General features: G+C 64.2%; 101 protein-coding genes, 2 tRNA genes, 2 rRNA genes and 1 pseudogene (2 of these 106 only partly in view). 56 read left to right on the forward strand and 50 right to left on the reverse strand.

The window, feature by feature from the left end; all coding sequences use genetic code 11:
• Both ECTOBSL9_RS08200 and rrf read left to right on the forward strand, forming a co-directional pair.
• Positions 1–2645 (forward strand): 23S ribosomal RNA (locus tag ECTOBSL9_RS08200); it begins 242 nt to the left of the window's first position.
• 105 nt (positions 2646–2750) lie between these two features.
• Positions 2751–2866 (forward strand): 5S ribosomal RNA (gene rrf / locus ECTOBSL9_RS08205).
• Between the two features lie 294 nt (positions 2867–3160).
• On the opposite strand, the gene hemG is transcribed toward rrf, so the two are convergent.
• From hemG to ECTOBSL9_RS08260, 11 genes are all read right to left on the reverse strand, one after another.
• On the reverse strand, positions 3161–4501 hold the full coding sequence (gene hemG, locus ECTOBSL9_RS08210) for a protoporphyrinogen oxidase (RefSeq protein WP_063464634.1): 1341 nt from the start codon (positions 4499–4501) through the stop codon (positions 3161–3163).
• 68 nt (positions 4502–4569) lie between these two features.
• Positions 4570–5280, reverse strand: coding sequence for a bifunctional demethylmenaquinone methyltransferase/2-methoxy-6-polyprenyl-1,4-benzoquinol methylase UbiE (gene ubiE / locus ECTOBSL9_RS08215; protein ID WP_063464635.1), 711 nt, complete (start codon positions 5278–5280; stop codon positions 4570–4572).
• A gap of 37 nt (positions 5281–5317) precedes the next feature.
• Positions 5318–5791, reverse strand: coding sequence for an SRPBCC family protein (locus tag ECTOBSL9_RS08220; protein WP_063464636.1), 474 nt, complete (start codon positions 5789–5791; stop codon positions 5318–5320).
• A gap of 88 nt (positions 5792–5879) precedes the next feature.
• Positions 5880–7370, reverse strand: a complete 1491-nt coding sequence (locus tag ECTOBSL9_RS08225) for a DUF2867 domain-containing protein (RefSeq protein WP_063464637.1) — start codon at positions 7368–7370, stop codon at positions 5880–5882.
• 126 nt (positions 7371–7496) lie between these two features.
• Positions 7497–7931 (reverse strand): hotdog fold thioesterase, encoded by a 435-nt coding sequence (locus ECTOBSL9_RS08230; protein WP_063464638.1) that lies wholly within the window; start codon positions 7929–7931, stop codon positions 7497–7499.
• Positions 7932–7942: 11 nt separating this feature from the next.
• Entirely contained in the window at positions 7943–9379 is a 1437-nt protein-coding gene (gene menE, locus ECTOBSL9_RS08235; RefSeq protein ID WP_063464639.1) for an o-succinylbenzoate--CoA ligase, read from the reverse strand.
• The gene (menC, locus tag ECTOBSL9_RS08240; RefSeq protein WP_063464640.1) at positions 9376–10389 is read right to left on the reverse strand and encodes an o-succinylbenzoate synthase; all 1014 of its coding nucleotides are present in this window, start codon (positions 10387–10389) and stop codon (positions 9376–9378) included. The genes menE and menC overlap by 4 nt, the downstream gene beginning before the upstream one ends.
• Positions 10390–10675: 286 nt before the next feature.
• Positions 10676–11527, reverse strand: a complete 852-nt coding sequence (gene menB, locus ECTOBSL9_RS08245; RefSeq protein WP_063464641.1) for a 1,4-dihydroxy-2-naphthoyl-CoA synthase — start codon at positions 11525–11527, stop codon at positions 10676–10678.
• The gene (menH, locus tag ECTOBSL9_RS08250; protein WP_063466087.1) at positions 11524–12309 is read right to left on the reverse strand and encodes a 2-succinyl-6-hydroxy-2,4-cyclohexadiene-1-carboxylate synthase; all 786 of its coding nucleotides are present in this window, start codon (positions 12307–12309) and stop codon (positions 11524–11526) included. The genes menB and menH overlap by 4 nt, the downstream gene beginning before the upstream one ends.
• A gap of 150 nt (positions 12310–12459) precedes the next feature.
• Complete coding sequence (gene menD / locus ECTOBSL9_RS08255; protein WP_063464642.1) at positions 12460–14154, reverse strand: 2-succinyl-5-enolpyruvyl-6-hydroxy-3-cyclohexene-1-carboxylic-acid synthase; 1695 nt, start codon at positions 14152–14154, stop codon at positions 12460–12462.
• 8 nt (positions 14155–14162) lie between these two features.
• Positions 14163–15650: an isochorismate synthase MenF gene (locus ECTOBSL9_RS08260; RefSeq protein WP_240481089.1), complete on the reverse strand. Its 1488-nt coding sequence runs from the start codon at positions 15648–15650 to the stop codon at positions 14163–14165.
• Positions 15651–15969: 319 nt separating this feature from the next.
• Here ECTOBSL9_RS08260 and clpB point away from each other — a divergent pair, with 319 nt between their 5' ends.
• Positions 15970–18534, forward strand: coding sequence for an ATP-dependent chaperone ClpB (clpB, locus tag ECTOBSL9_RS08265; protein WP_205632009.1), 2565 nt, complete (start codon positions 15970–15972; stop codon positions 18532–18534).
• Between the two features lie 96 nt (positions 18535–18630).
• Entirely contained in the window at positions 18631–18933 is a 303-nt protein-coding gene (locus ECTOBSL9_RS08270; protein WP_063464645.1) for a hypothetical protein, read from the forward strand.
• 21 nt (positions 18934–18954) lie between these two features.
• Here the strand turns inward: ECTOBSL9_RS08270 and ECTOBSL9_RS08275 are convergent, their stop codons facing one another.
• The gene (locus ECTOBSL9_RS08275; RefSeq protein WP_063464646.1) at positions 18955–19587 is read right to left on the reverse strand and encodes a hypothetical protein; all 633 of its coding nucleotides are present in this window, start codon (positions 19585–19587) and stop codon (positions 18955–18957) included.
• Positions 19588–19679: 92 nt separating this feature from the next.
• On the opposite strand from ECTOBSL9_RS08275, the gene ECTOBSL9_RS08280 reads away from it, so the two are divergent.
• Genes ECTOBSL9_RS08280 through ECTOBSL9_RS08295 form a run of 4 tightly spaced genes read left to right on the forward strand, consistent with a single transcriptional unit; the run spans position 19680 to position 22867 of the window.
• Entirely contained in the window at positions 19680–20624 is a 945-nt protein-coding gene (locus ECTOBSL9_RS08280; protein WP_063464647.1) for a LysR family transcriptional regulator, read from the forward strand.
• 41 nt (positions 20625–20665) lie between these two features.
• Complete coding sequence (locus ECTOBSL9_RS08285; RefSeq protein ID WP_063466088.1) at positions 20666–21403, forward strand: type 1 glutamine amidotransferase; 738 nt, start codon at positions 20666–20668, stop codon at positions 21401–21403.
• 19 nt (positions 21404–21422) lie between these two features.
• Positions 21423–21782 (forward strand): hypothetical protein, encoded by a 360-nt coding sequence (locus tag ECTOBSL9_RS08290; RefSeq protein WP_063464648.1) that lies wholly within the window; start codon positions 21423–21425, stop codon positions 21780–21782.
• Positions 21782–22867, forward strand: a complete 1086-nt coding sequence (locus ECTOBSL9_RS08295) for an AI-2E family transporter (protein ID WP_063466089.1) — start codon at positions 21782–21784, stop codon at positions 22865–22867. The genes ECTOBSL9_RS08290 and ECTOBSL9_RS08295 overlap by 1 nt, the downstream gene beginning before the upstream one ends.
• 101 nt (positions 22868–22968) lie before the next feature.
• On the opposite strand, the pseudogene ECTOBSL9_RS17680 reads toward ECTOBSL9_RS08295, so the two are convergent.
• The 3 genes and pseudogenes from ECTOBSL9_RS17680 to ECTOBSL9_RS08310 form a co-directional block, all read right to left on the reverse strand.
• A pseudogene (locus ECTOBSL9_RS17680) lies at positions 22969–24383 on the reverse strand (PhoH family protein).
• Positions 24384–24461: 78 nt separating this feature from the next.
• Positions 24462–24953: a peroxiredoxin gene (locus ECTOBSL9_RS08305; RefSeq protein WP_063464649.1), complete on the reverse strand. Its 492-nt coding sequence runs from the start codon at positions 24951–24953 to the stop codon at positions 24462–24464.
• 35 nt (positions 24954–24988) lie between these two features.
• On the reverse strand, positions 24989–25543 hold the full coding sequence (locus ECTOBSL9_RS08310) for a glycine cleavage system protein R (protein ID WP_063464650.1): 555 nt from the start codon (positions 25541–25543) through the stop codon (positions 24989–24991).
• Positions 25544–25703: 160 nt separating this feature from the next.
• Between ECTOBSL9_RS08310 and dapA the strand changes: the two genes are divergently transcribed.
• Positions 25704–26597, forward strand: coding sequence for a 4-hydroxy-tetrahydrodipicolinate synthase (gene dapA / locus ECTOBSL9_RS08315; protein WP_063464651.1), 894 nt, complete (start codon positions 25704–25706; stop codon positions 26595–26597).
• Positions 26594–27739 carry an outer membrane protein assembly factor BamC gene (gene bamC, locus ECTOBSL9_RS08320; protein WP_063464652.1) on the forward strand — a complete coding sequence of 382 codons (1146 nt, stop codon included), beginning with the start codon at positions 26594–26596 and terminating at the stop codon, positions 27737–27739. The genes dapA and bamC overlap by 4 nt, the downstream gene beginning before the upstream one ends.
• Before the next feature lie 71 nt (positions 27740–27810).
• On the opposite strand, the gene folE2 is transcribed toward bamC, so the two are convergent.
• The 8 genes from folE2 to ECTOBSL9_RS08360 form a co-directional block, all read right to left on the reverse strand.
• A complete protein-coding gene (gene folE2, locus ECTOBSL9_RS08325; protein ID WP_063464653.1) occupies positions 27811–28647 on the reverse strand; it encodes a GTP cyclohydrolase FolE2 in 837 nt (278 codons plus the stop codon).
• A complete protein-coding gene (queD, locus tag ECTOBSL9_RS08330) occupies positions 28644–29042 on the reverse strand; it encodes a 6-carboxytetrahydropterin synthase QueD (protein ID WP_063464654.1) in 399 nt (132 codons plus the stop codon). Before queD ends, folE2 begins: the two co-directional genes overlap by 4 nt.
• A gap of 5 nt (positions 29043–29047) precedes the next feature.
• The gene (gene dxs, locus ECTOBSL9_RS08335; protein ID WP_063464655.1) at positions 29048–30964 is read right to left on the reverse strand and encodes a 1-deoxy-D-xylulose-5-phosphate synthase; all 1917 of its coding nucleotides are present in this window, start codon (positions 30962–30964) and stop codon (positions 29048–29050) included.
• A 69-nt stretch (positions 30965–31033) separates the two neighbouring features.
• Entirely contained in the window at positions 31034–31918 is an 885-nt protein-coding gene (gene ispA, locus ECTOBSL9_RS08340) for a (2E,6E)-farnesyl diphosphate synthase (RefSeq protein ID WP_063464656.1), read from the reverse strand.
• The gene (locus tag ECTOBSL9_RS08345; RefSeq protein WP_063464657.1) at positions 31919–32179 is read right to left on the reverse strand and encodes an exodeoxyribonuclease VII small subunit; all 261 of its coding nucleotides are present in this window, start codon (positions 32177–32179) and stop codon (positions 31919–31921) included.
• A gap of 82 nt (positions 32180–32261) precedes the next feature.
• Positions 32262–33623, reverse strand: coding sequence for a DNA repair protein RadA (gene radA, locus ECTOBSL9_RS08350; protein ID WP_063464658.1), 1362 nt, complete (start codon positions 33621–33623; stop codon positions 32262–32264).
• A 33-nt stretch (positions 33624–33656) separates the two neighbouring features.
• Positions 33657–34949 carry an HlyC/CorC family transporter gene (locus ECTOBSL9_RS08355; protein WP_063464659.1) on the reverse strand — a complete coding sequence of 431 codons (1293 nt, stop codon included), beginning with the start codon at positions 34947–34949 and terminating at the stop codon, positions 33657–33659.
• Between the two features lie 117 nt (positions 34950–35066).
• Positions 35067–35888 (reverse strand): inner membrane protein YpjD, encoded by an 822-nt coding sequence (locus ECTOBSL9_RS08360; RefSeq protein ID WP_063464660.1) that lies wholly within the window; start codon positions 35886–35888, stop codon positions 35067–35069.
• A 168-nt stretch (positions 35889–36056) separates the two neighbouring features.
• Here ECTOBSL9_RS08360 and ECTOBSL9_RS08365 point away from each other — a divergent pair, with 168 nt between their 5' ends.
• The 13 genes from ECTOBSL9_RS08365 to ECTOBSL9_RS08430 all read left to right on the forward strand — a co-directional run bounded on the left by ECTOBSL9_RS08365 (position 36057) and on the right by ECTOBSL9_RS08430 (position 50062).
• Positions 36057–36824, forward strand: coding sequence for a 3',5'-cyclic-nucleotide phosphodiesterase (locus ECTOBSL9_RS08365; protein WP_063464661.1), 768 nt, complete (start codon positions 36057–36059; stop codon positions 36822–36824).
• A 34-nt stretch (positions 36825–36858) separates the two neighbouring features.
• Positions 36859–38220, forward strand: coding sequence for a signal recognition particle protein (gene ffh, locus ECTOBSL9_RS08370; protein WP_063464662.1), 1362 nt, complete (start codon positions 36859–36861; stop codon positions 38218–38220).
• Positions 38221–38343: 123 nt separating this feature from the next.
• Positions 38344–38604: a 30S ribosomal protein S16 gene (gene rpsP / locus ECTOBSL9_RS08375; protein WP_063464663.1), complete on the forward strand. Its 261-nt coding sequence runs from the start codon at positions 38344–38346 to the stop codon at positions 38602–38604.
• A gap of 19 nt (positions 38605–38623) precedes the next feature.
• Positions 38624–39127 (forward strand): ribosome maturation factor RimM, encoded by a 504-nt coding sequence (gene rimM, locus ECTOBSL9_RS08380; protein WP_063464664.1) that lies wholly within the window; start codon positions 38624–38626, stop codon positions 39125–39127.
• Positions 39128–39134: 7 nt separating this feature from the next.
• The gene (trmD, locus tag ECTOBSL9_RS08385) at positions 39135–39899 is read left to right on the forward strand and encodes a tRNA (guanosine(37)-N1)-methyltransferase TrmD (protein ID WP_063464665.1); all 765 of its coding nucleotides are present in this window, start codon (positions 39135–39137) and stop codon (positions 39897–39899) included.
• 13 nt (positions 39900–39912) lie between these two features.
• Complete coding sequence (gene rplS, locus ECTOBSL9_RS08390; RefSeq protein ID WP_063464666.1) at positions 39913–40260, forward strand: 50S ribosomal protein L19; 348 nt, start codon at positions 39913–39915, stop codon at positions 40258–40260.
• 26 nt (positions 40261–40286) lie between these two features.
• Positions 40287–42092 (forward strand): hypothetical protein, encoded by a 1806-nt coding sequence (locus ECTOBSL9_RS08395; protein WP_240481090.1) that lies wholly within the window; start codon positions 40287–40289, stop codon positions 42090–42092.
• A 105-nt stretch (positions 42093–42197) separates the two neighbouring features.
• On the forward strand, positions 42198–42713 hold the full coding sequence (locus tag ECTOBSL9_RS08400; RefSeq protein ID WP_240481091.1) for a methylated-DNA--[protein]-cysteine S-methyltransferase: 516 nt from the start codon (positions 42198–42200) through the stop codon (positions 42711–42713).
• Positions 42714–43011: 298 nt separating this feature from the next.
• A complete protein-coding gene (gene soxA, locus ECTOBSL9_RS08405; protein WP_063466091.1) occupies positions 43012–43815 on the forward strand; it encodes a sulfur oxidation c-type cytochrome SoxA in 804 nt (267 codons plus the stop codon).
• Positions 43816–43861: 46 nt separating this feature from the next.
• Complete coding sequence (gene soxX / locus ECTOBSL9_RS08410; RefSeq protein ID WP_063464668.1) at positions 43862–44581, forward strand: sulfur oxidation c-type cytochrome SoxX; 720 nt, start codon at positions 43862–43864, stop codon at positions 44579–44581.
• A 343-nt stretch (positions 44582–44924) separates the two neighbouring features.
• Entirely contained in the window at positions 44925–46811 is a 1887-nt protein-coding gene (gene htpG / locus ECTOBSL9_RS08420) for a molecular chaperone HtpG (RefSeq protein WP_063464670.1), read from the forward strand.
• A gap of 360 nt (positions 46812–47171) precedes the next feature.
• Positions 47172–49274: an adenosylcobalamin-dependent ribonucleoside-diphosphate reductase gene (locus ECTOBSL9_RS08425; RefSeq protein ID WP_205631951.1), complete on the forward strand. Its 2103-nt coding sequence runs from the start codon at positions 47172–47174 to the stop codon at positions 49272–49274.
• 17 nt (positions 49275–49291) lie between these two features.
• On the forward strand, positions 49292–50062 hold the full coding sequence (locus ECTOBSL9_RS08430) for a hypothetical protein (protein WP_063464672.1): 771 nt from the start codon (positions 49292–49294) through the stop codon (positions 50060–50062).
• An 89-nt stretch (positions 50063–50151) separates the two neighbouring features.
• On the opposite strand, the gene ECTOBSL9_RS08435 is transcribed toward ECTOBSL9_RS08430, so the two are convergent.
• The 9 genes from ECTOBSL9_RS08435 to ECTOBSL9_RS08475 all read right to left on the reverse strand — a co-directional run bounded on the left by ECTOBSL9_RS08435 (position 50152) and on the right by ECTOBSL9_RS08475 (position 61596).
• A complete protein-coding gene (locus ECTOBSL9_RS08435) occupies positions 50152–52758 on the reverse strand; it encodes a DUF2339 domain-containing protein (protein WP_063464673.1) in 2607 nt (868 codons plus the stop codon).
• 46 nt (positions 52759–52804) lie between these two features.
• Complete coding sequence (gene glk, locus ECTOBSL9_RS08440) at positions 52805–53821, reverse strand: glucokinase (protein ID WP_063464674.1); 1017 nt, start codon at positions 53819–53821, stop codon at positions 52805–52807.
• A 100-nt stretch (positions 53822–53921) separates the two neighbouring features.
• Complete coding sequence (gene tal / locus ECTOBSL9_RS08445; protein ID WP_063464675.1) at positions 53922–55046, reverse strand: transaldolase; 1125 nt, start codon at positions 55044–55046, stop codon at positions 53922–53924.
• A gap of 82 nt (positions 55047–55128) precedes the next feature.
• Positions 55129–55908, reverse strand: coding sequence for a 16S rRNA (adenine(1518)-N(6)/adenine(1519)-N(6))-dimethyltransferase RsmA (gene rsmA / locus ECTOBSL9_RS08450; RefSeq protein WP_063464676.1), 780 nt, complete (start codon positions 55906–55908; stop codon positions 55129–55131).
• Positions 55909–55922: 14 nt separating this feature from the next.
• On the reverse strand, positions 55923–56252 hold the full coding sequence (locus ECTOBSL9_RS08455) for a DUF4156 domain-containing protein (protein WP_063464677.1): 330 nt from the start codon (positions 56250–56252) through the stop codon (positions 55923–55925).
• Between the two features lie 54 nt (positions 56253–56306).
• Positions 56307–57323, reverse strand: coding sequence for a 4-hydroxythreonine-4-phosphate dehydrogenase PdxA (pdxA, locus tag ECTOBSL9_RS08460; protein ID WP_063464678.1), 1017 nt, complete (start codon positions 57321–57323; stop codon positions 56307–56309).
• The gene (locus tag ECTOBSL9_RS08465) at positions 57323–58693 is read right to left on the reverse strand and encodes a peptidylprolyl isomerase (protein ID WP_063464679.1); all 1371 of its coding nucleotides are present in this window, start codon (positions 58691–58693) and stop codon (positions 57323–57325) included. Before ECTOBSL9_RS08465 ends, pdxA begins: the two co-directional genes overlap by 1 nt.
• Positions 58677–60875 (reverse strand): LPS-assembly protein LptD, encoded by a 2199-nt coding sequence (locus tag ECTOBSL9_RS08470; protein ID WP_063464680.1) that lies wholly within the window; start codon positions 60873–60875, stop codon positions 58677–58679. Before ECTOBSL9_RS08470 ends, ECTOBSL9_RS08465 begins: the two co-directional genes overlap by 17 nt.
• A 58-nt stretch (positions 60876–60933) precedes the next feature.
• Positions 60934–61596, reverse strand: coding sequence for an adenylate kinase (locus ECTOBSL9_RS08475; protein ID WP_063464681.1), 663 nt, complete (start codon positions 61594–61596; stop codon positions 60934–60936).
• A 177-nt stretch (positions 61597–61773) separates the two neighbouring features.
• On the opposite strand from ECTOBSL9_RS08475, the gene ppa reads away from it, so the two are divergent.
• The 9 genes from ppa (at position 61774) to lipB (ending at position 70455) form a co-directional block, all read left to right on the forward strand.
• Positions 61774–62307, forward strand: coding sequence for an inorganic diphosphatase (ppa, locus tag ECTOBSL9_RS08480; protein ID WP_025280723.1), 534 nt, complete (start codon positions 61774–61776; stop codon positions 62305–62307).
• A gap of 121 nt (positions 62308–62428) precedes the next feature.
• Entirely contained in the window at positions 62429–64276 is a 1848-nt protein-coding gene (gene mrdA, locus ECTOBSL9_RS08485; protein ID WP_063464682.1) for a penicillin-binding protein 2, read from the forward strand.
• Positions 64276–65394, forward strand: coding sequence for a rod shape-determining protein RodA (gene rodA, locus ECTOBSL9_RS08490; protein WP_063464683.1), 1119 nt, complete (start codon positions 64276–64278; stop codon positions 65392–65394). The genes mrdA and rodA overlap by 1 nt, the downstream gene beginning before the upstream one ends.
• Positions 65395–65402: 8 nt before the next feature.
• Positions 65403–66485: a lytic murein transglycosylase B gene (gene mltB / locus ECTOBSL9_RS08495; protein WP_371258968.1), complete on the forward strand. Its 1083-nt coding sequence runs from the start codon at positions 65403–65405 to the stop codon at positions 66483–66485.
• Entirely contained in the window at positions 66482–67366 is an 885-nt protein-coding gene (locus ECTOBSL9_RS08500) for a septal ring lytic transglycosylase RlpA family protein (RefSeq protein WP_063464685.1), read from the forward strand. The genes mltB and ECTOBSL9_RS08500 overlap by 4 nt, the downstream gene beginning before the upstream one ends.
• A gap of 121 nt (positions 67367–67487) precedes the next feature.
• Complete coding sequence (locus ECTOBSL9_RS08505; protein WP_063464686.1) at positions 67488–68660, forward strand: D-alanyl-D-alanine carboxypeptidase family protein; 1173 nt, start codon at positions 67488–67490, stop codon at positions 68658–68660.
• Between the two features lie 24 nt (positions 68661–68684).
• On the forward strand, positions 68685–69551 hold the full coding sequence (locus ECTOBSL9_RS08510) for a D-amino acid aminotransferase (protein ID WP_063464687.1): 867 nt from the start codon (positions 68685–68687) through the stop codon (positions 69549–69551).
• Positions 69548–69826, forward strand: coding sequence for a YbeD family protein (locus ECTOBSL9_RS08515; RefSeq protein WP_063464688.1), 279 nt, complete (start codon positions 69548–69550; stop codon positions 69824–69826). The genes ECTOBSL9_RS08510 and ECTOBSL9_RS08515 overlap by 4 nt, the downstream gene beginning before the upstream one ends.
• Positions 69827–69885: 59 nt before the next feature.
• A complete protein-coding gene (gene lipB / locus ECTOBSL9_RS08520; RefSeq protein ID WP_063466092.1) occupies positions 69886–70455 on the forward strand; it encodes a lipoyl(octanoyl) transferase LipB in 570 nt (189 codons plus the stop codon).
• A gap of 23 nt (positions 70456–70478) precedes the next feature.
• Here lipB and ECTOBSL9_RS08525 read toward each other — a convergent pair whose 3' ends face one another.
• From ECTOBSL9_RS08525 to hemA, 4 genes are all read right to left on the reverse strand, one after another.
• The gene (locus tag ECTOBSL9_RS08525; RefSeq protein WP_063464689.1) at positions 70479–70898 is read right to left on the reverse strand and encodes a hypothetical protein; all 420 of its coding nucleotides are present in this window, start codon (positions 70896–70898) and stop codon (positions 70479–70481) included.
• Between the two features lie 67 nt (positions 70899–70965).
• Entirely contained in the window at positions 70966–71802 is an 837-nt protein-coding gene (prmC, locus tag ECTOBSL9_RS08530) for a peptide chain release factor N(5)-glutamine methyltransferase (protein ID WP_082829829.1), read from the reverse strand.
• Between the two features lie 83 nt (positions 71803–71885).
• On the reverse strand, positions 71886–72968 hold the full coding sequence (gene prfA, locus ECTOBSL9_RS08535; protein WP_063464690.1) for a peptide chain release factor 1: 1083 nt from the start codon (positions 72966–72968) through the stop codon (positions 71886–71888).
• Positions 72965–74248, reverse strand: coding sequence for a glutamyl-tRNA reductase (gene hemA / locus ECTOBSL9_RS08540; RefSeq protein WP_063464691.1), 1284 nt, complete (start codon positions 74246–74248; stop codon positions 72965–72967). The genes prfA and hemA overlap by 4 nt, the downstream gene beginning before the upstream one ends.
• A gap of 353 nt (positions 74249–74601) precedes the next feature.
• Between hemA and ECTOBSL9_RS08545 the strand changes: the two genes are divergently transcribed.
• From ECTOBSL9_RS08545 to ECTOBSL9_RS08585, 9 genes are all read left to right on the forward strand, one after another.
• On the forward strand, positions 74602–76368 hold the full coding sequence (locus tag ECTOBSL9_RS08545) for a tetratricopeptide repeat protein (protein WP_082829830.1): 1767 nt from the start codon (positions 74602–74604) through the stop codon (positions 76366–76368).
• Entirely contained in the window at positions 76365–76964 is a 600-nt protein-coding gene (gene lolB / locus ECTOBSL9_RS08550; RefSeq protein WP_063464692.1) for a lipoprotein insertase outer membrane protein LolB, read from the forward strand. The genes ECTOBSL9_RS08545 and lolB overlap by 4 nt, the downstream gene beginning before the upstream one ends.
• Entirely contained in the window at positions 76961–77815 is an 855-nt protein-coding gene (gene ispE / locus ECTOBSL9_RS08555) for a 4-(cytidine 5'-diphospho)-2-C-methyl-D-erythritol kinase (RefSeq protein WP_063464693.1), read from the forward strand. Before lolB ends, ispE begins: the two co-directional genes overlap by 4 nt.
• A 26-nt stretch (positions 77816–77841) precedes the next feature.
• A tRNA-Gln gene (locus ECTOBSL9_RS08560) sits at positions 77842–77916 on the forward strand.
• A gap of 103 nt (positions 77917–78019) precedes the next feature.
• On the forward strand, positions 78020–78958 hold the full coding sequence (locus tag ECTOBSL9_RS08565) for a ribose-phosphate diphosphokinase (protein ID WP_029762245.1): 939 nt from the start codon (positions 78020–78022) through the stop codon (positions 78956–78958).
• 97 nt (positions 78959–79055) lie between these two features.
• Positions 79056–79694 carry a 50S ribosomal protein L25/general stress protein Ctc gene (locus ECTOBSL9_RS08570; RefSeq protein WP_063464694.1) on the forward strand — a complete coding sequence of 213 codons (639 nt, stop codon included), beginning with the start codon at positions 79056–79058 and terminating at the stop codon, positions 79692–79694.
• 42 nt (positions 79695–79736) lie between these two features.
• Positions 79737–80321 (forward strand): aminoacyl-tRNA hydrolase, encoded by a 585-nt coding sequence (gene pth, locus ECTOBSL9_RS08575; RefSeq protein ID WP_063464695.1) that lies wholly within the window; start codon positions 79737–79739, stop codon positions 80319–80321.
• Between the two features lie 45 nt (positions 80322–80366).
• Complete coding sequence (gene ychF / locus ECTOBSL9_RS08580) at positions 80367–81458, forward strand: redox-regulated ATPase YchF (RefSeq protein WP_063464696.1); 1092 nt, start codon at positions 80367–80369, stop codon at positions 81456–81458.
• 46 nt (positions 81459–81504) lie between these two features.
• Positions 81505–81581: transfer RNA gene (locus ECTOBSL9_RS08585), tRNA-Met, on the forward strand.
• An 86-nt stretch (positions 81582–81667) separates the two neighbouring features.
• Here ECTOBSL9_RS08585 and arsS read toward each other — a convergent pair.
• The 3 genes from arsS to ECTOBSL9_RS08600 form a co-directional block, all read right to left on the reverse strand.
• Positions 81668–82627: an arsenosugar biosynthesis radical SAM (seleno)protein ArsS gene (arsS, locus tag ECTOBSL9_RS08590; protein WP_063464697.1), complete on the reverse strand. Its 960-nt coding sequence runs from the start codon at positions 82625–82627 to the stop codon at positions 81668–81670.
• A gap of 60 nt (positions 82628–82687) precedes the next feature.
• On the reverse strand, positions 82688–84016 hold the full coding sequence (gene iscB / locus ECTOBSL9_RS08595) for an RNA-guided endonuclease IscB (protein WP_063464698.1): 1329 nt from the start codon (positions 84014–84016) through the stop codon (positions 82688–82690).
• Between the two features lie 297 nt (positions 84017–84313).
• Positions 84314–85006 carry a TIGR04283 family arsenosugar biosynthesis glycosyltransferase gene (locus tag ECTOBSL9_RS08600; RefSeq protein WP_063464699.1) on the reverse strand — a complete coding sequence of 231 codons (693 nt, stop codon included), beginning with the start codon at positions 85004–85006 and terminating at the stop codon, positions 84314–84316.
• Positions 85007–85282: 276 nt separating this feature from the next.
• On the opposite strand from ECTOBSL9_RS08600, the gene ECTOBSL9_RS08605 reads away from it, so the two are divergent.
• The 3 genes from ECTOBSL9_RS08605 (at position 85283) to ECTOBSL9_RS08615 (ending at position 87854) form a co-directional block, all read left to right on the forward strand.
• Complete coding sequence (locus ECTOBSL9_RS08605) at positions 85283–85906, forward strand: IS607 family transposase (RefSeq protein ID WP_063464700.1); 624 nt, start codon at positions 85283–85285, stop codon at positions 85904–85906.
• Positions 85903–87096: an RNA-guided endonuclease TnpB family protein gene (locus ECTOBSL9_RS08610; protein WP_063464701.1), complete on the forward strand. Its 1194-nt coding sequence runs from the start codon at positions 85903–85905 to the stop codon at positions 87094–87096. The genes ECTOBSL9_RS08605 and ECTOBSL9_RS08610 overlap by 4 nt, the downstream gene beginning before the upstream one ends.
• A gap of 134 nt (positions 87097–87230) precedes the next feature.
• The gene (locus ECTOBSL9_RS08615) at positions 87231–87854 is read left to right on the forward strand and encodes a LysE family translocator (RefSeq protein ID WP_063464702.1); all 624 of its coding nucleotides are present in this window, start codon (positions 87231–87233) and stop codon (positions 87852–87854) included.
• A 54-nt stretch (positions 87855–87908) separates the two neighbouring features.
• Here ECTOBSL9_RS08615 and ECTOBSL9_RS16570 read toward each other — a convergent pair whose 3' ends face one another.
• Both ECTOBSL9_RS16570 and ECTOBSL9_RS08620 read right to left on the reverse strand, forming a co-directional pair.
• The gene (locus ECTOBSL9_RS16570; protein ID WP_082829832.1) at positions 87909–88067 is read right to left on the reverse strand and encodes a DUF3309 family protein; all 159 of its coding nucleotides are present in this window, start codon (positions 88065–88067) and stop codon (positions 87909–87911) included.
• Between the two features lie 78 nt (positions 88068–88145).
• Positions 88146–88895: a Crp/Fnr family transcriptional regulator gene (locus ECTOBSL9_RS08620; RefSeq protein ID WP_063464703.1), complete on the reverse strand. Its 750-nt coding sequence runs from the start codon at positions 88893–88895 to the stop codon at positions 88146–88148.
• 270 nt (positions 88896–89165) lie between these two features.
• On the opposite strand from ECTOBSL9_RS08620, the gene ECTOBSL9_RS08625 reads away from it, so the two are divergent.
• From ECTOBSL9_RS08625 to ECTOBSL9_RS08635, 3 genes are all read left to right on the forward strand, one after another.
• Positions 89166–91820 (forward strand): chemotaxis protein CheB, encoded by a 2655-nt coding sequence (locus ECTOBSL9_RS08625; protein ID WP_156500079.1) that lies wholly within the window; start codon positions 89166–89168, stop codon positions 91818–91820.
• The gene (locus tag ECTOBSL9_RS08630; protein WP_063464704.1) at positions 91804–94023 is read left to right on the forward strand and encodes a bifunctional diguanylate cyclase/phosphodiesterase; all 2220 of its coding nucleotides are present in this window, start codon (positions 91804–91806) and stop codon (positions 94021–94023) included. The genes ECTOBSL9_RS08625 and ECTOBSL9_RS08630 overlap by 17 nt, the downstream gene beginning before the upstream one ends.
• 439 nt (positions 94024–94462) lie before the next feature.
• Positions 94463–94900, forward strand: coding sequence for a DUF1523 family protein (locus tag ECTOBSL9_RS08635; RefSeq protein WP_063464705.1), 438 nt, complete (start codon positions 94463–94465; stop codon positions 94898–94900).
• A gap of 83 nt (positions 94901–94983) precedes the next feature.
• Here the strand turns inward: ECTOBSL9_RS08635 and ECTOBSL9_RS08640 are convergent, their stop codons facing one another.
• From ECTOBSL9_RS08640 to ECTOBSL9_RS08650, 3 genes are read right to left on the reverse strand one after another with little or no spacing between them, the layout of a single operon-like run.
• Positions 94984–95199 carry a DUF3185 family protein gene (locus ECTOBSL9_RS08640; RefSeq protein WP_063464706.1) on the reverse strand — a complete coding sequence of 72 codons (216 nt, stop codon included), beginning with the start codon at positions 95197–95199 and terminating at the stop codon, positions 94984–94986.
• Positions 95200–95225: 26 nt separating this feature from the next.
• Positions 95226–96023 carry an OmpA family protein gene (locus ECTOBSL9_RS08645; RefSeq protein ID WP_063464707.1) on the reverse strand — a complete coding sequence of 266 codons (798 nt, stop codon included), beginning with the start codon at positions 96021–96023 and terminating at the stop codon, positions 95226–95228.
• The gene (locus ECTOBSL9_RS08650) at positions 96020–96433 is read right to left on the reverse strand and encodes a DUF4398 domain-containing protein (RefSeq protein WP_063464708.1); all 414 of its coding nucleotides are present in this window, start codon (positions 96431–96433) and stop codon (positions 96020–96022) included. The genes ECTOBSL9_RS08645 and ECTOBSL9_RS08650 overlap by 4 nt, the downstream gene beginning before the upstream one ends.
• A 251-nt stretch (positions 96434–96684) precedes the next feature.
• Between ECTOBSL9_RS08650 and ECTOBSL9_RS08655 the strand changes: the two genes are divergently transcribed.
• The 6 genes from ECTOBSL9_RS08655 (at position 96685) to ECTOBSL9_RS08680 (ending at position 107439) form a co-directional block, all read left to right on the forward strand.
• Positions 96685–96876: a hypothetical protein gene (locus tag ECTOBSL9_RS08655; protein WP_063464709.1), complete on the forward strand. Its 192-nt coding sequence runs from the start codon at positions 96685–96687 to the stop codon at positions 96874–96876.
• 61 nt (positions 96877–96937) lie between these two features.
• Positions 96938–97129: a CsbD family protein gene (locus ECTOBSL9_RS08660; protein WP_063466096.1), complete on the forward strand. Its 192-nt coding sequence runs from the start codon at positions 96938–96940 to the stop codon at positions 97127–97129.
• Positions 97130–97284: 155 nt separating this feature from the next.
• The gene (locus tag ECTOBSL9_RS08665) at positions 97285–97509 is read left to right on the forward strand and encodes a BON domain-containing protein (RefSeq protein WP_082829834.1); all 225 of its coding nucleotides are present in this window, start codon (positions 97285–97287) and stop codon (positions 97507–97509) included.
• 62 nt (positions 97510–97571) lie between these two features.
• Positions 97572–98707, forward strand: a protein-coding gene (locus tag ECTOBSL9_RS08675; RefSeq protein ID WP_371258969.1) for an IS3 family transposase whose coding sequence is annotated in 2 segments (ribosomal slippage) — positions 97572–97848 and positions 97848–98707 — 1137 coding nt in all. Because the reading frame shifts where the segments join, the coding sequence is not laid out codon by codon here.
• Positions 98708–98812: 105 nt separating this feature from the next.
• Positions 98813–98875 (forward strand): hypothetical protein, encoded by a 63-nt coding sequence (locus ECTOBSL9_RS17520; protein ID WP_240481116.1) that lies wholly within the window; start codon positions 98813–98815, stop codon positions 98873–98875.
• Between the two features lie 59 nt (positions 98876–98934).
• Positions 98935–107439, forward strand: a complete 8505-nt coding sequence (locus ECTOBSL9_RS08680) for a GH36-type glycosyl hydrolase domain-containing protein (protein ID WP_063466097.1) — start codon at positions 98935–98937, stop codon at positions 107437–107439.
• 33 nt (positions 107440–107472) lie between these two features.
• Here ECTOBSL9_RS08680 and ECTOBSL9_RS08685 read toward each other — a convergent pair whose 3' ends face one another.
• The 6 genes from ECTOBSL9_RS08685 to pufA all read right to left on the reverse strand — a co-directional run bounded on the left by ECTOBSL9_RS08685 (position 107473) and on the right by pufA (position 110587).
• On the reverse strand, positions 107473–108084 hold the full coding sequence (locus ECTOBSL9_RS08685) for a PAS domain-containing protein (RefSeq protein ID WP_063464711.1): 612 nt from the start codon (positions 108082–108084) through the stop codon (positions 107473–107475).
• A 69-nt stretch (positions 108085–108153) separates the two neighbouring features.
• Positions 108154–108690 (reverse strand): DUF192 domain-containing protein, encoded by a 537-nt coding sequence (locus ECTOBSL9_RS08690; RefSeq protein ID WP_082829836.1) that lies wholly within the window; start codon positions 108688–108690, stop codon positions 108154–108156.
• Between the two features lie 55 nt (positions 108691–108745).
• Entirely contained in the window at positions 108746–109603 is an 858-nt protein-coding gene (locus tag ECTOBSL9_RS08695; RefSeq protein WP_063464713.1) for an Hsp33 family molecular chaperone HslO, read from the reverse strand.
• Positions 109600–109968 (reverse strand): arsenate reductase, encoded by a 369-nt coding sequence (locus ECTOBSL9_RS08700; protein WP_063464714.1) that lies wholly within the window; start codon positions 109966–109968, stop codon positions 109600–109602. Before ECTOBSL9_RS08700 ends, ECTOBSL9_RS08695 begins: the two co-directional genes overlap by 4 nt.
• A 259-nt stretch (positions 109969–110227) precedes the next feature.
• Complete coding sequence (pufB, locus tag ECTOBSL9_RS08705; protein WP_063464715.1) at positions 110228–110368, reverse strand: light-harvesting antenna LH1, beta subunit; 141 nt, start codon at positions 110366–110368, stop codon at positions 110228–110230.
• A gap of 18 nt (positions 110369–110386) precedes the next feature.
• Positions 110387–110587, reverse strand: coding sequence for a light-harvesting antenna LH1, alpha subunit (gene pufA, locus ECTOBSL9_RS08710; RefSeq protein ID WP_063464716.1), 201 nt, complete (start codon positions 110585–110587; stop codon positions 110387–110389).
• 230 nt (positions 110588–110817) lie between these two features.
• Here pufA and ECTOBSL9_RS08715 point away from each other — a divergent pair, with 230 nt between their 5' ends.
• The 3 genes from ECTOBSL9_RS08715 to ECTOBSL9_RS08725 all read left to right on the forward strand — a co-directional run.
• Positions 110818–111039 (forward strand): heavy-metal-associated domain-containing protein, encoded by a 222-nt coding sequence (locus tag ECTOBSL9_RS08715; protein WP_240480944.1) that lies wholly within the window; start codon positions 110818–110820, stop codon positions 111037–111039.
• Between the two features lie 61 nt (positions 111040–111100).
• Positions 111101–112177, forward strand: coding sequence for an efflux RND transporter periplasmic adaptor subunit (locus ECTOBSL9_RS08720; protein ID WP_063464717.1), 1077 nt, complete (start codon positions 111101–111103; stop codon positions 112175–112177).
• Between the two features lie 5 nt (positions 112178–112182).
• On the forward strand, positions 112183–112925 hold the 5' end (the start) of the coding sequence (locus ECTOBSL9_RS08725) for an efflux RND transporter permease subunit (RefSeq protein ID WP_063464718.1). The gene runs 2374 nt beyond the window's last position; only the first 743 of its 3117 coding nucleotides appear in the window; it begins with the start codon at positions 112183–112185; the stop codon falls past the right edge of the window.

A 112925-nucleotide genomic window follows, 5' to 3' on the forward strand; every position in this document is an offset into this window, starting at 1 on the left:
CGGCGAGCGAACGCGGATTAGCCCAAAAGTCAGTATGGTTTTAGTGGAACGGTCTGGAAAGTCCGGCGATACAGGGTGATAGCCCCGTACACGAAAAGGCCATGTTGATGAATCTGAGTAGGGCGGGGCACGTGAAACCCTGTCTGAACATGGGGGGACCATCCTCCAAGGCTAAATACTCCCTACCGACCGATAGTGAACCAGTACCGTGAGGGAAAGGCGAAAAGAACCCCGGAGAGGGGAGTGAAATAGAACCTGAAACCGTGTGCGTACAAGCAGTGGGAGCCTCTTTATGGGGTGACTGCGTACCTTTTGTATAATGGGTCAGCGACTTAACGTGAGTGGCGAGGTTAACCGTATAGGGGAGCCGTAGGGAAACCGAGTCTTAATAGGGCGCTTTAGTCGCTTGCGTTAGACCCGAAACCGGGCGATCTATCCATGGCCAGGGTGAAGGCGGGGTAACACCCGCTGGAGGCCCGAACCCACTAATGTTGAAAAATTAGGGGATGAGCTGTGGATAGGAGTGAAAGGCTAATCAAGCCCGGAGATAGCTGGTTCTCCCCGAAAGCTATTTAGGTAGTGCCTCATGTATCACTCCTGGGGGTAGAGCACTGTTATGGCTAGGGGGCCATCCCGGCTTACCAAACCATTGCAAACTCCGAATACCAGGAAGTGCGAGCATGGGAGACACACGGCGGGAGCTAACTTTCGTCGTGGAGAGGGAAACAACCCAGACCGCCAGCTAAGGTCCCCAAATCATGGCTCAGTGGGAAACGATGTGGGAAGGCCCAGACAGCCAGGAGGTTGGCTTAGAAGCAGCCATCCTTTAAAGAAAGCGTAATAGCTCACTGGTCGAGTCGGCCCGCGCGGAAGATTCAACGGGGCTTAAGCCATGTACCGAAGCTGCGGATTTGACCTAATGGTCAAGTGGTAGGGGAGCGTTCTGTACGCCTGCGAAGGTGTGTCGTAAGGCATGCTGGAGGTATCAGAAGTGCGAATGCTGACATGAGTAACGATAAGATGGGTGAAAACCCCATCCGCCGAAAGCCCAAGGTTTCCTGCGCAACGTCAATCGGCGCAGGGTTAGTCGGCCCCTAAGGCGAGGCAGAAATGCGTAGTCGATGGGAAACAGGTTAATATTCCTGTACCGCTTTATACTGCGATGGGGGGACGGAGTAGGCTAGATCAGCCGGCAGTTGGTGTCCGGTTTAAACGTGTAGGGAGTGCTTCCAGGAAAATCCGGTGGCACAATTCTGAGACGTGATGACGAGCGCCCATGTGGCGCGAAGTGGTCGATGCCAAGCTTCCAAGAAAAGCCTCTAAGCTTCAGGTATAGAGTGACCGTACCCGAAACCGACACAGGTGGGCAGGGTGAGAATCCCAAGGCGCTTGAGAGAACTCGGGTGAAGGAACTAGGCAAAATGGTACCGTAACTTCGGGAGAAGGTACGCCTCTGGTGGTGAAGGGTCTTGCACCTGGAGCTGCTGGGGGCCGCAGAGACCAGGCCGCTGCGACTGTTTATTAAAAACACAGCACTCTGCAAACTCGAAAGAGGACGTATAGGGTGTGACGCCTGCCCGGTGCCGGAAGGTTAATTGATGGGGTTAGCGTAAGCGAAGCTCTTGATCGAAGCCCCGGTAAACGGCGGCCGTAACTATAACGGTCCTAAGGTAGCGAAATTCCTTGTCGGGTAAGTTCCGACCTGCACGAATGGCGTAACGATGGCGGCACTGTCTCCACCCGAGACTCAGTGAAATTGAAATCGCTGTGAAGATGCAGTGTACCCGCGGCTAGACGGAAAGACCCCGTGAACCTTTACTACAGCTTCACACTGAACTTTGAACCTGCTTGTGTAGGATAGGTGGGAGGCTTTGAAGCCGGAACGCTAGTTTCGGTGGAGCCAACCTTGAAATACCACCCTGGCATGTTTGGAGTTCTAACCTCGTCCTGTTATCCAGGACAGGGACCGTGTGTGGTGGGTAGTTTGACTGGGGCGGTCTCCTCCCAAAGAGTAACGGAGGAGCGCGAAGGTACCCTCAGCGCGGTCGGACATCGCGCAGTGCGTGCAAAGGCGTAAGGGTGCTTGACTGCGAGACAGACACGTCGAGCAGGTGCGAAAGCAGGTCTTAGTGATCCGGTGGTTCTGTATGGAAGGGCCATCGCTCAACGGATAAAAGGTACTCCGGGGATAACAGGCTGATACCGCCCAAGAGTCCATATCGACGGCGGTGTTTGGCACCTCGATGTCGGCTCATCACATCCTGGGGCTGAAGCAGGTCCCAAGGGTATGGCTGTTCGCCATTTAAAGTGGTACGCGAGCTGGGTTTAGAACGTCGTGAGACAGTTCGGTCCCTATCTGCCGTGGGCGTCGGAGATTTGAGAGGATCTGCTCCTAGTACGAGAGGACCGGAGTGGACGTACCTCTGGTGTTCCGGTTGTCACGCCAGTGGCATTGCCGGGTAGCTAAGTACGGACGGGATAACCGCTGAAAGCATCTAAGCGGGAAGCCTTCCTCAAGATGAGATCTCCCTGGGCACTTGATGCCCCTGAAGGGTCGTTGAAGACTACAACGTTGATAGGCGGGATGTGAAAGCGCAGTAATGTGTGAAGCTAACCCGTACTAATTGCCCGTGAGGCTTGACCATATAACACCCAAGCAGTTTGAGGGTGTGCGGTCATCACAACATGACATGACAACATAGCCTGGAACTTTCCCGAATTGGTGATCCAAAAGGATCACACCCAGTTTGCCTGGCGGCCATGGCGAGTAGGAACCACCCGATCCCATCTCGAACTCGGAAGTGAAACTGCTCAGCGCCGATGGTAGTGTGGGGCTTCCCCATGCGAGAGTAGGTCACTGCCAGGCTCTTATCCCAAAACCCCGATCGGTTACCCGGTCGGGGTTTTTTTATGCCCGGCGGTTGGGGGGGCCTCAGGCTGCGTGCCCGCCGTCAGGGTAAAAAACATCCAGCCACATCCCTTCCGACGCTTCTGGCATTGTGCCCGCCGCCTCCCCTCATGCCCGGCCCTTCTCCCCTCAGGGGAGAAGGGAGTTGAGGGTTGCAGGGAGAAGGGAGCAAGAGGTGGAGGGCTGGGCATCCCCCTGCTTGAGCCCCTCTCCCGCTGGCGGGAGAGGGGTTGGGGTGAGGGTCGCTGCCCCTCAGGTCGCGCGACCCACCAGAGCCGCCTGCTCCGCCGTGAGGCGGCCGTTGCGCACGCAGTCGTTCATGGCGATGCCTCGGAAGGCGTTGCCTGTCAGGTGCAGGCCGCGGTGCTGGCTGGCCTGCTCCATGATGCGATCAACGGCTTCGATGTGGCCTACGGGGTAACCCGGGAGGCCCTTGGGCCAGCGCTTCACGATGGTGGCGTCCGGGGCCTTGTCGATGCCCAGGGCCTTGACCAGCCCCTCGCGGGATTCCTGGATGAGGGTTTCGGGATCCTGGTCCACCTTGTGGGGCGCGCGCTGGCCACCGAGCATGACGCGGATGCTCTTCATGCCTTTGGGTGCCCGATCAGGGAAGATGCTGCTGTCCCAGAGTACGCCCAGGAAGGGCAGTGGCGCCTTGGCGGTGGTGAGAAGGCCAAAGCCGTCCAGCGGGTGATCCAGTTCCTTCCAGCCGAAGCCGACGACGGCAATGGGCGAATAATCCAGTGCGTCCAGCTGACGGGATAATTCTGGATCCAGGTCGGAGAGCATGGGGGCTGCCGCATAGGCGGGGACTGCCATGATGATCTGATCGAAATCGTGCGTCTGCCCGCCCACCGCGAGCTGATAGCCGGTCTCCGTGGCGGTGATCTTGTCCACGGGGTGTCCCGTATGCCACTGGGCTTTGATCTTGGACTTGAGGTGGTCGACGATGGTGTTCATGCCACCCTTGAAGCTCATCAGCACCCCGCCGGGTCCGGCGCTTTGCTTGCGGCGCTTGATCATGCCTTTGAAGAGGCCTCCGTGCTCTTTTTCCAGGGAGGCCACCAGGGGGAAGGCGGCCTGCACGGAGACACGGTCGGCGGTGGTGCCGTAAATGCCAGCGGTCATGGCATCCAGGAAGACGTCGGTGAAGGCCTTGCCCAGGCGGCGATAGCCGAAGGATTGCAGGGTCTCGTCGCTGTCGTCGCGCTTGGCGGGTGTGAAGACCTCACCGGCCACGCGCAGTTTCTGCGGGAAGCTGAGCAGGCCGGACTTGAAGAACTTGCCCGGGCTGTCGGGAAACGGGTGCATGGCATCGGTGTAGATGAAGCGTTTGCGCGCTGCGTCCTCGCTGCGCATGAGCAGATGGGCGCCCTCGCAGTCTTCCACCAGCTTGAGCATGTCCGGCTTGTTGCTGAGGAAGCCGTTACCGCCCTCCTCGAACAGGAAGCCGTCCTTGTTCACCGTGTGCATGGTGCCGCCCAGGTGGGCGTTGGCTTCGAAGATGTGCAGTTCCGCATCGCTTCTGGAGCGATTGAAGTAGAAGGCCGTGCTCAGGCCGCTGATGCCGGCCCCGATGATTGCCACTCGCATGAGCGAATTCCCCGTGGATGATTGGATCGGTGATGAGGTGATTCAGAAAGGCAGGCCGGTGTGGCCACTCAGCCCGGCTTGCGGGCGATGAAGCGCGTGGAGATGCCGAAGGTGTCGTCCTTGACCTGCACCATCTCAAAGCCTGCGGTGGTGAGTTTTTCCACCAGTTGTTCCGTGCTGAAGAAGGCCTGGATGGATTCCGGCAGGTAGGTGTAGGCCTGGTTGTCCTTGGAGATCATGGCACCCACCTTGGGCAGTACCTTGTTCATGTACAGGCGGCTCATGCGGTCCATGAGGGTGGATTCCGGGTGACTCATGAATTCCAGGATGAGTACATGGCCGCCGGGTTCCAGTACGCGATGGAACTCCCGCAGTGCACCGTCCACGTCCACCACATTGCGGATGCCGTAGCTGATGCTCACCATGTCGGCCGTGCCATCTTCCATGGGTAGGGCCGTAGCCTCTGCTTCCTGGAAGTCGGCGTTCTTCACCTTGCGCCGGGCCAGGGTGAGCATGCCGATGGCCGGGTCCACGCCGGTGGCGCGGTCGATGGTGATGCCACTGGCCTTGCCGGCTTCCCGCCAGAACAGGATCAGGTCACCGGTGCCTGTGGCCACGTCCACCAGGTGCCTTACCGGGCGGCCATGGGCCTTGAGGGCCGCCAGGCAGCCGTTGCGACGCCAGCGCCGGTCCACCCCGAAACTCAGGATGCGGTTGAGCCGGTCATAGGTCGGCGAGATGTCGTTGAACATCTGGATGATGCGTTGCTGCTTTTCCATTCAGGGGTATCCCTTGGGATCTTGGCCCGGAGAGGCTTCAGTTTTGCCGGGGTGTTTCGGTGTTCCCTGCCTGGGCCGATGTGTTTTTGGCTTGATCCTCGATCAGTGCCCGGCGCACGCGCTCGAAGGCCTGACCGCTGATGTGATGCACCAGGGGACGGGCGGCCCGCCCCACGGTCTTGTCCAGCAGACGATTATGCAGATGATACTCGATCGACAGTTTCACCCGCGTGCCCCCGGGGACGGGGCTCAGACGGTAGCGACCGGTGTTGCGGATGCCGCTGAGCGACTTCCAGGTCAGTCGGTGGGGAGGCTCTTCTTCAACGATGGCCACATCCCAACTGAATACCATGCCATTGGCCCGGACCTTCCAGCGGTAGGTGGTGTCATTGAGCGGCGTGACCGACTCCACCGCGTCGGCATAACGTGGAAACTCGTCCACCCGGCGGATCAGGGCAAAGACTTCATCCGGTTCCGCCGGGAAGATCATGTCGTGATCGATGACCGGCATGGTTATGACCCCCGTGGGCTTGCTGTGGTGCAGTAGCGCCCGAGTATGCACGATGACGCAAGGGTTATGTCAAAGACGGCCCCGGGGGTCAAGTGCTTGCACGGGCTGCGGTTTCTGCCTGCCGGGCGATGCCCTGGGCCATGCCGGTGAACACGAAAAGATGTGCCGGGGCCATGGCGTACCAGTAGAGCAGTCCCCACACTCCGGCGGGGTGCCAGTAGTTGGTCACGTTGATGCGGGTTCCGTTCCCCTCCGGCGCCAGATCGATTTCCAGGACGCCCGCCCCCGGCACCCGCATGCCGAATCCCAGGGTCAGGCGCCGCCCTGGTTCCAGCCCGACCACGCGCCAGGAGTCCACCATGTCGCCCACCCGCAGTTCCGTGGGATGGCGACGGCCATAATTGCGACCGGGGCCACCCAGCATCCAGTCGGTGACTTCGCGGATCTTCCACAGCGGGTTGTAGGCGAAATACCGGTTTTCGCCGCCAATGGCAGTGACCACGGACCAGACCGACTCCACGGGGGCATCGGCCACGGCAGAGCCGCCGGCCGTCTTGGCGTAGTAGCTGTAGTCCAGGCGGTAGTCCCGGAACATGAACGCGCCCTCGGTCCAGCGGGCGGCCAGGGCATTTTCCGCTTCGGCTTCGAAGGCCGCGCGCACGGCGCTGCGAAAATCCAGCAGCTCCTGGGGCATGAGGCGTCGGGTCTCCTCATCCTCGGCCACGTAGTTCTCCTTGAGGCCTTCCACCAGGGCCCGGGCGATGGAGGTGGGCACTGACGTCACCAGACGCAGCCAGTAGGAGGAGAGCTTGGGCGAGAGCAGGGGCACGGGGATGATCAACGGCGGCTTGTGCCCCGCCTCTTCGGCCATGATGCGCATCATGCGACCATAGGTGAGGTACTCCGGCCCGCCGGTGTCCAGAATGCGACCGGCGGCTTCAGGCACGTCGGGCGCCCGCTGCAGGTATTCCAGCAGATTGTCCAGGGCGATGGGCGGTGAGGTGCGCGAGACCCACTTGGGTGTGACCATCACCGGCAGGTGCAGCACCAGATCACGCATCACTTCAAAGGCGGCGGAGCCGGGGCCCACAATGATGCCGGCGCGCAGCTCGGTGACCGGGACCGGACCGCGCCGCAGTTCGTCTCCGGTCTGACGTCGGGAGACGATATGTTCGCTGCGGGCAGAGGCCGGGGCGATACCACCCAGATAAACGATACGCTGGACACCCGCGTCGGCGGCAGCCTTTGCGAAGTGGCGGGCTGCCTGAACATCCAGCTGGCCGAAAGATTTCCCGGCCCCCATGGAGTGCACCAGGTAATAGGCCGTTGTCACGCCTTCCAGTGCCGGGGCGAGGGTCTCGGGTTTGAGGGCGTCGGCGGCGACCAGTTCTGCATCATCCCAGCCCCGCGCCTGGAGTACGCTCAGGCGCCGGGAACAGGCGCGCACACGGGCCTTGCCGGAGGCCAGGAGCCGGGGAACCAGATTGGAGCCGATGTAGCCGCTGGCGCCAAAGACCAGGGTGATGGGACGTTCGTCCCGCTCGCCCTCGCCGTGGATATGCTCGTTGTCTGTTGCCATGAAAACCTCCCCTCCTAATGGTCCTGCAGCAGTCACTACCGTTGCCCCTTTGGGGCTCAAGCCCACCCCCGTCCTACAGAGGAGGCCCCCGTGGGAGCGGCTCCCCGATGGGGTGTGGCACCCTGATCATGCGCTCCTGGTATCGGCCGGCGCCTCCGTCAGCATGGTGGTGAGTCGAGCAATGCAGATCTCCCGCTCCTGATCGTCCCGAATGCGGATTTCCCACACCTGCGTGCGACTGCCCACGTGCACCGGACGGGCACAGCCGGTCACCTGACCCTGGCGGGCCGGTCGCAGGTGATTGGCATTGATCTCCAGTCCCACGGCCATGTAGCCCGGTGCCGAGGCCAGATGCGCCCCCACGCTGCCCAGCGTCTCGGCCAGCGCCACCGAGGCCCCGCCATGGAGCAGGCCGAAGGGTTGGCGGGTGCGCTCATCCACGGGCAGGGTGCCATGGACCGCATCATCGGTGATTCGGGTGATGCGGATCCCCAGGGACTGCATCAAGGTGTCCCGGGTGATGTCATTGAGGGCGTCGAGGTCGACAGGGCGTTTCCACATGGGCCACTCTCTCAAGAGGGTGTTTGTCCTTCAGGATACAGCACCCGGGCCCCCTTGGCCTCGGCCCTTTGGGTGAGTTCCTGCCGTCTGATCTTCATCCCGGACTGTGAGGGCAGCACCTGGAAGTCGACGGGGACCATGAAGGGGGGCAGTCGCTCGCGCAGCCAGATGCGAAGCGCCTCGGTCTCCACGGGGGTGTGGACCTTCAGAAAGGCCACGGGCCGCTGGCCGAACTCCCGATCCGGGCGGGGCACCACCACGGCCTGAATCACATGCGGGTGCTGATGAAGCGCCTGTTCCACCGTTTCGGGCTGGATGTTTTCGCCACCGCTGATGAACTGATTGTCCAGTCGTCCGGTGATGCTGAGGCCGTGGTGGTTCCAGTGGCCCAGATCACGGGTGTGAAACCATCCGTTGGCATCGGTGGCCGGGTCGGTGGCGCCGTCACGCAGATAACCCTTGAACAGGGTGCCGCCGCGTACCAGGAGCTCGCCGGCCTCATCTACCCGGCACTCCCGATGCGCCAGTACCTGGACCGATCCCCCGGGGGACTGGCTGAGCACCTGGGAACTCATCTCGGTGAGGCCATAGCTCATCCAGCAGGGCAGACCCCGCGCTCGCGCGGCCTCCAGCAGGGAAGGGCGCACCGGCCCGCCGCCCAGCAGGATGGCCTTGAGCCGGGGCAGAGGCCGGTCCTGTTCCAGCAGACGCTGCAGTTGGGTTTCCACCATGGAGAGATGGGTCACACCGGTGGCTGCCAGGTGATCCGCGTCTTCGGCCCGTCCTCCCGTCACCAGGGATGCGCCCCCCAGCAGACAGCGAAACAGGATGGCCAGCCCGCCCACGTGGAACAGGGGCAGGGAGAGCAGGTAGCGATCCCCCGGTGCCAGGGGGATGGCCTGGTTGGCCCCTTCGGCACTCAGCACATGATTGGCGTAGCTGTGCATCGCCACCTTGGGCTGACCGGTGGACCCGGAGGTGAGTACGCCGGTGCGGATGTCATCTGCCGGGAAGGTGTGTTGAAGTTCTTCGGTGGGTGTCGGGGCTGGAGGGTGCACACCGGCGGTGGGGCTCGTATCAGCGCCCGGGGCAGCATGGACCGCCGCCCCGGGTGTGGAAATCCACCAGGGCATGGCATGAGCCCGCACGAGTGCTTCCAGGGAGGCCAGCGGCATGGCCGGGTTCACCGGTAGCAGGCGCGCTCCGGTGCGCAGCACGGCGAACAGGTCCGTCAGGGTGTCCGGGCTGCGGTCGGCGCTCAGTACAACCCATTGGTTGGGCATCACCCCCTGTGCCTTGAGTGACAAGGACCGCTCGGTGACGCTTTCCGACCACCGGGCAAAGCTCAGGTGGGCCTGCCCCGGCAGGACCATGGCTGTTTGCCCGGGCCATCGCCGTGCCGCCTCATCCAGCAGACAGGGCAGGGTGTGATCAGCACCAGGGGTCATGTCCAGTGCCCCAGGCAGTGCAGATCCTCACGGCCCAGTACCGGCCGGGCAGCATGTTCGGGCTGGCTGCGGATGGGTTCGATGAGGGCGTGGGTGAAGGGCTCGAAGGTGTCCAGGCCTTGAGGGCCAGTGAGGCCCCAGTGGGCGGCCAGGCGGGTGTACAGGTCCAGGGTGAGGTTGCTCTCATAGGCGGCACTGAGTACCACGCCCAGCCCGCGCGCCCTGGCGGCCCGGACCCAGCCCTCGGCGCGCCCAAGGCCGGTGAGCATGGGCTTGATCACCAGAGCCGCCAGGCCGGGGGTGTCCAGTCGGGCCTCGATGGCGGTGACGGAGGTTTCCCGCAGGGTCTCGTCCCAGGCAAAGGGCAGGCCGGTGGCGGTGAACCATGCTCCATAATCACTGCCGGGCAGCAGGGGTTCCTCGATGAAGGCCACATGGCGGTGATCGATCCGCTTGCTCAGATCCCGGGCTGTGTCCAGGGTCCAGCTACGGTTGGCATCCAGGCGCAGTTGCTGGCCGTCCCGTAACTGCCTGATCAACCCTTGAATGCGCTGCGCATCCTCGGCAGGCGGTGCACGACCCACCTTGAGCTTGATGCAGGGTGTCTGTGGGACCGTGCGCGGGTCAGCGTCGTGGCGCAGCAGTTGGCAACGGGGCAGGGGCTGGGCCGGGGGCAGGGGGATGGACCATTGCAGATGCCCGCTTTCCAGGCCGAAGCGTACCTCCGGAAAGAGTCCGGGGTGCCCGGGGTTCAGTCGATCCTCAAGCGAACCTGTCCCATGGAGCAGGCACTGTAACTGGTGGGTGCAGGCTGCGAGGTCATGATCGCTGAAACCCGGCAGGGGGCTGATCTCGGACCAGATGACCCGCTGATCCGCGCCCTGCCACTCCATGAGCAGCCCCTCCCGGTGGGGCAGGGTGCACGGGCCCAGGGCCAGGGGCTCCCGCAGGGGCAGGCGGTAGTGCCAGAGGGTGAGGCGTGTCAGGGCTGGGTCGGCACTTGAGTTCATGGGACCCTCGCAGCCGATGCCTTCCCGGGAGTGGTCCTGGCCGCGAAGCTGTGCCCACCGAGATCTCCGTGTCTGGGCTCACTGTCGGGGCGGGACTGTCTCGGGGGGGTGAGTCTGTCCGCGGGACGTCGTGAATACATCCCTGTAGACTTGGGCGCCGCTTCCATGCGGCGCACACCCGCTCCCAGCCCCACCCCCCCGAGACGGTCGGGATACTCTGGGGCTTCGCCTGTTCGGGACTTCGTGGCCAAGGCCGCTCCCACGGGGGCTACCTATTCGAGAGCACTCAGGGCTGGCGCCGGAACTTGCCAAAGTCCGGCTTGCGCTTTTCCAGGTAGGCGTTGCGACCTTCCTGGCCTTCTTCGGTCATGTAGAAGAGCATGGTGGAATTGCCCGCCAGTTCCTGAATGCCCGCCTGGCCGTCGGTGCCGGCGTTGAAGGCGGACTTGAGCATGCGCAGGGCGATGGGGGAGTGTTCCAGGATCTGGCGGCACCAGGCCACGGTTTCCTGTTCCAGTTGCTCCAGGGGCACCACCGTGTTCACCAGGCCCATGTCCAGGGCCTCCTGGGCGTTGTACTGGCGGCACAGGAACCAGATCTCCCGGGCCTTCTTCTGGCCCACGACGCTGGCCATGTAGCTGGCACCAAAGCCGCCATCGAAGGAACCCACCTTGGGGCCGGTCTGGCCGAAGCGGGCATTCTCGGCAGCGATGCTCAGGTCACAGATCAGGTGCAGCACATGACCCCCGCCGATGGCATAACCCGCGATCATGGCGATCACCGGCTTGGGGCAGGAGCGGATGTCCTTTTGCAGGTCCAGCACGTTCAGGTGATGCACGCCCTGGTCATCCTTGTAGCCGGAGTCGCCCCGCACCCGCTGGTCACCGCCGGAACAGAAGGCCAGGTCGCCCTGGCCGGTGAGGATGATCACGCCCACGTTCTCGTCGAAGCGGGCATCGGCCAGGGCCTGCTGCATCTCCTTGACGGTGAGCGGCCGGAACGCATTGCGCACCTGGGGGCGGTTGATGGTGATCTTCGCGATCCCCTCCGCCTTGTGATAGAGGACATCCTGGAAGGCGCCACTGTGATCCTGCCAGTCGGCGGCGGGGATGATGCTGGAGGTGCTGGCTGTACTCATGGGCTGTGCATGCTCTTGGTAACGGTCTGCTGGCCACAGCAGGTGCGATGAATGATGCGGGCCACCGTTTCCGGGGCCTCGGCGTGGCAGTTATGCCCCAGACCATCCAGTTTGACAAGTTCAAGGCCGGGGCAGCCCTGGGACCAGCGTTCGCCCAGGGCGGAGAATTTTTCATCCTGGCGCCCGGAGATGAAGGTGCGCGGGATGTTCAGCCCCGCCACCCCGGGGATCAGCGGGGGCTGATGACCCAGGCTGCCGGCACGTAATGCCCGGGCAAGGCACTGAGGGTCCTGTGGGGCGCGGAGGGCGATGAAGTTCCGGCGGCGGGCGTCATCCAGGGAGGCGAAGACGGGTTGGCGATACCAGGCATCCAGCACATGGGGCCAGGGACCCTGTTCCAGACGCCGCGCCCAGGTCTCGTCGTGATCCAGGCGTGTCTGGCGGTCAGCAGGACTGTTGAGCCCCGGGTGGGCGCCTTCCAGAACCAGGGCCGTGATCCGGTCGGAGTGTTGCGCCGCCAGCCAGGCAGCAATGCGTCCGCCCATGGAGTACCCGGCCAGGGCGAAGCGATCCGGCAATTGTGCCTCCAGCCCGCTCCAGACCTGTTCACAGTAGGCCTCGAATGGCCGGTGTGCCCCGGTGGGAGCCAGGGGGGCGTGGCCATGCCCGGGTAGATCGGGGGCGATGCACCGAACCCCGGCCGGCAGATGACCGATCACTGCCTTCCAGTCGTCACTGCGGCCCATGAAGCCATGCAACAGGACCAGGGTGAACGCATCCATCAGATGATGCCCCCCAAGCCACAGCAACACCTCCGGGAGCGGGCCTCGCCCGTGAAGATCGAAGCCCCATCATTGCGGTGGCCCCAACCCCCTTCGCGGCCGGGGGCCGCTCCCACAAGGGCTGCTCCAGGGCAGGGGTTTCCTGAGGGCTCAGGGCTGCGCAGATGCATCATCGCGGATGGACTGGATCAGCCCCGACAAGGCCCGGCTGCCCCGGTCGGAGGGGAAGGTGAGCTCGATGAGAGTGGCCCCTGGGCGCTTGCAGGCAGCACGGTAGGCCTCGGCGAAGGCGTCGAGATTCCCTGGTGCCGCATAGCTCAGGCGAAACTGGGCTGCGGCCTGCTCGAAACCCAGGCCATGGGGCAACTGGAACAGGGGCCGGAAATGCTCGCCCTGGCTCTGGGCCGGCAGCAGATTGAAGATGGCCCCACCATCGTTGTTGAGCACGATGATCACCAGGGGGGACGGGCTGCCCTGGGTCAGGGCAAGGCTGTTGAGGTCATGCAGCAGGGACAGATCCCCCAGCAGCAGGGTGAGGCCACCGGGGTGGCGTCGGGCAAACCCTGCCGCCGTGGCCACCAGGCCGTCGATGCCGCTGGCACCCCGGCTGGTCACGCAGCGTTGGCCAAGGCCTGGCTCGGCAACTGCGTCCAGCAGCCGGATGCTCAGGCTGTTGCCCGGGAACAGGGCCATCTCCTGTGGAATCTCCTGGCTCAGTCGGCGGGCCACCGACAGTTCCGAGAAGAGCTCCCGGGTGGCCGCCTCCAGGCGCGGCGTGAATGCCCGGGCCGCGGCCACCAGGCCCGTGTCCTTTTGCGGGGAAGGGGCCAGTTGTTGACACAGGGCAGGAATATTGGCCTGGATCGCGATGGCACGGCGCTCCGGGTCCAGGCAGCCAGAATGGGGGCTGACCAGCCAGTATTCGCCTGCAAACCCGGCCAGCCACTGGTTGAGCCGTTTGCTGGTGATGCGCCCGCCGAACTGAATCACCTGCCTCAGGCCCGCGAGCCGTCGCTGGCCGTTGGGGCTGGCGGGCAGCAGGTCCGGGTAGGGCACGATACAGGGATGGTCGATCAGCCTGAGCTGGCTGCCGATGTCTGCCAGGATGGGCAAGTCGGCTCGTTGGGCCAGTTCCAGCACCGCCTCGGCCTCATCGGTGTCCAGTTGCCCTGCCACCAGGGCCAGCGGAGCATGCACGCGGGGCAATGCCACGACCTCGGGGGTGGGCGTCGGGTTCGGAGGGGTACGCAGATCCGAGCGCCAGGGGCCAAAGTCTGCCAGCTGCGAAGTGCCATACAGGGGTTCGCGAAACGGGGCGTTGATGTGTACCGGGCCCCGGTCGGGGCCGCGCAGGACCCGCAGGCATTGATCCAGTTCTCCGCCCAGCCACCCGGCGCTGATGGCGGTGTCCGGCGGTGGCAGGTTCAGTTGCGCGCGTACATGCAGGGCAAACAGGCCGGGCTGCTCAATGGCCTGATTGGCGCCACAGTGGATCAGCTCCGGCGGGCGGTCGGCGGTGAGGGCGATCAGCGGCTGGTGGGTCTGAAAGGCTTCCACCAGGGCGGGATGCAGGTTGGGCACCGCGGTGCCCGAGGTGGTGATCAGCGTCGTGGGTCGGCCGCTGGCCCGGGCCAGCCCCAGGGCGAGAAAGCCCAGGCCGCGTTCGTCGAAATGGGTGTGCAGGGAAAGGTCGTCCCGGTGGTCCGCCAGACGCGCGGCCGCCAGGGCCAGCGGGGCGCTGCGACTGCCCGGGGCAATGCAGATGTCCCGCACACCATGGTCATGCAGGCGCTCCAGGATCAGCGTGGCCCAGGCTTCGTTAACGTGACTGAAGGGTGCCCGCATCCCCGCTGTCAGGACCCCAGCACGGCCAGGAAGGACTCGATCTTGGCCTCCAGTTCATTCCACTCCGCCTCTGGCGTGGAGCCTTCCACAATGCCCACGCCGGAATAGCACAGCACCCGGTTGCGCTCCACCAGGGCCGAGCGGATGGCCACGGCAAACTCCGAACGCCGTGGCGAGATCATGCCCACCACGCCGCTGTACCAGCCCCGATGGGTGGTCTCCCGGCGGGCGATGAGTTCCTGGGCCTCCCGGCGCGGGAAGCCGCAGACCGCAGGGGTGGGGTGCAGGGCCTTGAGCAGTTGATCATCCATCACCCCGGGCCTGAGGGTGGCGCGGATGGGCAGGTAGCGGTGCTGAATGCGGTCCAGCTTCACCACGCCGGCCTCGGTGGGACAGTCGGTGTGGGTCACCCAGGGGGCGATGCGATCGCGTACATAACGGGTGACCAGTTCATGCTCATGGATCAGTTTGGGATCCCGCAGCAGGGTATGTTCCAGTTGGGCGTCTTCCTGGCGGCTGCGGCCGCGGCGCACGGTGCCCGCCAGGGATTCGGTGCATACCCGGCGATCCTCGCGGCTGAACAGGCGCTCCGGCGAACAGCCCATGAAGAGCTTGTGCCCATGCTCCAGGGCAAAGCAGAAACTGCCGCCGTTGGTGTGATGCCAGCGTTTGAGGGTCGCAAAGCCGGGCAGCACGTCGTTGAGCTGCAGCTCAACGCGGCGGGCCAGCACGGCCTTGTGGATGCGGCCCTGCTGGATGTGTTCCAGAATGTGCTGAATATGCCCCTGGCACTCGTCAAAGCTCATGTCATCCACGCGCCGGGTCACGCGGATGGGCCAGGGGGCGCTCGCTGGCCTGGGCGGCGTGAAACGCAGGCGGCATAGTTCGGCGATCAGCCGGGTCTTGCGGCGCACGAATTCACGGCGGGTGCTGGCGCGCAGGTTCACCGCCAGCCGAAAGCCGCCGTCCCGTTGACGCAACTCGATGGAGGGCAGCACGAAGCGGGCGGCGGGGAACTCATGCCATTCCCGCTCGCCGGAGCGGCCGTCGAAGGCAAAACCACCCACGAAGGCGGTGTCCTGCCGGCCGATGATGTCATTGATGCGCTCCAGCAGGCGATCGTAATCCTCGGCGGTGTCGGCGCTCAGTTCCGCCGCGGCACCGATACCGGCCAGGGTCAGGGTCTGTTCCCGGTTCTGCCACAGGCACCGGGAGGCGCCGGGGTTGCTCTCCAGCCAGTGGAAGGGATCGACGGCGGGCACGGGCGTGGCTGCGTGCAGCAACTCGCCCTCGCGAAAGCGCCAGTTCTTGATCTCGTCCAGCAACTGGCCCACGGCCCGCTCATGCGGGGACCGTGAGGGGGCGGGAAGTCCCGGGTGCGGCGCGGGCGTCCAGGTCTCGCGGGCCCAGTCACGGCCGACATCACGACTCAGCCCCGGGCGGTCCTGGCCCATGGACTGCTCGGGTGATGCCGGATGCTGGCTGGCTGATGACACGGGTAATCCTCTGAAAACGTGGCGCCTGCAGTGGTCATGGCCTGGGCTCCGCTTGCCGTGGCCGGCCGCGCGAGCATGACCTCGGCCCATCCGGGAGGTTTGAGGGGGCGGACCCAGTGTAAGAAGCGCCGACCCCAAGGGCTATGACGTAAATCAGTTCGATATGTTCCATCACCGCTTTTTTGGCTCCGAAAAGTGGTGATCAGTTATGAAGCCCCAAGATCGCCCCTTGGCCAAGGCGGCGCTTGAAAGGCCCGGCATGTGGCCCCATGTACAGTTGTAATCTGACACATCTCCAAGGGGTTTTGCCACTATGCGCATGGATAAATTCACCAGCAAGTTTCAATCGGCACTGGCCGATGCCCAGTCCCTGGCGGTGGGTCGCGATCACCAGATGATCGAGCCGGTGCACATGATGATCGCCCTGCTGGACCAGGAGGGCGGCTCCGTGCGCCCGCTGCTGTCCCAGGCCGGGGTGAACGTCAACCTGCTTCGCTCCCAGCTGGGCGAGGCCCTGGAGCGCCTGCCCCGGGTGGAAGGCACCGGCGGGGACGTGCACATCTCCAATGATCTGGGTCGATTGCTCAACCTGTGCGACAAGCTGGCCCAGTCCCGCAAGGATCAGTTCATCTCGTCCGAGCTGTTTGTGCTCGCCGCCCTGGAGGGCAAGGGCGCCCTCACTGATCTGCTGCACAAGGCCGGCGCCACCCAGGATGCCGTGAACAAGGCGGTGGATCAGTTGCGCGGCGGGCAACGGGTGGAGGACGCCAATGCCGAGGATCAGCGCAAGGCCCTGGAGAAATACACCATTGATCTCACCGAGCGGGCCGAGCAGGGCAAGCTGGATCCGGTGATCGGGCGCGACGAGGAGATCCGTCGAACCATTCAGGTGCTGCAGCGGCGCACCAAGAACAACCCGGTGCTGATCGGTGAACCCGGCGTGGGCAAGACCGCCATCGTCGAGGGCCTGGCCCAGCGCATCGTCAATGGTGAGGTGCCCGAGGGCCTCAAGGACCGTCGCGTGCTCTCCCTGGACATGGGCTCCCTGATCGCCGGTGCCAAGTTCCGGGGGGATTTCGAGGAGCGCCTCAAGGCGGTGCTCAGCGACCTGTCCAAGCAGGAGGGGCGGGTGATCCTGTTCATCGATGAACTGCACACCATGGTGGGTGCCGGCAAGGCCGAGGGTTCCATGGATGCCGGCAACATGCTCAAGCCGGCCCTGGCCCGGGGCGAACTGCACTGCATCGGCGCCACCACCCTGGATGAATATCGCAAGTACGTGGAAAAGGATGCCGCCCTGGAGCGCCGCTTTCAGAAGGTGCTGGTGGAAGAGCCCAACGTGGAGGACACCATCGCCATCCTGCGCGGCCTCAAGGAGCGTTATGAGGTGCATCACGGGGTGGAGATCACCGACCCGGCCATCGTCGCCGCCGCCACCTTGTCCCATCGCTACATCACCGACCGGCAGTTGCCGGACAAGGCCATCGACCTGGTGGACGAGGCCGCCAGCCGCATCCGCATGGAAATCGACTCCAAGCCCGAGAGCCTGGATCGCCTGGAGCGGCGCCTGATCCAGCTCAAGATCGAGCGCGAGGCCCTGAAGAAGGAGTCCGATGAGGCCTCCCGCAAGCGCCTGGACGCCCTGCAGGAGGAGATCGACCGACTGGAGCGGGAGTACTCCGACCAGGAAGAGGTATGGAAGTCGGAGAAGGCCGCCCTTTCCGGCACCGCCGCCATCAAGGAGGAACTGGAGCGAGCCCGGGTGGAACTGGAGACCGCCCGCCGCGCCAGCGATCTGGGGCGCATGTCGGAACTGCAGTACGGCAAGATCCCTGATCTGGAGCGCAGCCTGGAAATGGCCGCCCAGGCAGAGCTGTCGGAGACGCGACTGCTACGCAACAAGGTGTCCGACGAGGAGATCGCCGAGGTGGTGTCGCGCTGGACCGGCATTCCCGTCTCCAAGATGCTGGAGAGCGAGCGGGAAAAGCTGCTGCGCATGGAGGAGAACATTACCCAGCGGGTGGTGGGTCAGGAGGAGGCGGTCAAGGCGGTGTCCAACGCCATCCGCCGCGCTCGGGCAGGGCTTTCGGACCCGAATCGCCCCAATGGCTCCTTCCTGTTCCTGGGCCCCACCGGGGTGGGCAAGACGGAGCTGACCAAGGCGTTGGCCAACTTCCTGTTCGATACCGAGGAATCCATGATCCGCATCGATATGTCGGAGTTCATGGAGAAGCATTCGGTGGCCCGCCTGATTGGTGCGCCCCCGGGCTATGTGGGCTACGAGGAAGGCGGCTATCTCACCGAGGCGGTGCGCCGCAAGCCCTTCTCGGTGATCCTGCTGGACGAGGTGGAAAAGGCCCATGCGGACGTGTTCAACGTACTGCTGCAGGTGCTGGATGATGGGCGGCTCACCGATGGTCACGGACGCACCGTGGACTTTCGCAATACGGTGATCGTCATGACCTCCAACCTGGGCTCCCAGCTCATTCAGGAGATGGCCGGTGAGGAGCATTATGACCAGATGAAGTCCGCCGTCATGGAGGTGGTGGGTACCCACTTCCGCCCCGAGTTCATCAACCGGGTGGACGAGGTGGTGGTGTTCCATCCCCTGGGCCGCGAACAGATCCGCGCCATCACGCTCATCCAGCTGGACTATCTGCGCCAGCGGCTGACGGAGCGGGATCTGTCCCTGGAGGTGAGCGATGCGGCCCTGGATCGCCTGGGCGAGGCGGGTTTCGACCCGGTGTACGGGGCGCGCCCCCTGAAGCGGGCCATCCAGCAGCAACTGGAGAATGCCCTGGCGCAACGCATCCTCAAGGGGAGCTATGGCCCCGGGGACGTGATCCGGGTGGACGTGGCCGACGGGCAGCTGAGTTTCGCCTGAATTCGACGCTGCGGGCCGTTTGCGAACGGCCCGCAGCCCGGACTGATGGCTCAAGCATCTTGCCCGGCATAATTCACCCCGAGTATCCTTGGCACCATGTCTGAATCCTTGCAACTATCCGGTGAACTCGTCCAGAAACTCCAGGATATCCTGGTGGAGCACGACGAGCGTTGTCACGATCCCCTGGTGACCGTGCAGTACATGTCGGCCATCAGCGGTTACCTGCTGGGCTGCCAGCCCATCCCCGCGGCCAAGCGACAGGAGTTCCTGGAGCAGCTGGCCGCCTTCATGCGTCATGTGCATGACGACGTGGAGCGACAGCAGCGGGAGCAGCAGGCCGCTCCGGCTCAGCAGCCGCCCCAGGAAGCCTTCGGCATCTGGCGTCCCGGCGACCCATAGGGCGAAGCTTCGGGCAACCGCTTATTTCCGGGCCTTTTGCCCACTCCCCGCGTCGCCGTCGGGGGTGTCGGTGCGCTCCTGGGCAGGGCTTCGGCGTGCCTGCCGGGCCTTGGCCAGTTCCCGCAGCATGGCCTCCTGCTCGTTGAAGGAGGGGATGCGTTGCGAATCCCCGTGGCCCTGGGGGTCCCTGGCCTGCAGCGCTTCCATGTTCACCGGCTGATGGCCGGCCCGCTCCTGTTCCTTCTCCTTTTGATAGGCTTCCAGCATGCCCGTTCTGTGTACGCGACCACGGTAATCCCTGGGCGGTTCATGACCGGGCCTGAGGAACAGACGCATGCGCAGGGCCTTGTTGTAGCGGGTGATGTAACCGTCCATCCAGAATAGATCAAGGACCACCGCGGCCAGCATCACGCCCAGCGGTATCAGGGCCCAGACACTGCCGCCCCAGATCCAGAGGATGAGGGTCAGCAGGGAGAGCGCCACATAGGCCGCCCCACCCAGGGGCTCGCGCAGATAAAAACGATGCAGCCCCAGGGGAAAGGCCAGCGCCAGTCCATAGGCCAGCGGGCGTCGACGCATCTCCCGGGTGAGCCGGGCATTCATCGTCTGCAGCCCCGCCCCTTCCAGATCCAGTTTTTTCCAGGCCTTGCTCATGCGGGAGGCTCCCCCGTGGTGGTCATGAAGTGCCCCAAGGTAGATTAGTGAGTACCATGGGCACCGTAAGGCTTCGATAGGTAATTTGCAAAATGGCTGACCGACGACTTCAAGTGTTCTATACCGTGGCCCGGTTGCTTTCCTTCACCAAGGCGGCCGAGGCCCTGCACATGACACAGCCCGCAGTGACATTTCAGGTGCGTCAGCTGGAGGAGCACTTCAACACCCGGCTGTTCGATCGTACCCACAACCGGGTGAGCCTCACCGAGGCGGGTCGCGCGGCCTTTCGCTATGCCGAGCGCATTTTCGAGGCCTACGGGGAGATGGAGAATGCCATCCGCGAGATCACCGGGGATGTCTCCGGGGCCCTGACCCTGGGAGCGAGCACCACCATCGCTGAGTACATGCTTCCGGCGCTGCTGGGCAATTTCAAGCGCAAGCATCCCGAGGTGAACATCCGTCTGAAGGTGGCCAATTCCGAGGGTATCGTCTCCATGGTGGAGAACAACATCATTGACCTGGGGGTGGTGGAAGGGCCTGTGTCCAACCGCAATCTGCACGTGGAAGTCTGCCAGATGGATCAGCTGGTGGTGATCGTGCCCCCGGGGCACCCCCTGGCGGGCAAGGCGTCGGTGACCATGGAGGAGGTGTTGCCTTATCCGTTCATCTGCCGGGAGGAGGGGTCCGGGACCCGGGAGGTGATCATGGATTACCTGAACGAACTGGGCATGGGGCGCAATGCGCTGACCGTGTGCCTGGAACTGGGCAGTCCGGAGGCCATCAAGGGGGCCGTGGAGGCGGGCATGGGGCTATCCATCCTCTCCCGCGCCACCCTGGACAAGGAGCTGGCCCTCAAGCGCCTGGAGGGGATTCCCCTGGAGCCTGGCCTGACCCGACAGTTCGCCTTTGTGCATCAGCGCCAGAAGTTTCGTTTGCGGGCCGTGGAGGAACTTCTCAGTTTTGCCCGCAACTACTGTGACGGGCAGGCCTCCGACGACGGGGGCTCCACCGGAAACCCATCCAGCGTCAGCGTCTGATCCAGCGGGCCTTGGCCCGCCATCTGCGCCAGGAGCCGATGATGAAGAACTACGCGGTTGTTCAGCACACCTATTCGGAATTTCTCGGCCTGATCGAGACCCAGCTGGAAAAACGGGACATCGGGTTCAGTTATTATCGACCCTTTGTGGGGCAGGGGCTGCCCGGGTCTGCCGGCCAGTTCGATGGTCTGTGGCTGCTGGGTGGGGCCTGGCCCACGGCAGATCAGGACCATCATCCTCAGGTGCCGGATGAGTTGCAGCTGATCCGCATCTTCCAGAAGGCCCGGCGACCGGTGGTCGGCCTGGGAATGGGAGGGTTGCTGGTGGCTCAGGTGGCTGGCGGCAAGGCCTCCATGGAGCCTGCCTGCACCAGCGGCTTTGTAACCGCCCGCAAGACCCCTGCCGGGGCCGGAGATGCCCTGGCAGAGGTCCTGGATGGCCAGCGGGTGCTGACCCTGTATCATGGTGCTGTCACTCTCCCTGAGGGGCTGGAGCCCATCCTGGTGGACGACCAGGGCCGCTGGCTGGCCGTGAGGCCGGATCCGCTCACCTACGGGCTGCTGTTCCGTCCTGAGATGAAACCCGGCATGCTGGAAGACATCATCATGGAGGAGGGACACAATCCACCCCCGGGGATCACGGAGCTGCTGGTGGAGGCCCGGCGTGAATGGGGTGGCATGCAAAAGATCACTGACCAGGTGGTGATGGCTCTGGTCACCGAACTGCAACTGATGCAGGAGCGTCGCAAGATGCCCGTGTTCAGCCTGAAGATGGAGTAACTGTTTGAACGTGTCTGGAATGAACCCTCTTCGCAAGGATCCCCAGCAACGCCTGGTGCGGTTGTACCGGGATTTGCCCGACGCGGAACGGGAAATGCTGCTGGCCTTTGCCGAGTTTCTGGCCACCCGTGGGGGCCGGGAGGATGTGCCGGTGCCCGAGCCCCAGGCCATACCGCGGCCGGAAGGGGAGACGGTGATCAAGGCCATGAAGCGTCTGTCGAGTACCTACCCCATGCTGGACAAGGCCCGGCTGCTCAACGAGACCTCCATGCTCATGAGTCAGCACATGCTCCAGGGGCGCGAGGCCCGGGAGGTCATTGATGATCTGGAGGCGTTGTTCGCGCGGCATTACCGTGAGTTGTGCGAGGGCGGGCAATGATGATTCCGGTGCTGAAACGCTGGTACGACCGGCATTTCTCCGATCCGCAGGTGGTGATCCTGGCCTTCCTGCTCACGGTGGGATTTGCCATCGTCATCTTCGCGGGCAAGCTGTTGGCGCCCCTGCTGGCCAGCGTGATCTTTGCCTATCTTCTGGAGGGCGCGGTGCGCCAGCTGCAGAACTGGCGTATCCCGCGGATGCCGGCCGTCGTGATTGTCTTCCTGCTGTTCCTCACCGTGCTGGTGGCCACGCTGTTGCTGGTGGTGCCGGTGCTCAGTCAGCAGATCACCCAGCTGGTGCGTGAGTTGCCCACCATGGTGGCCCAGGGGCAGAACATCCTGCTGCAGTTACCGGAGCGTTATCCCCAGTTCATCACCGAGGAGCAGGTGCGGGAGATCATGGGCTCCATCCGGGCCGAGTCCGTGGCCCTGGGGCAGCGCATGGTGAATCTCACCCTGGCTTCGGCGGTGCATGTGGCCACGATCATGGTGTATCTGGTGATTGTGCCGCTGATGGTGTTTTTCCTGCTCAAGGACAAGGACGCCATCCTGGGGTGGATCACCGGCTTTCTGCCCCGGGATCGGGCGCTGGCCACGGAGGTATGGCAGGAGGTGAACCTGAAGATCGCCAGCTACGTGCGTGGCAAGTTCATCGAGATCCTCATTGTCTGGGCGGCCAGTTATCTCACCTTCATCTTCTTTGATCTGAACTATGCCCTGCTGTTGTCCTTTACCGTGGGTGTGTCGGTGATCATTCCCTATGTGGGGGCTGCGGTGGTGACCATTCCGGTGGCCCTGGTGGCCTATTTCCAGTTCGGGGTGAGCAGCGAATTCACCTATGTGCTGATCGCCTATGCGGTGATCCAGTTCCTGGACGGCAACGTGCTGGTGCCCTTGTTGTTCTCGGAGGTGGTCAACCTGCATCCGGTGGCCATTATTGCGGCGGTGATGATCTTTGGTGGCATCTGGGGCCTTTGGGGTGTGTTCTTCGCCATCCCGCTGGCCACCCTGATCCAGGCGGTGATCCGCTCCTGGCCCCGCTACGAGAACATCCCGGAAGAAGAAACCCAGGACGAAGCCGCCTGACAGAAGGAGAACCAAAATGGGCATAAAATGGGGACAGACACCTTTTCCTCGGAAAAGGTGTCTGTCCCCATTTTATGCCCATTTTATGCCATTTTTCAGGGCTACAGATTGGCGGAGGCAAAATCCGCCAGGCGGGAGCGTTCGCCGCGCTGGAGGGTGATGTGGCCGCTGTGTTCCCAGTGCTTGAAGCGGTCCACCACGAAGGTGAGCCCGGAGTTGGTCTCGGTCAGGTAGGGGGTGTCGATCTGGCCGACGTTGCCCAGGCAGACCACCTTGGTGCCGGGACCGGCGCGGGTGATCAGGGTCTTCATCTGCTTGGGGGTGAGGTTCTGGGCCTCGTCCAGGATGACGTAGCGATTGAGGAAGGTGCGGCCGCGCATGAAGTTCAGGGAACGGATCTTCACCCGGCTCTTGAGCAGTTCCTGGGTGGCGGCACGGCCCCAGTCGCCGCCACTGTCGGATTGGGTGAGCACCTCCAGATTATCCATCAGCGCCCCCATCCAGGGGGTCATCTTCTCCTCCTCGGTGCCCGGTAGAAAGCCGATGTCCTCGCCCACGGGCACTGTTACCCGGGTCATGATGATCTCCTTGTAGAGATTCTCCTCCAGGGTCTGCGCCAGGCCGGCGGCCAGGGTGAGCAGGGTCTTGCCCGTGCCGGCAGCGCCCACCAGGCTGACGAAGTCCACTTCCGGGTCCATGAGCAGGTTCAGGGCAAAGTTCTGCTCCCGGTTGCGGGCGTTGATGCCCCACACGGTGTGACGTGGTCCAGTGTAGTCCCGGACCATTTCCACCACCGCCGTGTGGGTCTTCACCTGACGGACCATGGCCAGAAAGGCGGGCTCGTCGGTGCGATACAGGAACTGGTTGGGATGCCAGTGCTCGGTGATGGGGCCGGTGATGCGATAGAAGGTGCGACCGCTTTCCTGCCAGGAGTCCATGGCCTTGACGTGACTGTCCCAGAAGTCCGGGGGCAGCTCGTGGGTGCCGGCGTAGAGCAGGTTGACGTCGTCCAGCACCTGATCGTTGTAGTAGTCCTCCGCATGGATGCCCAGGACGGTGGCCTTGATGCGCAGGTTGATGTCCTTGGAGACCAGGGTGACGCACTGGTCAGGGCGTTCCTGCTGCAGGGTGAGGGCGGTGCCGAGGATGGTGTGATCGGGGTGTTCCCGGGCAGGGTGTCCGGCAGCCTGCTGGCCATGGCGTGGGTCTGGAACAGCAGCCGCCCCCGACCGTTGAGGTCGGCCTGATCGGCAAAGCCGACGCCCGTCAGGGGCAGGCCGCGGGCAATGTCTTCCTGGCGGGCGTCTCCCATGAGTTCGTCAATGAAGCGGCTCACCTGCCGCACGTTGCGGGCGACTTCGGAGACGCCCTTCTTGCCCCGGTCCAGTTCTTCCAGCACCACCATGGGCAGGTAGATGTCGTGTTCCTTGAAGCGGAACAGGGCGGTGGGGTCGTGCATGAGCACGTTGGTGTCCAGGACAAACAGACGCTTGCCGTGGATCTCTTTTTTCACCATGCCGTCTTTACCATGGATGCACCCTGGAAGGAGTCGATGACAGGAAGGCCCTGGTTTCGTCCGGGCCCGGCGAGCCGGTCACCGGTCCAGCGATTCCAGGGCCTCGATGACTGCGTTCACGTGCCCGGGGACCTTGACCTTGCGCCATTCCTGACGCAGCACACCCTGGCGGTCGATGAGAAAGGTGGAACGCTCGATGCCGCGCACCTGTTTACCGTACATGTTTTTCAGTTTCATGACGCCAAACAGCTCGCAGACCCGTTCGTCCTCGTCCGAGAGCAGTTCAAAGGGGAATCCATACTTGCATTTGAACTTGTCGTGAGACTTGAGGGAGTCTCGCGAGATGCCCAGCACCCGGGCCCCGGCCTGTTCCAGGCGTGAGTACTGTTCGGTGAAGTCCTTGCCCTCGGTGGTGCAGCCCGGGGTGTCGTCCCGGGGGTAGAAATACAGCACCAGGTGCCGGTCGCCCAGCAGGTCCGACAGGCGCACCGGCTGGTCATGGCCGGTGGCGGGCAGCTCGAAATCCGGCACGGGCTGGTCGACGGCGACCTGGGGGGTGGGCTGGGACATGGGCGATTCCTCCAGAGCGTGGGGTGGTGGGGCGATTACCCCTTGATCGGTTCGATCACGCCATCCAGGTTCAGTTCATCGCACAGATCCAGAAAATCCTCCCGCAGTGAGGCGATGTGCTCGGTGGCGGGGATCTCCACGGACAGGTGGGCCGTGAACATGGGGGTGGAGGAATGGGCGGCGGTGTAGGCCTGGCTGTTCATCTCGCGGATGGTCACCCCCCGGGAGGAGAAGAAGCCCACCAGCTGGTGAACGATCCCCGGCTGGTCCAGGGCGATGACGTCCACGGAGTACGGCAGGCTGTGTCCTTCCCGTTGCCCGGGGCCGGTACGTCGAGTATGCACATCCAGACCCTGCTGGCGGGCCAGGGTGACCAGGGCACCGTCCAGCTTGCTGAGGGTGTTCCAGTTGCCGGAGACCAGCAGGGTGGCGGTGAAGGCGTTCCCCAGTACGGCCATGTGACTGTCCTGAACGCTGCAGCCACTGTCGAGTATCGCCCGCGTGAGGTGGTCGAGCAGCCCGGGCTGTTGTTCGCCCATGGCCGAGATGAGCAGATGGGTACTACGGGAGTGACGCGGGGATTGGGGCATCCTGTGGGAGTCCGGTGCGGCTGATCCCAGAGATTATCAAGGAGCCCCTGGGTAAAGCCACCGTGATGGTGGGGGGGGCGGCGCCAGCGCATGCCATCACGCTTGATGGGGGAGGGGGTGGACATTACTATGTGGGCCTGTATTGAGTGTGGAGGTTTCGATGTTTCACGGCAGCATGGTGGCCCTGGCCACGCCCATGAACGAGGACGGTTCCCTCGCCGAGGCGGCGCTGGAGGCGCTGGTGGAGTTTCACGTGGACAATGGCACGGATGCCATCGTCGCTGTGGGTACCACCGGTGAGTCCGCCACCCTGGATGTGCGTGAGCATTGCCAGGTGGTGCGCCAGGTGGTGGAGTTCGCCAAGGGTCGGGTGCCGGTGATCGCCGGCACGGGGGCCAACTCCACTTCGGAGGCCATTGAGCTCACCCGCCTGGCCATGCAGTCCGGCGCCGACGCCTGCCTGCTGGTGACGCCCTACTACAACAAGCCCACCCAGGAGGGGCTGTATCGCCACTTCAAGGCCGTGGCCGATGCGGTGCCCATTGCCCAGATCCTTTACAACGTGCCCGGTCGCACGGCGGTGGATCTGCTGCCCGAGACGGTGGAACGTCTGTCCAGCATTTCCAATATCATTGGTCTCAAGGAGGCCACCGGCGATGTTCAGCGGGCACGGGATGTGCTGGGGCTGTGTGGTGACCGGCTGGACCTTTACAGCGGAGATGATCCCACTTCCCGGGACTTCATGCTGGCCGGTGGGCGGGGGATCATCTCGGTGACCGCCAATGTGGCTCCCCGGGCGATGCACGAGATGTGCAAGGCGGCCCTGGCTGGTGATCCGGCCGCTGCGGAGGCTGCCGAGGCCCCCGTCAGGGGCCTGCACCAGGCCCTGTTCGTGGAGTCCAATCCCATCCCGGTGAAGTGGGCACTCCATGAGATGGGGCTGATCCCGCCAGGGATCCGCCTGCCCCTGACACCCCTGTCCAAGCACCTGCGCGAGCCCTTGCGCGAAGCCCTTCAGGCTGCACACATTCCCCTGAGTTCCTCGCATTCATGAAAGCATCATCGGTTTTCCCAAAGCCCCGACACCTGCTGCCGGTCCTGGCTGGTACCCTCTTGATCAGTGGCTGCGGCCTGCTGGGTGAGCGCGATAGCGCCGACCGGGGTGAGACACGCCCGCTGGAGGTGCCACCCGATCTGGTGGCGCCCGACGTGGATCCGGCCTTTCGCGTTCCCGATGCCCCGGCGGGCCGGGTGAGTGCCCGCGAGGCCCCCGAAGAGATTCGGACTCAGGTTCAGGAGAGCCCGCAGGACACGGCAGCGCGTCCCGAAAGGGTGCTGAGCTACCCCGAGGGGGTTCGAGTGCTCCGGGATGGTCCGGTGCGCTGGCTGGAAGTGGACATGCCTCCGGAGGAGTTGTGGCCGCAGCTGCGCGCCTTTTTTGATGGGCAGGATGTACCCCTGGCCAGGGACGAGCCGCGTCAGGGCCTGCTGGAGACCGAATGGATGCAGATGCAGGCCGGGGTGCCCATCGAGGGCGGCATTCGCCGGCTGATCGGTCGCGTGTTCGGGGACTCCTACGATGCCAGCACCCGGGATCAATTCCGGGTGCGGGTGGAGCCGGAAGGAGACTCGGGTTCCACGGTCTTCGTCAGTCACCGCAGCACCCGTGAGGTGGCGGTGAGTCAGGATGACGTGCGCTGGCAGATGGCGCCAGCGGATCCCGAAGCCGAGGCCCGTATGCTGGTGCAGATCATGAGCTACCTGGGCCCCGAGGAGGAACAGGCCGTGCAGGCCGTCGCCGAGGCGCGGGATGTGACGCCATCGCTGCGCATCACTCAGGTGGATGGTGAGCCGGTGCTGGAGATTCAGGACCGTTTCCTGAGTGTGTGGCGTCGTCTGGGGGTGATGCTGGATCGTGCTTCCCTGCTGGTGGATGACCAGGATCGCAGTGCCGGGACGTACTTCGTTACCTACCGCCCGGAACGGGACGCCGGGGAAGGGGGCTTCCTGAGCCGCCTGTTCGGTCGCGATGAAACACCAACCCTGCGCCGGGATACCCAATACCGCATCCTGCTCGGAGAAGCCGACGAGCGTGTGCGGGTGGTGGCGCGCGATCAGCAGGGGGAGACGCTGGATGCCCAGGAGGCCGAAGCCGTGCTGGAACGCATCCGGGAACAGTTCGAAGGGGTTGAATGATCCGCTTGATCATCAGGCGGCCATCGGGCCGCCTGATGATCGGAGCTGAATCTGAGTCCGGACCTGGGGGCTCAGACCTTGGCCAGTGCCAATGCTTCCAGTTCCTTGTCCCGTTCGATGAGGGCGTAGGCAGAGTGGTTGTGAATGGATTCGAAGTTTTCCGATGACACGGAGTAGGCGGACACCCGTTCATCCCGGTTCAGACGCACGGCAATATCCCGTACCAGGTCCTCGACGAACTTGGGATTGTCATAAGCCCGCTCGGTGACATATTTTTCATCCGGGCGCTTGAGCAGCCCGTAGAGTTCACAGGAAGCCTCCTTCTCCACCAGATCAATCAATTCCTCCACCCACATGAAGTCCTTGATGCGCACGTTCACGGTCACGTGGGAGCGCTGGTTGTGGGCGCCGTACTCGGAGATGCCCTTGGAGCAGGGACACAGGCTGGTGACTGGCACCAGCACCTGGATGTTCATCTGCGGCTTGCCATCCTGGATCACGCCAATGAACGTGACGTCGTAGTCCATGAGGCTGCACACCCCGGTGACGGGAGCAGGCTTGTTCACGAAGTAGGGGAAGTTCATCTCGATGTGGCCGGCGGCGGCCTCCAGGCGCTCGGCCATTTCATGCAGCATGAGCTTGAAGGTTTCCACCGTGATCTCACGCTCGTGGGCATTGAGGATGTCCACGAAACGCGACATGTGCGTGCCCTTGAAGTCATGGGGCAGGTTCACATACATGGAGAAGCGGGCCACGGTGTGCTGGTCGGCACCGGTGCGATCAGTTACCCGCACCGGGTGACGGATGTCCTTGATGCCCACCTTGTTGATTGGGATTTCACGGGTGTCGGCGCTGGCCTGCACGTCGGGGATGGCCGGCGTGATCAACTTGGGAACGATTGTGCTCATAGGGCTGAGTCCTTTGACTGGTCTTCCGAGTACCGCACGCAGGCCCTCTCGGTTTCCCACAGGGTGATGGCGCTGACCCTTACGTTGGGGGCGTCGAGTCGCGCCGCCATTTCGCGGAAAAACCACTGGGCAATGTTCTCGGCGGTCGGGTTCACGTCCCGGAAGGGTTCCAGATCATTCAGATATTGGTGATCCAGTTGGCCGGCAATCTCGCGCGCCAACCCCTTGATGGTCTTGAAGTCCACCGCCATGCCCAGCCTGTCCAGCTGCGACGCCTCCACTTCGGCTTCCACCTTCCAGTTGTGGCCGTGCAGCCGGGCGCAATCCCCGGGATAGTCCCGCAGGGTGTGCGCTGACGCGAAATCGGTCAGCACCTTGAGAGTAAATTTGGGCACCGCGATTAAACTTTACCAATTTGGTCGGATATTACGCCACCGGCCGCGCCGGCACAAGCCTGGGGGCCCAGGCGCTTGCGTATGGCCGCCTCGATGCTGTCAGTGTCGAGGCCGGCGTCGGTCAGCAGTTCCTCGCGGGTGCCGTGGCTCTGGAAGCGATCCGGCAGACCCAGATGCAGCAGACGGATGGCGATGTCATGGGCGGCCAGGCACTCGGCCACGGCACTGCCGGCGCCGCCGGCGACCACGTTGTCTTCCACGGTGACCAGCAGGTCATGTTCCCGGGCCGCTTCCAGTACCCGCTGCTCGTCCAGAGGTTTCACAAAACGCATGTTGATCACCGTGGCGCCCAGTCGTTCGCCCACTTCCAGGGCCTGGGCCAGTGGGGTACCAAAGGCCAGGATGGCCACGCCCTTGCCGCGGCGGCGCACGTCCGCCTGACCCACGGGCAAGGGGATGAGGCCCGCTTCGGGCAGCACGCCAGGGCCCTTGCCCCGGGGGTAGCGCACGGCAGCGGGCTGGTCGAGAAGAAAGCCGGTGGAGAGCATGCGCCGACATTCGTTCTCGTCCGCCGGGGCCATGATGACCATGTTGGGGATGCAGCGCAGGAAGGAGATATCGAAACTCCCCGCGTGGGTGGGGCCATCGGGGCCCACCACGCCGGCACGGTCGACGGCGAACAGCACGGGAAGGTTCTGCAGGGCCACGTCGTGGATCAGCTGGTCGTAGCCCCGTTGCAGGAAAGAAGAGTAGATGGCCACCACGGGCTTGACGCCCTCGCAGGCCATGCCGGCGGCCAGGGTGATGGCATGCTGCTCGGCGATGCCCACGTCGTGGTAGCGTTCCGGGAAGCGTTCCACATAGGCGGTCATGCCCGAGCCCTCGCTCATGGCGGGGGTGATTGCCACCATGCGCTCGTCTGCTTCAGCCTGGTCGCACAGCCACTGGCCGAACACCTGGGTGTAGGTGGGTGAGCCGCCGCCCTTGCCGCCCTGAATGCCCTGGTTGGGGTCGAAACTGCCCACCCCGTGGTAGGTGCAGGGGTCCTCCTCGGCCGGCGCGTAACCGCGCCCCTTATGGGTGACCACGTGCAGCAGGATCGGCCCTTCCATGGTGTAGATGTTGCGCAGCATCTTCACCAGGCCATTCACGTCATGGCCGTCCACCGGGCCGAAATAGTTCAGCCCCAGTTCCTCGAACAGGGTGCTGGGGACGATCATGCCCTTCACATGCTCCTCCGCGCGGCGCATGAATTCGCGCATGGGGGGCATGTGATTCAGCACCCGCTTGCTGCCTTCGCGCATGCTGGAATACATGGGGCCGGAAAGCAGGCTGGCCAGGTGACGGTTGAGGGCGCCCACGTTGGCCGAGATGGACATGTTGTTGTCGTTGAGCACCACCAGCAGGTCGGCCTTTTCGTCGCCGGCATGATTGAGGGCCTCGAAGGCCATGCCGGCAGTCATGGCGCCATCGCCGATGATGGCCACGGACTTGCGTCGCTCGCCCCGCTGGCGCGCCCCCAGGGCCATGCCCAGGGCGGCGCTGATCGAGGTGCTGGAATGGCCGACACCGAAGCAGTCGAAACAGCTTTCGTCACGCTTGGGGAATCCGGCCAGGCCGCCCTTCTGGCGCAAGGACTTCATGTCGTCGCGACGGCCACTGAGGATCTTGTGGGGGTAGCTCTGGTGGCCTACATCCCAGACCAGGCGGTCCTCGGGTGTATTGAAGACATGATGCAGGGCGATGGTGAGTTCTACCGTACCCAGATTGGCAGCCAGGTGGCCGCCGGTGCGGGAGACGGATTCCAGCAGAAAGGCTCGCATCTCCTCTGCCAGAGAGGAGAGTTCATCCGTGGACCAGCCGCGGATATCCTCCGGGCTGTGGATGCGCGAGAGCAGGGGATACGAATCAGTCTGGGTCATCTCACTGCCATTCGGAGGAAAACTTTCATTATCATGACGGGTGGCCGGGTGTGCAACCCGAATCCCCCCTCAGTTGATGCGCTCGACGATGAAACGGGCGATCCAGCGCAGCAGATCGGCCCGGTCATCCAGTGTGGCAATGCCCTCCAGGGCGCGGTCCACCAGTTCCCGGGCCTGCTGCTTGGAGGATTCCAGGCCAATGATGGCCGGGTAGGTGGCCTTGCCCAGGGCCTGGTCGGCCCCCTGGGTCTTGCCCAGGGTCTGGGTATCGCCTTCCACGTCCAGGATGTCGTCGCGGATCTGAAAGGCCAGGCCGATGCACTTGGCGAAGCGGTCCAGGCCCTCAAGGGTGTGCGGGTCCACGTCAGGGTGACTGTTGGCCCCCATGAGCACGGCGGCCCGGATCAGGGCGCCAGTCTTGTGCACATGCATGCCTTCCAGTTCGGCAATGTCCAGTTGCTTGCCGGCAGAGCCCAGGTCGATGGCCTGACCGCCGACCATGCCCCGGGAGCCGGAGGCCCGGGCCAGTTGCTCCACCATGCGTAGACGGGCGGCCGGATCGTCCACCATGTGGGGGTCGGTGGCCAGGATCTGGAAGGCCAGGGCCTGCAGGGCGTCTCCTACCAGGATGGCGGTGGCGTCGTCGTAGGCCTTGTGGCAGGTGGGCTTGCCGCGGCGCAGATCGTCGTCATCCATGGCCGGCAGGTCGTCATGCACCAGGGAATACACATGGATCAGTTCCACGGCGCAGGCGGGGCCGTCCAGTTGATCCAGGGGGACACCCAGGGCGGTTCCGGTGGCGTAGGCCAGCACCGGCCGGATGCGCTTGCCGCCATCCAGGGCGGAGTAGCGCATGGCCTCATGCAATCGGCCAGGCAGGATGTTGGGCTCGGGCAGCCAGCCGGCCAGGGCGGCTTCAACCCGTTGCTGCAGCTCGGAAATACGTGATTCCACTCAGTCTTCTCCGTCCGGGCCCGCTGGTTCGGGCGTGTCGAGATCGATCTCGGTGCCATCCTCGGTGAGTCGGCGCACCTTCTGTTCCGCCTCGGTCAGGGCCTTCTGGCAGCGGCGGGTGAGCGCGATACCGCGCTCGAATTCCTTCAGCGAGGCCTCCAGCGACAGCTCCCCCTGTTCCATGCGGCCCACCAGGGCCTCAAGGGCTTCCAGGTCCTTTTCAAACTCGGCCGGATTGTCAGGGGTGTCGCCTGTGGTCATTCTGGGCCTCTCACTGGGGTGGAATGATACGCGAAACAAAGGGTAGCACGAAGCACTGTTGTGGTTGCCGTGGTGGCCGGGCTCAGATCACGTCCAGAATCTGGGAAAGGCGGCTGGCGGCGGTGACCTCCATGCCCTGGATGGGCTTGCGCGGCGCATTGCCGGCGGGCACCACGGCGCGGGTGAAACCATGCTTGGCGGCCTCCCGCAGGCGCTCCTCGCCATTGGGCACCGGACGGATCTCGCCGGCCAGGCCCACCTCGCCAAAGCTCACCAGTTCATGGGGCAGGGGGCGGTCGCGGAAGCTGGACAGGGCCGAGAGCAGCATGGGCAGGTCGGCGGCGGTTTCCGTGACCCGCACGCCACCCACCACATTGACGAAGACGTCCTGATCATAGAGGGCGAGGCCGCCGTGGCGATGCAGCACCGCCAGGAGCATGGCCAGGCGGTTCTGTTCCAGGCCGACGGTCACCCGCCGGGGCTGGGGGGCATGGCTCTCGGCCACCAGGGCCTGCACTTCCACCATCAGTGGTCGCGTACCCTCACGGGTCACCATGATCACGCTGCCGGGCACCGGTTCCTCGTGACGTGACAGGAAGATGGCCGAGGGGTTGCTCACCGGCTTGAGGCCGGTCTCCAGCATGGCGAAGACCCCCAGTTCATTCACCGCACCAAAACGGTTCTTCACCGCCCGGAGCACCCGGTAGCGCCCGCCGGGATCCCCCTCGAAATAAAGCACCGTATCCACCATGTGCTCCAGTACGCGCGGGCCGGCGATCTGGCCCTCCTTGGTCACGTGGCCGACGATGAACACGGCGGTGCCGGTCTGCTTGGCATAGCGCACCAGCACCGCCGCGCTCTCGCGCACCTGGGCCACCGAGCCCGGGGCCGATTGCAGTTGTTCGGAATGGATCGTCTGGATCGAGTCCACCACCATGACCTGGGGCTTCTCCCGCTGGGCGTGCTCAACGATGCGCTCCACGCAGGTCTCGGTGAGCAGGCGCAGATCGTCGCAGGGCAGGCCCAGGCGGCGGCCGCGCAGGGAGACCTGTTCGGGTGATTCCTCGCCGGTCACGTAGAGACTGGCCAGGTCGGGCAGGGTGGCCAGGGCCTGCAGGAGCAGGGTGGACTTGCCAATCCCCGGGTCGCCGCCGATGAGCACCACCGAACCCTGCACCAGTCCGCCGCCCAGGGCGCGGTCCAGTTCCGAAATGCCGGTGGTGTTGCGGGCGTCGCCCTCGGTGGTCACCTCGCCCAGGCGCTTCACCTGGGCGGGGCCGCCGGCATAGCCGACGAACCGGCTGCCGTTGGCGGCATTGGGTGCCGGTGGGGAAGCCACTTCCTCCAGGGTGTTCCAGGCACCGCAGTCGGGGCACTGGCCAGCCCATTTGGGGGACAGGGCCCCACAGGCGGTGCATTGATGCTGTACGCGGGGCTTGGCCATGATCCTGGTTCCGTGTGTCGCCGTGGGCGGGGTTCAAGGACTGGCGCTGTCTTCGCCCCCGGCCCTGGCGGGCAGGCGCGGGCCGACGCGCACGGTCTTGATGGCGTTGCTTTTCACGTGGACGATTTCGATGGGGTAGCGGTCGATGAGTACGCTGGTATTGGCATCGGGGATCGTCTCCAGATACTCCAGCAGCATGCCGTTGAGGGTGCGTGGGCCGTCCACCGGGAACCGGGACCCGAGGATGCGGTTCAGTTCCCGCAGGTGGATGGTGGCGTCCACCAGATAGCTGCCGTCCTCCTGGGGGAGTACTTCGGGTGAGACTGCGGACGGGTCGGTGGTGAATTCGCCCACCACTTCCTCCAGCAGGTCTTCCAGGGTGACCAGGCCCTCGATGTCACCATATTCATCCACCACCAGGCCGATGCGCCGCTGGGCGCGCTGGAAGTTGAGCAACTGGCGATTGAGATTGGTGCCCTGGGGGATGAAGTAAGGCTCGCGCAGGTTGGCGCGAAGCTGGGCCTCGGTGAATTCATTCCGGTAGACCATGGGCAACACACGCCGCAGGTGGATGAAACCCAGCATGTTATCCACGTTGCCCTTGAAGACCGGCAGGCGGGTGTACTGGCTGTGGATGATCTGGTCCTCGATCTCTTCCCAGTCATCCTCCAGATCGATACCCACGATCTCGTTGCGCGGCACCATGATGTCTTCCACGGTGGCCTTTTCCAGATCCAGCAGATTCACCAGCATGCGCTGGTGACGGGCCGGGATCAGGCTGCCGGCCTCGTTCACGGCCACCCGCAATTCCTCGCTGGACAGGGCCTGATGGGCGCGGTTCTGGGCACGTACACCCACGACACGCAGCACGGCATTGGCCACCAGGTTCACGGTCCATACCAGCGGGTAGGCCACCACCAGCAGGGGAGTGAATACGTACGCGGCCGGGTAGGCCACGCGATCCGAGTGCAGGGCAGCCAGGGTCTTGGGGGCTACCTCGGCGAAGACCAGCAGGGTGAGGGTGAGCAGGCCCGTGGCCACGGCCACGCCCACATCGCCATAGACCCTGAAGCCGATGTAGGTGGCCAGCTGGGTGATCAGGATGTTGACGAAGTTATTGCCCAGCAGGATCAGGCCGATGAGCCGATCCGGCTTGTCCAGCAGTTTCTGGGCGCGGCGTGCGCCGCCATGGCCCGCCTGCGCCATGTGGCGCATGCGATAGCGGTTCAGCGCCATCAAGGCGGTTTCCGACCCGGAGAAAAAGGCCGAACAGACAAACAGCACCACCAGCACGGCAGCCAGTGCGCCTAAGGGAATGTGTTCCAAGGTCGCTTCAGCACCCCAGGGGGAGGTTCTACATCTTCAGCATTACACGGAGACGTCGGCCAGCCTGTCAAGGGCTGCCGCCGCCTCCGTGTGCCTGGGCGAGGCGTGCGGGAGGGGTCAGGCGATGCCCAGCATCACTTCCATGACCAGTTTGGTGCCCACGTAGGCCACCACCAGCCAGGCAAAACCCATGAGCGTCCAGCGCACGGCCTTGCGACCACGCCAGCCGAAGCGGAAGCGCCCGAACAGCAGGATGGCGAACACCACCCAGGCGATGATGGCAAACACCACCTTGTGGGCCAGTTGCTGGGCGAGGATGTCTTCCAGCACGAACAGGCCTGTGCCCAGTGCTGCGGTGAGAAAGATGAAGCCCCAGCCGATGATGTGGAACAGCATGGAATCCATCATCGACAGCGGTGGCAGCGCCCGGATCAGGCCGCCGGGGCGATGATTGTGCAGGCTGTAGTTCTGCAGCGCCAGCAGGCCCGCCTGAATGGCGGCGATGGTGAGCAGGCTGAAGGCGATCATGGCCAGCAGCATGTGGGCGCGCAGCCCGGGGTCGGCCACCGTGGCGGTGGGTGCGCCGCCGGCCAGGGCCATCTCCAGCGCTACGGTCACGCCAGCAAATGGCAGCAGGATGATGCCCAGCACGTGGATGGGGTGGCGCAGTGACCAGACAAACAGGAACACGGCGATGATCCAGGCCGTCATGGAGACAACACTGAAGACCCCGATACCGAATCCGTTGGCTCCAAACATGAAGTGGTAGAGCACCAGGGCGTGCAGGACGATGGCGGCGCCCCACGCGGAAAACAGCAGGAGACGGCCCTTGTCCGAGGGCGGCTCCCCGCCAGCAGCACGGCGCAGCCGCTGCATCAGCAGGGCTCCACTCATGAAGTAGAACACGGTGGCGAGTAATCCGAAGGCGGCTACGAGCATGCGGGGATTCCAAACCTTAAATTTCGACCGAGAATCATTGCATAAAATCGCAGTCCGGTGAAGGTGCATGCGTCTCGCAACGTTCCGGTGGCTTGGTCAGCGCCTTTGCAGCCATGCTACGATCACGATCCAGGGCGTTCAGTGCCGCGGACGGGAGATGCGCAGACCATGGAGATCAAGGTGCTGGGATGCAGTGGCGGGATCGGCGCGGGTCGGCGCACATCGGCGCTGCTGGTGGATGATGACATCCTCATCGACTGTGGTACGGGGGTGGCGGATCTGTCCCTGGAGACCATGGCGCGCCTGCGGCACGTCTTCATTACCCATACCCACCTGGATCACATCGCCTGCCTGCCGCTGCTGGTGGATACCCTGTTCAGCCGTCTGCAGTCCCGGCCCCTGGTGATCCATACCCGCTCCGACTGCATGCGCATCATCCATCACCACATCTTCAATTGGCAGATCTGGCCCGATTTCTTCGAGCTGCCGGAGCGTGAGCGCCCGGTGGTCCGTTTCCAGGAGATGGATGCTACCCGTCCGCTGGATATCGATGGCCGGCGGGTGCACATGCTGCCGGCCACGCATACGGTGCCGGCGGTGGGTTACCGGGTGGAGGATGACCGTGGTGCTTTCGCCTTCACCGGTGACACCACCAGCAATGACGATCTCTGGGCCGCGCTGAATGACCATGCCAGCCTGGATCTGCTGATGGTGGAGTGCGCCTTTCCCGAGGCGGAGCGTGATCTGGGGCGGCGGGCCGGCCACTACTGCCCCAGCCTGCTGGCCGAGGATCTGGTCAAGCTGCGGCACCAGCCGCGGGTGGGCATCAGTCATCTCAAGCCCGGTGCCGAGTCCGAGACCTTCGAGGATTTGCAGCGGCGGCTGCCCGAGCGGGATCTGGTGCGCCTCGGCAGCGGGGATGTATTCAAGATATAATCCGCGCCTTTACTGACGTTCCAGGCAGGTTTCCATGTTTGACAGCCTTTCAGATCGCCTTCAGGGCACTATCAAGCGCCTGCGCGGGCAGTCGCGACTGACCGAGGAAAACGTCCAGGAGACCATCCGGGAGGTGCGCAAGGCACTCCTGGAGGCGGACGTGGCGCTGCCGGTGGTCCGGGAGTTCATTGCCCGGGTCAAGGATCGGGCGGTGGGCCAGGAGGTGCTGGCCAGCCTGACCCCGGGGCAGGCCCTGGTGAAGGTGGTCAACGACGAGTTGATTGCCGTCATGGGCGATGGCAACGACGAAATCAATCTGAATGTCCAGCCCCCGGCGGTCATCCTCATGGCCGGTCTGCAGGGGGCGGGCAAGACCACCACCGTAGGCAAGCTCTCCCGCTGGCTGGCAGAGCGCAAGGACAAGAAGGTGATGGTGGCCAGTTGTGACGTCTACCGGCCCGCCGCCATCCGCCAGCTGCAGACCGTGGCCGGCGAGGTGGGCGCTGATTTCTTCCCCAGCGACGCGGGGCAGGACCCGGTGGACATCGCCAAGGCCGCCCTGGAGCAGGCCCGCAGGCAGCATCGGGATGTGCTCATCATTGATACCGCCGGCCGTCTGCACGTGGATGCCGAGATGATGGATGAGATCCGGCGTCTGCATGAGGCCCTGAATCCTGCCGAGACCCTGTTCGTGGTGGACAGCATGACCGGCCAGGACGCCGCCAATACCGCCAAGGCCTTCAATGACGCCCTGCCGCTGACGGGGGTGGTGCTCACCAAGGCTGATGGTGACGCCCGTGGGGGGGCTGCCCTGTCGGTGCGCCATATCACCGGCAAGCCCATCAAGTTCCTGGGGATGGGGGAGAAGACCACGGCCCTGGAGCCCTTCCATCCGGATCGTGTGGTATCGCGCATCCTGGGTATGGGCGATGTGGTGAGCCTGGTGGAGGAAGCCACCCGCCAGGTGGATCAGGACAAGGCGGAAAAGCTGGCCCGCAAGATCAAGAAGGGCAAGAGCTTTGATCTGGAGGATCTGCGCGACCAGTTGGGGCAGATGTCCAAGATGGGTGGGGTCAATTCCCTTCTGGAAAAACTGCCCGGCACCGGCGATCTGCCTGATGCCATCAAGAACAAGGCCCACGACAAGGACATGGGCCGCATGGTGGCCATCATCAATTCCATGACGCCCAGGGAGCGTCGTCACCCGGAGATCATCAAGGGTCGACGCAAGCGGCGCATCGCCGCCGGTTCCGGCACGCAGGTGCAGGACGTGAACCGCCTGCTCAAGCAGCATATGCAGATGAGCAAGATGGTGAAGCAGTTCTCCAAGGGCGGCATGAACAAGATGATGAAGTCCCTGAAGGGCCGGATGCCGGGCGGTCGCATGCCCTTCTGATCCCTGGATGGCAGGGGGTCGCCTTGGCGCCCCTACTTGTGCCCAGGGGCGGCGTGTGTATAATGCCGCGTTTCTCCGGGGAAACCCCCGCTCGGAATACCTGACAAGCAGGGCTAAGCGCAGATGGTAACGATTCGACTTGCTCGCGGTGGCGCCAAGAAGGCGCCCTTTTACAAAATTGTGGTCACCGACTCCCGCAGTCGCCGTGACAGTGGCTACATTGAGCGCCTGGGTTATTTCAACCCGGTGGCGCGTGGCCAGGAAGTGCGCTTGCACATGGACAGCGAGCGCATGGAGCACTGGCTGTCCAAGGGTGCCCAGACCTCCGAACGTGTGGCCAAGCTGCTGAAGGAATTCCACAAGCAGAACCAGGCTGCCGCCTAAGGCGCCACGGGACAGGTCAGTGGGCTCGGACCCGATTGTTGTTGGCCGGATCTCCGGCGTTCACGGCGTTCGCGGCTGGGTCAAGCTCTTCTCCGAGACCGACCCGCGTGATCGCATCCTGCAGTACGAGCCCCTGCTCATGGAGCGGAATGGGCAATGGCAGGCCGTTCCTCTAGAGGACGGTCGCCCCCAGGGTAAGGGGGTGGTGGCCAAGTTTGCGGGCATGGACGATCGGGATGTGGCGGCCACCTATGTGGGCTGCCAGCTGGCTATCCGGCCGGAACAGCTGGAGCCGTTGCCTGAAGGCGAGTATTACTGGGCAGATCTGATCGGCCTGGAAGTTGAGACACTGGATGGCATCTCTCTGGGTCGGGTGGAAAACCTGATCCAGACCGGTGCCAATGACGTGCTGGTGGTCCGTGGCGACCGGGAGCGCCTGATTCCGTATCTGCGGGAGCAGGTGATCCATGAGATCGACCTGGACGGCGGGCGGATACGGGTGGATTGGGATCCGGATTTCTAGGATCCCCATGCGATTCGATGTGATCAGCGTGTTTCCCGAATGGGTTGCTTCAGTGACCCATTGCGGCATCACCGGGCGGGCCCGGGAGCGGGGATTGCTGTCCCTGCAGTGCTGGGATCCGAGATGCTTCACCGAGGATCGCCACCGCACCGTGGATGACCGCCCTTATGGCGGTGGTCCGGGGATGGTGATGAAGGTGGAGCCGCTGCGTCGGGCCATTCGCGCGGCTCGGGAAGCCGACCCCCGGCCGGCCAGTGTGCTGTACATGAGTCCGCAGGGGCGCCGCCTGGATCAGGCCGCTGTCCATGAGATGGCCGGCCGGTCCAGGCTGATCCTGCTGGCAGGGCGCTATGAAGGTATCGATGAGCGCCTCATCCAACTGGAAGTGGACGAGGAATGGTCCATCGGTGATTACGTGCTGTCCGGCGGCGAGCTGGCGGCCATGGTCCTGATGGATGCCTGTGCCCGGTTGTTGCCGGGGGCCCTGGGAGACGAGGATTCCGCCGCCCAGGACTCCTTTACCACGGGCCTGCTGGACTGCCCGCACTACACCCGCCCGGAGGTGATCGACGGGCTGGAAGTGCCCCAGGTTCTGCGCAGCGGCGATCACGGACGGATCGAGCGTTGGCGTCGCAAGCAGGCCCTGGGGCGTACCTGGGAGCGCCGCCCGGACATACTGGCGCAACAGGAATTGAGTCAGGCGGATCGCCGCCTGCTGGAAGAATATCAACGCGAGCATGCCGATGGGCAGGCCGCGCCGAGCAGTGACTGACAGGGGTCGAACCATGAGTAACATCATCCAGCAACTGGACGCCGAGCAGATGAACCGCGAGGTGCCCGACTTTACCCCTGGCGACACCGTGGTCGTCCAGGTGAAGGTGAAGGAAGGTAACCGCGAGCGTCTGCAGGCCTTTGAAGGCGTGTGCATCGCCAAGCGTAACCGCGGCATCAATTCCGCCTTCACCGTGCGCAAGGTATCCCACGGCGAAGGTGTGGAGCGTGTCTTCCAGACCTACAGCCCGTCGGTGGCCGAGATCCAGGTCAAGCGTCGCGGCAAGGTGCGCCGTGCCAAGCTGTACTACCTGCGTGGGCGCACCGGCAAGGCCGCCCGCATCAAGGAAGACATCAAGTAAGTCCGGCCCTCCTGGGTTATATCCGCATGGATTCTTCAAAGCGTCCCGGCTTGCCGGGACGCTTTGTCGTGCGTGCGGTGACCGCCATGCCGCGTGGTCTGGTGCTGCTGTGTCTCCTGCTCGTATGCATCACGCCGGCCCAGGCCGATCGGGTCGTCGACGAGGCCATGGCCATGGCCCGTGTGGGTGCTGCGGAGCTGGCCCTGAACCTGCTGGCGCGGGAGACGCCGGACCCCCGCGCCGAACCCGTGCGCTGGATGGAGCGGGAGCAGGCCCGCATAGAGATCCTGGGCATGAACAGTCGCTGGGAGCAGGTGGTGGAACGCACCGCCCGGGTTCCGGTGGAAATGCCGGTGGAGTTCGTCATCTGGACCCGGACCCGGCAGGCCCACGCCCTCATCTCTCTGGGGCGTGGCCAGGAGGCCCGCGATGTGCTGCGGCCCCTGATCTGGTTTGGCAGCCACAACGCCAGTGAAAGCTGGTTCCGGTCCTGGCGTCGGCTGGTGGCTGAGTCCTATGTCCTGGATGATCGCCCCGAGGACGCCCTCACCGCCCTGCAGCGCTACCGCTTTGATTATCCCGATGACGTGGCCCGGGTGGCCCTGATGGAAGCCCGCCTGCTGCTTGGTCTGGAACGCCCCCGCGAGGCGGTGGATGCCCTGGACGGGCGTGAGGGGCATGAGGCAGATGCGCTGCGCCTGCTGGCCCGTCTGCGTGCTGAAGACCTTTCCGCCGCCGACTCCCAGGAGCGGGCCCTCGCCCGCGCCCGGGACGTGGGGCGGGATACCCGGGAGGGGGCCCGCTATCAGGCGGTGGCCGCACTGGCTGCCCGGGCCGCCGGTGACAGCTCCGAGGGTCTGGCTATCATGGAGCGCGCCCTGGCGTCCCAGCGACACCTGGAGGCGGAGGATGGTGCCTTTCGTCTTTCCGCCGATCTGCTCTGGGAACACTATGCCCGTCTGGGTGAGCGGGAGGCCAACCGCCGACAGTGGCTGTTGGGTGATGACGCGGGCTGGTTTGAACGGGCCGCGCAACTGCAGACCCGCGAACCCCATGTCTCTCGCGGGCTGCTGGCCCTGGTAGCCTTGAGATCCCCTTCGGTTTCGGGCCGGGAGCAGGCACACCGTCACCTGGGTGAGCAGCTGGTGCGGGTGGAGGGCCATGGCCAGGCACTGCTCCATGCCCTGTATCTGGGAGAAGGGCCCTTTGGCAGTCCCGAGCGGGTACCGGATCCGGTACGCCACCTGCTGGTGGAACAGGCCCTGGAGGAGGGGGATCTTGCGACGGCCTCGGCCCTCATGGCCGGTCTGCGACGCCCCCCCGAGGGGGTGGATGCCTTCGATTGGGGGCTGCGTCGCGCCCGTACCCTGATCCTCAGTGGCCAGGAGGAGGCAGGGATCGATGGTCTGTATGACGTCCTCTCGGGCGCGCGTCGGCTGGAAGCCGACCGGGGGGATCGCTTCATGCAGGTGATGTTCGATCTGCAGACCGTGGGCCGCCACGACGAGGCCCTGAACCTGTTCCGGGCCCTGGCGCCCCGGCTGGCGGAGTCCCGGCAATTGCGGGAGTTGTGGTTCTGGAAGGCAGACTCCTATCGTGCCCTGGATGCCCATGAGCAGGCGGCACGTCACTATCTGCGCTCGGCCATGGCCGGCAACAGCACCGATCTTTGGGGCCTGAGTGCCCGCTTCCAGGCCGCCCAGGCCCTGGCCGATGCGGGCCTGGTGGACGATGCCCGGGCCCTGTACGAAGACCTGCTGGATCGGGCCACCGAGCCGGGCCGACGGATCATGCTCCGTCAGCGCCTCCAGCAGCTGCTGCTGGTGGATTAACGTGAAAGAACCAAGGTTCAGCTACAAACACTCCCTTCTCCCCCGAGGGGGAGAGGGGCTTGTAACGTATCTTTCATCATCTGGGGTGACTCACCACCATGATGCATGAGCGTTAACCGGATGCCGTCCCGGGCGGTGTTCGACAGCCCCCTGGGGCGTATCGCCCTGACCTGGGATGCCGCCGGCCTCAGGGCCCTGGATTATGTGTCTTCCCGGGAGGCCTTGTGTCCGCCGACCCCGGGCCTGGGCGAAGACGCCGTCCACCAACTGGGGCAGTATTTCCAGGAACCCGCCTTCGTCTTCGATCTCCCCCTGGCTCCCCAGGGCACGCCCTTTCAGCAGCGCGTGTGGGCCGCCCTGGGGCTGATCCCCCCAGGTGCCCCGCTCACCTACGGCCAGCTGGCCCGGCAACTGGATTCAGGTGCCCGGGCGGTGGGCGGCGCCTGCCGCCACAACCCATTGCCCGTCATCATCCCCTGTCATCGCGTCATCCCCGCCCACGGCGGAGTGGGCGGCTATGGCGGAGCGACCCGGGGGGCCGGCCCCCACATCAAGCAATGGCTTCTCACCCACGAGCAGGGTCTCGCCCCAAGCACCCCACCTGACGCTTCGCGCCCCTGAGCCGCTGAACCCCTGAATCCCTGTGGGATCGGGCCTCGCCCGCGAAGAGGCGCCAGGATGATGCCGCCGAAACACCCCAAGCCCTCATTCGTGGCCACGGACCTCTCCCACACGGGCACAGCCTCCCCCGGTGCGGCCCGCTGTCCATAAGAAATCACTAATAGTTATTTCGTTATTCCAAAATGATTGACATTTCCCAACTCCGGACGCAGTCTATGCGCAAGGTCTGCCATCACCACCCGGGCACCAGGGGGGCGGGAGGAGGCCTCAAGACAATAATCGCGTGGAGGAGATGGAAATGATCAAGCAATGGTTGGTCGCTACGGCCTTGGCCGGAAGCGTGGTCGGGGGGGCGGCCGCGTCGGACTCGCCCTACCTCACCGGCCGGGAGCAGCTCATGATGCTGGCCGATGACAACCCGGCGGAGCTCACCGAGTGGCGGGGGGAGGATCTGTATCACGAGCCCAGAGGCCCCAAGAACGTGTCTCTGGAGCAGTGTGACTTCGGCCTTGGTCCCGGTGTGCTGGAGGGAGCCTATGTACAAATGCCCCGGTACTTCGAGGACACCGGCCGTGTCATGGACCTGGAAAGCCGCATCATCCACTGCATGAAGACCCTGCAGGGCTTCACCGAGGAGGATGACCCCGTTGCCCGCAAGCACTCATCCGACACCCGTGAGGCGGACCTGACCGCCATCTACACCTATGTGGCGGCCCAGTCCAACGGCATGGCCTGGAACCCGCCCATGGATCATCCCATGGAAAGGCTGACCCGGGATGCCGGCGAGGTGCTGTTCTATCGTCGGGCCGGGAGCATGGACTTTGGCTGCGTGTCCTGCCATAGCGAACCGCGCAAGCGTATTCGCCTGTCCTTCCTGCCGGTCACCACCAACCAGGAGGAGTGGTCCAAGGCCATCTCCTGGCCCGCCTACCGCATCGGCCACGGCGTGGTGAGAAGCTCACAGCACCGCGTACGGGGTTGCTACTACCAGATGCGCCAGGCCGGCGTGAAATTCGGTTCCGATGCGTCCATCGCGATCCTCTCCTACTGGACCGATCAGGCCCGGGGCGGCGAGGCCACATTGCCGGATCTGAAGCGCTGATCAGGGGGGAGACGATATGAGCAGCAAGACAAGACAAGCGACCACCATGGGCCTGGCCCTTTCCGCCGGCCTGCTCGCCGGGTGTGTACAGGTGGGTGCCCAGAACGATGACAAAAGGGACTTCACGAAGATGTCCCCGGAGGAGTATGCCGATTACCTGATCTTCGAGTCGGATAGCTTCAACCTGGCTCAGGAGGTGCAGGAGGGGGGCACGGCACGGGAACGCATGCAGCAGGATGAGTTGCAGCGCCTGTGCAGCGAGACCCGCAACCGTCCCCATGGAGAGATCGCCACGCGCATCGTCACCATGGCCCGCGAGAGCTTCGAATACCCGGAAGGGGGCATTCAGCTGGGTGACTGGGAGAAGGGCCGGGAACTGGCCCGCAGCGGCTACGGCTTCCGTATCGGTCATAACTACGATGATCCATCGCGCACCGTGGGTGGCAACTGCTATGCCTGCCACCAGATGGATCCCGAAGAGCTGGCCTACGGGAATATCGGCCCCAGCCTGAGCAACTATGGCGAACTGCGCGGCAACACCGAGGCGGTGCGGCGTTTCGTCTACGAGATGATCTACAACCCACACGCCTATTTCCCCTGCACCTCCATGCCGCGCATGGGACATAACGACTTCCTGGAGCAGGACTCCATTTCCCACATCATGGCCTACCTGCTGGATCCGGAATCGCCGGTGAACGCCCGCAAGGTGGACCCGGATGCTGAGGTGGATCCATCGGAAGCCCCGGCCGGCGATACCGGTTTCTAAATCCCGGGCCACTCCTGTGTGAGCTGTTCCCTGTGTGAGCGGGCCTTGCCCGCGAAGGCGGCGGGCACAAACCTCAGGCAGGGCGCTGCTGTCGCAGCGCATCGCCGGCAGGCCAGCTCCCACAGGAGACCCCACAATCCACCCAGGCCCCAGTGGGCCCCATGCTCCCTTTGGGCCCGATCCCTCAGTGGGTCCGATCCCTCAGTGAGTCCCATCTCCCTGTGGGAGCGGGCCTTGCCCGCGAAGGCGGCGGGCACAAACCTCAGTCCGGCCCTTGAAATTCCCCCCGCCCACCCCCATACCACTCCGCGATCCCATTCACTCAACCCACAGCGGAGCCCCCATGAGCGTCGATACGCACAAGGAAACCCGACAGTTTCAGACCGAAGTCAGCCAACTGCTGCACCTGATGATCAACGCGCTGTACTCCAACAAGGAGATCTTTTTGCGCGAGCTCGTCTCCAACGCCGCCGATGCCTGCGACAAGCTGCGCTTCGAGGCCCTCTCCGACGATGCCCTGATGGAAGGTGAGGGCGAGCTGGGCATCCAGCTGGAGTTCGACAAGGATGCCCGCACCGTCACCGTGCGCGACAACGGCATCGGCATGAGCCGGGACGATGTGATCAACAACATCGGCACCATCGCTCACTCCGGCACCCGGGAGTTCCTCAGCCGCCTCACGGGCGACCAGAAGAAGGATGCCCACCTCATCGGCCAGTTCGGTGTGGGCTTCTACTCCTCCTTCATCGTCGCCGACCGTGTCACCCTCACCACCCGTCGCGCCGGCATGGGCGCCGAGCACGGCGTGCGCTGGGAGTCCGACGGCAGCGGCGAGTTCACCGTGGAGACGGTGGAAAAGCCCGAGCGCGGCACCGAGGTGGTTCTGCACCTGAAGAAGGATGAGGATGAATTCCTGGATGAATTCCGCCTGCGCCACATCATCACCCGCTACTCCGATCACATTCCCCTGCCCATTGCCATGCGCAAGCGGGACGACGACGGCAAGGCCCTGGAAGAGTGGGAGACGGTCAACCGGGCCTCGGCCCTGTGGACCCGCTCCAGGTCGGATATCTCCGACGAGGAGTACAAGGAGTTCTACAAGCACGTGGCCCACGACTTCGAGGAGCCGCTCACCTGGACCCACAACCGGGTGGAAGGGCGCCAGGAGTACACTTCGTTGCTGTACATCCCCAAACGCGCTCCCTTCGACCTGTGGGACCGGGACCGTCGCCATGGCATCAAGCTCTACGTGCAGCGGGTGTTCATCATGGATGACGCCGATCAGCTCATGCCCACCTATCTGCGCTTCGTGCGCGGGGTGGTGGACTCCAACGATCTGCCGCTGAATATTTCCCGTGAAATCCTCCAGAATAACCGCCTGATCGACGGCATTCGCTCCGGTTCGGTGAAAAAGGTCCTGGGTCTGCTGGAGGATCTCGCCAAGAAGGACCCCGAGGAGTATCAGACCTTCTGGGACGCCTTCGGTCGCGTGCTCAAGGAAGGCCCTGCCGAGGATTACGCCAACCGGGAGCAGATCGGGCGCCTGCTGCGCTTTGCCAGCACCCACACTGGCGAGGCGAAGCAGAACGTCTCCCTGGCCGACTACATCGGCCGCATGAAGGAGGGGCAGGACACCCTCTACTACATCACCGCCGACAGCCACACGGCGGCCCTGCACAGCCCGCACCTGGAAGTCTTCCGCAAGCGGGGCATCGAGGTGCTGCTGCTCTCCGACCGGGTGGACGAGTGGCTGGTCTCGCACCTGCATGAGTTCGAGGGCAAGTCCCTCAAGTCCGTGGCCAAGGGCGACCTGGACCTGGGCGATACCGAGACGGAAGAAGAGAAAAAGGCCCAGCAGGAGGCCGAGGAGCAGGTCAAGGACCTGCTGCCGCGCATCCAGGAGGCCCTGGGCGAGCGGGTGAAGGAGGTGAAGTTCTCCCACCGCCTCACCGATTCCCCGGCCTGCATTGTGCTGTCCGAGGACGAGATGGCCCTGTACATGCAGCAGCTGCTCAAGCAGGCGGGCCAGAACCTGCCGGACACCAAGCCGGTGCTGGAGGTCAACCCGGGCCATCGTCTCATCCTGCGCATGGGCGAGGAGACGGATGAAGAGCGGTTCAAGGGCTGGTCCAGTCTGTTGCTGGATCAGGCCGTGCTGGCCGAGGGCGGCCAGCTGGAAGATCCGGCGGGCTTCGTGAAGCGCCTCAATACCCTCATCACCCACGGCTGACCCACGGTCGAACCCGTATGAGATGGCCCCGATCGTCGGGGCCATCGCTCACCCCTTTGCCCCTCCCTTCCTGCTGCCGACCGTTCGTCGGATAAGAAAAAATTATCCATCCCGACCAGATCCCTGGACCCCGCGTCCCAGGCCCGTTTGCGCGGCTTTCGTCTCTCCCGCACCCCCCATGAGGCCCCTGTGACCGCTTGAAATCCCCCCGGCAACTGCCTAAGCTTCGACGGCCTCACATCCACTATGTTGTGTGTTGGTCACTATTCAACCACTACAGCTAGTAGCAAAAAGGATCCCGCCACCATGAAATCCCAGTCCCGCCAAGCCCTTGCAACCGTCGTCTCAAGGGAGGTCCCCATGCAGCCCGCCTCCATGGATATCTGGGACAAGAAATACCGCCTCAAGACCCGTACCGGTGAAGATCTGGACCCCACCATCGACGACACCTGGAAGCGTGTCGCCCGGGCCCTGGCCGACGTGGAAGCCGAGCCGGCCCTGCGCGAGACCTGGTACGAGCGCTTTCTGTGGGCCCTGCGTCTGGGCGCCATTCCCGCCGGGCGCATCATCGCCAACGCCGGTGCATGGGCACACAAGCCCGCCACGTCCACCATCAATTGCACGGTGTCCGGGTCCATCAACGACTCCATGGACGACATCCTGGAAAAGCTCCACGAGGCGGGTCTCACCCTCAAGGCCGGCAGTGGCATCGGCTATGACTTCTCCACCCTGCGCCCCCGGGGCGCCTATGTGTCCGGCGCGGGCGCCTACACCTCCGGCCCCCTGTCGTTCATGGAGATCTACGACAAGATGTGCTTCACCGTCTCTTCCGCCGGGGGCCGGCGTGGCGCGCAGATGGGCACCTTCGACATCGGTCATCCGGACGTGCAGGACTTCATCCGCGCCAAGCGCTCCGATGGCTGCCTGCGCCAGTTCAACCTGTCGCTGCTGATCACTGCCGGCTTCATGGAGGCCGTGAAGAATGATGACCAATGGCCGCTGGCCTTCCCCCTGGGCCCCCAGGAGGCCGAGCAGGACGGTATCGATCTGAACGACCCCCAGCAGGTCCTGTGGCGTGACTGGCCCGTGGACAATGACTACATCACCAACGAGGAGGGCCTCGTGGCCTGCCGCATCTACAGGATGCTGCCGGCCCGCAACCTGTGGAACATGGTGATGACCTCCACCTACGACTATGCCGAGCCGGGCTTCGTGCTCATCGACAAGGTCAACGAGATGAATAACAACTGGTGGTGCGAGCATATCCGCGCCACCAACCCCTGCGGCGAGCAGCCCCTGCCGCCCTACGGTGCCTGCCTGCTGGGTTCCATCAACCTGACCCGTTTCGTGCAGGATCCCTTCACCGACCAGGCCCGGTTCGACATGGAAACCTTCCGTGAGGTGGTGTCGGTGTTCACCCGCATGCTGGACAACGTGGTGGAGATCAACGGCCTGCCACTGCCCGAGCAGCGCGAGGAGATCACCCGCAAGCGCCGCCACGGCATGGGCTACCTGGGGCTGGGTTCCACCATCACCATGATGGGCATGAAGTACGGCGACGAGGGTTCCCTGGCCTTCACCGAAGAGGTCACCCGCGAGATGGCCCTGGCCGGCTGGCGCGCCGGTCTGGAACTGGCCCGGGAAAAGGGACCGGCCCCCATCATGGACGAGGAGTTCCAGGTGACCCCGGCCATGCTGCGCCTGCGTCCCGAGTTGGAGAAGGACGGCATCCAGGTGGGTGACACCCTCAAGGGACGCGTGCTTCATGCCCGCTATAGCCGCTACATGAAGCGGGTTGCCGAGGTGGACCCTGAACTGGTGAATGCCCTGGCCGAGGAAGGCTGCCGCTTCACCCACCACAGCTCCATTGCCCCCACGGGGACCATCTCCCTGTCACTGGCCAACAATGCCAGTAACGGCATCGAGCCCTCGTTCGCCCATCACTATGCCCGCAACATCATCCGTTCGGGCCGCAAGACCAAGGAGAAGGTGGATGTGTTCTCCTATGAACTGCTGGCCTACCGGGAATTGGTGAACGCCAAGGCCATGCCGTACTCGGAGGAGCCCGGGGCGCAGTTGCCGGAGTATTTCATCACGGCGGATGACATCACACCCAAGTCCCATGTGGACGTACAGGCGGCGGCGCAGAAATGGATCGATTCCTCCATCTCCAAGACCGCCAATGTGCCCACGGACTATCCCTTCGAGGACTTCAAGGACATCTACCGCTATGCCTATGAGCAGGGGCTGAAGGGTTGCACCACCTTCCGCTTCAACCCCGAGGCCTTCCAGGGCGTGCTGGTCAAGGAGAAGGACCTGGAAAACACCACCTACCGGTTCGTCCTGGACGATGGCAGCGTCGTGCTGGCCAAGGGCAACGAGGAAGTGGAATACGACGGCGAGACTCACAACGCCGCCAATCTCTACGAGGCCCTGAAAGAAGGGTACTACGGTAAATTCTGAATCAGGGGCACAGGCACATGACCATCAAGATTGACAAACCGATCGTGGATTTCGGAATCTTCCGGGAAGAATCCGCCGAGGAGAGCGCCGCCCAGGCCGGCGCCCCTACGGAATCATCCGCTCCGCCGGCTGCGGCGCCCAGTGCGCCTGCCCCGGCCCCTGCAGAGTCCCGGCAGGGCTCTGCCAAGGTGGTGCACATGCACGAGAAGCTGGAACGGCCCGAGATGCTGCTTGGGTCCACCTACAAGCTGAAGACGCCGTTATCGGAGCACGCCCTGTACGTGACCATCAACGACGTGATCCTGAACCCGGGCACGGAGCATGAGCTGCGCCGCCCCTTCGAGATCTTCATCAACTCCAAGAACATGGACCACTTCCAGTGGATCGTGGCACTCACCCGGATCATCTCGGCCGTGTTCCGCAAGGGCGGGGATGTCACCTTTCTGGTGGAGGAATTGCGTTCGGTGTTCGACCCCCGCGGCGGCTATTTCAAGAAGGGGGGCAAGTACATGCCCTCCCTGGTGGCCGAGATCGGCGATGCCATCGAGAGCCACATGCGCATGATCGGTCTGATCACGGACGATGGTCTGGACGAACATCAGCGCCGTCTGGTGGAGGAAAAGCGCGCCCAGTATGAAGAGAGCGTGCACCAGGCCAGCGACGACCCCAAGGCCCGCGAGAGCTTCCCTCCCGGTGCCCAGTTGTGCGGCAAATGCCACACCCAGGCCGTGGTGGTCATGGACAACTGCCTCACCTGCCTCAACTGCGGGGATAGCAAGTGCGGCTGAACTAAAAAAGAAAAAAGGAAAAAAGGGGACAGACACCTTTTACGCTTCGCGGAAAAGGTGTCTGTCCCCTTTTTCGTCTGTCCCTTGTTTCAGCTGCGGGGAGCGCCGGTGCGGTTGAGCCATTGCCGGTGCAGCCAGGCCAGGGCCAGCAGTGACAGGCCCAGGCCCATGAACGAGGCCACGCGCCACAGGCCATCCAGCCCCGCCATGTCCACCAGGAACAGCTTGGCGATCACCAGTGCCAGCAGGGCCATGCCGGCCCGGTAGAGTCCTTGAAGGCGCCATAGGCTGCCGGCCAGCAGGCCGGCAGCCGCCAGTGCCAGCCATACGGCCGAATAGGTATACAACTCGCCCGGGCCGGTGGATAGCCAGAGCGAGACATCCCCCTGCCACAGGTGACGCACCTGCAGGCTCACGAACAGCCAGAACCCCACGCCGGCCACGCCCAGGGCCACGGGCCGGGCGCTGGGATGATGCCGCCAGGCCACCCACAGGGCCATCAGCACCGGTGCCCCGTAGGCCAGTAACAGTAGATTGGCAACGGGGCGGGCGGAGACCACCTCAGCGCTCCAGAGAGGGTTGAGTACCGTCAACGCCAGGGCATAGCTGCCCGCCGCCAGGGCCAGCAGGATCCAGGAACACACCCGATAGAGTCCCGCCAGGGCCTCGTGGCGTCCGGCCCGGTACCAGTACACCATGGCCAGCGTCGCCCAGAGCGTGGTGTTGATGGCGGCCTCGGTGAGGCTGTAATGGTGGATGAAGATATCGCCATCATGCAGCCAGTAACGCACCTCCGCACCCAGGGTGAGCACCAGCAGATGCAGGGCGCCGGCCTCCAGCCAACGCTGCAGGGACGGACGGCTGAGGCTTTGCCAGGCGGCCAGGGCGCAGAACAGGGTGGCGCCGCCACCGGTCCAGAGCGACCAGTGCACATCCGGTGGGTAATTGAGCACCCAGGGGTTGAGGGTCAGGCGCGCCACCACCAGCAGCAGGATCCCCTTGATGAGGGTCTCCAGCCAGGGCAGTTGGTAGCGTTTGCGCAGCCAGGCCAGGGTCAGTAGGGGCGCGGCCAGTGCCAGGGTCAGCCCGGCCTCCCGGAAGTACACCGCCGCCGCCAGGGCATAGGCCAGATGGCCCGCCAGCACGAACCACAGGGCGATGAAATCCCGTGCCTGGCGTTGAAGACGCCGGGCAGCCACTGCGCCATAGACCATGCCGGCGATCAGCAGGCCCATGGCCCAGCCGGCGTGCGGTTCCATGCGGCTGACCAGCAGCCAGCCCAGGGCCACCCAGGCCAGTGGTGCGATCAGGGCCAGGGACATCCAGGCATGGGAAAAACCACGGTGTTTCAGGTGTAACAAGGCCAGGCCGGCGTAGAGCAGGGCCATGGCGCCGGCAAACTGCAGGAAGGGTATCTCCAGGTCGGGTGCAAGCCCCCGTAGCTGGTACTGGTCGGCCAGCAGGTTGAGGGTCATGGCGCTGGCCAGCCAGGCCAGCCACTGTATGCCCAGGCTCAGCCAGGGCAGGGCCTGCAGTTCCGCTCGCCGCCAGGCAGCCAGTATGAGGATCACCACCAGGGGCGCCCACTGGACCAGGGCGTGAGTGTCGAAACCCTGGCGATGAATGGAGGCCCCCCAGGCCAGGGTGATCAGCAGCAGCGTCAGGGCCTGCGGGCCCCATCGACGCCCCATCAGTGTGACATGACCACCGACCCTCCCCGCAGGGCGCGGGCGAGGCTTCCATGGCAGCCACTGGTGGCGCGGGATGGCCACCACGGCGTAGGCCAGGGCGGCCAGGTAAAGACCGCGTAGCCCGTCCCCATCGGGGGTGGTCATGGATAACAGCCACCAGCCCAGGGCCCCGGCGACGATGCCCCACCACAGCCAGGGGCGAAAGATCCGTCGCAGCAGCCACAGGCCGCTGGTCGTGATGATCAGGCTGTAGATCAGGGGGATGGCGATATCGCCGCCGCCCTCGGCCACCAGCAGCGGCACCACGAAGGCACCGAGCAATCCGATGGCTGCCAGGATCGGGCCGTGGAGCAGCGCCTGCGCCATGGTTAGCAGGGAGACCCCGGCCAGCAACACGAAGACGATGCCCGGATCCAGCAGGGCATAGAGGTGCAGCGCGGCCAGCAGGGCACCATACAGGGTGATGCTGGCCGCCCCCGCCAGGGCGGCCAGGGACGGGTCATGCCCCTTGCGCCGACGCAGCCACTCGGCCAGGGCATGCAGACCCAGGCCCGTGGCCAGGGCCAGGATGACCCGACCCCAGGGGCCCAGCAGCCCCGCGTCGATGCTGTACTTGACCATGAAGATCCCCGCCAGGCTCACGCACAGGCCGCCGAGCCAGACCATCCAGTGGCTGAGCAGATGCGCCAGCCAGGCGGGGCGTGTCCAGGGGGTTGGCTCGACAGGCCTGGCTTCCCAGCGGTGATGGGATGGCCCGGGTTCCGTGGGGGCGGTGTGGTGCTCCGGTGCCGGTCGAGGCGGGGTATCGTCCAGGGGGGCGGGGGATACCGCCGGGATGGTCTGGCTCGCGGTGGAGGACTCCGCCGCCGCAGGTGCCAGCATCTGCTCAAGGCGGACAATGCGGGCCCTGAGCGCCCGCTGTTGAAAGAGCACCCACCAGCCCAGCAGGCCGCCGATCAGGGCGATCAGAACGAGCAGGCTGAGCAGGATCGATACGGTCTGCATGCCGGCTATGCGTCAGGGGCCGCAGGTGGGCGGCTGCTCATGGCTTTCAGGCCGTCCTGTCCGATTGAGGACACAAGCTGGCGGCGTGTCGCGCGGCACCCAGCAGGCCAGCGTCGGTGTCGCCGATCACCTGGACCGGCATGCGTTCCAGAAGGTGGGTCATGGGGGGCTTGTGGCAAAAGGCCTCAATGAAACTGCCTTCGTGCATCTGCGGCAGCAGTCGCGGGGCGATGCCGCCAGCGATGAACACGCCTCCAAAGGGCAGGCAACCCAGGGCCAGGTCCCCGGTCTGTCCGCCGTAGACGGCCAGAAACAGCGCCACCACCTCCACTGCCACGGGATCGCTGCCTTCCAGGGCCAGTTGCGAAATGACGGGGGCGGGGTCGTCTCCCTCCAGGGCCGGCCCCAGGCTCTCGCCCGGCGTCTGTCCCTGGGCCACCAGGAAGCGGGCGATACGCCCCAGCCCCCGGCCGCTGAGCAGGTGTTCCCGGGTGCAGCATCCTTCCTGGTCGGTCACGTACTGCCACAAACGCGCCTGGCGGGCATCGGCCGGCGCGAAATTCGCATGCCCGCTCTCCGTGGGCAACACTCGCAACGGTTGCCCCGGTGGCACGATGCACACACCCAGGCCCGTCCCGGCACCCACCACCAGGCGCACACCCGCCGGGTCGGCCTGGCCGGTTTGCAGTGAATGCAGTGCTTCCGCGGGCAGGTCGTCCAGGCTGTGGCCGATGCCTTCGAAATCATTGAGCAGGGCCACCCGGGGGATACCAAGATCCTGTGCCAGGCGGGTCGACTCCAGCTCCCAGGGCAGGTTGGTGAGTCGTGCACGGTCCACACCCTGCTGGTGAACCACAGGCCCGGCCAGGGCAAAGCAGGCGGCATCGATATCATCGCGGGGAAGCCCGGCATCACTCAGGAAGGCCCGCACCATGGGGGCAAGGTCCGGGTAATCGGCACTGGCGTAGCGCTCCCGCGCCAGCGCTGTCAGCCGACCATCGGAAACATCAGCCAGCATCAGCAGCGTTTTGGTACCACCGATGTCGCCTGCCAGGATCTTCATCGCATCACCTGCCAAGAAAGGGATCAGAACCCATGATGAAGGAACCTGCAGACAGGGGACAGCCCCTCTCAGGAAAAGGTGTCTGTCCCCTTTAAGGGGGTCAGGCGGTCAGGCGGGCGCGTTTGTCTTCCAGGCCCTGCATGAGGTGGTCGAAGGCCTTGGCGAAGGCCTCGATGCCTTCGCTTTCCAGGCGGTCGGTTACGCTCTCCAGGTCGATGCCCAGGTCGGGCAGGCCCTGGATCAGGGCCCGGGACTGTTCCAGGTCCTTCTCCAGCGCAGGCTCGGCCTTGCCGTGGTCGCGGAAGGCGTCGTAGGTGGCCGGGGGCAGGGTGTTCACCGTGTCTGCGCCGATCAGGGATTCCACATAGAGGACGTCGCTGTAGGCGGGGTTCTTGGTGCCGGTGCTGGCCCACAGCAGGCGCTGGGGACGGGCGCCGGCGGCCTTGAGGCGTTGCCAGCGCTCGCTCTGTGTGACCTGCAGGAAATGGGCATAGGCCAGCTTGGCGTTGGCAATGGCCAGGCGGCCCTGCATGTGTTCCACGGGTCGGCCCTCGCGGATGCGCTCTTCCAGCATGTCGTCCAGGGCGGAGTCCACCCGGCTGACGAAGAAGCTGGCCACCGAGGCCATGCGATCCACGGGTAGCCCTTGCTCCACGCGGGCCTCCAGGCCCTTGATGTAGGCCTCCAGCACGGCCTCGTAACGGGCCACCGCGAACAGCAGGGTCACGTTCACGTTGATGCCCTGAGCGGTGAGCTGCTCGATGGCACCCAGGCCTGGCAGGGTGCCGGGCACCTTGATCATGAGGTTGGGGCGATCCACCTGAGCGGCCAGATCCAGGGCCTCGCGCACCGTGCCTTCGGTATCGAAGGCCAGGTCCGGGGAGACTTCCAGGCTGACGAAGCCATCCTGGCCTTGCGTCTGCTCATGGGTGCCACGGAAGGCGTCAGCGGCGGCCTGGAGATCCTCGATGGCCAGGCGATAGAACAGGGCAGGGGTGCTCATGTCCGGGTCTGCCGCCAGGGCCTGGCGGATGCCATCATCATAGAGATCGCTGCCGGTGATGGCCTTGTCGAAGATGGCGGGGTTGGAGGTCAGCCCCCCCAGTCCATCCTCACGGATGAGTCGGGCCAGCTCGCCGGATTCCATCAGGTCCTTGCGAATATAGTCGTACCAGATGCTCTGGCCCAGTTCGCGCAAACGCAGCAGCGGATTATGTTCACCCATGTGATTCCATCCTCGCCCACGGCGGAGAAAAGCGTTCAGTTTAACGTGTAAGCAGGGGCCCCTGCCAGCGGGCCGTTTCCTGTCAGACCGTATCAGCCACGATGTCCGCGATGCGCACGAAGGCCTCCACCGACAGGGTCTCGGGCCTTTGTACCGGGTCGATGCCCGCTGCCTCGATCTGCTCCGGCAGGGCCAGTCCCTGCAGGGCGTTGCGCAGGGTCTTGCGGCGTCGGGTGAAGGCCTGGTGTACCAGGCGCGCCAGCAGCGGTTCGTCCTGCGCCGGGCAGGGCAGGGTCTCGTAGGGGGTCAGGCGTACCACGGCAGAGTCCACCCGGGGTGGGGGCCGAAAGGCGCCAGGGCCCACATGGAAGAGCGGCTCGGCGCGGCAGCGGTATTGCACCATGATGCCCAGGCGGCCATAGGCAGAGGTACCCGGGGCGGCGGTCAGACGCTCCACCACCTCCTTTTGCAGCAGGAAGTGCATGTCGCGGATCTGCACGGACTGATCCAGCAGATGAAAGATCAGTGGCGTGGAGATGTTGTAGGGCAGGTTACCCACCACCCGCAGGGGGCGTGGTCCAGGGATGGTGTCCAGTGAAAAGCGCAGGGCATCCGCCTCATGCACGGTCATGGCGCCGGGTGGACCCAGGGTATGCAGGTGCGGGATCAGGTCCCGGTCCAGCTCCACCACATGCAGATGGTCGAGGCGCTCCAGCAGGGGGCCGGTGATGGCCCCCAGGCCGGGGCCGATCTCCACCAGGGTGTCGTCCGGGCGCGGCGCGATGGCGCCGACAATACGTTGGATGACGCCTGGGTCATGCAGAAAGTGCTGACCAAAGCGTTTGCGGGGGGCATGATTCAAGGGGCTTTATCCGATCAGCGCAGGCAGCGGTAGACGTCGTAGGTGCGTTTGCCGTCGGCGATTTCGCCGCGTGGCACGACCGTGTCACCGCCCATGTCGGCGGCGGCATTGCGGGCGGCGTGCTCCAGTTCCTGCTCGATGCGCTCGGGCGGGCGCTTGAGGAAGCCGATACGCTCGGCCATGGAGGCGGTGGTGCTGCCCAGGCGTTCGCAGTCGGCTACCCGGTCGGCGGGGACAACGCGGGTCTCCTGGGCCTCGGGGGTGAGTTTCACGAAGGTGCAACCGGTGGTGAGCAGGGCGGCACCCATGAGGGTGACGGCAATCAGGCGCGGGGCGCGGTTCATGGCTGGCTCCTTTGCATGGGGCAGGGTTTCAAGGTCATGGGGCGGTTCGTTCCACTACGGCGGTGCGTTGCCGTGACGGGCGTGGGCCATCTGAATGGCGGTGGCCAGGGCCTCATGCAGGCTGCCCCCCTCTGCCCGGCCGGTACCGGCCAGATCCAGCGCCGTGCCATGGTCCACGGAGGTGCGGATGATGGGCAGGCCCAGGGTGATGTTCACGGCACCCCCGAAACCGGCATGCTTGAGCACCGGCAGGCCCTGATCATGATACATGGCCAGTACTGCATCGGCATGACGCAGGTGCCGCTCAGTGAACAGGGTGTCGGCTGGCAGGGGCCCGGTCAGTTCCATGCCCTCGCCACGCAGGCGCTCCAGCACCGGTGTGATCACGCGGATCTCCTCATCCCCCAGGTGCCCGCCTTCGCCGGCATGGGGGTTGAGGCCGCAGACCAGGATGCGCGGCGTCTCCAGGGCGAATTTATTCCTGAGATCCGCGTGCAGCACCCGCAGTACCGTTTCCAGGCGCTCGGTGGTGATGGCCTGGGCCACCCGGGACAGCGGCAGGTGGGTGGTGACCAAGGCCACCCGCAGCGTCCCGGCGGTGAGCATCATGACGGGCATGGAGGCCTGGCAGCGCTCGGCCAGGAATTCGGTGTGGCCGGTGAAGGGGATGCCTGCCTCGTTGATGACGCCCTTGTGCACCGGGCCGGTGACCAGCGCATCAAACACCCCCTCAAGGCAGCCATCTGCGGCCTGGGTGAGGGTGTCCAGCACGTACCGGGCGTTGGCCGGGTTCAGTGTGCCGGGGATCACCGGTTCGGCCACGGTGCAGCCCTTCCACAGGTGCAGTTGTCCCGCCGCGCTGGGCTGGGGGGGCTGTTCAGGGTCCAGCGGGGTGAGTGTGAGGTGTATCCCCAGCTGCTCGGCCCGATCCAGCAGAACCTGTGGATCGCCCAGCACCACCCGCTGCGCGGAGCAGGGCTCCCGGCTGAGCATGGCCACCAGGTCGGGACCGATCCCTGCAGGCTCGCCGGGCGTGATGGCGATGCGGGGAATCGGCTTGGCCGGGCTCATCAGCGGGCCTGCCGGTTCAGTCCACGATCCACCGCCGCCACATTGTCCAGGCGCATCTCCACGTAGGATTCGTCCCGCAGGCGGCGCAGCCAGACTTCCAGCTCGTCATCCCGCTTGCGGTCGCGAATGATCTCCCGGGCCTGGGAACGCATCAATTCCCGGGAGCTGTCATGGCTGCGACGGTCCTCCACCTGGAGGATGTGCCAGCCAAAGCGGGTGCGGAAGGGCTCGCTCACCGAGCCGGGCTCGGCACGCTCCATGGCCTGTTCAAACTGGGGCACCATGTCGCCGGGGTCGGTCCAGCCCAGGTCGCCGCCTCGCAGGGCACTGCCGCGATCATCGGAATGGGCCCGCGCCAGTTCGGCAAAATCGGCCCCATCCTTGATGCGGTTACGCAGGGAGCGAATGCGGTCGTGGGCCTCCCGGTCGCTGACCACCTCGCTGGGGCTGATCAGGATATGGCGTACCCGGGTCTGCTGGACCAGGCTGCGGCTGCCGGCGCGCCGGTCGGCCAGCTTGACGATATGAAAGCCCGAGGGGGATCGGATGACCTCGCTCACATCTCCCTCCCGCATGAGCACCACGTGCCGGGAGAACAGGGTGGGCACCTGGTTGGCATTGCGCCAGCCCAGGTCCCCGCCTTCCAGCGCTTGTTGTCCCTGGGATTCACGCAGGGCCAGTTCCGTGAAGTCGGCCCCCTCGGCGGCCTCTTCGCGGATGCGTTCGGCCCGCTGCCGGGTCTCGCGGATCTGTTCCGGGGTGGCCCCCTCGGGCAGTGAGACCAGCAGATGCAGTAGCCGGTATTCCACATCCCGGTCGATGGCGCCGCTCTCACTGGCGATCAGGTCGTCGATCTCCTGTTCGCTCACCTGGATACGGCTGTCCACCTGTCGCCGGTGCAATTGGGCGATGGCCATCTCGTCGCGGATCTGTTCCCGGAAGGCGCGAAAATCGATGCCATCGGCCACCAGGCGGTCGCGGAACTGGGCCAGGGTCATGCCGTTTTCCCGGGCGATGTTCTCAATGGCGTTGTTCAGGCTGATGTCATCGATGCGGATACCGATGCGACGTGCCTCCTGCAGCTGCAGGCGCTCCAGCACCAGCCGGTCCAGCACCGGGCGCACCAGGGCATTGGCCGGTGGGGCCTGGCCGTCGTCCCGGGCGGCCAGTTGCCGCTGGATGGTCTGGATGCGCTCAAGCAGTTCGCTGTGCATGATCACATCCTCTTCCGCGACAGCGACGATGCGGTCCAGAAGGCGGCCGTCCTCGTCCAGCGGCACCACCCCGGGGTGGTTGCGGCCATCCTGGGCCAGGGCCGCGCCTCCGGCAGCCATGAGCCCGGCGAGCAGGATGCTAATAATCGTCTTCATAACCCAGTATGCCTTCACTCAGGAGTTCTCCCAGCCCGGTGCCCAGGCTGCCCAGACCCTTGAGGATCAGTTGAAAGTAGATGCCTTCATTGTATTCGCCCTGGACGCCATCGGTCAGGTAACGTCGGGCCACCACCCGGGCACCCCAGCAGCAGGTGTTGTACTCCAGACCCGCCAGGATCTCCAGATCCCGATGATCTTCCAGGCTGTAAGCCCATCGTCCCACCGCATCCCAACGCTTGGACAGGGGCCAGGCGAAGGAGAGATCGGTCTGTTCCAGGCGGTCCTCCTGGAACCGATAGCCCAGGTTGACCACCCGGTTGCCATCTTCCCGGTATTGCAGTTGAGCCGTACGGCGCTCGGTTTGTTCCCGATGCGGGTCCCATTGGGTCGTGCCACGCACGTTCCAGTAGCGATCCGGTCGCCAGGCTGCCTCTGCCACGATGGACGAGCTGTCCTGGGTGCGGGCCGCATCCTCCGGGCGCAGGCGCACGCGGCGATCGTCGAAATACTGGATCTGTCCCAGGCTTACCCGGAAGCGTTCAATACCGCTGTCCGCTTCCACCACCCGGCTGGTGAGGGCCGTGGTGAGTTGGTTGGCATTGGCCACCCGGTCCGGGCCGCTGAAGCTTTCGTCGCGGAACAACTGGTCAAAGCTGAAACCGTACTCCGAGGTGTCGAACCGGGGGATGTCGTCCTGGTTCCGGTAAGGGGTGTAGCGGTAGAAGATCCGCGGCTCCAGGGTCTGGAAACGCTCCCCGCCCATGGGGCGATCGAAAAACAGCCCCCCGTCCACGCTGGCGATGGGCAAGTCCCTCTGCAACTGACTGTCGGCACCTGATGGCTGTCCTTCCAGGTCGTAGTGGGTGAGACGATACCGCACGCGGGGGGTCAGAAACCAGGCCGCTCCCTGCAGGGGCAGACTGGCCTCGGGCATGATGTCGGTGCGCTGACCGGTCACACTGTCGCGCCGGTCAAAGCTCACCCATTCAGCACGCATGCCCAGGTCGAGCCCCTGGGTGGCCTGAGGCCAGTGCCCACGGTACAGGAGTTGCGGCAGGCGTTTGTAAGGCCGGTCGGGGCCGACAATGTTGTCGTCCACGGTCTGGTAATCCTCTACCCGGGCCAGCAGGTTCCAGTTGCTGGCCTGATAGCTCAGGTCGGCGCGCCGCTCCAGGTGGGTGGTGCTGGTGTCATCCAGGGAGCTTCCGAAATCCGACAGGTAATCCGCATCGGACACATCCGTTCCCCGGGTGTGCAGACTGAGCCGGGACGTGGGGCGCCATTCCTGATCCCAGGTGAACCAGCTGCGGTCGTCCCCGTACACATCGTCATCCGGGAGGTATTCCATATCGAAGCGCCCCAGGGAGCTACCCGACATATGTCGGTACTGGGCGCCCAGCATGGTGCCTCGACGGCCCAGGTAACGGGGGGCCAGGATGGCGTCCCGGTTGGGGGCCAGGTTGAAGTAGTAGGGAATCTCCACGTCCAGACCGGTGGAGTCGGCATTACCGATACTGGGCAGCAGCAACCCTGTCTGACGCCGATCGTCGATGGGGAAGTTGATCCAGGGGGTGTACAGCAGGGGCACATGGTGAAAGCGCAGTAACACGTTGCGGGCCGTGCCCCGGCCTGTGTCCTGGTTCAGGTCCACCCGGCTGGCGGTGAGCTGCCAGTCCTGGCGGCCCGGGTCGCAGGTGGTGTAGCTGGCGTTGCTGAGGCGGAACCGGTCAGGTCCGCGTGGTTCGATGGTGCTCGCCTTGCCTCGGGCGTGCCGGGGGCGGAAGAAGTATTCCACATCCTCAAAGCGGCCCCTTTCGGATTCCAGATAAAGGTGCCCGGCGCTGCTGTCGAAACTCAGGCCCGCCTTGTCCTCGAAGGTGACGTTGCCCATGGCCTCCAGATAATTCCGGGCCTGCTCGTACTCGAAGCGATCGGCGGTGAAGGTACGCGTGCCCTCGAAGACCTCCACATTCCCCTCCAGACGCGAGACCCCCTCGCGATCCAGAAAGGCCTGATCGGCCTCGAATCGCAGTCGACCATCATCGGGGTGGGGGATGTCAGGGGCGGGCGGGTGGTAGTCGCACAGGGCCCATTCATCCGCCAGGGCGGGGGTGATGGCGACACAGGCAAGCAATATGAAGGAGGGGGCGTGTCGGTACACGGTGGCGAGTCCGATCATCGGGGGGAAGGTCCGGTGCCGCTCCCTCGGCACCGGCAAGGTCCGGGTCTCAGGGCCTTCAGGCCTTCGGGCCACCCACGGACTCGAGCACCTTGGACACTTCCTTGAAGATGTCCTCGATCTCGCCCTCACCCTTCACGGTGTGCAGGAGGCTCTTGTCCCCGTAGTATTCCACCAGGGGCTCGGTCTGGGCCTGATAGACCTTGAGGCGGCTGCCGATGGTCTCTTCGTTGTCATCGGACCGGTGCTTGAGTTCACCGCCGCACAGATCGCAGATGCCTTCCTGGCGGGGGGGATGCGTGTAGCTGTTGAACACGGCGCCGCAGGAGGCGCAGGTGAGGCGACCGGTGAGGCGCTGCATCAGGCTCTCGAAGTCCACGTGGATCAGCACGGCGGCATCCAGGGGCTGGCCCAGATCGCCGAGCATCTCGTCCAGGCTGCCGGCCTGATTGAGGTTGCGGGGGAAGCCGTCCAGGATGTAACCGCGCTGGGTGTCCGGCATGGCCAGCCGCTCGCGGATCATGCCCAGTACCACGTCGTCTGTGACCAGCTCGCCGGCGTCCATGGCGGCCTTGGCCTGCTGACCCAGAGGTGTGCCTGCGGATACTGCGGCGCGCAACAGGTCACCCGTGGAGATCTGCGGGACCTTGTAACGTTCCATGATCAGTTTGGACTGGGTTCCCTTGCCGGAACCGGGAGCCCCCAACAGGACGATACGCATGGTATTTCCCCTTTAGCTTAGAGCTTGTTTTAAGCGATTTATTCAAGACAATAGGCCGAGACTTATACCTGCTCCAGCTATTGGGGCGCAACCACCCCCACCGGATTCATGCTTTCCGCAGCGCGTCATGCCGTTATAATGCCGCGTCGGTTTACAACCCATCTGGAGTGAAGAAACATGAATATAGACAATATTCCCGCCGGCAAGGACCTGCCCAACGATGTGAATGTGATCATCGAGATCCCGGCCCAGGCCTCGCCGGTCAAATATGAAGTGGACAAGGACAGTGGCGCCCTGGTGGTGGATCGCTTCATGGCCACGCCCATGTTCTATCCCTGCAACTATGGTTTCATCCCTCACACCCTCTCCGATGACGGCGACCCGGTGGACGTGCTGGTCCTGACCCCGCATCCGCTGCTCAGCGGCAGCGTCATCCGCTCCCGCCCCGTGGGCATGCTCAAGATGACCGACGAGGCGGGTGAAGACGCCAAGCTGCTGGCCGTGCCCGTGTCCAAGCTCTATCCTGAGTATGATCGCATTCAGGGGCCCGACGATGTGTCGCCGTTGCTGCTGGACCAGATCAAGCATTTCTTTGAGCATTACAAGGAACTGGAACCCAACAAATGGGTCAAGGTGGAAGGCTGGGAAGGTGTCGATGCCGCCCGCGCGGAGATCGAATCCTCCGTCAAGCGCTTCCAGCAGAAGGGCTGATTTGATCGGTTCCGTGGGGTGTGGCGTCCTGTGAAGGGCCGCGCGCCCCGCGCGAGTCGTGGGCCGGCCGCCCCGGCCACGCATTCTTACTCCCGCACGTATCACCGGAATCAGCGAGTCCATGCCGGCGCGCCAACCCATCAAGAATCACCACCAGGAAAAGAGGCTTTTCCTCGCCCGGGTCGTGATCCTGGTGGTGGTGGTCACCCTGCTGTTCGGTATCGTCAGTGCGCGTCTGGGTCACCTGCAGGTGGCCAGCTATTCTCATTTTTCCACCCTGTCCCAGAACAATCGCGTGCGGCTGGAGGCCCTGCCGCCCCCCCGTGGGCTGATCTTCGACCGCAATGGCGTGGTGCTGGCGGAAAACCGTCCCGCCTATCAGCTGGAGATCACTCCGGAGCAGGTGGGGGACATGGAGGACACCCTGGAGCGCCTCGCCCAGGTGGTGCATCTGGAGGAGATGCATATCGAACGCTTTCGCCGCATGCTGCGTGGCAAGCGTCCATTCCAGGCCGTTCCCCTGAAACTCAACCTCAGCGACGAGGAATTGGCCAATTTTGCCGTCAACCGGCATCGCTTCCCGGGGGTGGACGTGGAGGCACGTGTGGCCCGGCATTATCCCCAGGGCGCCTCGCTGGCCCATGTGCTGGGCTATGTGGGGCGCATCGACGAGCGGGAACTGGCTCGCATCGACACCCGGCGGTATGCCGGCACCTCCCATATCGGCAAGCTGGGGATTGAACGCTACTACGAGGACGAGCTCCACGGACAGGTGGGCTTCCAGAAGGTGGAGGTGAATGCCCAGGGGCGCACGCTTCGGGTTCTGGAGCGGGAGCCGGCCACCCCGGGGCGCGACCTGGTGCTGAGCCTGGATGTGCGTCTGCAGCGGGCGGCGGAAGAGATCCTTGAGGGTCACGCGGGCGCCATCGTGGCCATGGATCCGCGCAACGGCGAGGTGCTGGCCATGGTCAGCATGCCCAGTTTCGACCCCAATCTGTTTGTCCATGGCATCCCCCGGTCGGTCTTCCAGGAGCTGCGCACCCATCGGCGCCAGCCCCTGTTCAACCGGGCGCTGTCCGGGCAGTATCCACCCGGCTCCACCCTCAAGCCCGTGGTGGGGCTGGCGGGGCTGGAGCATGGCATCACCACGGCCGAACGCACCATGTACACCCGGGGTTACTACACCCTGCCCAACGACTCCCGCCGCTACCGGGACTGGCGCTACCACGGCACGGTGGATCTGGATCGGGCCATCGCCCAATCCTCCGACGTGTATTTCTACGATCTGGGCCACAAGATGGGCATTGATCGCATGTCCGAGTTTCTGGGTCTCTTTGGCCTTGGCCAGCGCACGGGCATCGACAGTACCGGCGAACGTCAGGGCCTGCTGCCCACCCGGGAGTGGAAGCGTGCCACGCACAACCAGCCCTGGTATCCCGGCGAGACACTCATCACGGCCATCGGGCAGGGGTATATGCTCACCACGCCCCTGCAGCTGGCCTCGGTGACCAGCACCCTGGCCATGCGCGGTGAGCGGGTACGCCCGCATCTGCTGCGGGGGCGCATTCAGGGAGAGGGCGGGGAACTGACCATCGACGAATCCCAGTACCTGCCCCCGGTACAGGTCAGCCGGCCTGAATTCTGGGATCAGGTGCTCGTGCCCATGGAGAACACCATGCACCGACCCCGAGGGACGGCCTACAACACGGCGGGTCGGGATGCCGCCTACCGTATTGCCGGCAAGACCGGTACCTCCCAGGTCTTCGGTCTGGGCGAGGATGAGGAATACGACGAGGAACAGCTGGCGCTGCACCTGCACGACCATGCCCTGTTCATCGGATACGCGCCGGCGGATGACCCACGGATCGCCGTGGCGGTGATTGTCGAGCACGGGGGCAGCGGAGGCCGGGTGGCCGCCCCCATGGCCCGCAAGGTGATGGATTACTTTCTTCTGGAGATGGATTCCTGATGTTTCATACGGCGGCTGCCGAGACCGGGCTGGGGCGCCAGATCCTGCGCGCCCTGCATCTGGATCTGCCACTGCTGGGGGGCATCATCCTTTTGCTGTCCCTGGGCTTCGTGGTGCTCTATAGCGCCAGTGGCGAGAATATGGACATGCTGCACCGCCAGGGCGTCCGGGTTGCCCTGGCCTTCGGTGTGCTCATGCTGCTGGCGCAGATTCCCCACCATCACCTGCGCCAGTGGTCGCCCTGGGTATATCTGATGGGCGTGGTGTTGCTGATACTGGTGATGTTTTTCGGGGAGGTGGGCAAGGGGGCGCAGCGCTGGCTGGACCTGGGCCTGTTCCGCTTTCAGCCATCGGAGTTCATGAAGCTGGCCGTCCCCATGATGGTGGCCTGGTATTTTGCCGACCGCCCCCTGCCGCCGCGCCTGCGAGAGTTGGTGGTGGCCGGTGTGGTGGTGGCGATCCCCGCGGCCCTGATCGCTCAGCAGCCGGATCTGGGCACGGCCCTGCTGGTCACCGGGGCGGGCCTGCTGGTGATCTTCCTGGCGGGCATCCGCTGGCGGGTGATCCTGGGCCTGGGGGTTCTGGCCCTGAGTGCAGCCCCGTTGCTGTGGCACTTCATGCAGGACTATCAGCGCCGACGGGTACTCACCCTGCTCAATCCCGAGAGCGATCCCCTGGGGGCCGGTTACCACATCATTCAGTCCAAGATCGCCATCGGTTCGGGAGGGCTGTATGGCAAGGGCTGGCTCAATGGCACCCAGTCCCAGCTGGAGTTCCTGCCGGAGCGTTCCACCGACTTCATCTTCGCGGTGTATGCCGAGGAGTTCGGCCTCCTGGGTGTGCTCCTGCTGCTTGCCCTGTATCTGTTCGTGATCCTGCGGGGCCTGGCCATCGCCGTGCGCGCCCAGGACACCTACGCCCGCCTGCTGGCTGGCAGCCTGAGTCTGACGTTCTTCATCTACGTGTTCGTGAATACCGGTATGGTGATCGGCCTGCTGCCGGTGGTGGGGGTGCCGTTGCCCCTGTTCAGTTACGGTGGAACATCCCTGGTGACCCTGATGGCGGCATTCGGTATTCTCATGTCCATCAACTCCCATCGCAGACTGCTGGCCCGATGAACTTCCCCATGACCCCCCTGGTGATCCTGATGCGCGGTTCCCTATCAAGCCCTTCCCTGCGTGTGACGACAGCCCTGATCATGGGGCTTTGCCTTCTGCTTGCCCTCCTGCCCGGGGTGGGTGATGCCGCGCCTCGCTTCAAGGCGGGAGATCCCCCCTATCTGGAGCGCGAGGAGGTGCAGCGCTTCATCCAGGAGCAGGTGGACGAGGGGTTTGACGAGGATGAACTGCGCGCGCTGTTTGCCGACACCGACGGACTGCAGCGGGTGCTGGATCTGATCTCGGCGCCGGCCGAGGCCCGCCCCTGGAAGGACTATCGGCCCATTTTCCTCACCCGTCAGCGGATCGAGGCGGGGGTGCGTTTCTGGGAGGAGCATGAATCCACCCTGTTGCGGGCCCAGGAACGCTTCCGGGTGAACCCCGACATCATCGTTGCCATCATTGGTGTGGAGACCTTCTATGGCCGGCATGCCGGCGGCTTCCCGGTGTTCGATGCCCTGGTGACCCTGGGGTTTGATTACCCACCCCGGGCGGATTTCTTCCGCTCCGAGCTGGCCCACTACCTGCGGCTCGTGAGGGAGGAGGGGCTGGATCTGCGCGGTACCAAAGGCTCCTACGCCGGGGCCATGGGCCGGGGACAGTTCATCTCCTCCAGCTACCGGGAATACGCCGTGGACTTCAGCGGTGACGGCCGTCGGGACCTGCTCAACTCCTGGCCCGATGCCATCGGCAGCGTGGCCAACTACTTCCGGCGTCATGGCTGGTCCATGGGTGATCCCGTGGTGGTGCGCGCCCAGGTGGAAGGTGACGACTACAAGGCACTGGTGAGCCGTCCCTACCGGGCCCGGCACAGCCTGGATGATCTTGCGGAAAAGGGCGTCAAGCCGGTTTCATCGGTGGATCCGGATGCCCGTTTTTCGGTGATTGAACTGGAGGCAGAGGAGGGTACCCAGGTCTGGCTTGGATATGAGAATTTCTACGTGATCACCCGCTACAACCGCAGCCCCCTGTACGCCATGGCCGTGTACGAACTGGCCCGGGAAATCCGCGAGGCCCGGGAAGCCGAGCTGCGACGGGGTGATGGTTCGTGAAACTTCCCGGGTTGGCGGGCGCGCTGCTGCTGGCCCTGGTGGCAGGGGTGCTGACCGCCTGTGGCGGCCCGCGTGGACCCGTATCCGGGGATGGTGCCCCGCATCCCCGAGAAGTGCCCGATCTGGCCGCCGTCGAGGAACCCACGCCGCGGCCCGAGCCACCCAGCCGGTATGGCAATCCGGAGTCCTACGAGGTATTCGGGAAGCGCTATCACACGCTGGCCTCGGCCGAGGGCTACCGGGAGCGCGGCATCGCCTCCTGGTATGGCACCAAGTTTCATGGTCGGCGCACCTCCAGTGGCGAGCCCTACGACATGTACGCCATGACGGCGGCCCATACGGCGCTGCCCCTGCCCACTTATGTGCGCGTCACCAACCTGGAGAACGGGCGCAGTGTGGTGGTTCGGGTGAATGACCGTGGGCCCTTTGTGAACAATCGCATCATCGACCTGTCCTATGCGGCAGCGCACCGGATCGACATGATCAATCAGGGCACGGCACGTGTGGAGGTGGAGGCCCTGGAGCCCTATCCTGCCTCCGGCAGGATGCAACAGGCGGCGACGCCCGCTGGGGCCGACAACGGTTCCGGTGGCCATGTACGGACACCCGCACCCATATTACAGCCCCTGCCGGCTGATGAGCCTCCCGGGGATGTCTTTGTGCAGGTGGGGGCCTTCGCCAGCCGCACCAACGCCGAGCTTCTGCAGGATCGCCTGCGGGCCCGGGGCCTGGGGCTTGTGGCTGTCACCGAAAGCCGGGTCGAGGATCGTTACCTTTACCGGGTGCGCCTCGGGCCGAAGGCCGACGAGTCGCGGGCGGCCGAGGCGGGGCGCACCCTGGAGGCGATGGGCATCACGGATTTTCGCATCGTGACCGATTAAGTTGCCCCATGGGGATGCGTCCCGATCCACCCTGGAGCGTCTCCGGCATCCAGGGTCTGAATGTATGATAGCCTCACCCCATCCAGTTCCGAATCGAATCATTCCAGGTGTCTGAAGAGCCATGATCCAGAGAGTAAGCGTCTTTTTGCTGTTGTTTGCCCTGCTGCCCGGGGTGGCCCTGGGGAGTGCCCTCAGGGTGTCTCCTCCCTCGGATCTCAATGCCCGTAACTACGTGGTGATGGATGCGCAGAGCGGCGCCATCCTCGCCGAACGGGAAGGGGATCAGCGGGTGGAGCCCGCCAGCCTGACCAAGATCATGACCGCCTACATGGTCTTCCGTGAACTGCAGGAGGGCAAGCTCAGCCTGGACGAAGAGGTGGAGGTCAGTGAGCGGGCCTGGCGTACCGGGATGCGCGGGGCGTCGCGCATGTTCATCGAGGTGGGCAGGAAGGTCACGGTGGAAGACCTGCTCCGTGGCATGATCGTCCAGTCCGGCAACGATGCCTGTGTGGCACTGGCAGAACGGGTGGCCGGTACCGAGGGGGCGTTCGTGGACCTGATGAACGCCCAGGCCCGAGCCCTGGGGATGCACGACACCCGCTTTCAGAACAGCCACGGTCTGCCCAGCGAGGCGGATCAGTACACCTCGGCCCGGGACATCTCCACGCTGATGCAGGCCCTGGTGAACGATTTCCCCGAGTACTACGGGTACTACGCCGAGCGCAGCTTCACCTATAACGGCATCAGCCAGTCCAACCGCAATCTGTTGCTGTGGCGGGATGACTCGGTGGACGGCGGCAAGACCGGCTGGACCAGTTCCGCGGGCTACAATCTGGTGTCCTCGGCCAAGCGTGACGACATGCGACTGGTGGTGGCGGTGATGGGAATCGAAGCCTCCAGTCACGAACAGGGCGGGCGCATGCGGGCCAACGAGTCCCAGGCCCTCTATAACTGGGCCTTCCGCCAGTTCGAAACCCACCGGGTCTACGAGGCCGGAGAGCCCCTGACCGAGGCCCGGGTGTGGAAGGGGGAAGCCAAGTCCGTCCCCCTGGGCCTTACCGAGCCCTTCTATGTGAGCATTCCCCGGGGCGGTTATGAGCAGATGCAGGCACAAACGGAGATGGACCGCCTGCTGGAAGCCCCCATTCAGCAGGGTGCCGGCTATGGCGAGTTGAAGCTGGTGCTGGGAGACGAGGTGGTCGCGACCCGCCCCCTGGTGGCGCTGGAGGCCGTGGAAGAGGGGGGGCTGGTCCGCCAGTTGATGGACGGGGCCTGGCTTTGGATTCGCTATTGAGCGGACAGGCACACGGGAGCCACGATGTCTGATAGCAAGATCATCTATCTCAACGGCGAGTTTCTGCCGGAGGATATGGCGAAGGTGTCGGTGCTCGACCGGGGCTTTCTGTTCGGGGACGGCGTGTACGAGGTGATCCCCGTCTTCGGCGGACGCCTGCTGCGTCTGGGGGAGCATCTGGATCGCCTGGCCCGCAGCCTGGCGGAGATCCGTATTCCCGATCCGCTGTCCCGGCAGGGCTGGGCGGCCCTCCTTGAGGAGTTGCTGGCCCGTAACCCGGGTGGCGATCGCAGCATCTACGTGCAGGTGACCCGGGGCGTGGCGCCCCGGGACCACGCCTTTCCGGAAGCCATCACGCCTACGGTGATGGCCATGGTCAACCCCATCCGGCCGCCCGACGAGCAGGTGCTGGCCCAAGGCGTGGCCGCCGTGGTGATCCCCGACCACCGCTGGTCCCGTTGTGACATCAAGGCCATCACCCTGCTGGCGAATGTGCTGGCCCGGCAGGAGGCCGTGGACAGCGGTGCCACGGAGGCCATCCTGGTGCGCAACGGCCTGGCCACGGAAGGTGCAGCCAGTAACCTGTTCCTGGTGGCGGATGGGGTGATCGTCACGCCGCCCAAGGATCATTCCCTGCTGGGTGGGATCACCCGGGATCTGGTGGTGGAGCTGGCCGAGGCCAACGACCTGCCGGTGATGGAAACGCGCATCCCCGGGGACAGTCTCCACGGGGCCCAGGAGATCTGGCTCACCAGTTCCACCCGCGAGATCCTGCCGGTCACGCGCCTGGATGGCCGGGCAGTGGGGGAGGGGACGCCTGGCCCCGTGTGGCAGCGCATTCATGCACTTTATCAGGACTACAAGGCCAGTCTGCGCCAGGAGGCCCCATGAGCGATCACAGTGAGACTCCCCTGCTGGATGACGCCTTCCCCTGCCAATTCCCCGTGAAGGTGATGGGGGCCTCGGTGCCCGAGTTTCATGAGCGGGTGGAGGCCATCGTGCGCCGCCATGTGCCTGAGGTGTCCAGCCAGGCCTTCTCTTCCCGCCCGTCCCGCAATGGCCGGTATGTGGCCATTACCGTGGTGGTACAGGCCCAGAGCCGCCAACACATGGATGCCCTCTACCAGGACCTGACCGCCTGCGAACTGGTGACCATGGCTCTGTGAAGTCTTCCATCCGCGTGCATCGCCTGGGTCGGCGCGAGTACGAGCCTGTGTGGCGAGCCATGCAGGACTTCACCGCCGGGCGCGACGAGGATACTGCAGACGAGATCTGGCAGGTGGAGCATCCGCCGGTGTTCACCCTGGGCATGAATGGCAAGCCGGAGCATGTGCTGGATGCCGGCGATATCCCGGTGATCCCGGTGGACCGGGGTGGGCAGGTGACCTATCACGGCCCCGGTCAGGTGGTCATCTATCTGCTGCTGGATGTGCGTCGTCAGGGCACGGGGGTACGTGCCCTGGTAACGGCCCTGGAGCGCACCGTGATCGATTATCTGGAGGGGCTGGGTATCCAGGCCCAGGCCCGTGCGGATGCCCCCGGGGTGTATGTGGGGGGTGCCAAGGTGGCCGCCCTGGGGCTGCGGGTGCGTCGCGGAGGCAGCTACCATGGGCTGGCCTTCAACGTGAACCCGGATCTGAGCGCCTTCGCGCGCATCAATCCCTGTGGCCACCAGGGGCTGGCGACCACGTCTCTGGAGCAGTTGGGGGTGGAGGTGAGTTGGGGGGAGGCTGCGGAGGGGCTAACGCGTTGCCTGGTGGAGAGGCTGGGGCGCCAGGTTGAGTGGGTGGGGTGATGGAACGGAACGAAGCCGTCCTGCTACAGGTATTCCCGCCAGTGTCGGGGCCGATGATCCCGGCAGCCGTGGGCCTGTTGCCGGTACTGGTTCACGAACACCCGCTGGGCCACGCCACTGATGCTTTCGTCCTTGACCAGGCCCAGGTTGTCGCGGACGGTATCCTCACCGTAGTTGTACAGGGCGCGGCGTAGTTTCGACAGCAGGCTGTTATCCATGTGGAAGCCCACCTCGGTGAGGGCCTGCTCCAGTTCCGCATAGGTGATCTCGCGGATGTCATAGGTGACCTGGAGTTTCTTGTCGCCATCGCGGTGTACCTCGCGGATGGCGGGCACCTCGTCCCGCAACATCAGCCAGGCGGCCTCCAACTGGTCCTGTTCTTTCTGCGGGCCCCGGAACACCAGTTCCCGATGGCGAATGTATGCGTCGTCTGCGGATTCCATGGGGCCAATGCTAGCGGCCTGCCCGGAATATGCAAGACAAAAAATGCAGGCTTCCCAATCCGGGGGTTCAGTCCCGGCAACCCAGGGTCACCCGGTCCCGCCCGGCCAGATCCTTGAGTGTGCCCACCTGTGACAAACCCGCTGCCTGGAACAGCGCCCGGACAGCCGCCCCCTGATCCGCCCCATGCTCCACCAGCAGCCAGCCGCCGGCCCGAAGATGATGCGGCGCGCCGGCCACAATATGGCGCAGGTCATCCAGGCCGTCGGCGCCGGACACCAGGGCCTCCCGGGGTTCGTGATCCAGTTGCGCCAGATGCGGGTCGGCGTCGGCCACATAGGGGGGGTTGCTGACGATCATGTCAAAGCGTGTGTCCCCCAGCGGGGCATACCAGCTTCCGCTGACCCATTGGACGCGAGTGTCCAGGCCCAGGTGGCGGGCGTTGTCAGCGGCCATCCCCAGGGCGAGGCTGGAGCGGTCCGTGGCGGTGATGCGTGCCTTCGGACGTTCCGTGGCCAGGGCCAGGGCGATGGCGCCGGAGCCCGTGCCCAGGTCGATAATGGACGCGTTGCTGTCCTCGTCCAGGTGGGACAGGGCTGCCTCCACCAGGACCTCGGTGTCCGGGCGCGGGATCAGTACCTGGGGGCCCACCTTCAGATCCAGCGACCAGAACTCTCGACGCCCCAGCAGATAGGCTGCGGGTTCCCCGGCAGATCGGCGCAGCGCCCACTGGCGCACCTGCTCGATGACGTCTTCTGGAGCAGGGTCCTCCCCATGAGCATAGAGCCAGGCACGATCGCGACCCAACGCCTGGGCCACCAGCAACTGGGCCTCAAGGCGGGGGGCATCCACCGCTTGCAGGCCCTGGCAGGTTTCGGTGATCAGCTGGGCAACGGTCAGGGTCATCTCAGGTGGCACCTTTGCGTTGGGGAGGGCAGGTGAGGGGCCCATTGTGAGAGCCTATCGTGGGCGCTTGCTGAGGTCTTGCCTCAGTCACCCAGGGCGGCGAGCTGTTCGGCCTGGTGTTCATTGACCAGCGGGTCGATCACCGGGTCCAGGTCGCCCGTCATGATGTTTTCCAGCTTGTAGAGGGTGAGGTTGATCCGGTGGTCGGTCACCCGGCCCTGGGGGAAGTTGTAGGTGCGGATGCGCTCGGAGCGATCGCCGCTGCCCACCAGGGATTTGCGGGTGGCGGACTGTTCCGAGTGGCGCCGGGTCTCTTCCATTTCCAGGAGCCGGGCGGCCAGGTAACTCATGGCCTTGGCCCGGTTCTTGTGCTGGGAGCGTTCTTCCTGGCATTCCACCACCAGACCCGAGGGGAGGTGGGTGAGACGCACGGCAGAGTCGGTGCGGTTCACGTGCTGCCCGCCGGCGCCGCTGGCCCGGTAGGTGTCCACCCGCAGATCGGCGGGATTGATCTCGGGGATTTCCATCTCGTCGGGTTCGGGCATGACCACCACGGTGGCCGCCGAGGTATGGATGCGGCCCTGGGATTCGGTCTCGGGTACCCGTTGCACCCGATGCGCACCGGATTCGAACTTGAGGCGTGCATACACGCCCCGCCCCGTCACCCGGGCGATGATCTCCTTGAAACCGCCATGCTCACCCTCGCTTTCCGAGAGGATTTCCATCTGCCAGCCGCAGGTCTCGGCGTAGCGGGAATACATGCGGAACAGGTCCCCGGCAAAGATGGCGGCCTCGTCTCCGCCGGTGCCGGCGCGGATTTCCAGAAAGGTGTTGCTGTCGTCGTGGGGGTCGCGGGGGATCAGGTGGCGCTGAAGGTTCTGCTCCAGATCCGCCAGGCGGATCTGGGTGGCGTCCACCTCATCCTGGGCCATGGCGCGCAGATCCGGATCCGGGTCGCGGGCCATCTCGCGGGCGGCCTCCAGGTCGTCACGGGCCTGGGCATACTCGTTCCAGGCCGCTACCACCGGTTCCAGCTGGCTGTATTCCACGGAATACTGGCGAAACCGATCCTGGTCGCCGATCACGTCCGGGTCGGAGAGCAGGCCGCCCAGTTCTTCAAATCGCTCGGCAATGTCTTCCAGCTTGCGGCGAATGGAGTCTTTCACGAACTGATCTTGTTACCGCTGGTGTCGGTTTCAGGCAGCTTGAACAGGGCATGGGCCGCGTCGATGAGTTCCAGTTTGCCGTCCCGGGCTGCCTGGTTCATGCTGTCGCAAGGCTCATGCAGGAACTTGTTGGTGAGGGTGTGGGCGAGAAAGCCCAGGGCCTCCTCCGGGGACTTTCCGGCGGCCACCATCTGCAGGGACTTGTCCAGCACCTCCAGCTGCATGCTGTGGGCCTTGTCGCGGAAGGCGCAGATGGTGCTCACCGCGTCCTGGGCCCGCAGCCAGCCCATGAAGGTATCCACCTGGGATTCGATGATCTCCTCAGCCTGGCGCGCTGCCTCGCGGCGGGACTGCAGGTTCTCCTGGATGACCTCTTCCAGGTCGTCCACCGTGTAGAGATACACGTCGTCCAGCTTGCCCACCTCCGGTTCGATGTCCCGGGGTACGGCGATGTCCACCATGAACATGGGTCGATGCTTGCGCACCTTCAGGGCCCGCTCCACGGCGCCCTTGCCCAGGATGGGCAGTGGGCTGGCGGTGGAAGAGATCAGGATATCGGCTTCTGCCAGGCGATTGGGGATCTCCTGCAGGGTGATCACCTCGGCATTGAACTGATCTGCCAGGGGCTTGGCGCGTTCCACCGTGCGGTTGGCGACGATGATGCGCCCGATCTCGTTGGTGCTCAGGTGGCGGGCGGCCAGTTCAACGGTTTCGCCGGCGCCGATCATCAGCGCCGTCAGGGGCTTCATGTCACCCCAGATCTGCTTGGCCAGGGAAACCGCCGCAAAGGCCACGGAGACCGGGCTGGAACCGATGGCGGTGGAGGTGCGCACATTCTTCGCCACGGAGAAGGCGTGCTGGAACAGGCGACCCAGTTGACGGCCCAGGGTGCCGGAGCTGTTGGCGTTCTGGTAGGCCCCCTTGAGCTGACCCAGGATCTGGGGTTCGCCCAGCACCAGGGAGTCCAGTCCGCAGGCCACGCGCAGCAGGTGACGCACGGCGTCATCATCGTGGTGGCGGTAGATATAGGGCTGGATCTCGCTGGGTTTGAGGCGGTGAAATTCCCCCAGCCAGTGCAGTACCCGGTCGGTGGGCTGGTGGGCTTCGGAGCGGAAGTAGATTTCCGTGCGATTGCAGGTGGACAGTATGGCTGCCTCTTCCACCGGCGTGGATTGGGTCAGCCCGCTAAGGGCCTCCTCCATGCGATCCGGTGAGAAGACGACCCGTTCGCGAATCCCGACGGGGGCGGATTTGTGATTGACTCCGAGAGTAAAAAGCATCGCACGTGAGGACCTGGTGAATAGCGTATTTTGCGCCAGCATTGAAGTCATGACAAGTTTACCCCAGTTTCAACCCTTTGAGTCCGCACGGAAAACTCCTGATCCTATGGGTGTCGGCCAAGAGCCCGGGAACTTATCGGTCGCGTTATGGTGCCAAAGGGATACGAGGCGACGCATTCCGTGAGGCTGTTTCCTCAATCTGACACGCAGGGTGCCCGGGCGCTGTCCAGTTGAGTTTACACTGTCCGGGGCCTTTGGCGCGCCCCCCTTGTGGGTATTCGTGCCGACGGGTTGCAACAAGCGATCCGGTCTGGTGTCCTGCTCATTTCGACCTATTGGGTTACTGTCCCCTGATGAAGCCTTTCGCCACGTCTTTTGCATCGTTTCCCGCTCGCGCCGCCGTCGGTCTGGCCGGCATCGTTCTTGCGGCCAGCCTGCTTACCGCCTGTGCCGGCCTGACCCAGGGGGGCGGCGGGCACGATCCGGAAGTGTATCCCAATCTCGATCTGCGGATGGGGACGCCGGAGGACAATGGTCAGGCGGATCTCTTATATGAACTGCTGGTGGGGGAGATTGCCGGTCATATGGGCGAACTGCAAGTCTCCCTTGATCATTACTTGCGCGCGGCCAAACGAAGTGACGATCCGGGCGTGGCCGAGCGGGCCACCCGGATCGCCCTCTTCTCCGGTGACCGGGAGAAGGCCCTGCCGGCGGCCCAGCGCTGGGTGGCATTGGACGGCGACAGCCTGGAGGCCCGTCAGGTGCTGGCCGCCATGCTGGTCAATGACGATCAGCCGGATGCTGCCGTGCCTCACCTGGAACGGGTGCTTGAGCGCATGGAAGCCGTGGAGGGGGACGGCCTGGGGCTGTTGGTGAATATTCTTTCCCGGGCACAGCATGGTGCGGCGGCGGTGAAGGCCATGGAGCAGGTGGCCGCCAAGCGCCCCGATGATGCCAGCGTGCAATTGGCCCTGGGTAGCCTGGCACTGCAGCAGGATCAGCCCCATGCGGCGGTGGCCGCCACCGAGAGGGCGCTGCGCATCGACCCGGACCTGCGCGAGGCCAGCGTGCTCAGGGCACGGGCAATCCAGCGCACCGGTGATCGTGAGGCTTCCCTGCAGGCCATGGAGGACCTGGTGGAGCGCTACCCCGACGATCTGGATCTGCGGGTCAATTACGGTCGGCTGCTGCTGCAGGAAGAGCGCTTTGCGGATGCCCGGACCCAGTTCGAGGCGGTGGTGGCCGAGCGCGGCGATGACGCCGACATGCTCTATACCCTTGGGCTGATCAATATCGAGATGGAGCAGTACAGCGAGGCCGAACGCTATCTGGAGCAGTTGCTCAAGATCGGTCAGCGCGCCGGTGAGGCGCGCTACTACCTGGGTCGCATTGCCGAGCTCACGGGGGATGCCCAGCGTGCCGTGGACTTTTACGAGGAGGTGGATCGGGGGGAATACCGCCAGGAGTCCATGATTCGTGCCGCCCGTCTTCGGGGTGAAATGGGGCAGGTCAACGAGGCTCGGGAGGCTCTCACCCGCTTGCGCGAGACCAGCGACAACCCGCGTTTGCAGGTGGAAACCTATCTTTCGGAGGCCCAGCTACTGCGTGAGACCCGGGACTATCGGGCGGGCATGGAGCTTCTGGATAAGGCTCTGGAGTCACATCCTGACCACCTGGAGTTGCTGTATGCGCGGGCCCTGATGGCCGAGCGCCTGGATCGGATCGACCAACTCGAGGAAGACCTGAATCGCATCCTGGAGCAGGATCCCGACAACCCCGCGGCCCTCAATGCGCTGGGATATACCCTGGCTGATCGCACCGATCGCTTCGAGGAGGCCTACGATTACATCAGTCGGGCCTATGAGCAGCGCCCCGACGATGCCGCCATCATCGACAGCATGGGATGGGTGCTGTACCGCCTGGGTCGCCTGGACGAGGCGGAAAGCCACCTGCGCCGCGCCTACGGCAAGATGGAGGATGGCGAGATCGCCAGCAACCTGGCCCAGGTGCTCTGGGAGCGGGGTGAGCGCGAGGAGGCCCTGGATATCCTTGAGGCTGCCCTGGAGCGGGATCCCGATCACGAACGCCTGTTGCGCCTCAAGGAAAGACTGAACCCATGATGCGACTCATCACGATATGCCTGGCGGCAGCCCTGCTCGCCGCCTGTGCCGTGCGTCCGCCCGAGCCGGTTGAGGATGTTGAGCGCACCTGGCAGCAGCGGCTGGAGGTCCTGTCGGCGCGGGATGACTGGGTGCTTGCGGGGCGCGTGGCCGTGGCCGTGGATGAGGAGCGCTGGAATGCCAATCTGCGCTGGCGGCAGGATGGTGAGGCCTACGATATCCAGATCTACGGGCCCTTCGGCCGTCATGCCGCCCGCCTGCGTGGCGATGCCTCCGGCGTAACCCTCACCGACAGTGAAGGGCGTGACCACCATGCCCGGGACGCCGATCAACTGGTGTACGATACCCTCGGCTGGCGGCTGCCGGTGAACGGTCTGCGCTACTGGGTGCTGGGGATTCCTGCTCCCGGGGGCTCCCTGGAGGCCTATGCGCTGGACCCGGCCGGCCGCCCCGAGCAGCTGGCGCAATCGGGATGGACCGTGCGCTACCAGCGCTACAGCGACGAGGCCCGCCCGCCGCTGCCCGATCGCATGACCCTGGAATTCGACGACATACGCGTCCGTGTACTGATGGATGACTGGCAGATGAACCCATGAACCTGGATGCCTGGAAGGGTTGGCCCGCGCCAGCCAAGCTCAATCTGTTCCTGCATATCACCGGTCGCCGCCCGGATGGCTATCATGAGCTGCAGACGGTGTTTCAGTTCCTCTCCCACGGAGATGTGCTGGATTTCGAACCGCTCGATGGAGATCAGATACGTCCCGCCCATGTGCTGGAGGATGTGGCGCCGGAGGATGACCTGACGGTGCGGGCGGCCCGCTGCCTGAAGCGGGCCACCGGGTATGGCGACGGGGCACTGATCCGGGTGCGCAAGGTCCTGCCCATGGGCGGCGGGCTGGGGGGTGGCAGCTCCGATGCCGCCACCACCCTGGTGGCGCTCAATCATCTCTGGGGCACTGGACTGACCCTCGGGGAATTGGCGGAGCTGGGCCTGGGTCTGGGGGCTGATGTGCCCATCTTTGTCCACGGGCGGGCGGCCTGGGCGGAGGGGGTGGGGGAGCGCTTCGAGCCCGTTGCCCCCTCCGAACCCTGGTATCTGGTGATCCACCCCGGGGTGCATGTGTCCACCGGCGCCGTCTTTGGCGATCCTGGATTGACACGAAACTGCGAACCCATCAAAATAGCCGACTTTACTGCGGGACGGGCTGCGAACGTGTGTGAGCCCATCGTGTGCAAGCACTATCCGGCCGTGGCCGAAGCCCTTGGCTGGCTGGAGCGCCAGGGTGTTCAGGCACGCATGACGGGAACCGGTAGTTGTGTCTTTGCCGCCTTTGCGGGAGAAGATGCTGCTCGGGAGGCTCACAGCCGGTTGCCAACAGCCTGGCAGGGCTTTGTGGCCCAGGGCCAAAACCGCTCCGCATTGCAGGACCGCATGGATCGCGCATGAGTTCCAACTCTCGCTGAAAGTTTTCTTGGGCCGTCGCCAAGTGGTAAGGCACCGGGTTTTGATCCCGGCATTCGCAGGTTCGAATCCTGCCGGCCCAGCCAACCATCGTCGAGTCCCCTGCGCCCTCCCGGTGCAGGGGATTTGGTGTTTTTAGGGTTCCCTAAAATTATGCTCCCTAGATCCACAGTGGTCGAAAAAACCAAAATGATGATCTTCGCCGGGAATGCCACTCCCAACCTGGCGCAAAGTGTGGTCAACCATCTCAATCTGCCTCTGGGCAAGGCAGTCGTCGGTCGTTTCAGCGATGGCGAGGTGCAGGTGGAATTGCTGGAGAATGTTCGTGGGAGGGATGTCTTCATCATCCAGTCCACCGGTTCCCCCACCAACGACAACCTCATGGAACTGCTGATCATGGTGGACGCCTTGCGTCGCGCCTCGGCGGGTCGCATCACCACTGTCATCCCCTATTTTGGTTACTCCCGCCAGGACCGTCGTGTGCGCTCCGCCCGCGTGCCCATCTCCGCCAAGGTGGTGGCCAACATGCTCGAGGCGGTGGGAGCAGACCGGGTGCTTACCGTGGACGTGCACGCCGACCAGGTGCAGGGCTTCTTCAACGTGCCGGTGGATAACGTCTACGCCTCCCCCATCCTGCTGGGGCACATCTGGCGCCAGAAGATCCCCAACCTGCTCGTGGTCTCCCCGGATGTGGGTGGTGTGGTGCGCGCCCGTGCCCTGGCCAAGCGCCTGGACGACGCCGAGCTGGCCATCATCGACAAGCGCCGGCCCAAGGCCAATGAATCCCAGGTGATGCACATCATCGGCGATGTGCAGGACAAGACCTGCATCATCATCGACGACCTGGTGGATACCGCCGGGACCCTGTGCCAGGCCGCCAAGGCCCTGAAGGAGCACGGCGCCTCCAAGGTCATGGCCTATGCCACTCACCCGGTCCTGTCAGGCCCCGCCATCGAGAACATCACGAACTCGGAGCTGGATGAGCTGGTGGTGACGGACACCCTGCCGCTGCGCCCGGAAGCCCAGGCCTGTGATCGTATCAAGCAGCTCAGTGTGGCTGGCATGCTGGCCGAGACCATCCGTCGCATCAACCGCGAGGAGTCGGTCAGCTCGCTGTTCGTGGACTGACGGTAGGGAATGCATTTTGGCCGGGAGGTTCCTCTCCCGGCCCCATCGCCCCTCCTGGTCGCGGGAGGGGTTTCTTTTGTAAGTCGGAGAGCAAGACATGAGTGTCAATTTTGAACTGCAAGCAGAGTCGCGTACGGAGCGGGGCAAGGGTGCGAGCCGCCGCCTGCGCCGGGCCGGCCGACTGCCCGCCATCATCTATGGCGCCGGCAAGGAACCCATGAGCATTACCCTGGATCACAGCGCGGTCTGGCTGAGCCAGGAATACGAGGCTTTTTATTCCCACATTCTCAACGTCACGATCGACGGCAAGCTGGAAAAGGCCATCGTGCGCGACCTGCAGCGCCACCCCTACAAGCCCTTCCTGGTGCATATGGACCTGCAGCGCGTGAGTGACAATGAGCCCGTGCGTGTGCACGTGCCCCTGCACTTCCTCAATGAAGAGACCTGTGTGGGTGTGAAGAAGGGTGGCGGCATGCTCAGCCACCAGTCCGTGGAAGTGGAAGTGGAGTGCCTGCCCCGTGATCTGCCCGAGTACATCGAGGTGGACGTGGGCGAAATGAACGTGGGCGATTCCGTGCACCTGTCCCAGCTGACCATGCCCCAGGGCGTGACCCTGACCGCCCTGGCTCAGGGCCCCGATCACGACCTGCCGGTGGTGAGCGTGCTCAAGACCCGCGGTGGCAGCGCCGCCGAGGACGAGGAGTCCGAAGGTGGCGAGGAAACCCCCGAGGCCTGATGGGCTCGCGGGGTTGGCTGAGATCTGGAATGGACGCGTACCGTGAGTGAGCAGGACACGATCCGCCTGATCGCGGGGCTGGGCAATCCCGGCCCCAAATATGACCGAACCCGGCATAACGCCGGGTTCTGGTTTGTGGACGCCCTGGCCCGGCGTCACGGTGGACAGTTCCGCTCCGAGAGTCGGTTTGCCGGTGATGTGGTCCGGGTGACGATCGATGGGCAGGATGTCTGGCTGCTCAAGCCCATGGCCTACATGAACCACAGCGGGCAGCCCATTCGCCTGTTGTCGGACTTTTACCGGATTCCCGTGGCTTCCATTCTGGTGGTCCACGATGAGATCGATCTGCCTCCGGGTGCCGCCCGGATCAAGCGCGGCGGTGGCCATGGTGGCCACAATGGGTTGCGTCATATCATGGCCCATCTGGGCAAGGACTTCCTGCGTCTCAGGCTGGGCGTGGGTCACCCCGGGCACCGGGATGACGTGGTACCTTTCGTCCTCAGCCGACCGGCCCCCGATGAGGATGTGGCCATCCAGGACAGCATCGAACGGGCCCTGGATCTCACCCCTCAGGTGGTCATCGGAGAGGTTCAAAAGGCCATGAATCAGCTCCATACCAGTCCTTAGCCTCACCTCCCAGACAAGAACTCAAGACCGGAGTCCGGACACCCCATGAGCCTCAAATGCGGTATCGTCGGCCTGCCCAATGTGGGCAAGTCCACCCTGTTCAATGCCCTCACCAAGGCCGGTATTCAGGCCGAGAACTATCCCTTCTGCACCATCGACCCCAACGTGGGCGTCGTGCCGGTCCCTGATCCACGTCTTGAGGTGCTGGCGGGTATCGTCAAGCCCGAGCGTGTGCTGCCAACCACCGTGGAGTTCGTGGATATCGCCGGGCTGGTGGCCGGTGCCTCCAAGGGGGAGGGCCTGGGCAACCAGTTTCTGGCCCATATTCGCGAAACCGACGCCATTGCCCACGTGGTGCGCTGCTTCGAGAACGATGATGTGGTGCACGTGGCGGGCCGCGTGGACCCGGTGTCCGATATCGAGGTGATCCACACCGAACTGGCCCTGGCAGACCTGGAGACGGTGGAAAAGGCCCTGACGCGGCTGGTGCGTAATGCCAAGTCCGGCAACAAGGAGGCTATCGCCCGCAAGACCGTGGCGGAAAAGGCCCAGGCCGTGCTGGCGGAAGGGCTTCCGGCGCGCACCGTGGAGCTCACCGACGAGGAGCGTCCGCTGCTCAGGGAGTTGCAGCTGATCACGGCCAAACCGGCCATGTTCATCGCCAATGTCAACGATGATGGCTTCATCGACAATCCGCTGCTGGAGCGTGTGCGCGAACTCGCCGAGGCGGAGCAGGCCCAGGTGATCCCGGTCTGTGCCGCCATCGAGGCGGAGATCGCCCAGCTGGAAGAAGACGAGAAGGCGGAATTCCTGTCCGAGATGGGCCTGGAGGAGCCGGGCCTGGATCGGGTGATCCGTGGCGCCTACGATCTTCTGGGGCTGCAGACCTTCTTCACTGCGGGTGTGAAAGAGGTGCGTGCCTGGACCGTCAAGCGCGGCGCCACTGCCCCCCGCGCAGCCGGGGCCATCCACACGGATTTCGAGAAGGGTTTCATTCGCGCCGAAGTGATCGCCTACGACGACTATGTGGCCTGCAAGGGTGAGCAGGGCGCCAAGGATGCCGGTAAGTGGCGCCTGGAAGGCAAGGAATACGTCATGAAGGAAGGCGACGTGGTGCACTTCCGCTTCAATGTGTAGGCCTTGACAATCCGGGCTAAAACCACGAGAATCCTGCGCTTCCCAAGGCTACGTAGCTCAGCTGGTTAGAGCATCGCACTCATAATGCGGGGGTCGGTGGTTCGAATCCACCCGTAGCCACCAATCACGTTTCCAGTAACACCCCGAAAAACCTTGAAGCCCGCGATAGAGCGGGCTTCTTGCGTTGTGCGCAGGTCAAACCGGCCGGGTCAGAGGGCTCCGCCGCAACTGGAGCCCTGGCCGGCCGTGCAGCCGTAGCAGTGGACAGCGACGTTAATCGGCGCGCCACTCAGATCCCGATGGATCAACTCCCGCAGATGCGTCCGCTGATGTGTGCCGGCCCCCAGGGGCAGGCGCAGCATCTGGTTGAAATCACAATCGTACACATAGCCCTGCCAGTCCACGCTCAGCAGGCTGCGGCACATGACGCTTGCCAGATTTTCGTCCCGGTAGGCATCCTTGAGCAGGGTCATGTAGGCCTCGTACTCACGGTTTTTGTGCAGCTGCTTGGCAAAGCGGTGAATGGGCATGTTGGTGATGGCGAACAGCCCATTGAAGACGATGCCGTATTCCCGGGCCAGGTGGTCCTTGTAGTCGGCCTCCAGCTGGGCCTGCGGGGGTGGCAGATGGGGTCCGAGCGGGTTATAGACCAGGTTGAGCACCAGATCGCTGCCGGGCTGTCCGTAGCCCACCGCGTTCAGTTGCCGGAGGCCGGCCAGGCTCTGCGCGAAGACCCCCTCGCCGCGCTGGGTGTCCACATTGTCCTGGGTGTAGCAGGGCAGGGAGGCCACCACCTCGACCCGGTGAGCCGCCAGAAATGCCGCCAGATCCGCCTGGCCTGGCTGCTCCAGCACCGTGAGATTGCAACGATCCATCACATGCACCCCCATGCCTCGTGCCTGCTCCACCAGGTAGTGAAACTGGGGGTTCAGTTCTGGTGCCCCGCCGGTGAGATCAAGGGTGTGGATGCCGGTCGCGCGAAGGTAATCGAGCACCAGATCGGCGGTGGCGCGATCCATCTTCTCCCGACGGTTGGGCCCGGCATTCACGTGGCAATGAAAGCAGGTCAGGTTGCAGACATAGCCCACGTTCACCTGCAGGGTTTCCAGTTGGCCACGCTTGATGGCCGGGAAGGTGGTTGATTGCGGCTGTGGCAGGATGGCGCTCATCAGTTTGCGCGAGAAACCCCGTCCAGGTCGGGGAGGGATAGCGCATCGTGCGTAGCACGATCACGCGGCCCTGCTCGCGTCCTCCTGTAGTGGTTTGGGTTGGAAGGTATAGCCATAGCCATCGGCTCGTTGCAGCAGACGGCAGTGGCGGTGTGAAATGCCCTGGACGACGCCTTGGGCGGTCTGGATGTTGAAGCTGCCGGTGGCGCGGATGGCCACGCGGCCCTGATACGTGCCTGCTTTCTTGCCGCTCGGCACCTGGGCCTGGACCAGATCTCCGGTCTGAAAGCCCTTCACCTGTTTTTGACGCATCAGGTAGCCACGGGGGAAGCCAAAGCGGTTGAGCCGCGTGCGCTGATAACTCCCCCGGCCCGTGGCCCGCGTCGTCAGCGTCGGCACGTTCCAGCCCGTGACCGCTGCGACCTGACCGACGCAAGCCGCATCCAGCGCATGGGTCTTGGGTAGGCCCAACCGCTGGTGGTTGTATTTGGTGCGACCGCCGCTGCCAGTGATCACGGGCAGGCCCATGGCCTTGAGCCCTTGAAACAGCGCCCAGCGCGTGGCATTGACCGCTGCCGCGTCCTTGAGCGGCGCACGGGCCTGGTCCTTGATCCGTTGCAGGCGTTTGGGATCGTCAGCCAGAAAGGCTTCCACGGGCTGATTCCCCTTGGCCTGATTGCAGTCGTGGCAGGCCAGGGTCAGGTTGCTGACCCGATCCGATCCGCCCCGGCTCCGGGGATTGATGTGATCCACCTCCAGAGGCAAGTCCCTGGCCCCGCAGTAGGCGCAGCGCCGTTGCCACTTCTCCAGCAGGTATTCGCGCACCTCGTAACCGTGCAATGTCCCCTGCTGGTACTCCACGCCGCTGATCTCGGGGGCTTCCATCGCCTGTGTATCGAATCGAACCAACTCCTGGTCGATGGCTGTGACCGGGGCCAGTCGGCGCAACCGCGCCACCCAGGCCAGTGTGGTATCCACCCGGTGTTGAAGGCTCGGTGCCAACCAGCCCCGAGGCCGGGTGCGATTGTCGAACCGGGGTGCCCGGTGACGCAACTGCCCCCGACGACGACGAAAGGCGCGGCGCTGGGTCAATGCGTCCTTGATGTATTGTCCGCGATGTTCCACCTCCATCAGCATCAACACCTGCTGCTGCTCCGGGTCGGAATCATCCTCGCGGATCACCGTCACCCCGGTGGTCTTGCTGCCGGGATCGATCTTGATTCGTACCGGCTGCAAGGTGGATGCCTCCGCCGTGCGATCCTTCAGCCGGATCGTGAACGGACGCATCTTGTGGACCACGGCCCGACCCCGTTCCAGCAGTAGCCGTGCGCGTTTCTCCGAACACGGCATCAGGGGCTTTTTACGCCTGTCCAGTACCAAAACCGCCATTTCAACGCTCTCCAAAAACAGAACCCTTACGGGTCTGGTGACAGGGCCTTGCGGCCCGCTCCCCTCGGGAATGTCTGCAACCGGCTCCCGCTTGCGCGGCGACCGGAACCTTCGGCGTTTTACCTTTCGCCAGCATGATCCCGGCCTTCCAGAGCGGCAGACTGAGGCAGCATCCGCCGGTGGGTCTAGACGACCTGTTGCAAACGTAGCGGGCTTTCACCGCTCTCCCTGGTCAAGCCAGCCTGCTTTCACAAGCTCCCGCCTTCAGGCGGGGGTAGTTGACGGGGATATCCGACCTCATCCCGGGCGGTGGTAGCGCTGGGCCAGGACATGCGCCGGAGCGCCCCGCCAGTAAGCCCAGCGCAGTTGCCACATGAGCAGGATGGTCCGCCATACCCCGTTGTGCTCCCAGCGCCGCCCCGAGGTGTCCACCCGTGCCCGCAGGCAGCGGGGGGGCGAGAGCCGCCCCAGCCGGCGGCTGATCTCGATGTCCTCCATCAAGGGCTGTTTCGGAAAGCCGCCCACCGCGTCGAAAAACTCACGCCGCATGAACAGGGCCTGATCGCCGGTGGCGATACCGGTGAGCCGCGAGCGCTGGTTCATCAGCGTGGCCACCAGGGGGAGCAGCACCCGGCTGCGCCCGCGAATACTCACGTCAAAACGTCCCCAGCCGGACCTACCCATCAGGGCGTCACGTACCCGGTCATCGGCAGCCCTGGGCAAATGGGTATCGGCATGGAGGAACAGCAGTAGCGGTTGTTGCGTGGCCGCCGCGCCGGCATTCATCTGGCAGGCCCGCCCGGGGGGCGAGGTGATGAGCGGCAGCCCATGCGTGGCGGCCACCGCCACGGTGTCATCCTGGCTGCCGCCATCCACCAGGAGGATGTGGGTGTCCTGTGCCAGGGAGGCGCGAAGGTTTCGGGCCAGGTCCGGCAGATTGGCTGCCTCGTTCAGGACCGGCACGACCACGACCAGCGCAGGCCGGTTCACGATGGATCCTCCCGTCGAATGACCGTTTCCTGCGCCATCACCCACTCTGCCATGATCGCCCCCGCCTCGGTGCAGCCTGATGAACCGGCTCACGGTTGTATTAGATGCACGATCAGATCATCGGTTTCGGTGTTCGTGCCCGCTTCTCAGTATTGATCATCCAGGAGCTCGTGGGTATCCGTAATACCCAAAGAGAGCCTGAGGGCGACGGTGCTGCCAAGAGGGGTTCGAGCAGTTCACTTGAAACCTACTCATAACTTATCTATGCTTTCCAATATGAAAAGATTGGTAAGCATCGGCGAGGCCGCCAAGGCGCTGGGCGTGTCCATTACGACCCTGCGCCGCTGGGAAGCATCGGGGAGGTTGGTGCCTGAGCACACGGCGGGCGGCCATCGCCGTTACGACCTGGCGAAACTCCGGCCCGAGATGTTCCGGGCCGAGGAAGATGCAGGGCGGCGCACCGTGGCCTATGCTCGCGTGTCCAGCCATGATCAGAAGGAGGATCTGGAGCGGCAGAAACAGGTGCTGGAACTTTACTGCGCTCAGCAGGGATGGACATTCGAGTTGATTTCCGACCTTGGTTCAGGGATGAACTATCACAAGAAAGGTTTGAAGCGACTGCTTGATGCCATCATCGATGGGGAAGTCGGGCGACTGGTGATCACCCACAAGGATCGGCTTTTGCGCTTCGGGGCCGAGTTGGTCTTTGCCCTCTGCGAAGCCAGGGAGGTCGAGGTGGTGATTCTCAACCAGGGTGAAGATACGACCTTTGAGGAAGACCTGGCGAAAGATGTGCTGGAGATCATCACCGTGTTCAGCGCCCGACTCTACGGCAGCCGCTCGCGCAAGAACCAGAAGCTGCTGGACGGCGTGAAGAAGGCCGTGGAGGACGCGACATGATCCGTGCCCACAGGATTGCGCTTGCGCCCAACAACAGGCAGGCGACCTATTTTGCCCGCGCGGCAGGCACGGCACGTTTTGCCTACAACTGGGCGTTGGCCGAATGGCAGTGCCAGTACGCGGCCTGGAAGCAGGACAGCAGTCTGCCCAAACCCTCGCAGGCGGCGCTTCGTCGCCAGTTGAACGCTGTCAAGCGCGAGCAGTTTCCATGGATGCTGGAGGTCACCAAAACGGCACCGCAGATGGCAATCATCCAGTTGGGCGAAGCGTTCAGGAATTTCTTCGCCGGCCGCGCCAGGTACCCGAGGTTTCGCAAGAAGGGCGTTCATGACCGATTCACCCTCACCAACGACCAGTTCCGCGTCGAAGGCTCCCGCATCCGCATCCCCAACCTTGGCTGGGTGCGGATGCGGGAGTCGTTGCGCTTTACCGGCAAAATCATGTCCGCGACGATCTCCCGCGTCGCCGACCGCTGGTTTGTCAGCATCACCGTAGACACCGAAGACCCACCCAGGCGACCGGCTGAAAACCAAGGCTCGGTCGGGGTGGATCTGGGGGTCTTGGCACTGGCCACGCTCTCGACGGGAGACACCATGACGGGCCCCAAGGCGCATACCGCCGTGCTCAAGCGACTCCGTCGGCTATCACGCAGCCTGTCGCGCAAGCAAAAAGGCTCCAGCAACCGGAACAAGGCCAAGGCGAAACTGGCACGGCTGCATGCCCGCATTGCCAACATTCGCCAAGATGCCTTGCACAAACTCACGTCGGATCTGACACGGCGGTTTCATACCATCGGCATCGAGGATCTGAACGTGCGCGGCATGATGGCGAACCGGCATCTGGCCCGCTCCATTGCCGACATGAGCTTTCATGAGTTCCGGCGGCAACTGGCGTACAAGGCAGATCAGCGGTGTGGGCAGGTGGTGGTGGCCGATCGCTGGTTCCCTAGCAGCAAAATGTGTTCGGTTTGTGGAGCGGTGCAGAGGGCAATGCCACTATCCACGCGGCAGTGGATTTGCCCGGATTGTGGCGTACACCACAACCGGGATGTGAATGCGGCAAGAAATCTTGCCCATTACGCCGTGAGTTCCACGGTGTCAGCCTGTGGAGAGGAAGGCGCTGGCTCAGGTCGCAAGACCGGAGTGAAACCGGCCTCTGTGAAGCAGGAAATCAGCACTGAACCTGTTTAGATGCTTCTGAGCAGGTTTGGGTAGGTATGATAGAACGGTTAGAATCCGCCCCCCACGTGAGACAAAGGAGATGAATTCATGACCGAACCCGACCCGCCCATGGGCGCGCGCCCGAATCCGGGCCGCGTGTGCTGATGGAATCCACTCCTGTCCTGTTGATGGCTGTGGTGCTCGGCCTGTCCGCCGGGGTGGCGCCTGGTCCCTTGCTGGCCCTGGTGATCTCCGAGACCCTGCAGCACGGTCTGCGTGCCGGCATGAAGGTGGCGCTGGCCCCGCTGCTGACGGATCTGCCCATCATCCTGCTCACCTTGTTGATCCTGGCGCAGCTGGCTCATGTGGATCAGGTGCTGGGAGGGTTGTCGATTATCGGTGCCGGCGTGGTGGCCTGGCTGGGGTGGGAGTCGCTGCGATTTCGTCCGGCTGGCCCGGGCGACGGCGTGGTGCCTCGGGAGCGCTCGCTGCAAAAGGCTGTGCTGGCCAATATGCTCAGCCCGCATCCCTATCTGTTCTGGCTCAGTGTGGGTGGCCCCATCGTCATCCGCGCGTCCGAGTCCGGTCCTTGGGTTGCCGTGGGTTTTATTGCGGTCTTCTATGCGCTGCTCATCGGCGCCAAGGTGGGCATCGCCTTGATGACCGCCCGGGCCCGCCCCTGGCTGGCAGGGCGGGGCTATGTGATGACGGTGCGGGCGCTGGGGCTGGTGCTGTGGGCTCTGGCCGCCGTGCTGTTGTATGAAGGGTTGCGGACCCTGCTGGCCTGAGGTCAGGACGCTTCAGGAAGCCCGGCGCGGGTCAGCCCCATCGCCCCGCCGGAGTTACAGGCGTCCCGCCAGTATCAGCACCAGCAGTATCAGCACGACAACCCCAATGGCACCGCTGGGACCATAGCCCCAGCCCCTGGCGTGCGGCCAGGCGGGGATGACGCCAACAAGGATCAGTATCAGAACGATCAGGAGAATGGTTGTCAGGGTCATGGTTGAATACTCCAAGGGGTGATTGGAGTTCCATGTTGCGGCCCTTGAGGGCGATCTGTCTGTACGCCAGCGTACCCATTAGCCCTCGGATGGCGGGCCCTTCGTGGGTTTGACAAGGAGTCGATCGCATTCGCGCTTGACCACGGCATAGCATTCGCAACTGCGCGCTTCCAGGCCGGCACGGTCGAGGATCGTGATGTGGCCGCGATGGTATTCGATGAGGCCCGCCCGTTGCAGTTTGCCGGCAGCCTCCGTGACCCCTTCGCGCCTGACCCCAAGCATGTTGGCGATCAGCTCCTGGGTCATGACCAGGTGGTTGGATGGCAATCGGTCCAGGGACAGGAGCAGCCAGCGGCACAGCTGCTGATCCACCGTGTGGTGGCGGTTGCAGACCGCAGTCTGGGCCATCTGGGTGAGCAATGCCTGGGTATAGCGAAGCAACAGGTCATTCAATACCCCCCGGCGGCGTCCACCCACGCGATGAAAGGCCTCCTTGAGGCGCCGGCCACTGAGCCGGTAGGCCTGCCCGGCACTTTGCACCAGCGCCTGACTGGGGGTGGTTTCTCCTCCCATGAACAGCGCGACCCCCACCAGGCCGTCCTTGCCCACCACCGCGATTTCAGCCGAGGAGCCATCCTCCATCACGTAGAGGAGGGAGACGATGGCGTTGATGGGGAAGTAGACATGCTCCATCTGGACGCCGGGCTCATAGATCAACTGCCCCAGTTCGAGGGGGACGAGTTCGAGTCCAGGGAGCAGGTGCTGGTATTCCTGATCCGGCAGCATGGAAAGAAGCTGGTTGAGCCTGGGGTCCGGCACTTCCTGCATGTGGGAGGTTCCTTTTGCCGGTGATCTTGGTGTTTTTAGTTCCAGTGTAACTGCATCCCTGCAGGGATGAGTGTGAGCCATGTCCTGAATCAGCAACGCAGTATCTCCCGGCCTGCCGATGATTTTTCTGGCTCGCTGCTGACAACGGATGATGGTGTGAATCGCCCCTCATGTGGGCCCTTTTGCCTGGCTGGCCCGTTGTCATCGGCGTAGGATGGCGGACCATGGAGGTAAAATCGACGCCGGCAGGCCGGCTCAGGAGATACCCACTTGACCTCAACCGATGATTCGCCCGAGCCATCCTCGCAGGCCCGAACCTCGCAGGATGCTCCCGACAGCGCCCTGCAAGGAGCACCTCAATCCACCTCGCCCCTAGCACCTCCCATCGTTGGTGTCGGCGCCTCGGCCGGGGGGCTGGAGGCCCTGGAGGATCTGCTCAGGGGGTTGCCTGAACAGCCGGGATTTGCGGTGGTGGTGGTTCAGCATCTGGATCCCACGCGCAAGGGCATGCTCACCGAACTGCTGCAGCGCGTGACACCGCTGTCGGTGGTGCAGGTGGAAGATGGCATGACGGTGGTGCCCAATCAGGTCTACGTCATACCGCCGGGCAAGGATCTTTCGGTGCTCAAGGGCGTGCTGTACCTGCAGGAACCCACCGGTCGTCGTGGTACCCGGTTGCCCATCGATTTCTTCCTCCGCTCACTGGCGGCGGATCAGGGGGGGCACTGTGTGGGCGTTATCCTCTCGGGTACCGGCTCCGACGGTACGCTGGGCATGCGCGCCATCAAGGAGCAGGCAGGCATGACCTTGGCCCAGCCCCCCGATGAGGCCCAGTATGCCAGCATGCCCAGCAGCGTCATTGACGCCGGCCTGGCTGACATGGTGGTCCCCGTGCGCCTCATGGGTGAGCGGATCAGTGACTATCTGATCCGCAAGAAGCAGATCGGCACCCGGCGCATCAGCAATAAGGACATGGATCAGCGCCACGCCCTGGAAAAGATCGTGGTCTTGCTGCGAACCCGCACCAGTCACGACTTTGCCGATTACAAGACCAACACGCTCTATCGCCGCATCGAAAGGCGCATGAGCCTGCATCAACTGGACAAGCTCTCCCAGTATGTCCAGTTCCTGCGCGACAATCCCCAGGAACTGGACCTGCTGTTCAAGGAACTGCTCATCGGCGTGACCAGTTTCTTTCGTGACCCCATGGCCTGGGAGAGCCTGCAGGCCCAGGTACTCACCCCCCTGTGCCAGGCGCCCCCCTCCCAGGGGCGCGTCCTGAGGGCCTGGGTTGCCGGTTGCTCCACCGGCGAGGAGGCGTATTCGCTGGCCATTGCCTTCCGGGAGGTGCTGGAAGAATGCGCCCCGGGTGGACGCATCATGCTGCAGGTCTTTGCCACCGACCTCAACGAACACGCCATCGAACGGGCGCGTCAGGGCCTGTATCCGCCCAACATCGCCGCGGATGTGTCGCCCGAACGCCTGCAGCGCTTCTTTCAGGAAGAGGCGGGTGGCTACCGGGTCAATCGTGCCATCCGCGAGACGGTGATCTTTGCCACCCAGAACGTCATCATGGACCCGCCCTTCACCAAGCTGGACCTGTTGATCTGCCGTAACCTGCTCATTTACCTGAACACAACGGCCCAGCACAAGCTCATGTCGTTGTTCCACTACAGCCTGCTGCCCGACGGGGTCCTGTTCCTGGGTAATGCGGAAAGTGTGGGAGGTGACAGTGAGTTATTCACCCCACTGGATGCCCGTGCCCGCCTGTTCCACCGGGCCGAGGGCCGCATCAGCGTGCCGGATCTGGATTTTCGCTCTCGGCTGGCGGAACCGGAGGTGGAAACCCAGGCGCGCTGGGCCAGCGGAGCGCCTGCAGGCAGTCTGCAATCCCAGGCAGAGCAGGTGCTGCTCAGGGAATTTGCCCCGCCGGGGCTGCTGGTGAACGCGGACGGAGACATCCTCTACGTGTTCGGTCGTACCGGTGACTATCTGGAGCCGGCCAGCGGGCGGGCCAACTGGAACATTCATGTGATGGCCCGGGATGGGTTGCGTCAGGAACTGGCTGTGCTGTTGCCCCGGGCAGTCAGGGAACAACAGTCCATCAGCCAATCGAGCATCGGTGTTGGCAACGCGGATCGCCAGCAGTTCATCAACCTGACGGTCTCACCCATCCAGGACCCCGAGCCTCTGAAAGGCATGCTGATGATCGTTTTTCAGCCCGCGCCATCCCGGCCGAGCCTTCCGACCGAGTCGCTGGATCCCAAGGACCGCAAGGATAGCCGCATCCAGGAGATGGAGCAGGCACTGCAGCAGAGCCGCGAAGACCTGCGGGCGACCCGTGAGACCATGCAGGCCTCCCAGGAGGAACTTCGCTCGGCCAACGAGGAGCTCCAGTCCACCAATGAGGAGCTGACCACATCCAAGGAAGAGATGCAGTCACTCAACGAAGAGTTGCAGACCGTGAATGCTGAACTGCAATCCAAGGTGGAAGAACTCACCCTGGCCAACAGCGACATGAAAAACCTGCTCGACAGTACCGATATCGCTACACTCTTTCTGAGCAAGGACTTGCGCGTCCGCCGCTTCACCGCTGCGGCACAGCGCATCTTCAAGCTCATTGCCACCGATGTGGGGCGTCCTTTGAGCGATATTGTCACCGACCTGGACTATCCGGGGCTGCACGATGATGTGCAGGAGGTCTTGCGGAGCCTGTCCCATTTCATAGAGGAAATCCCCACCCGGGACGATCGCTGGTACCAGGTCAAGGTGATGCCTTATCGCAACCTGGACGATGTGATCGATGGCGTGGTGGTCACATTCACGGACATCACCAAGGCCAAGGCCCTGGAAAGCCGTTTACGCGGTATTCAATCTGCGCCGGAAGAATCCGGCGGGGAGCCAGACCATGACCCAGGGAGATGATCATGATGAGGTCCGCAGACTGAGAGAGCTGGCGGAGCGAAAGCTTCGGGAACAGGTCTCGGGCATGCCTGATCCGCCCACGGAGCCCCTGGCCCTGTTGCACGAGCTTCAGGTGCATCAGCTGGAACTGGAGATGCAGAACGAGGCCCTGCAAAAGGCCCGCATCGAGGCGGAGGCGGCGAGGGACCTGTTCGCACAGCTCTACGATCATGCGCCCATGGCCTATTTCAACCTGGATGCACAGGGGGAGGTGCGTCGCACCAACCTGGCGGGAGCCCGGCTGCTGGACATCACCCGGAGTGAGCTTGTGGGGCGGCACCTGGCGGTCTTCGTGAATGACGAGGACCGCCCCCGGCTGGCGGATTTGCTCCACAAGGTGTTTGCCGGTCAGGCATCGGGCGATGCTGAACTGGCCATCACCACCCATGCCGGCATCCCGCGCATCCTGCGGGTGGAGGCCTGTGCTGGTGAGGTGGGGCCGGATACCTGCCTGCTGGCGGCCATGGATATCACCGATCTGGTGGAGTCCCGCCAGGCGTTGATGGTTGCGGCCTCGGTCTACGAGACCCTGGACGAGGCGGTCATGATTGCCAATGCCAGGCAGCGTATCATGCGCGTCAATCCCGCCTTTACCCGCCTGACCGGATTCAGCGCCAATGAGGTACTGGATCAGAGTGTCGAACTGATCCGTGCCCACCGGGAACCCCCCGATTTCGAAGAACACATGCGCCGCAGCCTCCACACCACCGGTCACTGGCAGGGGGAGATCCTGCACCGGCGCCGATCGGGGGAGCATTACATGGCCTGGGTCTCCATGCACCTGCTGCGGGACGACAAGGGCCAGCCAACGCGCTACATCAGCGTGTTCCGGGACATCACCGAACAGCGCCGGGCTGAAGAGGTCATCTGGCGTCAGGCCAATTATGACCCGCTCACCGAACTGCCCAATCGCCTGCTCTTCCTGGATCGATTGCGCCACGGTATCCGCCAGGCCCAGCGACGGGGCCGACTCCTGGCCCTGCTGTTCATCGACCTGGATAAATTCAAGGAGATCAATGACCGGCTGGGACACGATGCGGGAGACGCCGTCCTCAAGGAAGCAGCACATCGCATCAGTGGGTGCGTGCGCACCAGTGATACCGCGGCACGACTCAGTGGGGATGAGTTCACGGTCATCATGGGCGGGGTGGAGAGTGATGGCTCGGGCGTGAACGAGGTGGGCGCAAAGATCCTCGATGCCCTGGGCCAGCCCTTCGACGTGGCGGGCACCCAGGTTGCCCTGTCAGCCAGTATCGGCACGGCTTTCTGTCCCGGCGATGCCACGGATCCTGCTGGCCTCATGAAATGTGCCGATCAGGCCATGTATGCGGCCAAGCAGGCCGGTGGGCAGCAGATCAGGCAGTTTTCGCCGGATCTGGACACCACGCTGCAGGAACGTGAAGCGCTGGCCCGGGAGCTGCCCGACGCCGTTGAGCGCGGCCAGTTCAGCCTGTGCTTCCAGCCCATCCTGGCGCTGGATACCCGGCAGGTGGTCATGTTCGAAGCCCTGCTGCGCTGGGAGCACCCCCGGCGTGGACAGCTCAACCCGGATCAGTTCCTGGGCCTGGCGGAATCCGCCGGCCTGATGGGGCAGATCGATGAGTGGGTCTTCAAGCAGTCCCTGAACGCCCTGGAGCGGCTGAATGATCAACTGGGCGAACAGGAATTGCCGCTCAAGATCACCATCAACGAATCATCCCCTGATGGTGACGAAGGGGTGTCGGTAGAGACCTGGAGGCACCAGCTGTCGCTGTCGAGGATATCCCCGGAGTCCGTCATCATCGAGGTGACCGAACTACTGCTTCAGGATGAGAGTGGCCGGATACGCGACTGGATGAACGAAGTGCATGCCAGCGGCCTGAAGATCGCCCTGAGCCAGTTTGGCATCAGCAGGACCGGGATACCTTATCTGCAGCGCTATCCGTTTGATCTGCTCAAGATCGACCGAAGCTTCGTGCACAACATGCCCCAGGACATGGCCGATCGCACCATCGTTCACAGCATCATCAACATGGCCCATGGACTCGGACTGAAGGTGGTGGCAGAGGGCGTGGAAACCGATGAACAGCACGAACTGCTGTGTGCCGCCGGATGCGACTATGCCCAGGGATACCTGTTGGGCAAACCCCTCCCCATCGGTCAGATCCTGAGCGAGATGACCTGAATCCTGCGCTCCGGCACCAGCAACGTCCTCGCCCTCTTCGAGAGAGCCAGGGCGTTGCCGCCGCCAGATGCTTGAGCCTGGCAGGGGGGCTTCCCCTGGAGGCTGTGCGATGCCAGCTTACCGAAGTCCCAGGAACCCAAGGATGAACAGGATGATCACGATGGCGCCGACAATATAGATGATCTGATGCATGAGCTTCTCCTCTGTATGGAAGGGTCCAGTGCAGGGATGCGTGAACCCGGTACTGCACCTGCCACACTATGCGTAGCCGGACGCCGTGTCGGTACGGCGCCGCACACAGAGCCTGCCGGCGGTCCATGTGCGGTAACGGACAGACAGGAGGAGGGACTTGCCGCATGATGGATCCAGTAAAAGGGATGGCTTCCAGATATGAAATTTTCCACCTGCTTTTAGCGTAGCCAGCTAATGCGAGCGCCCCATGAAGAAAAAGCTCCTCATTATCCCGATTGTCGTCTTGAGTATCTTCCTGTTCGCGAATTGGCTCCTGTGGGGGCCTAATTCCTGGGAGGTGCAGATCTCCGGCACCACGGGCGACGGTCAAAACATCCAATACCGCATCGAGACGATTTATGCAGGAACCTCCAAGAGTCTGATCTTTCGCAACGAGGATGCCCGTTTCTGGCCCCCGTATTTCAAATTCGACTCGGCGGATCTGCAGGCCCGTGCCAACCGGATCAAGGAGCAATGCCCCGAGGTGCCGGTCACCATCAATGGGTATAGCTTTCGCCTGCCGTTTCTCGACATGTTCCCCAACGCCACATCGATTGATGCCCCGGAGCGTTGCATTCAGGCAACAACGCGCGCGCCAGGTTCAGCCCCCGAACCTCTGCCACCCGATCCCGGGCAGAGTGAATGATCGAGGCAAAAAACGGCCTTGGCCCTGTTCGCTGGCGAGCAGGGCCTGGACTGTGGTTGACAGGGTATTGCATCGTCCTGGATTTAGTGCGATGTGGATCGACCAAACAGCAGCATTCCAACACCGGCCACCGCAGAAGCAGCGCCAAGGAGCAGGAACCAGATGGTGGAGTCAGTAAAGCGGCCTGTCACGGCCTCCGTTAACTGATCGCCAACGCTTTGGGATGACTGATATGCAAGGAAGAGCAGAATCAAGCCCACCACAATCAATACAAGAGCCAGAATTTTATTGGTCGCCATGTGCATCTCCTTTCAAATGACTACTTTCATGACCTGCTGGCGTCCGAGATGATGATCTCGACGCGCCGGTTCTGTTGACGGCCCGAGGCGGTATTGTTCTCGGCAACCGGATGCTCCTGGCCCCTGCCCGTGGTGCGCAGGCGGTTGGAATCCACACCCTGACGGACCAGATATCGCTTCACCGAATCAGCCCGCTGTTCCGACAGGCGGACGTTCGAACTGGCGCTGCCAACGCTGTCGGTGTGTCCCTCGATGATGGCTGTGCGTTCGGGATGCTCCCGGAGGAACGCGGCGAGCTGGTCGAGGTTGCGCACCGCGCCATCTCGCAATTCTGAACGCCCTGTTGCGAAGAGCAGGTCACCCAGGGTCAGGACCAGACCGCGGTCTGTGGGCCTGGCGTTCTTTGCTTCGATCTGTCGTTGCAGTTCCGCGGTTTCACGCCTCGATGCATCCACCTCACGGGTGCGGGAATCCAGGCGCGCGGTGGCACCCTGGTCGCTCAATGCGGCACGTTGATCTTCCAGCAGGCGGGTCTGCGCACGGGCCCTGGCGATCTCGACCTTGCGATCGGCGATCAGCACCTGGTGCCTGGCCCATTCTCCGTCTGCCTGGGGTTCTTCGGCCGCCCGCACGGCGACTTCCGCATCCTTGATCTCCACCGGCGCCCGGCTGGCCAGTTGCGGATCCGCCTGCAGTTGCATCAGTTTGGTACGGGCGTTGTCAGCACCCGGTGGCACGGTCATCGACGTTGCGCACGCAACCAGGAACAGGCTGGTTGCCGTGACCGCGACCAGTCGGGAAAGAGTGGCATATGGCGTTTTCATGGGCGTTCTCCCGAACCGCGTTGCATTTCCTGCTTCAGCACTTCAAGGCTCATTTCCATCTCCTCGTTGATCGCCTTGGCCTTGATCAGCTCGGCCTTGGCGGATGCCAGTTCGGCGTTGACGCGGGACTGTTTGGCAAGACGCTCGGCCCGCTCCATGTTCTCTTCCTGCACAGCCTTGCGGGCCGCCGCCAGGTTCTCGCGGGCCTCATTGAGTTCGACGGACGCATAATCCGCGACGCGTGCCTGTTCGGCACTGGTGATGGCGGTCTCGGCGGCCTGCAGGGCGTGGGTGGGAGCCGGTGGGGCAGACGCGCAGGCCGTCAGCGTGATCAATCCCGCGACAGCAGCCGCCACCGGCAGGGACCGAACCACCCGGTTCGGGGTGGATGGGATGGGTTTGGGTTTCATTTGCTTACTCCTCGAGGACATCACCGATCAGGAAAGCCACCCATACGTGGCAGCACCTGGCCTTGGACAAGTGTCCTTGAGTGCCGGGCGTGGGGTCGGTGCGCTGGCGCACCAAGCGGGGCATGGCGCGATGGCCTGTCATCGAGCTGTGTGCGGTAGCAGACAGACGCGATGCCGGGGTCAACGTAACCTGACTTCAGTGAAGAGGCTGGCTTCCAGGTCTGGAAGTCGCCGAATCCAGGAGAAAGAGCATGAAGAAATACCAAACAGTGACGGGTACTGCCCTGGTTCTGGGCTTGCTGGTCATCGCGCTGGCGGCCTGTGATAAGGGACCGGCCGAGAAGGCCGGGGAGAATATCGACGACGCCGTCGAACGTGCGGGGGATTCCCTCGAAAGAACCGGAGACCGCATCAGGGATGCGGGCCGGGACGCTCGTGAGTGATCAACGGGTGACCTATACCGAAAGTGACGCCTTCATCATTGTGAATCGTCGGGAGAATGTTATGAACAAGAATCAGGTCAAGGGCCGGGCCAACGAAGCCACGGGCAAGGTCAAGGAAGTCACCGGCCGGTTGGTCGGCAATGAAAGTCTGGAAGCCAAAGGGAAGATCCAGAAGGCCGCCGGCAAGGTCCAGGCGGAATATGGCGATGTGAAGGAGGACCTCAAGGATGATCTGGAAGGGAATTCGCGCTAGTTCGTCGAGGAGGGCGAATGCTTGAGATCTGGCGGTCGGAGGTGGCATCTCCGGCCGTCAGACTTCACGGAAGACACACGCTGTGTGCGCTAGCGCACGGATGGCCATGTTACAGACGCAGATCCTGTCTCCATCTGCCTTTAGGAGTTGTCATCATGAATACCTGGTTAAGGTATCTGTCCGTATTGTTCATGGCCTTCGCGCTGGTCGCGGTGGTGAGTTGTGCGGCCCCTTCCAAGCAGCAATCGGCCGGAGAATATGTAGACGACACCTTCATCACCACCAAGGTGAAGACGGCGATACTCAACGATCCTGATCTGCGAGTGACCGAGATCAGTGTCGAGACCTTTGACGGCGTGGTTCAGCTCAGCGGCTTTTGAGGTGGACCCCAAGATTCGGACCAGGGGTTAAGCTCTGATCATTCCGACAGGAGAATCTGATCATGAGCAGGAAACGCAAGCAATACAGCGCCGACTTCAAGGCCAAGGTGGCCCTTGAAGCCCTCAAAGGGGAACAGACCACCTCGGAGCTGGCAGCCCGCTTCGAGATCCATCCGACCATGGTGAGTCAGTGGCGGCGTGAGTTGCTGGACAAGGCGACGGGGATCTTCGAGGGCAAGGGTGGGGGCAAGGCGGCCCAGAAGACTCAGGAGGAGATCGACACCCTGTACCGTGAGATCGGCAAGCTGACGGTGGAACGCGATTTTTTATCACGCAGGCTCGGTCGTTGAGCCGGGCCCAGCGACAGGCCCTGGTGGAGCCGCAGGCGGTTGATGTCAGCGTCCGGCGACAGTGTCAGTTGCTCGACATCAGCCGTTCTTCGGTGTACTACCGGCCCAAGCCGACCCAGGATAGCGACCTGGAGCTGATGCGCCTGATTGACGAGGAATACCTGCGAAGGCCGTTCTATGGTTCGCGGCGGATGAGGGCCTACCTCAACCGCTTGAGCCACCCGGTAAACCGCAAGCGAGTCCAGCGGCTGATGCGCCAGATGGGCCTGCACGCCGTGTATCCGAGGCCGCGCACCAGTCGACCGGGCGAGGGCCACCAGATCTATCCCTACCTGCTGCGGGATCTGGTGATCGATCGTCCCAACCAGGTCTGGGCGACCGATGTGACGTTCATCCCGATGGCCCGGGGGTTCATGTACCTGGTGGCCATCATGGACTGGCACAGTCGTCGTGTGCTCTCCTGGCGTGTGTCGAACACCCTGGACACCGACTTCTGCATTGATGCCCTTGAGGAGGCTCTGGCACGCCATGGGCGACCCGAGATATTCAACACGGACCAAGGCTGCCAGTTCACCAGCAAGGCGTTCACCCAGGTGCTGAAAGACCACAAAATCCAGATCAGCATGGACGGTAAGGGCTGTTACCAGGACAACATCTTTGTGGAGCGGCTCTGGCGCAGCGTGAAGTACGAGTGCGTCTACCTGAAGGCCTTTGATAATGGCGTCCACTTACGCCAGGATCTGAAGCAGTACTTCACCTGGTACAACGCCGAGCGGCCCCATCAGGGGCTGGACGACGCAACACCGGATGAGGTTTACTTCAACCAACCTCTGACTCGGGCGGCCTGACGCCTGAGAGCTACAACCCCGGTTAGAGCTTAACCCCCCTGTCAGGTGGTCCAGTGGATGGGGTCCACTTCATTTGTCAGTTCCAGGGCCGAGATCAATCGGGCAATGGAGGTGGCCCGAGGCGTGGGCGGTGTGAAGGATGTGAAGAACGACATGCGTGTCAAGTGAGGTTCCGCCTGCGGTCTGCAGGGCGGCGCCAGCCGCCGGGTGACGAGGGCGCTGTGGAGTTGCTGCGGGCTGAGTTGTTCAGCCTCGAGCAACTCAAGCGCCACGGCGTGGCGCTGGCCGAGCAGCACCCGCTCTCCTCTCGTCCCGGACCCGACCGGCTGTTGCCCAGGCTGGCGGAGAATTCGCGGCGCCTGCTGGCCGCCTACGATGTGGTCACGACGGCCGCCTCGCCGGGGCAGCGAGTGGTTCCGGCAGAGGCCTGGCTGCTGGACAATTTCTATCTGATTGAACAACAGATCAGCGAGGTCCGCCGGCACCTGCCGCGCGGATACAGCCGACAACTGCCGCAACTGGCCGATGGTCCATCCGCCGGTTTTCCTCGTATCTACGACCTGGCACTCGAGCTGATCTCCCATATGGATGGCCGTGTCGATCACGACAATGCCACCCAGTTTATCGCCGCCTACCAGTCCGTTGAGCCCCTCAAGGTCGGCGAATTGTGGGCCTTTCCCATCATGCTGAAGCTGGCCCTGCTGGAAAATCTGCGCCGGGTCGGGGTGAGTATTGCCCAGCGTCGTCGCGAGCGGGACGCCGCCCTCGCCTGGGCCGATCGCATGCTGGTGACGGCCGAGCAGGAGCCCAAACAGCTCATTCAATTGCTGGCCGAGTTTGCCCGGTCGGATGTGCCGCTGACGGCCCCGTTCGTGGAAGCCTTTGACGCCGCACTCCAGGCCCAGGGGCCGGCCCTGGCGTTCATCCAGACCTGGGTGGAGCACAAGCTGCTGGAACAGGGCGTGACCGCCAGCCAGTTGGCGGAAGTAGCCGGCCGCACGGCCGCAGCCAACCAGATATCCATGGCCAACAGCATTGGCAGCCTGCGCTTCATCGGCAGCATGGACTGGAAGGATTATGTCGAGTCTCTCAGCGTGATTGAGCGGATCCTGCGGGACGATCCCGTAGGCATGCATGCTGCTCAGGACTTTGCCACCCGAGATCGCTACCGGCACGTGGTGGAGGACGTGGCCCGGGAGGCCGTCTGCCCGGAGCCGGACGTGGCTCGGGCGGCGATCGAGCTTGCCCGTGCCGCTGCAGCCCAGCACGGAGAAGAAGATCGCAGTGCTCATGTGGGGTATTACCTGATCGACCGGGGGCGACCGGCACTGGAACAGGCGGTGGGCTGCCGGGTGCCCTGGATATCCCGCATCGGACGCCGTTGCCGACCGGCCTGCCTGCCCCTGTATCTGGGCGTCGTGATGTGGCTCACGCTGCTGGGTGCGGGGGGCGTGCTGCTGCTTCTGGACGGATTCACCCTCAACACAGGGTGGGCCTGGCTGCTGGCACTGCCGCTGCTGATTGCGGTGTCGTCACCGGCCGTCTCGCTGGTGAACATGGGTGTCACGCTGCTCTTGACGCCCAAGGCCCTGCCACGGATGGATTTCTCCGGCGGGATTCCCAAGGCCCGGCGCACCATGGTGATCGTGCCCACCCTGCTGACCGGGCCCAAGGACATCGATCACCTGCTGGAGGCCCTGGAAATCCGCTATCTGGGTAATCGGGACCCCAACCTGTTCTTTGCCTTGCTCACGGATTTTCCGGATGCCCCCCAGGAGGTGCAGCCCCAGGACGCAGCCCTGCTTGAGCAGGCCCGCACGGCGGTGGAGCGACTCAATCTCAGGTATCGGGAGGATCGCCCCGGCATCTTCTACCTGTTTCATCGGCCTCGGGTGTGGAATCCGTTCGAACGGGTGTGGATGGGCTACGAGCGCAAACGGGGCAAGCTGGAACAATTCAACGCGCGCCTCAGGGGAGAGGGGAGTGGTGCCTTCTCGGAGATCATCGGGGATACCGGACGGCTGACCTCCATCCGTTTCGTCATCACCCTGGACACCGACACCCAGTTGCCCCGGGACGCGGCGCGCCAGCTGGTGGGTAACCTGGCGCATCCACTCAACCGACCGGTCCTCGATCCCGAGCGGGGCCGCATCGTCGAAGGTCACGGGATCCTGCAGCCTCGCACTTCCATCAGCCTGAACAGTGCCCTCCAGTCACGCTTTTCCAGATTGTTCGCGGGTGAGCCGGGCATGGACCCCTACACACGGGAGGTCTCCGATGTGTATCAGGATCTGTTTGGCGAGGGGTCCTTCGTCGGCAAGGGCATCTACGACGTGGATGCCTTTCGCCATGCCATTGATGGCCGCCTGCCGGAAAACCTGATCCTGAGTCACGATCTGCTGGAAGGGGGTTATGCCCGGTCGGCGCTGGTGACGGATGTGGATCTGCTTGAAACGCTTCCGGCCACCTATCCTGCGGAGGCCAGTCGCCGCCACCGCTGGATACGGGGCGATTGGCAACTGATGGGCTGGCTGCTGCCGCGCGTGCCAGCCCCCCGGGGGCGCACGCCCGCACGGGTGCCAAACCCCTTGTCGGCCCTCTCCCGCTGGAAGCTGTTCGACAATCTGCGCCGCAGCCTGGTGGCCCCATCCCTGCTGGCCCTGTTGCTGGGGGGCTGGCTGCTGGGCGTCGGGCCGGTGTGGCTCTGGAGCCTGCTGGTGCTGGCGCTGGTGGTCGTGCCCGCCCTGTTGCCCGCCATGATCGATCTGGGGCGCAGGCCACAGGACCGGGATCGTCGGGTACATCTGAGCCTGACCGGCAGGGCCGCGTTACGGCCACTGGCCCAGGCCATGTTGACCCTGGCGTTCCTGCCCTATGATGTGCGGATCTCCCTGGGCGCCATCGTCTGCTCCTGGGGGCGAATGCTGTTTACCCGGCGAGGCCTGTTGCTCTGGCAATTGCCCAGCTATGCCCGCCGCAATGCCTGCCGGACACCCATCGACTTCTTGCGGGAGATGTGGCTCGCACCGATCCTGGCGCTGTCCACGGGAGCTGCCCTGGTCTGGACATCCGGAGATGCCTGGGCCACGCAGGGGGTGTTTGCCGCACCCTTCCTGTTGATGTGGCTGGTATCACCCGGCATCGGCTGGTGGATCAGCCGCCCGCCGGGTGACCGCATACCGCGCCTGAACGTGTCGCAGGAGGCCTTCCTGCGCCGCGCCGCCCGCAGGACCTGGCGCTATTTCGCCGACTTCGTGGGGCCGGAGGATCACTGGCTGCCGCCGGATAATGTCCAGGAATACCCCAGGCACATGGTGGCTTCACGGACCTCGCCCACCAATATCGGCATGTCCTTGCTGTCGGAACTGGCCGCCCATGACTTCGGCTATGTGACCATCGGCGAATGCCTGTCGCGGATCGACCGCACCGTTTCCTCCATGGAGCGTCTGGAGCGCTACCGGGGACACTTCTACAACTGGTATGACACCCGCACCCTCAAGCCCCTCCAGCCCAGATACGTCTCCTCGGTGGACAGCGGCAATCTGGCGGGCGCCTTGCTCACCCTGCAGGCCGGGCTGGATGAACTGAAGCATCAGCCGGTGCCCTCATCCCGGGCGTTGCAGGGGCTGCTGGATACCCTGGGGGTGCTGGCCGAACACCGATCCGAATCCTCCCCACCCCTGGTTGAACTGGAACGCCGGGTTCAGGGGTTGCAGGACGCCGTGTCCACCACGGACCTCATCAAGGGCCTGGAGGACATTCAACAGGCGGGCGGCGCCGCAGCCGCCTGGCTGGCGGCCGAGGGCAGGCCTGCGGGCGACGAGGCATCGGCCTATTGGGTGCAGGCCTTCGACGGGCAGTTGGCTGCCCTGCGGGACGAGCTGGTTCAGCTGTTGCCGGCGGGTGGGTCCGTGGCGACGGAGGGCCCATCCCGGGCACAACTGGACATCATTGATGACCTGATCCGGCGTTGCCGGCATCTGGCGACCATGGATTTCGAGTTTCTCTACGATGCTCCGTCCGGCTTGCTGGCCATCGGCTATGACGTGGGCGAGCGGCGCCGCGATCCGGCCTGCTACGACCTGCTGGCTTCGGAGGCGCGCCTGGCCAGCTTCCTGCTGATTGCCCAGGGGCAGTTGCCCCAGAAGCACTGGTTTGCCCTGGGGCGTCTGCTGACCAGCCAGGGGCGCGATGTGAGCCTGATCTCCTGGAGCGGCTCCATGTTCGAGTACCTGATGCCGCAACTGATCATGCCCAGCTTCGGCAATACCCTGCTGGCCCAGACCTGCAAGGCGGCCGTGTCGCGTCAGATCGAGTATGGCCGCCAGCGTGCGGTGCCCTGGGGGATTTCCGAATCCTGCTACAACGTCACCGACATGAGCCAGGTCTACCAGTACCGGGCCTTCGGCGTGCCCGGGCTGGGCTTCAAACGGGGACTGGGGGAAGACCTGGTGATCGCCCCCTATGCCACGGCGCTGGCGCTGACGGTGCTGCCCGAGGAGGCCTGCCGCAACCTGGAACGGATGGCCTCCACGGGCTTTCTGGGTGAATACGGATTTTACGAGGCGGTGGATTACACGCCGTCCCGCGTGCCCCGGGGCAAGTCCTGGTTCATCGTGCGCAGTTTCATGGCCCATCACCAGGGCATGAGTCTGCTGGCCCTTGCCCATGCGCTGCTGGATCAGCCCATGCAGCGTCGATTCATGGCCGATCCGCAGGTGCGGGCAACGGAGTTGCTGCTACAGGAGCGTGTTCCACGGCAGGGGGGCACCTTGCACCCCCATGCCGCCGAGGTGAGTGCCTCCGCTCAGCCACCCGATGCGGAATTGGGCAGCATCATGCGGGTGTTCAGGGAGACCACCACGCAACTCCCCGAGGTGCACCTGCTGTCCAATGGACGCTACCACGTGATGGCCACCCATGCAGGGGGCGGTTACAGCCGCCGACACGGGCTGGCCGTGACCCGCTGGCGTGAGGATGTCACCACCGATGCCTGGGGCACGTTCATCTACCTGCGTGACCGCGACAGCGGGGAGTACTGGTCCAGCGCCCATCAGCCGACACTGCGGCGGGCGGATCACTACGAGGCCATCTTCGTGCAGGCCCGCGCGGAATACCGGCGACAGGACCAGGCCATCGACTCCCACACCGAGATCTGTGTCTCCCCCGAGGATGACGTGGAGATCCGGCGTGTGACCCTCACCAATCAATCCTCCCGAACGCGCCATATCGAGTTGACCAGCTATGCGGAAGTGGTGCTGGCGCCCCTGGCCGCCGACCTGGCCCATCGTGCCTTCAGCAATCTGTTCGTGCAGACCGAGATTCTGCCTGACCACCAGGCCATCCTGTGTACCCGGCGACGGCGCACGCCGGACGAGCAGGTGCCCTGGATGTTTCACCTCATGGCCGCGCCAGGGGCCCAGGTGGATGCGCCGTCCTTCGAAACCGATCGTGCCCGCTTCGTGGGCCGCGGTCGCACGCCCGTGAACCCGGTGGTGATGGATGCAAGAACAAGGGCAGGGCGCCTGTCCGACACCGCAGGCGCGGTGCTCGACCCCATCGTCGCCATTCGTCGCACGGTGACCCTGGCACCCGATGAATCGGCCAGCGTCCAGATCATCTCCGGGGTGGCCGATACCCGGGAAGCGGCCCTGGGGCTGCTGGAGAAATATTGTGATCGGCACTTTGTTGAACGCGCCTTCGAGATGGCCTGGTTCCAGAGCCAGGAGGTGCTGCGTGTGCTCAACGCCACCGAGGTGGATGCCCAGGTCTATGGGCGTCTGGCCAATTCGGTGGTTTTCGGCAACGCGCTGCGCCGTGCCGCGCCGGGGGTCATCGCCCGCAATCAACTGGGGCAGTCGGGCCTGTGGCGCTTCGCCATCTCCGGGGACCTGCCCATCGTCCTGCTGCATGTGGGGGATATTCATCGCATCGACCGGGTCAAGCAGGTACTGCAGGCCCACGCCTACTGGCGCATGAAGGGGCTGAGCGCCGATCTGGTGATCCTGAATGAGGACTTTTCGGGGTATCGGGCGGTCCTGCACGACCGGATCATGGGTCTGATCAATTCAGGCCCCGAGGCGCAGATGCTGGACAAGCCCGGTGGGGTCTTCCTGCGGCGTGCCGAGGAGTTGTCGGAGGATGAGCGGGTGCTGTTGCAGACGGTGGCGCGCATCGTCTTCAGCGATACGGCCGACACCCTGATCGAGCCGGTGGAGCGCCGCATCTCCGCGAGCCGTCCATCGGATCGGCTGGAGCCGGTGCGCCCGGTGGTCACCGAGACACCCGCGCCCCCAGTGGCGCGGGAGCTCATCTTTGATAACGGTCTGGGGGGGTTCACGCCGGACGGACGGGAATACGTGATCACCCTGGCACCGGGACAGGCGACACCGGCCCCCTGGGCCAACGTGATTGCCAGTCCGCACATCGGCACCGTGGTGAGCGAGGCGGGCAGTGCCTATACCTGGGTGGACAACGCCCATGAGTTCCGGCTGACCCACTGGCACAACGATCCGTTGTCCGATGCCAGCGGCGAGGCCTTCTATATCCGCGATGAGGAAACCGGGGCCTTCTGGTCGCCGACACCGCTGCCGGCCCGGGGACGCAATGGGTATGTCTGCCGGCATGGTTTTGGCTACAGCATCTTCGAGTACCAGGAGTCGGGCATCGCCTCGGAATCGAGCATCTATGTCGCCATGGATGCGCCGGTGAAGTGTGTGGTGATCAAGCTGCACAACCATTCCCGGCGTGCGCGGCGATTGTCCCTGACCGGTTATTGGGAACTGGTGCTCGGGGAGTGGCGGCATGCCAATCTCATGCACATTGTCACCGAAACGGAGCCTCATACCGGGGCCCTGCTGGCCCGCAACGCCTATGGGCAGGAGTGCGCCCACAGGCTGGTCTTCGCCCATGTGAGCGGGCGGGACCGCTCCATCAGCGGTGGGCGGACCGAGTTCATCGGCCGCAACGGTTCCATGGCCAACCCGGCGGCCATGCGTCGCAAGCGCCTGTCCAACCGGACCGGCGGGGGCATGGATCCCTGCGCAGCGGTGCAGGGCCGGATCGAGCTGGAGGCGGGGCAGTCCACCGAAGTCGTGTTCGTGTTCGGCGCGGCGACGACTGTGGCTGAGGTGGAGCAGTACATCCATCGGTTCGGCGGCCGGGCAGGGGCCCGCCAGGCCCTTGAGCAGGTGTGGGAGTACTGGAATCACACCCTGGGTGCGGTTCAGGTGGATACGCCCGATCCGGCACTGAACGTGCTGGCCAATGGCTGGCTGGTCTATCAGACCCTGTCCAGCCGCCTGTGGGCACGCAGCGGCTATTACCAGTCCGGCGGTGCCTACGGCTTCCGTGACCAGTTGCAGGACGCCATGGCCCTGGTCCATGCCACCCCCGAGCTGGCCAGGGAGCAATTGATCCGCTGCGCCGGGCGTCAGTTCCTCAAGGGGGACGTGCAGCACTGGTGGCATCCCCCCGGCGGCCAGGGTGTGCGCACCCATTTTTCCGACGATTATCTGTGGCTACCCTATGTGGCCTGCCATTACGTGACCACCACCGGGGACACCGGCGTGCTGGATGAACCGGTGCATTTCCTGGAGGGCCGCGAGCTCAACCCTGACGAAGAGGCTCACTACAGTCAGCCACAACGCTCCCAGGAAGTGGCCAGTCTCTATGAGCACTGTGTCCGCGCCCTCAGGCATGGTCTGCGGTTCGGGGCGCATCAGTTGCCGCTGATGGGATGTGGCGACTGGAACGATGGCATGAACAGGGTGGGCCACGAGGGTCGGGGCGAGAGTGTCTGGCTGGCCTGGTTCCTGTTGGACGCCCTGCAGCGGTTTGCCGATCTTGCCCGGTCCCGTGAGGACGGGGTGTTCGCCGAGCTCTGTCAGGCCCAGGCCCGGCAGTTGCGCCGCCATATCGAAGCGAGCGCCTGGGACGGCGCCTGGTACCGGCGGGCCTGGTTCGACGACGGTACGCCCTTGGGGTCCAGCGAGAACGATGAATGTCGCATCGATGCCATCAGTCAGAGCTGGTCAGTCCTCTCCGGTGCCGGGGATCCCCAGCGGGCCCGTGAAGCCATGAATGCCGTGTACCGGCACCTGGTCAGCCGGGATGACGGCCTGATCCGTCTGCTGGACCCACCCTTTGACCAGTCTGAACTGGAGCCGGGGTACATCAAGGGCTATGTGCCGGGGGTGCGCGAGAATGGGGGGCAGTACACCCACGCCGCCATCTGGACCACGATGGCCTTCGCCCGGATGGGCGACAGGAAAAGGGCCTGGGAATGCTATGCCCTGCTCAACCCCGTCCACCATGGCGATACGCCCGAGGCCGTGGCGCGATACAAGGTGGAGCCCTACGTGATGAGCGCGGACGTGTACGGCTCACCGCCCCACACGGGGCGTGGCGGCTGGACCTGGTATACCGGCGCGGCAGGCTGGATGTACCGGCTGACCGTGGAAACCCTTCTGGGCCTGCAACGGGAGGTGGATCATCTGCGCATCGCGCCCTGCATCCCCGACCACTGGGATGCCTATACCCTGCATTACCGCTATCGGGAAACCCTGTATCACATTCATGTGAGCGGCGTGGCCGGGGGGTCCCGGCGGGTCACTCGCGTCACCCTGGATGGGACCGAGATCCGTGATGAAGCCGCGCTGGAGGCCGGGTGGGGCAGGATTCCCCTGGTGGACGACCGTCAAACCCACCATGTGGAGGTGGGCCTGGGCTGACACCAACAGGCCCATGACCCGGCGAGAGCCTGGTCAGGCTCCGGGGGGTGCGTGGTGCGGTAATATGATCATGAGAATGGCATCGCCGCTGGCAGACAGATCGGCAACCACATGCAGCTGGCGCAAGCCGCCTCCGCTGTCCGTGTGCGAGACCGAGCAGGACGATGCGCTTGCGCGCCCCTCGGCCAGGTCCTTCAGCAGACCGGCAAGCGTTGCTCGACTTTCGGGCGCCAGGAAACTGACGACCGTGTGGCCCACGAGGCGGTCCCTTGGGGCCCCAAGCAGTTCGGCCCCTGCCGGATTGGCTTCGATGACCCGTCCGTCGAGATCCACGGTGAGATAGCCGGCGGGCGCGTTGTTGAAAAGGACCTTGTAGCGATCCTTTTCCAGGGCAAGCTCCTGCTCGTTGGCCTCCAGCTGTTGATACTGCAGGTCCAGTTCCACCTGATGCGTCTGCAACTCATGCAATAACCTGAGCGCATCGCTGGCACTGTCCGGGTTGCGGGCCAGGCTGTACAGGAGCGCCAGGGCATCCTCTCCCAGCGTCCAGCCGCGAGTGGGGGGAGCAGTGCCCTCCCTGAGCCGTTCCTCAGCGTCAGCGCGCAACTGCTCATGCCCTCGGGGTTCGCGGGTGAACTTGGGCATACAGCCTCCATTGAGATCAATCGTGAGTGGCGTTCGCCTGTTTTGCAATCAATACTACTGTGAGCCCATTCACATGTCTGTCTGCCATCCCACATAGCCTGGAGACCGGGTGAGGGGCGCTACCGGCCTGAATGCCTCCCCGCCGACCTTGTCCCCCGGTTCGATTCCGTGGCGTTCGAACCAGCCCGCATTCACCTCCAGGGCGAAGCGCACCGGCTCAGAGGCGGTGTGCGAATCGGTGGTTTCCGGCTGCATGGTCATGATGTCGGTGATGCGATGATCGGCGCTGATGAACGCCACGTCCAGGGGAATGAGGGTGTTTTTCATCCACATGCCGTAATGGGCGTCCTGGGGCCATACAAAGAGCATCCCCTGGCCGTCGGGCAGGTGGTCGCGGAACATCAGGCCCTGGCGGCGACTGGCCGGGTCCATGGCCCTTTCCACCATGAGGGTGTGTTCGCCAACGGTGAGCGGCAGCAGCAGGGGAGCGCTGTCATCGGCAGGGTGCGAGTAGCGCAGCAGGGGAATGCAGGCCGTCAGCAGCAATGCGCCTATGAGACTTGCCCACAGCAGTTTCCGGGACGGGCCGGAGGGCCTGGATGGCATCAGTCAGTGCTCCCTGGAGGGGGTGTCCACCACTCCGGTCGGGCCGGCGGTCGGGCTAGTGCAGTGTCGGCGGTGATTCATCGAAGAGGGCCGCCACAGCGGCGGCGTCCAGTCGGTATTCCCGGTTGGCCAGGTCGTCACGGATGACCACCTCGCCCTGTTCGCTCAAGACGGATTCCACCTGCTCGCGCCCCAGGGAGCGCAGCATATTACGTACCTTGGTCCAGTCCTCCGGCGCGTCGTGGATGACACGGCGGGGCTCGAAGACGCGCACCTTCTCTTCCGGGAAGAGGCGGGTGAGCAGGTCCTGCGCCGGGAGTTCAATCTGCTCCTGCGGGGTGACGGTCGAGGCCAGTTGCTCGACACGGTTCCAGCCGTCCGGATCCCGGGCGTCGGCCTCGGGCAGCTTTTGCAGCAGCAGGCCGGCGACGCCGGTCCTGGTGGCGGCCAGGAAGAGTCGGGAGGGCAGTTGATCCGACAGCCCCAGGTAGTGCTCGAACATGCTGGCGATGCGTTCCCCCTGCATGGGCACCACGCTCTGCCAGGGCTGGCGCATGGTGGGCATGTCCAGGGAGAGGAGCAACTGACCATCACCCAGGAGCTGCGGGGCAGGGGCCGGCTCGATGCGGGGCTCCGTCTGGGCCATGGCCCGCAGATTCAGGCGCTCGTCGCAGTCCACCACCAGCAGGGAGATGGGGCCATCCCCCTTGAGCTGAAAGGTGATCCTTCCGGGTTGCTTGAGCGATTCGGAGATCAGTAGCGCGGTGGCGCACATCTCGCCCAGCAGTTCGGTGGCTGGAAAGGGGTAGTCCCGATCGGCCATGACCTGCTGCCATATGGGCCCCAGGCGCACCACGGCGCCGCGGATGTCCAGGTCCTCGAGCAGGAAGCGCTGCAGTTGATCCTGGCTCATGCCAGCACCGCCTTGTACTGATCGGTGTCGAAGCCCACCAGCACCGTATTGCCCCTCTCCAGCACCGGTCGCCTGATCAGGGTCGGGTGCGTCTCCATCAACTCACGGGCGCGGCGCTCGTCCAGTGGATCACGCGTCTCCTGGGGAAGCTTGCGCCAGGTGAGGCCCCGGCGGTTGATCAGTGCATCCCAGCCCACGGCCTGGCTCCAGTGAGACAGTCGCGAGGCGACCACGCCAGATTTCTTGTAGTCGATGAAGGTGTGCTCGATGCCATGATCATTCAGCCAGGCGATGGCCTTTTTCATGGTGTCGCAGTTCTTGATGCCGTATAGGCGGCAGGCAGAGTCTTGCTCGAGGTCGGACATGGGAGGGGATGCGGGCCTGTGTGTACGAGTCCCGGATTATAACGCCCTGTCCGGCAACGGGAACACACTCCCGGTGCGTCAGTGGGGAGGATGCGGGGAGAGAGAGGGGGCAGAGAAACGGGGGAGGGTAGGTAGTGGAACGGTAGAGGCGGCTGACAAACCGCGTCGGATAGGCCTCTGCAAAGTCACTATCACGACGTGTGAGGGATTTGTCAGCGCGGCCTCTACCCGCACCGCGACTTCCGATGCCGCGAAGACCTCAGTAGAAGGGTCTCCACAGGAACACCAGGAAGTGGGCAGCAGCCGCCAGCACCATGAACACGGTGAAGGTGGTCTTGAACTGCTCGTGGAATTCCTTGGCTTGTTCTTCGCTCAGGCCGGAGATGCTGTTTTCGTTCATGGTCTAGGTCCTCGTCGCTCAGGCGATGTCTTGGGTGGCTTCAACTTCGCTGTGCAGCGGGTTGTAGCTGTCGTTGCTGTAGACAAAAGCGTGAACCACCAGGGCCACCACCAGAACGGCCATCAGGATGGGCATCAGCCAGGTGCCGGGGTTGACCACCAGCCACAGCTTCCAGTCGTCGCGGGGGTTGCTGGGCTTGCTCGGTCTGTATTCGCTCATGGATATCATCCTCTTGAGATTGAAGGTGGGTCCTTGGAGACCCTGAACACAACACATGGTGCTAATCACGAGCGTGGCGGGCTATCCTTCCCGAGTCACCCGAAAGTGGCGGGAATGACCCTGCTCGTAGTCCGGGTGTGAGTCTACGTTGACACGGGGGGATGTCAAGGCAGGTGGACGCCCCCTCTGCCCGGACAGCCCCAGAACCCTTCAAAGTGTTGAGCCAAATCATGAATAGCGAGGTGCCCATGACCCGGATACACATCACTGGAATGAGTTGCGGCCATTGCGAGGCCAGCGTGGAAAAGGCCCTGGCGGCCGTGCCTGGTGTGGACCAGGTGGTGCGAGTGGACCGCCAGCGGGAGGAGGCGGTGGTGGAGGGGCCAGCCGCCGCCCAGGCCCTGGAGGAGGCCATCATCCGTCTGGGTTTTCAGGCAAGGGTGATGGAATAAGTCCCGTCTTCACGGGTCCAATGGACCTCCATACGTCGAGATCCGGACCGAGGATCCCCATGTGAAAGCCGCAAAACTCGTTGCCCCGGGCATCCTGGCCCTGGTCGTCGTGGCCGCCGCCATCTATTTGTGGGGGTGGGACCGCTCAGGGCCCCCCGTGACCGCCGGGGGTGGCCCCCCCGCCGCCGTGCCGGTGATCGTTGCGGAGGTGGGCTGGCGTGAGTTTCACACTCAACTCCAGGCCCTGGGTACGGCCCGGGCCAACGAGGCGGTGGACATCACCGCGCGGATCACCGCGCCGGTGGAGGCCATCGAGTTCACGGACGGCATGCAGGTGCGCCAGGGGCAGGTGCTGGTGCGCCTGGCCGCGGCGGAGGAGGCGGCCGAGGCCCGGGAGCGGCATGTGGGGGTGCAGGAACAGCAGCGTGAACTGGAGCGCATCCGGGGGCTGGTGGCCGATCGCAACCTGCCTCGCCAGCGGCTGGATGAGCAGCAATCACGCCTCAGTGAAGCCCAGGCGCGCCTCGAGGCCGCCCAGGCGCGGGTGAGGGACCGGGTGGTGCGGGCGCCCTTCGACGGCGTGGTGGGGTTCCGCAGGGTGAGCCTGGGCGCCCTGGTGAGCCCCGGCACCATCATCACCACACTGGATGACATCAGCGTCATCAAGCTGGATTTCAGCGTGCCCGAAACATTTCTGGCCGGGGTGAAGTCCGGCCAGCTGATCCAGGCCCGTGCCGCCGCCTTCCCCGGTGAGCGCTTCGCCGGCGAAGTCACCAGCGTGGATGTGCGCGTGGACCCGGTCACGCGGGCCGCCATGGCCCGGGCCACCCTGCCCAACCCCGACGGTGTCCTGCGTCCTGGCATGCTGCTCACCGTGACGCTGCTCAAGGACGAGCGCCGCTCCCTGAGTCTGCCTGAAGGGGCCCTGCTGCGGCAGGCCGATCAGGCCTATGTGTTCGTGCTGGATGATGACACGGTGGTGCGTCGCGAGGTGCGCACCGGCCGACGTGCGCCGGGGGTGGTGGAGATCCTGGACGGGTTGCAGCCCGGCGAACGCGTGGTGAGCGAGGGTGCGGTGCGGCTGCGACCGGGTGCCCGGGTCACCGTGGCTGACATGGCACCGGCCGCCGGAGACTGACGCCCATGATCCTCTCCGATGTGGCCAATCGCCGCCCCGTGCTGGCCGTGGTGCTCAGTCTGCTCCTGATCACCCTGGGGATTCTCTCCTTCGATCGCCTGGCCCTGCGGGAATATCCGGACATCAATCCCCCGGTGGTCACGGTGCAGACCCAGTATCCGGGTGCCAATGCCGCCATCATCGAAAGCCGCATCACCCAGCGCCTGGAGGATCGGGTGAGCGGCATCGAGGGCATCAAGTGGATTTCTTCCCAGAGCATGGACGGGCAGTCGCAGATCACCATTGAATTCAATCTGAGCCGGGACATCGACGCCGCCGCCAACGATGTGCGTGAGGCGGTGGGTCGGGTGCTGGGGCAGTTGCCCGACGAGGCGGACCCACCCCAGGTGTTCAAGGCCGATACCAATGCCGATCCCATCATGTGGCTCAACCTGGCCAGTGACACCCTGGATGGGCTGGAACTGACCGACTACGCCGAGCGCTATCTGGTGGATCGACTCTCCACGGTGGAAGGGGTGGCGCTGATCCGTATTGGCGGTGCCAAGCGTTATGCCATGCGCATCTGGCTGGACCGGGAGGCGCTGGCTGCTCGTGGGCTCACCGTGGACGATGTGGAACAGGCCCTGCGCCGGGAAAACGTGGAACTGCCGGCGGGACGGGTGGAATCGGTGGACCAGGAATTCACCGTGCGCCTGGCCCGGGGATACCGGGATGCGGAGGACTTCTCCGGCATGGTGATCCGCCGGGG

Source organism: Ectothiorhodospira sp. BSL-9 (assembly GCF_001632845.1).
Lineage (GTDB): Bacteria > Pseudomonadota > Gammaproteobacteria > Ectothiorhodospirales > Ectothiorhodospiraceae > Ectothiorhodospira.

What these genes read in the sequence shown, in the direction of transcription:
- ECTOBSL9_RS08615 (WP_063464702.1), top strand. Translation starts at nt 87,231, where the DNA reads ATGGAATCCACTCCTGTCCTGTTGATGGCTGTGGTGCTCGGCCTGTCC.
- arsS (WP_063464697.1), bottom strand. Translation starts at nt 82,627, where the DNA reads ATGAGCGCCATCCTGCCACAGCCGCAATCAACCACCTTCCCGGCCATC.
- hemG (WP_063464634.1), bottom strand. Translation starts at nt 4,501, where the DNA reads ATGCGAGTGGCAATCATCGGGGCCGGCATCAGCGGCCTGAGCACGGCC.
- ECTOBSL9_RS08400 (WP_240481091.1), top strand. Translation starts at nt 42,198, where the DNA reads ATGAGCGTTAACCGGATGCCGTCCCGGGCGGTGTTCGACAGCCCCCTG.
- hemA (WP_063464691.1), bottom strand. Translation starts at nt 74,248, where the DNA reads ATGCTTTTTACTCTCGGAGTCAATCACAAATCCGCCCCCGTCGGGATT.
- ECTOBSL9_RS08695 (WP_063464713.1), bottom strand. Translation starts at nt 109,603, where the DNA reads ATGAGCCAGGATCAACTGCAGCGCTTCCTGCTCGAGGACCTGGACATC.
- ECTOBSL9_RS08525 (WP_063464689.1), bottom strand. Translation starts at nt 70,898, where the DNA reads ATGGAATCCGCAGACGACGCATACATTCGCCATCGGGAACTGGTGTTC.
- ECTOBSL9_RS08455 (WP_063464677.1), bottom strand. Translation starts at nt 56,252, where the DNA reads ATGAACCGCGCCCCGCGCCTGATTGCCGTCACCCTCATGGGTGCCGCC.
- ECTOBSL9_RS08515 (WP_063464688.1), top strand. Translation starts at nt 69,548, where the DNA reads ATGAGCGATCACAGTGAGACTCCCCTGCTGGATGACGCCTTCCCCTGC.
- ECTOBSL9_RS08470 (WP_063464680.1), bottom strand. Translation starts at nt 60,875, where the DNA reads ATGATCGGACTCGCCACCGTGTACCGACACGCCCCCTCCTTCATATTG.
- radA (WP_063464658.1), bottom strand. Translation starts at nt 33,623, where the DNA reads ATGGCCAAGCCCCGCGTACAGCATCAATGCACCGCCTGTGGGGCCCTG.
- ECTOBSL9_RS08285 (WP_063466088.1), top strand. Translation starts at nt 20,666, where the DNA reads ATGAAGAACTACGCGGTTGTTCAGCACACCTATTCGGAATTTCTCGGC.
- ECTOBSL9_RS08270 (WP_063464645.1), top strand. Translation starts at nt 18,631, where the DNA reads ATGTCTGAATCCTTGCAACTATCCGGTGAACTCGTCCAGAAACTCCAG.
- ECTOBSL9_RS16570 (WP_082829832.1), bottom strand. Translation starts at nt 88,067, where the DNA reads ATGACCCTGACAACCATTCTCCTGATCGTTCTGATACTGATCCTTGTT.
- ECTOBSL9_RS08430 (WP_063464672.1), top strand. Translation starts at nt 49,292, where the DNA reads ATGACCATCAAGATTGACAAACCGATCGTGGATTTCGGAATCTTCCGG.
- ECTOBSL9_RS08280 (WP_063464647.1), top strand. Translation starts at nt 19,680, where the DNA reads ATGGCTGACCGACGACTTCAAGTGTTCTATACCGTGGCCCGGTTGCTT.
- ppa (WP_025280723.1), top strand. Translation starts at nt 61,774, where the DNA reads ATGAATATAGACAATATTCCCGCCGGCAAGGACCTGCCCAACGATGTG.
- ECTOBSL9_RS08660 (WP_063466096.1), top strand. Translation starts at nt 96,938, where the DNA reads ATGAACAAGAATCAGGTCAAGGGCCGGGCCAACGAAGCCACGGGCAAG.
- ECTOBSL9_RS08345 (WP_063464657.1), bottom strand. Translation starts at nt 32,179, where the DNA reads ATGACCACAGGCGACACCCCTGACAATCCGGCCGAGTTTGAAAAGGAC.
- ECTOBSL9_RS08655 (WP_063464709.1), top strand. Translation starts at nt 96,685, where the DNA reads ATGAAGAAATACCAAACAGTGACGGGTACTGCCCTGGTTCTGGGCTTG.
- ffh (WP_063464662.1), top strand. Translation starts at nt 36,859, where the DNA reads ATGTTTGACAGCCTTTCAGATCGCCTTCAGGGCACTATCAAGCGCCTG.
- ECTOBSL9_RS08465 (WP_063464679.1), bottom strand. Translation starts at nt 58,693, where the DNA reads ATGAAGACGATTATTAGCATCCTGCTCGCCGGGCTCATGGCTGCCGGA.
- mrdA (WP_063464682.1), top strand. Translation starts at nt 62,429, where the DNA reads ATGCCGGCGCGCCAACCCATCAAGAATCACCACCAGGAAAAGAGGCTT.
- ECTOBSL9_RS08395 (WP_240481090.1), top strand. Translation starts at nt 40,287, where the DNA reads ATGGATTCTTCAAAGCGTCCCGGCTTGCCGGGACGCTTTGTCGTGCGT.
- menB (WP_063464641.1), bottom strand. Translation starts at nt 11,527, where the DNA reads ATGAGTACAGCCAGCACCTCCAGCATCATCCCCGCCGCCGACTGGCAG.
- ECTOBSL9_RS08570 (WP_063464694.1), top strand. Translation starts at nt 79,056, where the DNA reads ATGAGTGTCAATTTTGAACTGCAAGCAGAGTCGCGTACGGAGCGGGGC.
- rpsP (WP_063464663.1), top strand. Translation starts at nt 38,344, where the DNA reads ATGGTAACGATTCGACTTGCTCGCGGTGGCGCCAAGAAGGCGCCCTTT.
- lolB (WP_063464692.1), top strand. Translation starts at nt 76,365, where the DNA reads ATGATGCGACTCATCACGATATGCCTGGCGGCAGCCCTGCTCGCCGCC.
- ECTOBSL9_RS08685 (WP_063464711.1), bottom strand. Translation starts at nt 108,084, where the DNA reads ATGCCCAAGTTCACCCGCGAACCCCGAGGGCATGAGCAGTTGCGCGCT.
- ECTOBSL9_RS08220 (WP_063464636.1), bottom strand. Translation starts at nt 5,791, where the DNA reads ATGCCGGTCATCGATCACGACATGATCTTCCCGGCGGAACCGGATGAA.
- pufA (WP_063464716.1), bottom strand. Translation starts at nt 110,587, where the DNA reads ATGAGCGAATACAGACCGAGCAAGCCCAGCAACCCCCGCGACGACTGG.
- ECTOBSL9_RS08290 (WP_063464648.1), top strand. Translation starts at nt 21,423, where the DNA reads ATGAACCCTCTTCGCAAGGATCCCCAGCAACGCCTGGTGCGGTTGTAC.
- ECTOBSL9_RS08610 (WP_063464701.1), top strand. Translation starts at nt 85,903, where the DNA reads ATGATCCGTGCCCACAGGATTGCGCTTGCGCCCAACAACAGGCAGGCG.
- ECTOBSL9_RS08360 (WP_063464660.1), bottom strand. Translation starts at nt 35,888, where the DNA reads ATGCTCGTAGCCGCCTTCGGATTACTCGCCACCGTGTTCTACTTCATG.
- ECTOBSL9_RS08545 (WP_082829830.1), top strand. Translation starts at nt 74,602, where the DNA reads ATGAAGCCTTTCGCCACGTCTTTTGCATCGTTTCCCGCTCGCGCCGCC.
- tal (WP_063464675.1), bottom strand. Translation starts at nt 55,046, where the DNA reads ATGGGTGAACATAATCCGCTGCTGCGTTTGCGCGAACTGGGCCAGAGC.
- ubiE (WP_063464635.1), bottom strand. Translation starts at nt 5,280, where the DNA reads ATGGAAAAGCAGCAACGCATCATCCAGATGTTCAACGACATCTCGCCG.
- ECTOBSL9_RS08715 (WP_240480944.1), top strand. Translation starts at nt 110,818, where the DNA reads ATGAATAGCGAGGTGCCCATGACCCGGATACACATCACTGGAATGAGT.
- glk (WP_063464674.1), bottom strand. Translation starts at nt 53,821, where the DNA reads ATGAAGATCCTGGCAGGCGACATCGGTGGTACCAAAACGCTGCTGATG.
- rplS (WP_063464666.1), top strand. Translation starts at nt 39,913, where the DNA reads ATGAGTAACATCATCCAGCAACTGGACGCCGAGCAGATGAACCGCGAG.
- ECTOBSL9_RS08645 (WP_063464707.1), bottom strand. Translation starts at nt 96,023, where the DNA reads ATGAAAACGCCATATGCCACTCTTTCCCGACTGGTCGCGGTCACGGCA.
- ychF (WP_063464696.1), top strand. Translation starts at nt 80,367, where the DNA reads ATGAGCCTCAAATGCGGTATCGTCGGCCTGCCCAATGTGGGCAAGTCC.
- ECTOBSL9_RS08630 (WP_063464704.1), top strand. Translation starts at nt 91,804, where the DNA reads ATGACCCAGGGAGATGATCATGATGAGGTCCGCAGACTGAGAGAGCTG.
- prmC (WP_082829829.1), bottom strand. Translation starts at nt 71,802, where the DNA reads ATGACCCTGACCGTTGCCCAGCTGATCACCGAAACCTGCCAGGGCCTG.
- pufB (WP_063464715.1), bottom strand. Translation starts at nt 110,368, where the DNA reads ATGAACGAAAACAGCATCTCCGGCCTGAGCGAAGAACAAGCCAAGGAA.
- ECTOBSL9_RS08640 (WP_063464706.1), bottom strand. Translation starts at nt 95,199, where the DNA reads ATGGCGACCAATAAAATTCTGGCTCTTGTATTGATTGTGGTGGGCTTG.
- ECTOBSL9_RS08435 (WP_063464673.1), bottom strand. Translation starts at nt 52,758, where the DNA reads ATGCAGACCGTATCGATCCTGCTCAGCCTGCTCGTTCTGATCGCCCTG.
- menC (WP_063464640.1), bottom strand. Translation starts at nt 10,389, where the DNA reads ATGAACTCAAGTGCCGACCCAGCCCTGACACGCCTCACCCTCTGGCAC.
- bamC (WP_063464652.1), top strand. Translation starts at nt 26,594, where the DNA reads ATGAAAGCATCATCGGTTTTCCCAAAGCCCCGACACCTGCTGCCGGTC.
- dapA (WP_063464651.1), top strand. Translation starts at nt 25,704, where the DNA reads ATGTTTCACGGCAGCATGGTGGCCCTGGCCACGCCCATGAACGAGGAC.
- ispE (WP_063464693.1), top strand. Translation starts at nt 76,961, where the DNA reads ATGAACCTGGATGCCTGGAAGGGTTGGCCCGCGCCAGCCAAGCTCAAT.
- ECTOBSL9_RS08295 (WP_063466089.1), top strand. Translation starts at nt 21,782, where the DNA reads ATGATTCCGGTGCTGAAACGCTGGTACGACCGGCATTTCTCCGATCCG.
- ECTOBSL9_RS08605 (WP_063464700.1), top strand. Translation starts at nt 85,283, where the DNA reads ATGAAAAGATTGGTAAGCATCGGCGAGGCCGCCAAGGCGCTGGGCGTG.
- ECTOBSL9_RS08225 (WP_063464637.1), bottom strand. Translation starts at nt 7,370, where the DNA reads ATGGCAACAGACAACGAGCATATCCACGGCGAGGGCGAGCGGGACGAA.
- clpB (WP_205632009.1), top strand. Translation starts at nt 15,970, where the DNA reads ATGGATAAATTCACCAGCAAGTTTCAATCGGCACTGGCCGATGCCCAG.
- ECTOBSL9_RS08305 (WP_063464649.1), bottom strand. Translation starts at nt 24,953, where the DNA reads ATGTCCCAGCCCACCCCCCAGGTCGCCGTCGACCAGCCCGTGCCGGAT.
- menD (WP_063464642.1), bottom strand. Translation starts at nt 14,154, where the DNA reads ATGCGGGCACCCTTCAGTCACGTTAACGAAGCCTGGGCCACGCTGATC.
- iscB (WP_063464698.1), bottom strand. Translation starts at nt 84,016, where the DNA reads ATGGCGGTTTTGGTACTGGACAGGCGTAAAAAGCCCCTGATGCCGTGT.
- dxs (WP_063464655.1), bottom strand. Translation starts at nt 30,964, where the DNA reads ATGACCCAGACTGATTCGTATCCCCTGCTCTCGCGCATCCACAGCCCG.
- mltB (WP_371258968.1), top strand. Translation starts at nt 65,403, where the DNA reads ATGACCCCCCTGGTGATCCTGATGCGCGGTTCCCTATCAAGCCCTTCC.
- menE (WP_063464639.1), bottom strand. Translation starts at nt 9,379, where the DNA reads ATGACCCCTGGTGCTGATCACACCCTGCCCTGTCTGCTGGATGAGGCG.
- ECTOBSL9_RS08230 (WP_063464638.1), bottom strand. Translation starts at nt 7,931, where the DNA reads ATGTGGAAACGCCCTGTCGACCTCGACGCCCTCAATGACATCACCCGG.
- ECTOBSL9_RS08635 (WP_063464705.1), top strand. Translation starts at nt 94,463, where the DNA reads ATGAAGAAAAAGCTCCTCATTATCCCGATTGTCGTCTTGAGTATCTTC.
- ECTOBSL9_RS08310 (WP_063464650.1), bottom strand. Translation starts at nt 25,543, where the DNA reads ATGCCCCAATCCCCGCGTCACTCCCGTAGTACCCATCTGCTCATCTCG.
- htpG (WP_063464670.1), top strand. Translation starts at nt 44,925, where the DNA reads ATGAGCGTCGATACGCACAAGGAAACCCGACAGTTTCAGACCGAAGTC.
- rodA (WP_063464683.1), top strand. Translation starts at nt 64,276, where the DNA reads ATGTTTCATACGGCGGCTGCCGAGACCGGGCTGGGGCGCCAGATCCTG.
- ECTOBSL9_RS08505 (WP_063464686.1), top strand. Translation starts at nt 67,488, where the DNA reads ATGATCCAGAGAGTAAGCGTCTTTTTGCTGTTGTTTGCCCTGCTGCCC.
- ECTOBSL9_RS08620 (WP_063464703.1), bottom strand. Translation starts at nt 88,895, where the DNA reads ATGCAGGAAGTGCCGGACCCCAGGCTCAACCAGCTTCTTTCCATGCTG.
- ECTOBSL9_RS08275 (WP_063464646.1), bottom strand. Translation starts at nt 19,587, where the DNA reads ATGAGCAAGGCCTGGAAAAAACTGGATCTGGAAGGGGCGGGGCTGCAG.
- trmD (WP_063464665.1), top strand. Translation starts at nt 39,135, where the DNA reads ATGCGATTCGATGTGATCAGCGTGTTTCCCGAATGGGTTGCTTCAGTG.
- ECTOBSL9_RS08690 (WP_082829836.1), bottom strand. Translation starts at nt 108,690, where the DNA reads ATGCCATCCAGGCCCTCCGGCCCGTCCCGGAAACTGCTGTGGGCAAGT.
- lipB (WP_063466092.1), top strand. Translation starts at nt 69,886, where the DNA reads ATGCAGGACTTCACCGCCGGGCGCGACGAGGATACTGCAGACGAGATC.
- ECTOBSL9_RS08665 (WP_082829834.1), top strand. Translation starts at nt 97,285, where the DNA reads ATGAATACCTGGTTAAGGTATCTGTCCGTATTGTTCATGGCCTTCGCG.
- ECTOBSL9_RS08700 (WP_063464714.1), bottom strand. Translation starts at nt 109,968, where the DNA reads ATGTCCGACCTCGAGCAAGACTCTGCCTGCCGCCTATACGGCATCAAG.
- ECTOBSL9_RS08565 (WP_029762245.1), top strand. Translation starts at nt 78,020, where the DNA reads ATGATGATCTTCGCCGGGAATGCCACTCCCAACCTGGCGCAAAGTGTG.
- ECTOBSL9_RS08475 (WP_063464681.1), bottom strand. Translation starts at nt 61,596, where the DNA reads ATGCGTATCGTCCTGTTGGGGGCTCCCGGTTCCGGCAAGGGAACCCAG.
- ECTOBSL9_RS08425 (WP_205631951.1), top strand. Translation starts at nt 47,172, where the DNA reads ATGCAGCCCGCCTCCATGGATATCTGGGACAAGAAATACCGCCTCAAG.
- ECTOBSL9_RS08510 (WP_063464687.1), top strand. Translation starts at nt 68,685, where the DNA reads ATGTCTGATAGCAAGATCATCTATCTCAACGGCGAGTTTCTGCCGGAG.
- ECTOBSL9_RS08365 (WP_063464661.1), top strand. Translation starts at nt 36,057, where the DNA reads ATGGAGATCAAGGTGCTGGGATGCAGTGGCGGGATCGGCGCGGGTCGG.
- soxA (WP_063466091.1), top strand. Translation starts at nt 43,012, where the DNA reads ATGATCAAGCAATGGTTGGTCGCTACGGCCTTGGCCGGAAGCGTGGTC.
- ECTOBSL9_RS08650 (WP_063464708.1), bottom strand. Translation starts at nt 96,433, where the DNA reads ATGAAACCCAAACCCATCCCATCCACCCCGAACCGGGTGGTTCGGTCC.
- soxX (WP_063464668.1), top strand. Translation starts at nt 43,862, where the DNA reads ATGGGCCTGGCCCTTTCCGCCGGCCTGCTCGCCGGGTGTGTACAGGTG.
- folE2 (WP_063464653.1), bottom strand. Translation starts at nt 28,647, where the DNA reads ATGAGCACAATCGTTCCCAAGTTGATCACGCCGGCCATCCCCGACGTG.
- menH (WP_063466087.1), bottom strand. Translation starts at nt 12,309, where the DNA reads ATGGATGCGTTCACCCTGGTCCTGTTGCATGGCTTCATGGGCCGCAGT.
- pdxA (WP_063464678.1), bottom strand. Translation starts at nt 57,323, where the DNA reads ATGAGCCCGGCCAAGCCGATTCCCCGCATCGCCATCACGCCCGGCGAG.